This is a genomic window from Pseudomonas sp. B40(2017), from assembly GCF_002112855.1.
Taxonomy (GTDB): Bacteria; Pseudomonadota; Gammaproteobacteria; order Pseudomonadales; family Pseudomonadaceae; genus Aquipseudomonas; species Aquipseudomonas pharyngis.
Genome location: NZ_NEIT01000002.1, coordinates 453,398 through 567,776 on the forward strand (window position 1 = coordinate 453,398; position 114,379 = coordinate 567,776).

Consider the following 114,379-nt stretch of genomic DNA (forward strand, 5'->3'; position numbering starts at 1 on the left):
CAGCCCGGCACGCACTCGAACGTGGGAATCTGCTGACGCAGGGTGCGGATTTTCTGACTGTTGCAGCTCATTGCAGCGGTAACCGGAGCGAAATAGGCGGCAATTGTGCCGCAAAAGCCGTGATCCAGACACCACGGGCCGACCAATGTTGCCCGGCCTCGGGCCTGCGGCTTATGCTCCGTCAAATTTTCTCGACACCCGCTCAGGATGACGCCCATGAATGCCCGCGCCCACGCCTCCGCGAGCCAACCCCACGTTGCCTCTTATTACGCCGCCAGCAGCCTGCCGCAACCCGACCATCCGGTGCTGCAAGGTGAACTGATCGCGGACGTGTGCGTGGTCGGTGGCGGTTTCTCCGGGCTGAACACCGCGCTGGAACTGGTGGAGCGCGGCTTAAGCGTCGTGTTGCTGGAGGCGCACCGGATCGGCTGGGGCGCCAGCGGTCGCAACGGCGGGCAACTGATTCGCGGGGTCGGTCACGGCCTCGATCAATTCGCCAACGTGGTCGGCACCGACGGCGTACGTCAGATGAAACTCATGGGCCTGGAAGCGGTGGAAATCGTCCGCCAGCGCGTCGAAAAATTTCAGATCCCCTGCGACCTGACCTGGGGTTACTGCGACCTCGCCAACAAACCTTCCGACCTTGAAGGTTTTGCCGAAGACGCCGAAGAGCTGCGCAGCCTCGGTTACCGCTACGAAACCCGCCTGCTGCAAGCGAACGAAATGCACACCGTGGTCGGCTCCAAACGCTACGTCGGCGGCCTGATCGACATGGGCTCCGGGCATCTGCACCCACTGAACCTGGCACTCGGCGAAGCCGCAGCAGCGCAGCAACTGGGGGTGAAGCTGTTCGAACAATCGGCGGTCACCCGCATCGACTACGGCCCTGAAGTCCGGGTGCACACCGCACAAGGTTCGGTGCGGGCGAAAACCCTGGTGCTCGGCTGCAACGCCTATCTCGATGACCTCAATCCGCAACTCAGCGGCAAGGTGCTGCCGGCCGGCAGCTACATCATTGCCACCGAACCGCTGAGCGAAGAACAGGCCCACGCCCTGCTGCCACAGAACATGGCGGTCTGCGACCAGCGGGTGGCGCTGGATTACTATCGGCTCTCGGCGGACCGGCGCCTGCTGTTCGGCGGCGCCTGCCATTATTCGGGGCGTGACCCAAAAGACATCGGCGCGTACATGCGGCCCAAAATGCTGGAAGTGTTTCCGCAACTGGCCTCGGTGAAGATTGATTATCAATGGGGCGGGATGATCGGCATCGGCGCCAACCGTCTGCCGCAGATTGGCCGGCTCGCGGAGCAGCCGAACGTGTATTACGCCCAGGCCTATTCCGGCCATGGCGTGAATGCCACACATTTGGCGGGCAAGCTGCTGGCCGAAGCCATCAGCGGACAGCAAAGCGGCGGTTTCGACCTGTTCGCCAAAGTGCCACACATCACCTTCCCCGGTGGCAAGCATCTGCGCTCGCCGCTGCTGGCGTTGGGGATGTTGTGGCATCGCCTTAAAGAGTTGGTCTGATACTTTTGCAGCGCCATTGATGACGCCTTCGCGAGCAGGCTCGCTCCCACTTTGCAATGCATATCCCTGTGGGAGCGAGCCTGCTCGCGAATGGGCTTCATGAGTTCCGAAGATTCAGATCCGCCAGAACGGCTTCAATCCCTCCTCCAGCGCCTGCTCGCGGGTCAGCCCGATATCCTTGAGCTGTTCCGGCGTCAGGCGCAGCAACGCCTTGCGCGTGTGCAGACGATGCCAGAACAGGTCCCAGCGACTCAGGCCGGACGGTGCGTTGCACATGCTCTCGTTGCGCGCATTGTCCTGTTGCCCTGCCCTCAGTTCCTGACTGTGTAACGTCAGCCGCACATCGCTCAAGCCGTTCATTTTGATTGCTCCTGTTTACTTGGGTAGCCAGAGATTCCATGATGCGCGGGCGAGCAAAAGCATTACAGATTCAACAGATTTGTATTAATTCCATACAGATTGATCGTCTCAAGCTCTGAATTGTCGATTTTTGCCGCATCTGTACCGGTTTACCGAATCACCTGCACCGAGGCAGTGTCATGACCCTGTATGTAAACCTTGCCGAACTGCTCGGCACGCGCATCGAACAAGGCTTCTACCGCCCCGGCGACCGACTGCCGTCGGTGCGCGCCTTGAGCGTCGAACACGGGGTCAGCCTGAGCACGGTGCAGCAGGCCTATCGCATGCTGGAAGACAGCGGCCTGGCCACGCCGAAACCCAAGTCCGGGTACTTCGTGCCGGTCGGTCGCGAGTTGCCGGAACTGCCGGCGGTGGGGCGTCCGGCGCAGCGGCCGGTGGAGATTTCCCAGTGGGATCAGGTGCTGGAACTGATTCGCGCCGTGCCGCGCAAGGACGTGGTGCAGCTGGGTCGCGGCATGCCGGACATCTCGTCGCCGACGATGAAACCGCTGCTGCGCGGACTGGCCCGTATCAGCCGCCGTCAGGACATGCCCGGTCTGTATTACGACAACATCCACGGCACTCTCGAATTGCGTGAACAGATCGCCCGGCTGATGCTCGATTCCGGCTGCCAGTTGAGCGCCAGCGATCTGGTGGTCACCACCGGTTGCCACGAAGCGCTATCCACCAGCATCCACGCGATCTGCGAGCCCGGCGACATCGTCGCGGTGGATTCGCCGAGCTTCCACGGCGCCATGCAGACCCTAAAAGGCCTGGGCATGAAAGCCCTGGAAATCCCCACCGACCCGCTCACCGGCATCAGCCTCGAAGCGCTGGAACTGGCGCTGGAACAATGGCCGATCAAGGTCATCCAGCTCACGCCCAACTGCAACAACCCGCTCGGCTACATCATGCCGGAGTCGCGCAAACGTGCCCTGCTCAACCTGGCCCAGCGCTTCGACGTGGCGATCATCGAGGACGATGTGTATGGCGAACTGGCCTACACCTATCCACGTCCGCGCACGATCAAATCCTTCGACGAAGACGGCCGCGTGCTGCTGTGCAGTTCGTTCTCCAAGACCCTGGCGCCGGGCCTGCGCATTGGCTGGGTCGCGCCCGGCCGCTATCTCGAGCGGGTGCTGCACATGAAATACATCAGCACTGGCTCCACGGCACCGCAACCGCAGATCGCCATCGCCGAATTTCTCAAGGCCGGGCACTTCGAACCGCATTTGCGGCGGATGCGCACGCAATACCAGCGCAATCGCGACGTGATGATCGATTGGGTGACGCGCTACTTCCCGGCCGGCACCCGCGCCAGCCGCCCGCAGGGCAGCTTCATGCTCTGGGTCGAACTGCCGGAAGGTTTCGATACGCTGAAACTGAACCGTGCGCTGCACGATCAAGGCGTACAGATTGCCGTCGGCAGCATCTTTTCCGCCTCGGGCAAATATCGCAATTGCCTGCGCATGAACTACGCGGCCAAACCGACGCCGCTGATCGAAGAAGCAGTGCGCAAGGTCGGCGCGGCGGCGATCAAGCTGTTGGCCGAGGCCGATTAATCCACCATAAAGGCGCCCTGACCTTCAAACTGCACCGGATCGACAGGGCGGCTTGAGGCGTCATCGACCCGCGCATCCAGCTCCAGCTCCACTTCCAGCAGACTGCCCTGGATACCGGCGTCCGCCCGCCATGGAACAGCGTGAATGCCCGGTCGCAGGAAATCACCTTCGACCGGTTGGCCGCTGTCCAGGCGCCAGTGCACCGCCGCACCGTCGACACGAGCAGCCACGATACGCAGTTGCAACGTGCCCGCCGCCCAACGGAAACGTTGCGGATCGGCGGGGGGCGCGACAAATGCCCAGCGCATCAAGCGCACGTCGGGACAGTGCACCCGCAAGTGCACGCTGCGCAAACCAAAGCCCGGGCCCCGGCCATCAAGCGCCGTGCGTTGCAGCAGGTCGGCGCGCGTTGCGCTACCCAGGTTCACGCTCGCGGGCGACAGACTCGACTGACACGTCTCGGCGCCGAACGCCTGTTGAAATACCAGACACAGCAACACGATCCAAATCGGCAGAAATTTCATCAGATGCACTCGTTCAGGACAGCTCGGCCGGCGCGCAGGTGGCATCGACCCGCTCGATGAGCGCGCTGTCTTCAGGGGATTCGGGAAGCGGGAAACGCAACACGCACCGCGTGTTGTCAGGGAGCTGCACATGCAGGCGCTGACCCGCTTTTGCGTCGGGCAGAAAAATCGTTCCGGCGTCCTGGACCGTCGTCAGGTAGCGCCCCTGTTCATCGTGAACGCTCAGTCCCTTGGCCAGCCATTGCCGGTCGACGGTCATCGCATTCAGCAACAATCGCCGGACCGTGACGAGAGAGAAGTCCAGATGCTGCACCGACCCTCGTGCCGGCTGCACCTCTTTCACCCCGTCGAGCACTTCAACGTTGCGCGACAGGCTGAGCGGGTCGACTTCCAGCCGTGCCGTCGACCAGGCCGGCAGGCTCGCCGCGACTGCGTGGCCCGAGCCATCGGTCCAAACCGGCCCTTGAGGCGTGTTCAGTTTCACGCCCGATCGATCACCGGCCTTGAGTACGCCGAAAGTATCGCGCAGGGGATAGGGCGACAACGTTGCGCCACCGCGATGCAGTGCCACACCACCGCGCAGCCCCACGTCGTAATCGGTCGCCCCGGATCGCTGGCCGACGCCAACGTCCAGGCTGGTGTAGCGCGGCAGGGCATTGAAGCGCACGCCATAGCTCGCTGCCGCCTCATCGCGGTATTCAGCGTTGGCGCTGTAGGCCAGGTTTTCCCCCAGCACATCGCTGACGGCCACGCCCCGACGCAGACCGGATCGATCATCACGGCGCAAATAGCCCCGCAGTCTTCGCTGGCCACCCAGCGCCATTCCCAGTGTCAGGTAAGCGGAATTGCCCAGGCGATCGGGCGCCGTATCGCCGATAGCACGTTCCAGGTTCAACGACAGGCTGATGCGCTCAGGCAATGTACGCGACCAGGACAGACCAAGACGCGACTGCGACGGTTCACCCTGGGTCGAATATCGCGACCAGGTCGCTCCAAACGCGCCCCATTGATCCACCGAACCGGTGAGAGAAAACACCAGGTGATCGCGACCGGGAGACTCAGCCCGGTGAAGCGCCTGATTCCAACCGGTGTCTGACAGCGTGCGAAAATTCCGACTCTGGCGCACCGCAACCAGACTCGTCGACAGGTGCTCGGACAGCGGCGCACTGAGCGTCAGCTGCGTCTGGCTGCCTCCCGCGCCACTGGAGCGGTCATCGGACAGCACCTGCTTCACGCCCAGTGCGTAGCCGCCGGCCCATTGTCGTTGCAGGCCCCAGCCTGTCGACAGGTAGTCGGTTGCCGCGAGCACACCGGCGGTCAGTCGGGTGGCCTGCCCCCAATCCCAATCCTTGCTGAACGCCGTGAAAGAAGGCGTCTGTCGGTCGTCCGAGCCCAGCCGTCGCACCGTGCCCAGCGCGAAGTTGAACCCGCTCGGCCCGGCCCATTGCGCTTCGTGGAGACTGGGCGCCGGCACGCGCAAGCGCCGCGCCTGCCCATCCTGCTCGTGCACAGTCAGGTCCAGATCAATCTGATTGCTCAGCAGCGGCAGCGCTCGCAGCGTGAACGGTCCACTCGGCACCATGGTGGTGTAGATCATCACGCCGTTCTGCCGGACTTCGATGCGGGCCGGCGAATACGCGACACCTTCCACCTGCCCCCGCGCGCCGTCCTGCGCCGTTCGCAACTGGGTGAATGCCGCTTCCGGCAGGATCTGCACACCGTTGAATGGTTCACCGGCAAACAAGGTCGACGCGAGATTCAATTGACCGACCTGCAGGCTGGCTTCGGCGTCTTCCAGGGTTCGCGCACCGTAGGCATACAGGTGCTCGAACCGCGATTTGCCGGAGGTCGACGTGTAAGACTGCCGACTGCGCAATACCCAATCCCCGGCGTTCACGCCGACCTCTGAGCCCAGGCTTTGAAACCTGTCGTGTTGACCTTCATGCTGACTGCCGACCATCAACGCGTCGTAGTTGAAAACGCCGGCCACTCCGCCATGAGCGAAGTTGTTGGGCGCTCGTTCCGGCAGCATCAGACGGTCGGTCGGTACCAGCAGATCAATCCGTTCGCGTCCCGGATCCAGATGCGCGACCGCTTCGGGAAATCCCTCCACCAACGTCGTGCACTGCTCCGGTCGCAACTTGGCCATTGAGGGTGGAGGGTGTACTCCGGCAGCGTTCAGCCATTGGGGTTGCAGGCACAATTCTCCGCGCTCGTTGAATGACACCCGCACACGGCCTCTGGCCTGTCCGTTGACCTCAAGCGCCACGGAATGCTCGCCTTGGGCGAAGCGCGGCGCCTCCCGAAAGTACGCCGCTAGCGCAGGGTCGATGCCGCGTTCCCTCAACACTTGAGCGTCGAACTCCAGTGACTCGGCCGCCAGCACGGTGCCGTTGACCGCCAGCAGCAACACGCCCCAACGAACGCAGACCTTCATCAGCGGGTTACCGGCGCGTCGTAATGGTCGACCGCAAAGCCGTAGGTGGTGGCCGGAAAAATCCTCACTACCATCGTCTGAGCCGAGGCGTGCAAGGGGAAATCGGCGCGCAGTCGCTCGCCGGGCAAGATGTAGGTCTTCGGCAGGTTAACCGAGCGGGTGCCCGGCAGAGGCACAATGGTTTTCGCCAGCCGAACCACATAGGGGCTCGGATTGACGACCTGCACACCAGCGGCATCCATTGACCAGGTCAGCCGTTTCCAGGGCTCGCGCTCCACCGGCAATCCGGCGGGGCGCAGAATCACCGGCAGGTTCTGACGGACACCGAGACTGACCCGCGCTCCGGCGGCATCACTGGCCGGCTGGATCCCCTCGAAGATCACCCGCTTCAGGCGTTCAGTCTTCAACGGTTGCTGACTTTGCAGAATGAATCGCACTTGCTGAATGCCGCCCGGTTCGACACGAGCGATGGGCGGGGTAAAGACCAGCAGTACATCGTCGCTGTCCTCGATATTCTCGACGGTGGTGTGCAGCAATGCGGGGCGCGTATCGGTATTGCGCACATTCATTACCGCTTCACCCATACCCTCCTCCACCAACAGCACCGGCGTCTGCGGAACCATTCCGGCGGCGTGGGCCAGCGGCACTGAAAGCCATGCGAACAGGCACAGCGCTGCAGTCTTGAGAGCAGACTTGAAAGAAATGAGCATCGGGATAATCCGTGAAATCCTGGATGCGGCCCGGCAAATGCCGGACCGCGCTCGCGTGTGCCAGCCGGTCCCGGTGCCTGAGAGACACCGGGACGCTGTCATCAGAGGTAGAACATGTCGAACGTCACGGAGCCGTCCAGCGGGATTTCGTTGGCAATCGGCAGGGCGTTGCTTGGGCCGATGATCGGCAGCAGGTGCATCGGGAAACCGTGATGACGAGCGGCAACCGGACCGGTCGCAGCGCTGGCGCCCCACGAGTACAGTTGCGGCGCATTGCTGACCAGCGTGCTGGTCGGCACACGCCATGCCGGGGCCGCCAGCGTCCGGGTCAGCAGCGTCTGGGCATTGCCGTCGGTCTCCGGGATGCCATGGCGCAAGGCGAAACCACCAATAGGCGTACCGTTGATTTCGCCCAGCCCGAAAAACAGTGCCGGATCACTCTGACCGGCACCATCACTGATGCCGGGCAACTTGGTGCCGGCCCGGTTGTCACGCACCGACACTTCCACGGGGGCCGGTGCGTCGCAATTGATGTGCAGGGACACATCGCGACCGGCCAACAGGGTCTGTGTGGTCGTATTCAACGTCGCCGCCGAAATCTTGCGCAGATCCACCGTGCCGCCACCGGCAAAGGCCGGAATGCAGGAGGTCGGAATAATGGTGCCGATGACATTCAGGTCAACGCTTTCTGCCATTGCCATTGTTGGCAGCAGCGCCGCCGCCAGTACTGCAAGACGGTATGTCTTTTTCATAAGCCGTAATCTTCCATTTGATGAACAGTTCAGTCCCTACAAACCTGGTATGTAAGTAAGCGGGCTGATGATTGCGGCTTATGAGAGATAAATCTGTAGGAAACGGGAGCGCTTAAACAACGAAATCACGACTGGTTTAATAGGTAATTTGAGCTTGGTGGCGGGATCCTACGCTGCCGTGGTCGGATGCTTTGAACCGCCATGTCTACAGGGCTCGAGTTTCAGTGCGCCTGAAAGCGCAAATCGATCCCGAACCGGGTCAGATCGGCAACCCGGGTCTGCGCTGACCTGACCCGCCCTTCAAGTTCCACTTCGACGTCCATGCGCTGTCCCTCCAGCCCTACGCCCGCTCGCGCCGGAATCAGGCTTTGCCCGGCGGGCCAGACAGCCGCACCGGATGCCGCACCCGGTTCAAAACCGAGCCACTGCACAGCGTTGCCATCCACCCGGACAGCCACCACTTGAACCCTCAACACCCCGGCGCCAAAGCGATAGTCGACGGCTTCCGCCGCTGGCGCGACCAGGTCAAGTCGCAACGGTTGTGTCCGCTCACACTGAACGGTGATCTGTACCCGTCGGCGCCCGAAACTCAACTGGTCATTCTCTATGGGCTGTTGCAGCAACTGACCGCGCGTCATCGCTCCAAAATCGACGGAAGGCTGCCCCAGCCTGACTGCACAGCCCGCCTGCGCCTTTGCCTGATCGGCAATAAATGCGGTACTGAGCAATGCCAGACCGATCGTGCCGGTTTTCAAACGCCGCATGCTGACTGACTCCTTAAACCGCTTGGCAGGTGGCTTGCGCCGTTTCGTACAGCGACTGCGTGTCGGCTTGTTCGTCGATGCTGTAGATCAACCGGCAGCGACTGCCATCGGGCAACACCACATGCAAATTCGTGTCGGGCAGGACATCGGGCAAAAAGATCGTGCCGGCTTCCAGCACGTTGGTGATGTACTGTCCCTGCGCGTCGAAAACCGCTCCCCCCTTGCTCAGAAGCACGTTGTCGGCAGTGCGCGCCTGTAACAGCAGGCGCCGCGCAGTGACCATCTCGAATGCAAGGTGCGCTACCGCACCACGCCCGGCTTCGACTTCCTGGTAAGCGTTGTGCACATCGACATTGCGCCCCAGGCTGGCCGTGTCGAGTTCGACCCGTCCCTTGCTGTACGCCGGCAGACTCGCCGCCACGGCGTGCCCGGCATAATCGGTCCAGACCGGGCCGCGCGGGGTATTGAGCTTGACTCCCGCACTGTCGCCGGCCTTGAGCAAGGCGAAGGTTTCGCGTAGCGGATAAGGCGACAGGGTCACGCCTTCACCATGCAGCAACGCACCGCCGCGCAGGCCGATGTCATAGTTCTGGTTACCGGCCCCGCTGCGGGAATAGCCCATGTCCATCTGACTGTAGCGGGGCAACAGATTGACCCGCCCGTTGAACCCGGCGCGGCCTTCATCCGGTCGCTCGGCGCCGATGCTATAGGCCAGGGTATCGCTCAGTTGCTCATTGAACCGCAGGCCGCTGCGAGTGCCGCTCGCGTCGTCGTTGCGCACATAGCTGCGCAACGTCTGCCGGACACCTAACGGCAGACTGACACTCAGATAGGCTGCCGTACCGCGAGCATCGTTCGAATCCCCCGCGACATCGCGCTCAACCGTGAATGTCACACCGGCTCGCCGAATGCTCTGCGACCAGGCCAGGGCGACTCTTGAAGTGGCCGTCCCGTCAAACAGGGAGAACCGCGAATAGCTGGCGGAAAAGCCACCGAACAGCGGGCTGCTGGTGCTGAGATTTGCTGTCAGCTGATTGCGCATCCGCTGAAAAGGCTGATCATTGCGCGAGTCCCAGGTGGTATCCGAGAGAGTGCGAAACCCCTGAGTCTGCCGGGTCAGCGCAACACTCGCCGACAGCCTGTCATTCAGAGGACCGCCGGCCGTCCACTGCAACTGCGTGCCGGATGCAGCCTGATCCTGCGCCCGGGAAACCAACTGCCGGCCCCCCAGTACCAGTCGATTGCCGACGCTGCCCTGCATCGCCCAGCCCACCGACTCATAACCTGTGCCGAGCATGGCGCCGGCCGTGACCTGCCCACGCTGGCCCAGCCGCCAGTCCTTGCTGGCAGCGGCGAAGGACGGCGCATCACGTTCATCATCGGCATAGCGTCGCACTTGGCCGGCCGCCAGCCCATAACCAGCCGCTCGCCCCGTCATTGCGCCTCGCAGCTGCGTCGCCGGCACAATGAAGCGCCGCTGTTGCCCGTCCTCCTCATGCACCGTCACTTCCAGGTCCACGCTCTGACTGAGCAACGGCAAACCGACCAGGGTGAACGGGCCACCGGGGACCACCGTGGTGTAGATCAGCGCACCGTTTTGCGTGACTTCGATTCGTGCGGCGGAATAGGCAATACCTTCTACCCGCGCACCGGAGCTGTCATCGTCCAGCGCCATCAGGGCCAGTTCCGGCTGTACCTGAATGCCATTGAAGGCCTCACCGGAAAACAACGGGGAAGCCATGTTCAACTGACCCATCTGCAGGTTGGCCTGATAGCGCTCCGAGGTGTGCGAGGCATAGGCATACAGGTGCTCGAGGCGATCCTGACCGGCGAAATCGCTGTACACCTGACGACTGCGAAACGACCAGTCCGCAGCATTAAACCCAAGCTCGGTATTCAGATTGCGGAACTGCGAAGACTGTCCGGTAAAACGGCTGCCGAGCAGCAAGGCGTCATAGTTGAACAGGCCTGCCGCGCCCCCGTTGAGGAAACTGCGGCGGGCCGGGCGATCAGGCATCACCGCCTCGGTGGGCACCAGCAGTGCGACATGCCCCTGCGAGGGATCGGTTTGCACTATCGCGCCAGGAAAGTACCTGACGAACAGCACGCATCCCGTCCCACCCGCCGACTCGATTCGAGTGGCGGCTCTGATGCCGCCCCTTTCCAACAGTGACGGCGTGAAACACAACTCGCCTTCGGCATCGAATACGACCTGCATCCGCCCCTTGGGAACGCCGTTGACCGACAGGGCTACCGCCTGCTCGCCCTCGCGAAAGCGCGGCGCCTGGCTGAAGTACTCGGCCAGACGCGGGTCCAGCCCGCGTGATTTCAGTACATCCTGATTGAACTGCACGGACACACGCTCGGTGCTTCTGGCGATCGGAGCGGCACTCAGAATGATCATCAGCGCCGCGCCGGCCAGACAATATCGCTGCATCAATCCGTCACCAACGGAGCGTCGAAATGCGCAATGGCGAAGCCGTACGTAGTGACGGGAAACAGTCGCACCTGGAGCTGCGAACGGCTCGATTCAGCCGTCCCGCTCAGGGTCAGCTGCTCGCCAGGCAACACATAGGTGCGCCCCAGATCCATCTCTTTGTCACCAGGCAACAACATCACCGAATGGCCCAGCCGCACCACATACGGGCTGGGATTGCGCACCGTTATCTCGGAGCCTTGTCGTGACCAGACCAAATGTTTCCAGGGCTCACGGTCGATCGGCAATTTCGCCGGACGCAGGATCGCCGGGATGTTCTGGCGCACACTCAGGCTGACCTGCGCCTTGCCCGTCGCATCCTGCGGCGCGATGCCTTCGAACACCACCCGCTTGAGACGCTCGGTCTTCAGCGGTTCGGCGCTGCGCAAAATGAATCGCACACGCTGTGTGGCCCCGGGCTCGACCCGGGCGACCGGCGGTGTCAGAAGGAGCAAGGGTTCGGTGTCTTGCGGCACGTCCTCGACAGAGGTGTGCAACAGCGCCGGATGGGGCTCGCTGTTGAACACATTGATCCCCGCCTCGCCCAGTCCTTCATCGAGCACCAGGACCGGTGTTTCGGGAACCATCCCCGCCGCCCGGATCGACCCGGACCCCAATAAGAGCACCAGCAATGCAGCGGTGATGGCATTGCGCGCGAAGGCGTTCATGTCGTTGTCCACAGGCGAGCGCGCAGCCGGCAGCAACGCCGGGCCACGAGCCAGCCGATCAGGTTGATAGGAAATGACAGGCCACACAAAGGCCGAGCCTGTCGGGAGTCACTGCAAAACCCTGTTGCGCCTCAAACCCGGCACAATCACGCGCGCTCCTTCAGAGGTAAAGCAACTCGAACGTAGCCGACCCGTTCAGTGCGAACTCGGAGGTGATCGGCAAGCTCGACGACGGACCGATGACGGGAACCAGGGTCATGGGGAACGTATGGACAATGCCCGGCGTCGGACCTGCCGCCAGCGAAGCCCCCCACGAATACCGCAGGTTGCCGCCCTCAGTGTTTTTCCCGACCAGCGTTGCCGTATCGGGAGTGTCCCAGTTGGCCATGTCTCCTTGCTTGTACAGGATCATCGACGGCTGACCGTCGACGGTGGGTGTGCCGAACCGCAGGCCGTAGCCACCGATCTTCGCCCCGGCCACTTCACCGATGCCGTAGATGTACATGGACCAGTCGTAGCCGTCGATGACAATCCCGGGCCGCTGCGTATGGGACTGGTTGTCATGCACCTTGATCGCCATGGGCGCGGCTGCGGAGCAGCTGACGCTCAGCGTGATGTTGCGGTTCTGCAGTTCGGTCTGCCGATCCCGGTTCAGAGAACCGGCGGAAATGTCACCCAGATCGACGGTGTTGCCGCCGGCGAAGGTCGGTGTACAGGAGGTCGGAACGATGGTGCCCGTGATCGTCAGATCCGCGCTGTCGGCCATGACCCAGGCCGGTGACAGGGCGCTTGCGACAGCAATTGCACGAAAGGTCTTGCGCATGAAAATTCTCACTCCATAAGAATCGAAAGATGACAGCCAGCTGCGCTTCTTCTGCTGTAAAACAGGAAACTTCCTGCCTCAAAATCAGCGTTGTCATTATTCCAATTGTTTCCCGGCAGCGATGTAAGGCGACGGCGCGATTCGCACCGGAAAAATCGCTGCAAGGCGTAGCTGATGTGAGCCGGAAAAATCGTCAATTCGTTTAAGAACTCTCGCTTTCCCGACAGTCATAAGCTACAAGCCGCTCTGGTCCAGGGCTCGGATTGACTGACCGTCGAACGGATAACACGCTGCGCACGCCGTGCCATACTCCTGACCTCGCCCACACCCGGAACGATCCGACTTGAGCTCAAGACATTCCCTGCCATTTGCACTGATGTTCGTCCTGCTGCTCGCCGGGTGCGCCTCACTGGATGTTCCACGAGAACCCAGCCAGACCCTGCCAGCCAACGGATCGGCATTCGGCCGTTCGATCCAGGCCCAGGCGGCGCCCTACAAGGGCCAGTCCGGTTTTCGCCTGCTGTCCAACAGTACCGAAGCCTTTACCGCCCGCGCCGAGCTGATCCGCAACGCACAAAGCAGCCTCGATTTGCAGTACTACATCGTCCATGACGGCATCAGCACCCGAATGCTGGTGGAAGAATTGTTGAAGGCTGCCGACCGTGGCGTGCGGGTGCGGATCCTGCTGGACGACACCACCAGCGACGGTCTCGACCTCATCATCGCCACACTGGCGGCGCATCCACAGATCCAGATCCGTCTGTTCAATCCGCTGCACCTGGGGCGCAGCACCGGCGTGACCCGGGCGGCCGGGCGGCTGTTCAACCTGTCGCTGCAACATCGGCGCATGCACAACAAGTTGTGGCTGGCGGACAACAGTGTGGCCATCGTCGGCGGGCGCAATCTGGGCGATGAATACTTCGATGCCGAGCCCAACCTGAACTTCACCGACATCGACATGCTCAGTGTCGGGCCGGTCGCCGAACAGCTCGGGCACAGTTTCGACCAGTACTGGAACAGTGCCCTGAGCAAGCCGATCGACGAATTCCTCTCCAGCAAACCCACGGCCAAAGACCTGCAGAACACCCGCACGCGCCTGGAAGAATCCCTGGAAGAGACCCGCAAACAGAATCACGCGCTGTATCAGCAGTTGATGACTTACCGCACCGCTCCGCGCATGGACGTCTGGCGCCGGGAGCTGATCTGGGCCTGGAATCAGGCGTTGTGGGATGCGCCGAGCAAGGTGCTGGCCAAGGGCGAGCCCGATTCGCAGCTGCTGCTGACCACACAACTGGCGCCGGAGCTCACCGGTGTCAGCAAAGAACTGGTGATGATTTCTGCCTATTTCGTGCCGGGACAACCGGGGCTGGTCTACCTGACCGGCCGCGCCGATGCGGGCGTGTCGGTAAGCCTGCTGACCAACTCGCTGGAAGCCACCGACGTGCCGGCGGTGCACGGCGGTTATGCGCCGTATCGCAAGGCGTTGCTGGAACATGGCGTGAAGCTGTTTGAGCTGCGGCGCCAGCCTGGGGATAACGATGGCAGCGGCCCGCACCTGTTTTACAGCAAGTCCTATCGCGGCTCGGATTCGAGCCTGCACAGCAAGGCGATGATCTTCGACGGCAAAAAATCGTTCATCGGCTCGTTCAATTTCGACCCGCGCTCGGTGCTGTGGAACACCGAAGTCGGGGTGCTGGTGGACAGCCCCGAACTGGCGGCGCACGTGCGCGAACTGGCCTTGCAGGGCATGGCGCCGGCGCTCAGCTACGAAGCGAAACTGCAGGACGGAAAAGTGGTGTGGGTCACCGAGGACAATGGCCAGATGCACACGCTGACCAAGGAGCCCGGCAACTGGTGGCGGCGCTTCAATGCGTGGTTCAGCACCACCGTGGGACTGGAGCGGATGCTGTAGCAACCCGCTCCAGCCGCCTCATCAAGCGGGCTCCGGCACCTTGCCGAACACCCCTTGTCGCGACAGCAGAATCACTAGCCCGAACGCGCCGGCCGCCATCAGCCACGGCAACGCATGTCCGCTGATCCACTGGCTGCCCGCGCCCGCCATCAACGGCCCGATCAGACAACCGACACCCCACAGCTGCGCGACATGCGCATTGGCGCGCACCAGCGCATCGTCGCGGTAACGCTCGCCAATCAGAATCAGCGAAAGCGTGAACAGACCACCGGCACTGGCGCCGAACAGCACCCACAGCGGCCAGATCAGCAAGGTGTCGAGCAGCATCGGGATCGCCAGGCTCGACAGCATCAGCACCACGGCGCAGCCGGTGAACAGGGTCCGTCGCGACAGGTAGTCGGCCAGTGCACCGATGGGCAATTGCAGCAGCGCATCGCCCACCACCACAGTGCTGACCATCGCCAGCGCGATTTCAGCGGTGAAGCCCTGTTGCAGGCAATACACCGGCAACAGCGTCAGGATCATCGCTTCGAACGCGGCGAACAGTGACACCGCCCAGGCGATGGCCGGCAGTTCGCGAGCGAAGCCCCACAGATCGCCGAAGGTCACGCTGCTGGCCTCGCTGCTCGGCGCACCGCTGCGGCCCAGCAGCAGAAGCGGCGATACGATCAACAGGCCAACACCGACCCAGAAACCATAATCGCGATCAGTGCCCAGCGCGCCCAACAGCAACGGACCGGACAGTTGGCTCAACGCGTAACTACTGCCGTACAGCGCCACCAGTCGCCCACGCCACTGCTCGACCACCAGTTGATTGATCCAGCTCTCGCCAAGGATGAAGACGATGGTCAGAGCCACGCCGATCATCAGCCGCAGGACCAGCCAGATCGGGTAGCTCGGCAGCAGCGCCAGCAAGCCGATGGACAGCGCCCCTGCCCACAGGCACAGGCGCATCAGGTTCGCCGTGCCGAAGTGCGCGGCCAGATGACTGGAAACCTTCGCCCCCAGCAACACGCCAATGGCCGGCATCGCCGCCATCACGCCAATGGCGAACGAGCCGTAGCCCCAGCCCTCCAGGCGCAACGACACCAGCGGCATGCTGACCCCCAGGGCCAGACCAACACTCAAGACAGACGCCAACACGGCGAAATACGTCGCCCAACGCATGGTCCACGCTCCTGTGGATATTTTTTGTGTTCACACAAAACCAATGTGGGAGCGGGCTTGCTCGCAAATGCAGTCTGACAGTCGACATTGATGCTGACTGACACACCGCCTTCGCGAGCAAGCCCGCTCCCACAGGGATCCTTGTACCGTTCGGGAGCCCGCCTCGGCGGGCTCCCTCAGCGATTTACAGCTTGATCCAGGTCGCCTTCAGCTCGGTGTATTTGTCGAACGCGTGCAGCGACTTGTCGCGGCCGTTGCCCGACTGCTTGAAGCCGCCAAACGGTGCGGTCATGTCGCCGCCATCGTACTGATTGACCCACACGCTGCCGGCCCGCAGGGCCTTGGCGGTCAGGTGCGCCTTGGAAATGTCCTGGGTCCACACCGCTGCCGCCAGGCCGTAAGGCGTGTCGTTGGCGATGTTGATCGCTTCCTCGGCGGTATCGAAGGCAATGACCGACAGCACCGGGCCGAAGATCTCTTCCTGGGCAATCTTCATCGCGTTGCTCACACCGTCGAAGATCGTCGGCTCGACGTAGGTGCCACCGGTTTCCTGAAGAATGCGCTTGCCGCCGACCACCAGTTTGGCGCCATCGGTGTGGCCCGACTCGATGTAGGACAGCACGGTATTCATCTGCTGGGTGTCGACCAACGCGCCAACGTTGGTGGCCGGATCCAGCGGGTTGCCCGGTTTCCAGGTTTTCAGCGCCTCGATCACCATCGGCAGGAATTTGTCCTTGATCGAACGCTCGACCAGCAGACGGGAACCTGCGGTGCAGACTTCGCCCTGGTTGAAGGCGATGGCGCTGGCGGCAGATTCGGCGGCGGCTTGCAGGTCCGGTGCATCGGCAAACACGATGTTCGGGCTCTTGCCGCCGGCTTCCAGCCAGACGCGCTTCATGTTCGATTCGCCGGAATAGATCATCAGTTGCTTGGCGATCTTGGTCGAACCGGTGAACACCAACGTGTCGACGTCGTTATGCAGCGCGAGCGCCTTGCCGACGGTGTGGCCGTAGCCCGGCAGCACGTTCAGCACGCCTTTCGGGATGCCGGCCTCGACCGCCAGTTCGGCGATGCGGATGGCGGTCAGCGGGGATTTTTCCGACGGTTTGAGGATCACCGAGTTACCGGTCGACAGTGCCGGCCCGAGTTTCCAGCAGGCCATCATCAGCGGGAAGTTCCACGGCACGATGGCCCCGACCACGCCAACCGGCTCACGTGTTACCAGACCCAGTTGATCGTGCGGGGTAGCGGCGACTTCGTCGTAGATCTTGTCGATCGCTTCACCGCTCCAGCTCAGCGCTTGCGCGGCACCCGGCACGTCGATGTACAGCGAATCGCTGATCGGCTTGCCCATGTCGAGGGTTTCGAGCAGGGCCAGTTCTTCGGCATGCTGCTTGAGCAGGCCGGCGAAACGGATCATGGTGGCTTTGCGTTTGGTCGGCGCCAGGCGCGACCAGACGCCGGAATTGAAGGTGGCGCGGGCGTTTTCCACGGCGCGCTGGGCGTCAGCGGCGTCACAACTGGCAATCTTGCCCAGCAAACGGCCATCGACCGGGCTGATGCACTCGAAGGTCTCGCCGGAGACGGCATCGGTGTACTCGCCATTGAGGTAGGCGCGGCCTTCGATCTTCAGGTCGCGGGCGCGTTGTTCCCAGTCGGCACGAGTCAGGGTGGTCATTCGAGTGTCCTCCTCTTGTTCAATACGAGCGCCGCGATCGTCGCGGTCGTTCTCGGGAATACTGCCCGGCCAGCCTGCTTTCGGCCCGAGGCATCCGCCACCCTAAACCAGCGGCCGGGGTTGTTTCAATATATTTGACATAAGGCGGTTATAGCGCCTTGCGGCGTTCAATTTAATCAACATAGACTTTGCCCCTTTCAAGCCACCGCGCCGTCATCACGGGAGAAAACAACAATGAACATCCAGAACGTCGTCGACATCAGCCTGACCACAACCGAAGCCGAACGCTATCGCCCGGACCCGGCCAAAGTACTCAAGGGCGATCCCGAGCAGGCGGTGTTCAACCAGTACGACAGCCCATGTGGGCAAATGGGCGTTGGCGTTTGGGAAGGTGCGGTCGGGCAGTGGACGGTGAATTACACCGAACATGAATACTGCGAAATCCTGCAAGGTGTTTCAGTGCTGCGTGACGGTGAAGGCAATGCAAAGACCCTGCGTGTCGGCGACCGCTTCGTGATTCCGGCCGGTTTCCGTGGCACCTGGGAAGTGCTGGAAGCGTGCCGCAAGGTCTATGTGATCTTCGAACAGAAGGCCTGATCCGACACAAGTGGTGACTACACGAGTAAGACGCGTGCAGTGCTTCTGAGTGAAACTTCGCGGCAGCGCTCATACATCGGGCAATTTCCTACCGAGGCAGGATGTCTCGGCAGGACTGACCGGCGAGCGCTCCCAACCGAATGGAACGCAAGGAGGCACCATGCCTGATTTCTGCAATATCAACGCCGCGCAATTTGCTGTCGGCCAAGTCGCCACCCCAGAGACCCTGAGCGCTATCCGCACTGCGGCCGGCGTTCAGAAACATCGACTGGAACGGCCGGAGGACTTGTTCAATCTCCTGCCCAAACCTGACCGGATCAGGGTGCTGGTCAACGATCGCAATGAGATCGATGAACTGATCTGCGGCTGATTGCTAATCGCCAGGCAACAAAAAAGGCCCGTATCGTGAGATACGGGCCTTTTTCGTAAGTCGGGAAAAATCAATTACTTGATTTTGCCTTCCTTGTAGATCACGTGCTTGCGAACAACCGGATCATATTTCTTGATCTCGATTTTGTCCGGGGTAGTACGCTTGTTCTTGTCGGTAGTGTAGAAGTGACCAGTACCGGCGCTCGAGATCAAACGAATCAATTCACGCATGATTAGCTCCCTTAAACCTTGCCGTCGCGACGCAGCTCGGCCAGCACAACGCTGATGCCACGCTTGTCGATGATACGCATGCCTTTGGCGGAAACGCGCAGGCGTACGAAACGTTTCTCTTCTTCAACCCAGAAGCGGTGATGCTGCAGGTTCGGCAGGAAACGACGACGGGTTTTGTTGTTTGCGTGGGAAATGTTGTTCCCAGTCACCGGACCCTTACCGGTAACTTGACATACTCTAGACATGCCTCAGCCCTCTAAAACCACATGCCCAACCCGGCATGGGTTGGCCGCTTAATCTCTAGTCATTGTGGCGCCAGGCGCCGCGATTCTTTAGAGGTCTTACCGGCTACACCTACAAGCGAAGGAACCGGGCCCCTAGAAAAGAGCGCTGCTTTATACCAGAAAGACCACGGAGCAACAACTTTCCGTGCGCAAAGAATGGCTAAAAAGCCGCTTTTCCCGGCCGCAAGCGCCTTGGGCAAAGGCTGCCGGCAATTTTTACCATTCGTCGAAGAAAATCGGCCATGCCCGCAATCGAGACTTTTCCCGCCATCTCTTCCGACAAATCCTTAACCGCGCAGCCCCGAAAATGCAAAAAGGGGATAGTCATTTGCAATCGCGACCACTAGGGTAGGCCTTTTCCAGACTGCACTTGCAGATGGGCCTTCGATCTGTAAAGGAAGCCGACCATGCGCCTCGCTGCCCTCCCCCTGCTCTTCGCCCCGCTGTTACTGAGTCCACTGGCCCAGGCCGCCGCCCTGAGCGTCTGCACCGAGGCCAGCCCCGAGGGCTTCGACGTGGTGCAGTACAACTCGCTGACCACCACCAACGCCTCGGCCGATGTGCTGATGAACCGTCTGGTGGACTTCGACACCGCCAGCGGCAAGGTGGTCCCGAGCCTGGCCGATAGCTGGGAAGTCAGCACCGACGGCCTGACCTACGTGTTCAAGCTGCACCCGCAGGTGAAGTTTCACACGACTGATTACTTCAAGCCGACCCGCGAACTGACCGCCGAAGACGTCAAATTCAGCTTCGACCGCATGCTCGACCCGGCCAATCCGTGGCACAAGGTCGCCCAGAGCGGCTTTCCCCATGCTCAGTCGATGCAGTTGCCGAGCCTGATCAAGAAGATCGACGCACTGGATCCGCTGACCGTGCGCTTCACCCTCGATCACCCGGACTCGACGTTCCTCGCGACCCTGAGCATGGGTTTCGCCTCGATTTATTCTGCTGAATACGCCGACAAGCTGTTGAAGGCCGACGCCACCGACAAGCTCAACAGCCAGCCGGTCGGCACCGGGCCGTTCGTCTTCACCCGGTTCCAGAAAGACGCCTCGATCCGCTACAAGGCCAACCAGGACTACTTCCGCGGCAAACCTGCGGTGGACCCGCTGATCTTCGCCATCACCCCGGACGCTAACGTGCGGCTGCAAAAGCTGCGGCGCAACGAGTGCCAGATTGCCCTGTCGCCAAAACCACTGGACGTACAGGCTGCCAAGCAGGAGCCGACGCTGAAAGTCGAAAAGACTGACGCGTTCATGACTGCTTTCGTAGGCATCAACAGCCAGCATCCGCCGCTGGACAAAGCGGAAGTGCGCCAGGCGATCAACCTCGCCTTCGACAAGGCCAACTACCTGAAGGCCGTGTTCGAGGACACCGCCGAAGCCGCCAACGGCCCGTACCCGCCGAACACCTGGAGCTACGCGAAGAACCTGCCGGGTTACGCCCACGACGTGAACAAGGCCAAGGCCCTGCTGGCCAAGGCCGGATTGAAGGACGGTTTCCAAACCACCATCTGGACGCGCCCGTCCGGCAGCCTGCTCAACCCGAACCCGAGCCTCGGCGCGCAGCTCCTGCAATCGGATCTGGCAGAAATCGGCATTCAGGCGGAAATCCGCGTGATCGAGTGGGGCGAACTGATCCGTCGCGCCAAGGCTGGCGAACATGACTTGCTGTTCATGGGCTGGGCCGGCGACAACGGTGACCCGGACAACTTCCTCACGCCGCAGTTTTCCTGCGCGGCGGTCAAATCCGGCACCAACTTCGCCCGCTACTGCAATGCCGACCTGGACAAGCTGATCAGCGCCGGCAAGACCACCAGCGAACAAGGCGTGCGCACCAAGCTGTATGAGCAGGCGCAGGCGCAGATTCAGCAGCAGGCATTGTGGCTGCCGCTGGCGCATCCGACCGCCTATGCGCTGACGCGTAAGGACGTGCAGGGTTACTCGGTGAGCCCGTTTGGGCGGCAGGATTACTCCAAAGTCACCCTTAAATAACCCGCCACAACACAAAACCTGTGGGAGCTGGCTTGCCAGCGATAGCGGACTGACAGACAACATTGTGCTGAATGTGCCGCCGTCATCGCTGGCAAGCCAGCTCCCACAGGGTTTTGCATTCTCCCTTCGGAGCTACATCCAGCCACACTCCGCCATCGACAACGGTTCACCATCGCCAACGATGAAGTGATCGAGCACCCGCACATCAATCAACTCCAAAGCCTTCTGCAAGCGCTTGGTCAATAATCGATCAGCCTGACTGGGATCGGAGTTTCCCGACGGATGGTTGTGGCACAGGATCACCGCTGCCGCGTTGTTGGCCAGGGAACGCTTCACGACTTCCCGGGGATGCACGGCCGTGTTGTCGATCGAGCCGCGAAACAGCGTCTCGAAAGTCAGCACCTGATGTTTGGAGTCGAGAAACAGGCAACCGAACACCTCGTGCGGCTCGTGGCGCAGCATGGCCTTGAGGTAATCACGCACGACCTGCGGATTTTCCAGCGCCGTTTTCTGGCGCATGCGCTCGGCCAAGTGTCGCCGCCCCATTTCCAGCACGGCCTGCAACTGGGCGAACTTCGCCGGGCCCAGGCCCAGTTGTTCACTGAACGTTGCGAGATCGGCCTCAAGCAAAGCACGCAAGCTGCCGAACTGACTCAACAGATGCCTTGCTACATCCACCGCACTTTTGCCGGATACGCCGGTACGTAGAAAAATCGCCAGCAATTCGGCATCGGAAAGACTTCCCGAGCCCTGTTCCAACAGCTTCTCCCGCGGCCTTTCCGCCGCCGGCCAATCGCGAATACTCATACACCTTCCTTGTCTGTGGGCGCCGCTGTTCCGTAGCGGTCGCTGTGATATCGTAGCCCATCTTTTTTGCGGGCGAATTCACCCTGGGGAGGGGGTTTCGCCACGTATGTCACCAACGAAATGAAAGGCAGACCTATGCAGCGGCTGTATCGGAAACGCATCGTTCTGGGCGTCGGCGGCGGCATTGCTGCCTACAAGAGCGCCGACCTTGTGCGCCGCCTGATCGATCAGGGCGCCGAAGTGCGCGTGGTCATGACCCGTGGCGGCAGCGAATTCATCACCCCGTTGACCATGCAGGCGTTGTCCGGTCACCCGGTTCACCTGGACTTGCTCGACCCGGCCGCCGAAGCGGCGATGGGCCACATCGAACTGGCCAAATGGGCCGATCTGGTGCTGATCGCCCCGGCCACCGCCGACCTGCTCGCCCGTCTGGCCCAAGGCATTGCCAACGATTTGCTGACCACCCTGGTGCTGGCCACCGACGCGATCGTAGCGGTCGCCCCGGCCATGAACCAGGCCATGTGGCGCGACCCGGCGACCCAGGCCAACCTGCAACTTCTTGAAAGCCGTGGCCTGAAGACCTTCGGCCCGGCCTCGGGCAGCCAGGCCTGCGGCGACGTCGGCATGGGCCGCATGATGGAAGCCACCGACCTGGCCCAGCTCGCGGCGGACTGCTTCCAGCGTCAGGCATTGACCGGCAAGCACGTGGTGATCACCGCCGGCCCGACCCAGGAAAACATCGACCCGGTGCGCTACATCACCAACCACAGCTCCGGAAAAATGGGCTTCGCCCTGGCCGAAGCGGCAGTGGAGGCCGGCGCCCGCGTGACCCTGATCAGCGGCCCGGTGCACCTGCCGACGCCGGATCGCGTGACCCGTATCGACGTGGTCAGCGCCCGGGACATGCTCGCCGCCTGCGAAGCCGCGATTCCTTGCGACATCTTCATCGCCTCGGCGGCGGTGGCGGACTACCGCCCGGAAGTCGTCGCCCCGCAAAAATTGAAGAAAGACCCTACGAGCGGCGACGGCTTCGTCCTGCAAATGGTGCGCAACCCGGACATCCTGGCCACCATCGCGACCCGTCCCGACCGTCCGTTCAGTGTCGGCTTCGCCGCCGAGACCGAACACCTGCTCGACTACGCTGCACGCAAGCTGAAGGACAAGAATCTCGATCTGATCGTCGCCAACGACGTCGCCAACCCGAGCATCGGTTTCAACAGCGAAGAAAACGCCTGCAGCGTCATCGACCGTGCGCTGCACGCCACGCTTTTCGCCCAGACCAGCAAGAGCAAGATCGCTCGCCAACTGGTCACTTTTATCGCCGAACGTCTGAACCAGGTTTAATTTACATGCACGCTTTGCAAGCCAAGATCCTCGACCCACGCATCGGTACCGAATTCCCGCTGCCGCAATACGCCACACCGGGCTCCGCCGGCCTCGACCTGCGCGCCATGCTGCAAGAGGACATCGTGATCAAGCCGGGTGAAACGGTGCTGATCCCGACCGGCCTGTCGGTCTATATCGGCGACCCGAACCTCGCCGCGCTGATCCTGCCGCGCTCGGGCATGGGCCATAAGCACGGCATCGTGCTGGGCAACCTCGTCGGCCTGATCGACTCCGACTACCAGGGCCCGCTGATGGTCTCCTGCTGGAACCGTGGCCAGACCGAATTCACCATGCCGGTCGGCGAGCGCCTGGCGCAGCTGGTGCTGGTGCCGGTGGTTCAGGCGCACTTCGAAATGGTTGAAGAGTTCGTCGAAACCGAACGCGGCGCTGGCGGTTTCGGCCATTCCGGCACCAAGTGATTGGTTTTGTGGCGAGGGAGCCTGCTCTCTCGCCATAAAAATACGCAGATTCATCTGCAAGCTTTACCGCTGAAAATCAAGGCATTGACAGGCCAAAGCCACGCCGTACAAGGCGTCATGGCCCTTTCACACCACGAACTCTCTGTGAAAACCGCCGTCATACCCTTCAGTTTGAGCTTGCCGTCGAATAGTCGTCGGTGTGTCCAGCCACTTTCGAGATGGAGCATTTTCGCAGATGAGCACCCCCGCCCAAGTCGCCCCGAAGCTTCCCGACAGCATCTTCCGCGCCTATGACATTCGCGGCACCGTGCCGGAATTCCTCAATGCCGAAACAGCCTACTGGATCGGTCGTGCCATCGGTTCCCAGAGCCTGGCCCAGGGCGAACCGAACGTGTCCGTTGGCCGTGACGGCCGTCTGTCCGGCCCGGAACTGGTTGCCGAACTGATCCGCGGTATCGCCGAAAGCGGCTGCCATGTCAGCGACGTCGGCCTGGTGCCGACCCCGGCGCTGTACTACGCCGCCAACGTGCTGGCCGGCAAATCCGGCGTGATGCTCACCGGCAGTCACAACCCGTCCAACTACAACGGCTTCAAGATCGTGATCGCCGGCGACACCCTCGCCAATGAACAGATTCAGGTTTTGCATGAGCGTATCAAGACCGGCAACCTGAGCAGCGGCACGGGCAGCGTGACCCAGGTCGAAATCCTCGACCGCTACACCACCGAAATCGTCCAGGACATCAAACTGGCCCGGCGCCTGAAAGTCGTGGTCGACTGCGGCAACGGCGCGGCCGGCGTGATCGCCCCGCAGCTGATCGAAGCGCTGAACTGCGAAGTCATCCCGCTGTTCTGCGAAGTCGACGGCAACTTCCCGAACCATCACCCGGACCCGGGCAAGCCTGAGAACCTCGTCGACCTGATCGCCAAGGTCAAAGAAACCAACGCCGACATCGGCCTGGCCTTCGACGGTGACGGTGACCGCGTCGGCGTGGTGACCAACACCGGCACCATTGTGTTCCCGGATCGCCTGCTGATGCTGTTCGCCCGTGACGTGGTGGCGCGCAACCCGGACGCGGAAATCATTTTCGACGTCAAATGCACCCGTCGCCTGATCCCGCTGATCAAGGAATATGGCGGTCGGCCGCTAATGTGGAAGACCGGTCACTCGTTGATCAAAAAGAAAATGAAACAGTCCGGCGCGCTGTTGGCCGGCGAAATGAGCGGGCACATTTTCTTCAAGGAGCGCTGGTTCGGTTTCGACGACGGCATTTACAGCGCCGCACGGCTGCTGGAAATCCTCAGCAAGGAAAAATCTTCGGCCGAGGAGCTGTTCGCGACCTTCCCGAACGATATTTCCACGCCGGAAATCAATATCCATGTGACCGAAGAGAGCAAATTCAGCATCATTGATGCACTGCACGATGCGCAGTGGGGCCCAGGCGCCGACCTGACCACCATTGACGGCGTGCGGGTCGACTACGCCAAAGGCTGGGGCCTGGTGCGCGCATCCAACACCACACCGGTGCTGGTGCTGCGCTTCGAGGCCGATGACGAGGCTGAATTGCAGCGCATCAAGGCTGTGTTCCATGCCCAACTGAAACGCGTTGCACCTGATCTCCAACTACCGTTCTGATTGCTGATTCACCCGGAGCCCTGAATGACCCTCGAACGCGATGCCGCCGCCAACACTGCCAAGGTCCTGTCCGAAGCGCTGCCTTACATCCGCCGATACGTCGGCAAGACCCTGGTGATCAAATACGGCGGCAACGCGATGGAAAGCGAGGAGCTGAAAACCGGCTTCGCCCGCGACATCGTGCTGATGAAGGCCGTGGGCATCAACCCGGTGGTCGTGCACGGCGGTGGCCCGCAGATCGGTGATCTGCTCAAGCGCCTGTCGATCGAAAGCCACTTCGTCGACGGCATGCGCGTCACCGACGCTGCGACCATGGACGTAGTGGAGATGGTCCTGGGCGGTCAGGTCAACAAAAGCATCGTCAACCTGATCAACCGTCACGGCGGCAGCGCCATCGGCCTGACCGGTAAAGACGCCGGGCTGATTCGTGCGAAGAAACTCACCGTCACCCGCCAGACCCCGGAGATGACCCAGCCGGAAATCATCGACATCGGTCATGTAGGCGAAGTTGTCGGGATCAACACCGAACTGCTGAACCTGCTGGTCAAAGGCAACTTCATCCCGGTGATCGCGCCGATCGGCGTGGGTGAAAACGGCGAGTCGTACAACATCAACGCGGACCTGGTGGCCGGCAAGGTTGCCGAAGCACTGAAAGCCGAGAAGCTGATGCTGCTGACCAACATCGCCGGCCTGATGGACAAGTCGGGCACCGTACTGACCGGCCTGAGCACCCAGCAGGTCGACGACCTGATCGCCGACGGCACCATCTACGGCGGCATGCTGCCGAAGATCCGCTGTGCACTGGAAGCGGTTCAGGGCGGCGTGGGCAGCTCGCTGATCATCGACGGCCGTGTACCGAACGCGATCCTGCTGGAAATCTTCACCGATACCGGTGTGGGTACGCTGATCAGCAATCGCAAGCGTCCGTAAGCGCTCGCGCAAACAAAAAGACCCCGCTCAGCCTGGCTGAGCGGGGTCTTTTTTTGCCTGAAGCTGCGATCAGACGCCGAACTGGGCGCGATAGGCTTCAACGGCTGGCAGGTGCTGCTTGAGCTGCGGATCGTCAGCCAGGAATTCCAGCACCTGGTTCAGCGACACGATGCTGATGACCGGAATGCCGAAATCACGCTCGACTTCCTGAATCGCCGACAGCTCGCCGTTGCCGCGCTCCTGACGGTTCAGGGCGATCAGCACACCGGCGGCCTTGGCGCCGTCCTGGGAAGCGATGATCTGCATCACTTCACGGATCGCGGTGCCGGCGGTGATCACGTCGTCGATGATCAGCACTTCACCGGTCAGCGGTGCGCCGACCAGGCTGCCGCCCTCGCCGTGGGCCTTGGCTTCCTTGCGGTTGAAGCACCATGGCAAATCACGATTATGGTGTTCGGCCAGCGCCACGGCAGTGGTTGCCGCCAGCGGGATGCCTTTGTAGGCCGGACCGAACAGCACGTCGAACGGAATACCGCTCTCGGCGATGGCTGCGGCGTAGAAACGGCCCAGCTGCGCGAGCGCGGAACCCGAGTTGAACAGGCCGGCATTGAAGAAGTAAGGACTGGTGCGCCCGGACTTCAGGGTGAACTCACCGAAGCGCAAAACGCCGCGATCGATGGCAAAACGAATGAAATCGCGCTGATACGCTTGCATGAAAAAAACCCCAAATACCACGGATTTAGCTAATTAGCTTGACGCCGTGTATCATACACGCACGCGATTTTTGGGGCCATTTATGCGGATCATCAGTGTGAACGTCAATGGTATTCAGGCTGCAGTCGAGCGCGGTTTGCTCAGTTGGCTGCAGGCACAGAATGCCGACGTCATCTGCCTGCAGGACACCCGTGCCTCCGCCTTTGAACTGGACGACCCAGCCTTCCAACTGGATGGCTACTTCCTTTATGCCTGCGATGCTGAAGTCCCTGCCCAAGGTGGCGTGGCTTTGTATTCGCGGTTGCAACCGAAGGCTGTCATCAGCGGTCTCGGATTCGAGACGGCCGACCGCTACGGGCGCTACCTGCAAGCAGATTTCGACAAAGTCAGTATTGCCACCTTGCTGCTTCCTTCGGGGATGAACGGCGATGAGGACTTGAACCAGAAGTTCAAGCTCATGGACGATTTCGGCAAGTACCTGGACAAACAGCGGCGCAAACGTCGCGAGTACATTTATTGTGGCTCGCTGTACGTCGCGCAGCAGAAGCTCGACATCAAGAACTGGCGCGACAGCCAGCAATCCCCGGGTTTCCTGGCGCCGGAACGCGCCTGGATGGACGAGATTGTCGGCAACATGGGTTATGTCGACGCCTTGCGCGAAGTCAGCCGCGAAGGCGACCAGTACAGCTGGTGGCCGGACAACGAACAGGCCGAGATGCTGAATCTGGGCTGGCGCTTCGACTACCAGATCCTGACTCCAGGGCTGCGGCGCTTCGTGCGCAGCGCACGCCTGCCACGTCAGCCAAGGTTCTCGCAGCATGCGCCGCTGATCGTCGACTACGACTGGACGCTGACTATCTAAGCGCAGTTTCGTAGTTGAAAAAATGCCCGTATCACAAGATACGGGCATTTTTTTGCCTGCGTTCGAAGTGAAATCGAACTCAGATGACGGCGAAGAAAGGCAGCATCAGATACAGTTTGATCACGATGACATTAATAATGTCGATGAAGAACGCCCCCACCATCGGTACGACCAGAAACGCGATCTGCGAAGGCCCATAGCGTTGCGTAACCACTTGCATGTTAGCGATGGCAGTCGGCGTGGCACCGAGACCAAAACCGCAGTGCCCCGCCGCCAGTACGGCAGCATCGTAGTTACTGCCCATCATCCGGAACGTCACAAAGATCGCGAACAGCGCCATGACCAGCGCCTGTACAGCCAGAATGATGAAGATCGGCAACGCCAACGCCGCCAGATCCCACAATTTGAGCGACATCAGGGCGATCGCCAGAAACAGCGAGAGGCTGACATTCCCCAACACCGAGACTTCACGTTCAAACACCTGATACAACCCCAGCGCTGAAAGACCGTTGCGCAGCACCACGCCCACGAACAGCACGCAAACGAACGTCGGCAATTCGAATGCCGTGCCGTGAAGCAGGCCATTAAGAAGATTACCCGCCAGCAAGCTGACCGCGATCAGAGCCAGGGTTTCGATAAAGGAAAATGGCGTGATCGAGCGCTCTTTGTTCGGCTGCTCGAAGCCCCGTGGCAGGCTTTGCGGCGCCTGGGCGTTGCAGCCAGGCACTTCCACACGCTTGATGAGTAAACGAGCAACCGGACCGCCTATCAGACCACCCAGTACAAGACCGAACGTCGCAGAGGCGATCGCCAGTTCCGAGGCGGAGGCCAGGCCGTATTTCTCATTGAATACCGCGCCCCATGCAGCGCCGGTACCGTGACCGCCCGCCAGGGTAATCGACCCCGTCAGCAGCCCCATCAGCGGATCAAGGCCAAGCACTTTTGCGAGTCCGATACCCATGGCGTTTTGCAGAATCAGAAGGCCGATGACCGCTAACAAGAACATTCCGACTACGCGACCGCCCTTCTTGAGACTGGCGAAATCGGCACTCAGACCGATAGTGGCAAAAAACGCCAGCATGAGCGGTGTCTGCAATGAGGTATCGAAACGAACTTCTATATCGAGCGCTCGCAATACCAGAAGAACCAGCGCAACCAACAACCCACCCGCAACGGGTTCGGGAATATTGAAATTGCGCAGTACACCAACACGGGCAACAAGGCCACGCCCCAGCAGAAGTACGAGTGAAGCGGCCACGAGCGTGCCGTAGAAATCGAGCTGAATCATCTGGATTATTCTTGGCTATATATTCAGAGGCGAACTTTCCCTGGATACGCCTCATGAACCGGCGAACTTTTCAACACCGGAAACACTGGAATTCAAAAGCCTTCGATGGCTTGAACATATCGAAATATTTCTGAAGGAATATAACGTGCGGCAACCATAGCAAGCATAAAGTCATGCTGCCAATGTCCTTCGGCAACATAAAGGCAACGTACTTGTGACTAAAAATGTAAGGCTGATGAATATATTAAATATCCTCTACCACTCATCGCAGAAAGATTATTCCTACAAGCATTACAGGTTTATTGAGTTGCAAAAAAGCCCTGACAAGTCAGGGCTTTTAAATATGCGGATTGATTATTCCAACATGCACCTTTCGGCCGGATGCTATTTGATCAACCGCCAAGTGAACGGATAGCGATACGGGAAACCTTCGTTGGCTTTCACTCCACCGATAATTGTCAGCACCAGCGCCGCAATGGCCAGCAGGCCGAACAGCACGAATCCGATAATCAGCAGCATCAGCACGAAGCAGATCATCGAAGCGATCGCCACGGTGATCTGGAAATTCAGCGCTTCCTTGCCCTGGGCGTCGATGAACGGATCGGTCTCGCGCTTCATCTGCCACAGGACCAGCGGCCCGATCAGCGTGCCGAACGGAATCCAGATCCCCAGCAAGGCGGACAAGTGACAAAACATGGCCCATTGGCGAACCTCCTGGCTCGGCTTGGGCAGCAACTCTTGCTCACCACTCATTGCGTCCTCCTTGCGGGTTACGAACCTGCTCAGTCGGCCAGTGCAGCCTTTTGCAGTTCGAAGATCTCGTTCATGCCTTTCTTCGCCAGCTCCAGCATCGCGTTCAGCTCTTCAGGCTGGAACGGCGCGCCTTCGGCGGTGCCCTGCACCTCAATGAAGCCACCGGTGCTGGTCATCACCACATTGAGATCGGTCTCGGCGGCAGAGTCTTCAAGATAGTCCAGATCCAGCACCGGCTCGCCCTGGTACATGCCCACGGAAACAGCACCGATCATTTGCTTGAGCGGGTCGCCGCCTTTCAGGCCGCCGCGCTTCTTGATCACTTTCAGTGCATCGACCAGCGCAACCATGGCGCCGGTGATCGACGCAGTGCGGGTACCGCCGTCGGCCTGGATCACGTCGCAGTCGACGTACAGGGTGACGTCGCCCAGCTTGGACATGTCCAGCGCGGCGCGCAGGGAGCGGCCGATCAGGCGCTGGATTTCCAGGGTACGACCGCCCTGCTTGCCACGGCTCGCTTCACGCTGGTTACGCTCGCCGGTGGCGCGCGGCAGCATGCCGTACTCGGCGGTCAGCCAACCCTGGCCCTGGCCTTTGAGGAAACGCGGCACGCCGTTTTCGACGCTGACGGTGCAGATGACCTTGGTATCACCGAATTCGACCAGTACCGATCCCTCGGCGTGTTTGGTGTAGTTGCGGGTAATGCGGATCGAGCGGAGCTGATCGGCAGCGCGACCACTTGGACGTTTCATAGGAGATACCTGTACTGGGGACGGAAAACTGCGGAGCATTATAGAGCCGCGCACCGCGCCTGGGCACTCGTTAAAAAATCCGGCCGACGACCGAAGGCCCTGAAACGCGCTTCGCCGACGGCCTGCAGCCCTTTGTCACACCGTGTGTTTGGGCGCATCTGCCGCACTGCGCTACAATCCTGCGCCTTTGCTGCCAGTCGGCTTAAATTCATTGATATCGAGCTGCGGAGCTTCAATTCGCGCCGATCTGTATCGCGAGGTCACCCCATGGTGCACAGCATGACCGCCTTCGCCCGCGTCGAAAAAGCCGGCGTTCAGGGCACCCTGAGCTGGGAACTGCGCTCGGTCAACAGCCGCTACCTGGAACCCCACCTGCGCCTGCCGGAGTCGTTTCGCGACCTCGAAGGCGCCGTCCGCGAATCCCTGCGCCAGGGCCTGTCGCGCGGCAAACTGGAATGCACCCTGCGTTTCACCGAGGAAAGCACCGGCAAGCCGCTGCAGGTGGATCGCGAGCGCGCCGCGCAACTGGTCGCTGCTGCCGAAACCGTTGCAGGCCTGATCAAGAACCCGGCCGCGCTGAACCCGCTGGAAGTGCTGGCCTGGCCAGGCGTACTGGTCGCCGACGCCACCGACCCGCAGGCGCTGAACGCCGAGGCGCTGGCCCTGTTCAATCAAGGCCTGAAAGACCTCAAGGCCGGCCGCGAGCGCGAAGGCGCGGAGTTGGCCCGCCTGATCAACGATCGCCTGACCTCCATCGAGGAAGATGTGGTGACCCTGCGCGAACTGGTTCCGCAGATGCTCGCCACCCAGCGCCAGAAAGTCCTCGACCGTTTCGCCGACATGAAGGCCGAACTGGACCCGCAGCGCCTGGAACAGGAAATGGTCATCCTCGCGCAAAAGAGCGACGTGGCCGAAGAACTGGATCGCCTGAGCACCCACATCATCGAAGTTCGCCGGGTGCTGAAATCCGGCGGTGCCGCCGGCCGGCGCCTGGACTTCCTGATGCAGGAGCTCAACCGCGAAGCCAACACACTGGGCTCCAAGGCCTTCGACCCGCGCAGCACCCAAGCGGCGGTCAACCTCAAGGTGTTGATCGAGCAGATGCGCGAACAAGTGCAGAATATTGAGTAAGGCTACCCCCGACATGACCCACAGCACCGGCACCCTGTACATCATTTCCGCCCCTTCGGGCGCGGGCAAGAGCAGTCTGGTCAAGGCCCTGACCGACGCCAACCCGGAAATCCGCGTTTCGATTTCCCACACCACCCGCGCCATACGCCCGGGCGAAGTGGACGGCGTGAACTATCACTTCGTGACCCGCGAAGAGTTCGTGAAGATGGGCGAGCACGGCGATTTCCTCGAACGCGCCGAAGTCTTCGGCAACTTCTACGGCACCTCGCAAAGCCGTCTGCAGCAGACCCTGGACGAAGGCCACGACCTGATTCTGGAAATCGACTGGCAAGGCGCCGAGCAAGTGCGCAAGCTAATGCCGCAGGCCCGTTCGATCTTCATTCTGCCGCCATCGCTGCAGGCCCTGCACCAGCGCCTGACCAACCGTGGCCAGGACAGCGACGACATCATCGACGGCCGGATGCGTGAAGCGGTCAGCGAGATGAGCCACTACGTCGAGTACGACTACCTGATCATCAACGATGATTTCGCCCACGCGCTGGACGATCTGAAGGCGATTTTCCGCGCCAATCAGCTGCAACAGAAACGTCAGCAAGTGCGTTTCGGCAAATTGCTGGCTGAATTGCTCGGCTGAAACAGCACTTCCCAAAACCGCTGCAAGGGCTTTACATTGGCACTTGCAGCGCGTTGAAGAGTCTGGTCAAAAAATCAGCGCTTCCCTAATCGCTGGTGATTTTTTAAACTGTTGAGTCCGCTCGCCCAACCGGGCAGCGCGCATATTGCATTCGCTCCGAGGAATACCATGGCCCGCGTAACCGTTGAAGACTGCCTAGAACACGTGGAAAACCGCTTTGAGCTGGTCATGCTCTCTACCAAGCGTGCCCGTCAACTGGCCACCGGCGGCAAAGAGCCCCTGGTTCAGTGGGAAAACGACAAACCGACCGTAGTTGCGCTGCGTGAAATCGCTGAAGGCCTGATGAGCTACGAGTTCATCGCCGAGCAGGAAATCGTCCACGAAGACCCGGTCTTCGCTGCGTTCGAGGACGAGTCCAACGAGGCCGTCTAAGCCTATGCCTGGTCGACGTAGCACGGCGCGGGATCACAGCTTACGGCAGGAGACATCATGCCGAGCATAGACGCCCTCGCCGATCGCTTATCGACCTACCTCGGCAACGACCAGGTCAACCTGGTCCGCCGAGCGTATTTCTACGCCGAACAAGCCCACGACGGCCAACGCCGCCGCAGCGGCGAGGCGTACGTCACGCATCCTCTTGCGGTGGCGAATATTCTTGCCGACATGCACATGGACCATCAGAGCCTGATGGCCGCGATGCTGCATGACGTGATCGAAGACACCGGTATCGCCAAAGAGGCGCTGCAAGCGCAGTTCGGTGAAACCGTGGCCGAACTGGTCGACGGGGTCAGCAAACTGACCCAGATGAACTTCGAGACCAAGGCCGAAGCCCAGGCTGAAAACTTCCAGAAGATGGCCATGGCCATGGCGCGCGACATTCGCGTGATACTGGTCAAGCTCGCCGACCGTCTGCACAACATGCGTACGCTGGAAGTGCTGTCCGGCGAAAAACGCCGACGCATCGCCAAGGAAACCCTCGAGATCTACGCCCCCATCGCCAACCGGCTGGGCATGCACGCGATCCGCATCGAGTTCGAAGACCTCGGCTTCAAGGCGATGCACCCGATGCGTTCCGCGCGTATCTCCCAGGCGGTCAAGCGCGCCCGGGGTAACCGCAAGGAAATCGTCAACAAGATCGAAGAATCCCTTGGCCACTGCCTCGCCATCGACGGCATCCAGGGTGAAGTCAGCGGTCGCCAGAAACACCTTTACGGCATCTACAAGAAAATGCGCGGCAAGCGTCGGGCCTTCAACGAGATCATGGACGTCTATGCGTTCCGGATCATCGTCGACAAGGTCGACACCTGCTACCGCGTGCTGGGTGCCGTACATAATTTGTACAAACCGTTGCCGGGGCGCTTCAAGGATTACATCGCGATCCCCAAGGCCAACGGCTATCAGTCCCTGCACACCACGCTGTTCGGCATGCACGGCGTACCGATCGAGATCCAGATCCGCACCCGCGAAATGGAAGAGATGGCCAACAACGGCATCGCCGCCCATTGGCTGTACAAATCCAGCGGCGACGAGCAGCCGAAAGGCACTCATGCCCGCGCCCGTCAGTGGGTCAAAGGCGTGCTGGAAATGCAGCAACGTGCCGGCAACTCGCTGGAATTCATCGAGAGCGTGAAGATCGACCTGTTCCCGGACGAGGTCTACGTGTTCACGCCCAAAGGCCGGATCATGGAGCTGCCCAAAGGCTCCACGGCGGTCGACTTTGCCTACGCGGTGCACACCGACGTCGGCAACAGCTGCATCGCCTGCCGGATCAACCGTCGTCTCGCGCCGCTGTCCGAACCGCTGCAAAGCGGCTCCACGGTCGAGATCGTCAGCGCTCCCGGCGCACGGCCGAACCCGGCGTGGCTCAACTTCGTGGTCACCGGCAAGGCGCGAACCCATATCCGCCACGCGCTGAAACTGCAACGCCGCTCCGAATCCATCAGCCTCGGCGAACGCCTGCTGAACAAGGTGCTCAACGGTTTCGACAGCGCACTGGAACAGATCCCGGCCGAACGCGTGAAGGCGATGCTTACCGAGTACCGCCTCGAACTGATCGAAGACCTGCTCGAAGACATCGGACTGGGCAACCGTATGGCCTATGTCGTGGCGCGCCGCCTGCTCGGCGAAGGCGAACAACTGCCAAGTCCGGAAGGCCCGCTGGCGATTCGCGGCACCGAAGGCCTGGTCCTCAGCTACGCCAAATGCTGTACGCCGATCCCGGGCGACCCGATTGTCGGTCACCTGTCGGCGGGCAAAGGCATGGTCGTGCACCTGGACAACTGCCGCAACATCAGCGAAATCAGGCACAACCCGGAAAAATGCATCCAGCTCTCATGGGCCAAGGATGTCACCGGCGAATTCAACGTCGAACTGCGCGTCGAGCTGGAACATCAGCGCGGCCTGATCGCGCTGCTGGCCAGCAGCGTCAACGCAGCCGACGGCAATATCGAGAAAATCAGCATGGACGAACGCGATGGTCGCATCAGCGTTGTCCAGTTGGTGGTCAGCGTCCACGACCGTGTGCACCTGGCCCGCGTGATCAAGAAACTGCGCGCCCTGACCGGGGTGATCCGCATCACCCGCATGCGTGCATAACTCAAACATTACAAGGAGTCATACATGACCAAGACTGTTATCACCAGCGACAAGGCCCCTGCCGCCATCGGTACTTACTCCCAGGCGATCAAGGCCGGTAATACCGTTTACATGTCGGGTCAGATTCCCCTCGATCCAAAAACCATGGAACTGGTCGAAGGCTTCGAAGCCCAGACCGTCCAGGTATTCGAGAACCTGAAAGCCGTGGCCGAAGCCGCCGGCGGTTCGTTCAAGGACATCGTCAAGCTGAACATCTTCCTCACCGACCTGAGCCACTTCGCCAAGGTCAACGAGATCATGGGCAAGTACTTCGACCAGCCGTACCCGGCGCGCGCCGCCATCGGCGTGGCAGCCCTGCCAAAGGGTTCGCAGGTTGAAATGGATGCCATTCTGGTCATCGAGTAATGCGCACGGCGCGGCCTCACGCCGCGCCGACTGCTCTGCGGTAAAGAAAAGGTTTTGAAAGGATTCCACCATGCGCAAAGCGCTTGCTCTCTCGCTGCTCGCCATTTTCCTCGGCGGTTGCGCCAGCAACCCTGCCGACCGTGACATCAGCGGCACCTGGATCAATCAGGTCGCCATCGATGCCGCTGCCAAGGGCGGCCCCCTGCGCGAAGCGCTTCAGGCTTACGGCCCGAACCTGGAGTGGGACGTCAACACCAAGGCCGGCCAGGCCCGCTACACCAACGGTTTCGAAAACGTCGAAGGTCGCTTGCTCGGCGAACAGTCCGGTGCCTGGAAAGTCGACTTCTATGGCAGCTCCGCCAGCGAGCTGAAACGTGACGGTGGTCAACTGCAACAAGCCGCCAACGAAAACGAACCGGAACAGGTCTTCGACCGCGCGCAGATTCCGGTGCCGGAAGGCGCACCGATTGGCGCCAGCTTCGAACGCGCGCTGTATTCCGCCTATCTGGGCGGCAACTGGACGATCACCAGCGGCCAGGGCGAAGGCGCCACCGTGCAGTTCCAGGCTGACGGCCAAGTCTCCGGCCTGCCGGGTGCCGATCGTTATGCGCTGTGCCTCGCAGGCGATTGCGCGTCGATGAGCAGCGGCAACGACAGCATGTGGTTGCAGCAGAACGGTCAGGGCAACAACTGGATCTTTGTGCGCAAGGGCAAAGAGTTGGAAATCCTGCAGGCCGTGAACACGGCATTGGCGGATGAACAACCGCAGTTCACCCCGGGTGAGCGCAAGTGGTTGCTCGAAAAACAGTAACCAGCCTCTGAAGCTACAGAGATCCCATGTGGGAGCGAGCCTGCTCGCGATAGCAGTCTGACAGTCAGCATCAATGTTGAATGTTATGACCTCATCGCGAGCAGGCTCGCTCCCACATTTACTGTGTAATGCCTGAAAGTCAGCAGCGCCCCTCAAGAATCGCGCCATACCCCTCGCGATAACTCGGATACTTCGGCACCCAACCCAGCGCCTTCGCCCGGGCATTGCTGCAACGTTTGCTGCCGGTGCGACGCACGCTCTCGTCTTCCGACCACTCGGTGACACTCAAATACTCACGCAGCCACGCCACCACTTCGGCCAGCGGCGCCGGCGCATCGTCCACGCCGATATAGATGTCATCCAGCGTCACGCCCTTGCGATCCGCCTCCAGCAAGAACGACATCAACCCCGCCGCGTCATCGGCATGAATACGATTGCCATACAGCGGCGGATCGACCGCCACCCGATAACCACGCCGCACCTGAGTCAGCAGCCACTCACGGCCGGGGCCATAAATACCCGTCAGGCGCACGATGCTCGCTGGAATGCCGCTGTTGAGCGCAACCTGCTCGGCCTCCAGCATCACCCGGCCGGAATAACCAGCGGCGACGGTTTCGGATTTTTCATCGACCCATTCGCCGTTCTGCTGCCCGTAAACACTGCTGCTGGAAACAAACAGCAACCGCTCAGGCTCCTGACCGTAATCGTTCAGCCAACCCAGCACATGCTGCAAACCCTGCACATAAGCCGCGCGATAACCGGCTTCATCGTGATCAGTAGCCGCCGCGCTATACACCAGGTAATCGATAGCGCCCACCGGCCACGTCTCGGGGCAATCCTCATTGAACAAGTCACCGGCCACACCGATAACGCCGTCCGGCAAACGTGAAATATCACGGCGCAGGCCGTAGACCTGGAAGCCGGCAGCCAGCAATTGCGTGGCCAGACGACTGCCGACATCACCACAACCGGCGATCAAAACAGAAGGCGCGGACATCAAAAATCTCCCATCGGAAAGCGACAGACTAGCCTCGGCAAGGGACGAGCGGCTAGCAATCAAGGAAAAAAAGCAACTCTATTACTTTTGTTAACAAGAATTACTTGCAATAATGCACGCCACTTTTGTTCTCGGCCTCACGAGGCCTGGAAGAGCATTACCGTTTTTCTATCTCAGGTCCGGCCAGCATGACACGCATTCAAAACTCCGCTTCGCCAACCAACCGACCTCGCGCCTGGAGCGCCGTGGCTGCCCTGCTGGTCAGCCTGATGCTGGCGCCAGCCGCCGCCTTCGCTGACGCACAAACCCCGGCCGCGCCAGCCGCCACCGAGCAGAGCGCTCCGGCCGCCGCACCTGCCGCGACCGACCCGGTACAGGCCGTAGACGCCAGCGCCGCCGACGCGCCGGAAGTCCTCGAAGCCGACAACACCCTGGGCATGGCCCACGACCTGTCGCCATGGGGCATGTACCAGAACGCCGACGTCATCGTTAAAGCCGTGATGATCGGTCTGGCCATCGCCTCGATCATCACCTGGACCATCTGGATCGCCAAGGGCTTCGAGTTGATGGGCGCCAAACGCCGTCTGCGCGGTGAAATCGCTCACCTGAAAAAAGCCGCTTCCCTCAAGGAAGCCAGCGCCACCGCCGCGAAAGAAGGCACGCTGGCCAACCTGCTGGTGCACGACGCGCTCGAAGAAATGCGCCTGTCCGCCAATGCCCGCGAAAAAGAAGGCATCAAGGAACGCGTAAGCTTCCGCCTCGAGCGTCTGGTTGCCGCCTGTGGCCGCAACATGAGCAGCGGCACCGGCGTCCTCGCCACCATCGGTTCCACCGCACCGTTCGTCGGCCTGTTCGGTACCGTGTGGGGCATCATGAACAGCTTCATCGGCATCGCCAAAACCCAGACCACCAACCTTGCCGTCGTAGCACCGGGTATCGCTGAAGCGCTGCTGGCTACCGCACTGGGTCTGGTAGCCGCGATTCCTGCCGTGGTCATCTACAACGTCTTTGCCCGCTCCATCGCCGGTTACAAGGCTCAGGTGTCCGATGCGTCGGCTCAGGTGCTGCTGCTGGTCAGCCGCGACCTCGACCACCAGCCTGAGCGCAACAGCTCGCAACCGCACATGGTGAAAGTGGGGTAATCGGCCATGGGCCTGCATTTGAAAGAAGGCGCAGACGACGATCTGGCCGAGAACCACGAAATCAACGTCACGCCGTTCATCGACGTGATGCTGGTGCTGTTGATCATCTTCATGGTGGCCGCGCCGCTGGCCACCGTGGACATCAAGGTTGACCTGCCTGCCTCGACCGCCAAACCGGCGCCGCGGCCGGAGAAACCGGTGTTCCTCAGCGTGAAGGCTGACCAGCGCCTGTTCATTGGCGATGACGAAGTGAAAGCCGAAACCCTCGGCGCAGTCCTCGACGCCAAGACTCAGGGCAAGAAAGACACGACGATCTTCTTTCAGGCCGATAAAGGCGTGGATTACGGCGACCTGATGAGCGTGATGGATAACCTGCGCGCTGCCGGTTACCTGAAGGTCGGTCTGGTCGGACTCGAGAGCGCAGTCAAGAAATGATCACCACGCGCCATAAGCTGACGCGTTACAGCGGTAGCCTGGCCGTGGTGCTGGGTGTTCACGCGCTGGCCATCGCGCTGGCGCTGAACTGGAACGTCCGCCCGCCCATCGAATTGCCGCCGCAGGCAATGATGGTCGAGCTGGCACCGGTTCCAGCCCCGCCACCGCCTGCACCGCCGAAAGTCGTCACACCACCGCAGCCACCGGCTCCGGTTGAGGAACTGCCGATCCCGAAACTGGCCGAAGCGCCGAAAGCCGAGATCGCGGTGCCCAAACCCAAGCCCAAGCCGAAACCCAAACCGCCGAAGCCGATCGAGAAGAAACTGCCCGATCCGCCGAAGGAGAAACCGTCCGAAGAGAAGCCGGCCGATACCCAGCCGACTCAGGCCCCGACGGAGAAATCCGCCCAGCCTGCACCGGGCCCGTCGCCTGCACAATTGGCCGCAAAGGCCAGCTGGCAAGGCACCCTGCTCGCGCATCTGGCCAAGTACAAGAAGTACCCGGCCAGTGCTCAGGCACGGGGCAAGGAAGGCTTGAACCGGTTGCGTTTCGTGGTCGATGGCGAAGGCAACGTGCTGTCGTTCGAACTGGTGGGCCGCTCCGGCAACGCCGATCTGGACCGGGCCACCCTGGAAATGATCCGCCGCGCCCAGCCGCTGCCCAAGCCACCGGCGGACATGCTGACCAATGGCGCGATCGAAATTGTTGCGCCGTTTGTGTACTCGCTGGAGCGCCGCCGCTGATTCGCACTCGCGAAGCCCGGCCTGATCCAGCCAAAAAGGCACCGCAGGGTGCCTTTCGCTTATCCATCCACGGCAAACCGGCATTGCCCGGTGTCGCATTCATCACTCAGTCTGATAACGTGCGTCTATCGATTGCAGCCGGTATGCTTGGCCCGCATCTTCATGGACGCTTGCTATGACTCTCACAGAATTACGCTACATCGTTACCCTCGCCCAAGAGCAGCATTTCGGCCACGCGGCCGAGCGTTGCCACGTCAGCCAGCCGACCCTGTCGGTGGGCGTGAAAAAGCTTGAAGACGAACTCGGTGTGCTGATTTTCGAGCGCAGCAAAAGCGCCGTGCGCCTGACCCCGGTCGGTGAAGGCATCGTCGCCCAGGCGCAGAAAGTGCTGGAGCAGGCCCAGGGCATCCGCGAACTGGCCCAGGCCGGCAAGAACCAGCTGACCGCCCCGCTGAAAGTCGGCGCGATCTACACCGTCGGCCCCTACCTGTTCCCGCACCTGATTCCACAACTGCACCGGGTCGCCCCGCAGATGCCGTTGTACATCGAAGAAAATTTCACCCACGTGCTGCGCGACAAACTGCGCAACGGCGAGCTGGACGCGATCATCATCGCCCTGCCGTTCAACGAAGCCGACGTGCTGACCCTGCAACTCTACGACGAGCCGTTCTACGTCCTGATGCCGGCCCAGCACCCGTGGACCCAGAAAGAATCCATCGACGCCGCCCTGCTCAACGACAAGAGCCTGCTGCTGCTCGGCGAAGGTCACTGCTTCCGCGATCAAGTGCTGGAAGCCTGCCCGACCCTGACCAAGGGCAACGACGGCGCCAAGCACACCACGGTCGAATCCAGCTCGCTGGAAACCATTCGCCACATGGTCGCGTCCGGTCTGGGCATCTCGATCCTGCCGCTGTCGGCGGTTGACAGTCACCACTACGCCCCTGGCGTGATCGAAGTGCGCCCGCTGTCGGCACCAGTGCCGTTCCGCACTGTGGCCATCGCCTGGCGCGCGAGCTTCCCACGGCCGAAAGCCATCGAGATCCTCGCCGACTCCATTCGCCTGTGCTCGGTCGCCAAGCCTGCCGCGCCGGTCACGGCCGGTTAAGCCAGCGTCATGACGGAGCTGTCGCAGGTCTCGGTCACCGCACTCAAGGGTGTCGGTGAAGCCATGGCCGAGAAACTGGCCAAGGTCGGCCTGGAAAACCTCCAGGACGTACTGTTTCACCTGCCACTGCGTTATCAGGATCGCACCCGCGTGGTGCCGATCGGCGCGTTGCGGCCGGGGCAGGACGCCGTGGTCGAAGGCACCGTCAGCGGCGCCGACGTGGTCATGGGCCGGCGCCGCAGCCTCGTCGTGCGCTTGCAGGACGGCACCGGCGGCTTGAGCCTGCGCTTCTACCACTTCAGCAATGCGCAGAAAGAAGGTCTCAAGCGCGGCACGCGGATTCGCTGCTACGGCGAAGCCCGTCCCGGCGCCTCGGGGCTGGAGATCTACCACCCGGAATACCGCGCCATCAACGGCGACGAACCGCCGCCGGTGGATGAAACTCTGACCCCGGTCTACCCGCTGACCGAAGGCCTGACCCAGGCGCGTCTGCGTCAGTTGTGCATGCAGACGTTGACCCTGCTTAAGCCATCCACCCTGCCCGACTGGTTGCCGACCGAACTGGCCCGCGACTACCAATTGGCGCCGCTGGCCGACGCGATCCGCTACCTGCACAACCCGCCCGCCGATGCCGACGTCGACGAACTCGCCCTCGGTCATCACTGGGCCCAGCATCGCCTGGCTTTCGAAGAACTGCTGACTCACCAGCTATCGCAGCAACGCCTGCGCGAAAGCATGCGCTCCCTGCGCGCGCCGGCGATGCCGAAAGCCACCAAGCTACCGGCGAAATACCTGGCCAACCTCGGCTTCAATCCGACCGGCGCGCAACAGCGGGTCGGCAACGAAATCGCCTACGACCTCAGCCAGCACGAACCGATGCTGCGATTGATTCAGGGCGACGTCGGCGCGGGTAAAACCGTGGTCGCCGCCCTCGCCGCGCTGCAAGCGCTGGAGGCTGGCTACCAGGTTGCGCTGATGGCGCCGACCGAGATCCTCGCCGAGCAGCACTGCATCACCTTCAAGCGTTGGCTCGAACCGCTGGGCATCGACGTGGCGTGGCTGGCCGGCAAGCTCAAGGGCAAGAACCGCGTCGCCGCGCTGGAACAGATCGCCAGCGGCACGCCGATGGTGGTCGGCACCCACGCGCTGTTCCAGGACGAAGTGCAGTTCAAGAATCTGGCGCTGGTGATCATCGACGAACAACACCGCTTCGGCGTGCAGCAACGTCTGGCGCTGCGGCAGAAAGGCGTTGGCGGGCGCATGTGTCCGCATCAATTGATCATGACCGCCACGCCGATTCCGCGGACGCTGGCGATGAGCGCCTACGCCGACCTCGACACCTCGATCCTCGACGAATTGCCGCCCGGCCGAACCCCGGTCAACACCGTGCTGGTCACCGACACCCGCCGCGTCGAAGTCATCGAACGGGTGCGCAGCGCCTGCGCCGAAGGTCGTCAGGCCTATTGGGTGTGCACGCTGATCGAAGAGTCCGAAGAGCTGACCTGTCAGGCTGCTGAAACCACCTTCGAAGACCTGACCGCCGCCCTCGGCGAGTTGAAAGTCGGGCTGATCCACGGCCGCATGAAACCCGCCGAGAAAGCCGCCGTCATGGCCGAATTCAAGGCCGGCAACCTGCAACTGCTGGTCGCCACCACCGTGATCGAAGTCGGCGTGGACGTACCCAACGCCAGCCTGATGATCATCGAAAACCCCGAGCGCCTGGGCCTTGCGCAGTTGCACCAGCTGCGCGGTCGGGTCGGCCGGGGCAGCGCGGTCAGCCATTGCGTGCTGCTCTACCATCCGCCGCTGTCGCAGATCGGCCGCCAGCGCCTGGGCATCATGCGCGAGACCAACGACGGTTTCGTCATCGCCGAAAAAGACCTCGAACTGCGCGGCCCCGGCGAAATGCTCGGCACCCGCCAGACCGGCCTGCTGCAATTCAAGGTCGCCGACCTGATGCGCGACGCCGATCTGCTGCCCGCCGTGCGTGATGCCGCCCAGGCCTTGCTCGAACGCTGGCCTACCCACGTCAGCCCGTTGCTCGACCGCTGGCTGCGACACGGGCAGCAATACGGCCAAGTGTGAGCACCGTCGCAGTTTCTGACAGCTCGTTCCAACCAAGCTGGTTATACTCCTGCAATTGTTTCAAAAACGGATACAGACCATGACCGAAGCTGCTCTCGCCCCCGAATCACCGCACGCTCCGTCTGTTATTCGGCTGCTGCTCAACAAGCTGGGCGTCGCCTACGAAGAAGTGCTCGACCACCACGGCCTCAATGCCTCGCGCAAAGTGCAGGCCGTGTTGCTGGACGACGCGGTCGGTGCGCTGATGGTGCTGTTTCCACAGAGCCAGTTGCTGGATCTCAACCGCCTCGCCGAGCTGACGGGCCGTCGCCTGACCGCCGTGTCCACCGAGCGCCTGGAAAAGATGCTCGGCAAACACAGCCTGAGCCTGTTGCCGGGCCTGCCGGCGCTGACCAGCTCGCCGTGCCTCTACGAAGAAGGCCTGCTGCGCGAGCCGAAGTTGCTGATCAACTCCGGCGAGCCGGGTCTGCTGCTGGAAATCGCCAGCGAAGACTTCAAGACCATGCTGACCAAGGCCAGCGCCGCCAACTTCGGCGAAGCCCTGAGCAGCATCCGCCCGAACCTCGACCGCCCGGACGATGACCGCGAGGAAATCACCCAAGCCGTGCAAGCGTTCACCGCGCGGCGCATCCAGCAGCGTCTGGAAGCGACCATCGAGATTCCGCCGCTGGCCGAAACCGCGCAAAAAATCATCAAACTGCGCGTCGACCCCAACGCCACCATCGACGACATCACCGGCGTGGTCGAAACCGACCCGGCACTGGCCGCGCAAGTTGTGAGCTGGGCGGCGTCGCCGTACTACGCGTCGCCGGGCAAGATCCGTTCGGTGGAAGACGCGATCGTCCGCGTGCTGGGCTTCGATCTGGTGATCAACCTGGCGCTGGGCCTGGCCCTCGGCAAGACCCTGAGCCTGCCGAAAGACCACCCGCAGCACACCACGCCGTACTGGCAGCAGTCGATCTACACCGCCGCCGTCATCGAAGGCCTGACCCGCGCCATGCCGCGTGCCCAGCGCCCGGAATCCGGCCTGACCTACCTCGCCGGCCTGCTGCACAACTTCGGCTACCTGCTGCTGGCCCACGTGTTCCCGCCGCACTTCTCACTGATCTGCCGCCACCTGGAGGTCAACCCGCACCTGTGCCACAGCTATGTCGAGCAACACCTGCTGGGCATCAGCCGCGAACAGATCGGCTCCTGGCTGATGCGCTACTGGGACATGCCGGACGAACTGGCCACCGCCCTGCGCTTCCAGCACGACCCGAACTACGACGGCGCCTACGCCGAATACCCGAACCTCGTCTGCCTGGCCGTGCGCCTGCTGCGCAGTCGCGGGATCGGCTCCGGCCCGGATGAAGGCATTCCGGATGCGCTGCTGGAACGCGTTGGCCTGAGCCGCGACAAGGCCAATGATGTGGTCAGCAAAGTGCTTGAGGCGGAAGTGCTGCTGCGGGAACTGGCTTCGCAGTTCAGCCAGGCTTAAAGCATTCTTCGGAACGTCAACCAGGGCCTGTTTTGATTGCAGATAGGGCCCTGGCTCCACAGATTTCGGCCACTTTGCCAGCAACGACAGCAAACAAGCGCCCTGCTATGATTTGACGGCATTCAGAGGAATTTCCGATGACCCAAACAGATGCTGTCAGCGTTGCGAGCGAAGTGCGCAAGCTTGCCAAAGACAACAAGGTTACAGCCAGTCGTGACGGCATGAGTCGTATGGCCGTGGGGATTACCCGCTTGTCTGGCGATGTCGTCGAGCTGGATGGCATCGAACAGTTGCTCGTCAATCTCAAGCGAAAAGGCGTTCTGAGCAAATCTGAAATCCTGGCGCTCCAAGGGCGCTATCTTCAAGAAAGGCGCGCACAGAAACGTAGCGCATGACTTTTGATCCGTTCGGCGACTTCGACACGGCTGGATATCTTCAAAACTCGCTGCAACTGAAAGATCCCGTTGAAGTAAAAGAGTCAGAGCATCTTTCGTTCGAATTGAGTATCGAAGAGGCGCTTGCCTATCTGGCCAAGAAAAAGCCAATCGATTACCAGACTGTACTCAAGGTTCACGAGATCCTGTTCTCAGACTTCTATCACTGGGCAGGAAAAGACCGGAACGAGCTCGTCCCCCATCTGGCGGTCTTCAAGGGCTCTTTCGACGACCCTCGCAGCACAGTCTTCGAGCGCCCGGACTCCATCAAAATGTCTGTCGACTATGCACTCAAGCTCGCATCAGACAAAAAACGCTTCAGAGACCATCCCGGTGGAGTGATGGGCCAACTGGCTTTCGCACACCCCTTCCTGGACGGCAATGGACGCGCGATTCTATTGGTCTTCATGGAACTCTGTTATCGAGCCGGGTTCGCCATCGACTGGTCAAGAACAAACAAAGACGACTACTTGCGGGCACTCAGCGACGAGATCCGAGAACCTCGCGAAAGGCATCTCGATAACTACCTCAACCCGTTCGTAGTCGATATATCCAGTCGTGACGAATGGCCAGAGACCATCAGTGGCATCAGAGGCCTGGATGGCCTGGACAAGGAAGACATCGCTTACGAGAAGCTGGACAACCCGAAAGTCCAGCAGATCTACAAGACATACCGGGCCCAACCCCTGGACGCCGAGCCTCCCGAGCCCGAAAGCTGAAGAGGCAGGCCAGTCCCGACAAGCTGCCTGAAAGCCCTATGACTTCGGCTTGGCCTTCCTCGGCTTCAAATACTTCATCAACCCCTGAAACCACATCACCAGCGCCGGATTCCCTTTCAGCTGGATCGACTTGTCCTGAATCCCCTGCATGAACGCCAACTGCTTGTTCTTCGCCTGCATCGTGGCAAACCCGAACGCCGCATCCTTGAAGGCAATCGCAAACGCCGGCTCCGCTACCACCCCGGACTTGCTGGTAATGCGCTGGTCCTTCACCACGAAATGCCGCGCCACTTTCCCGTCCAGAGTCTGTAGCTGAAACACCAGATCCTTGTCACCCAACTGCTGCTGGAACGCAGGATTTGTCCGACTGGCCTTACCCATCAACAGACCCAGCATCCACAGAAGAAAACGAAATTTCATGCGCACAGCCTCAAAAGGGAAATGAACGGCTGGGGGAGTGTAAGGGATTCGGACGGATTCGCCACTATTCTGGATTGATAGAAGACGATGCAGGTCTTTTCTCGCATGATGACTGCCAAGTCACGATTTACGCCCCACAACCTGATCTTTCCCACGCTCCGCGTGGGAATGCCTCCCGTGACGCTCCGCGTCACACCATCCCCCCGTCCTACACCTGAAGAAACACATTCCTGTAGGAGCTGCAGAAGGCTGTGGTTTCTTGTTCCTCTACCTCGCAAATCCTTGGGAAATGTCCTTCAAACTGCGGTGCTGTCCGTGAACTAGGCGTGTTCGGAGTTCATCGATAACCTCTTTCCGTCACCGCAAAATCGGTGACCGGATGTGCAAGTCCGAAAACCGGAGCAAATCTTTCCAACTCAAAAGGATTTACACCGATGATCGACCCAACCTTCACTGACGAAGAAGTTTCCCCTTACGAATTCCCAGACTCAAAGAAACTCCACGAAGCCGCCGAACGCGCCCTCGACCACCACTTCAAACCCACCGCCCCACGCCCCAAACGCCTGGGCGGCCTGTTCGCCCTCTGCCCCAACGCCGACGCCGAAGCCCTCATGGCCAACGCCTCCGAAGACCTCCTGTCCATCAGCGCCTTCGCCGCCAACCTGGCCGACGACCTCGACGGCCCCCGCCGCTCAATGGCACTGGGCCTGAGCAGAATGGCGGACGGCGTACGGTTGATGGTGGAAGGCACGCTCGATCACATTGAGTTTCGGGAGTATCACGCCAAGCCGTAGCTGAATTGCGGGCGGAAAAAAGGGGACGTTGAGTCCCCTCTTCCATTCTTCGGCAACAGCAACTAGCGAAAGTCCTCTGCGCTTTTTGGGGCCTTCTCTAGTCCGAAATCCGCCAACCGATGTACGTAAGCATGACCACCGGCATTACAGGACTGCCGGAATACAACTTTGTCCTCCTTGAGCACTGTCAGAAAACTCACGAAGGCCTGACTAACGAGGTAGGTGTACGCACCGCTTTTGAACTTGATGATGTTCAGGTTCACGCTGCCTTCCGACGCATCTACAACAAAGAACTTTCCCTTGGGTGGCATAGCGTTCTTGGGGTAGACCATCTCGATGTTCCCCGGCACACCGTAGCGATACTGAACAGAACCGGTCGTGGGCTTGCTATTTTCCCGCGCACAAACAGAAACCGTCTTGCCGCCCTCCAGCGGACAGCTGAAGTAGATGTCTTCGTCATCCGAGCACAACGTTCCATCCTGCCCGCCCTTCAACAGCGCCGTCTCCTGCGAAACGCGCTCCGGCGTTTGAGCGACATCAGCACAGTTGGACAGGCAAACCAGCTTCGAAAGATCCGGATCATCGCTTTCAGTGAACAGGTAAATCGCTGAACCATCGCGGTTGCGGGCGTGATAAACGGGAACACTGACGGCCAGCCCTTTGGCCGACACCGGCACCTTGGTATCCCCGCCCGAGACGACCCAGCCTTCGGCCTCCCCGCATAACGCATCCAAAGCGACTTCACTGAACGAGTCTTTCGTAGGCACGGCGAACGGCTTGGCATCACCTCGGCAGTCGTAGCCATGCCAGTAGGGCCCGGTGTTCATATCAATGTCGATCGAGAAAACATAAGCGCCGTCGAGCACCACTTTGCCGCTGTCATAGGTGAAAACCAGCCAACGGCGCGACTTCGCCTGGGAGTAATTTTCTTCCTGAAGGATGTAGCGCTCGCCATCTCGATACAGCCAGAAGTCACTCATCGCCCCTGCCGGCTCCGCCGTCTCGGAAAGGCGCTGCCCGGAATGTGCGTCCACCAGAAAGTTGTCTTTCAGCGCCAGCGCACAGTCGCTGTCAGCATCCCTGCACGACGTGAGAGACGGGAACATCGGCGCCGCCACCGCAGAGAAAGAACACATCAATAACGCAATCAAACCTAATCTTTTCAACTTGCCACCTGTTTCAAAGCGAGTAATCCATCACTTCTTCAAGCTGCCAGCATGGCCCACGGGCAAACCGATACTCGAAGACATAATCGGTATCCGGTTTCTGCAGGATGGCGACGGCGTGATCACCCTGCTCTTCCTTGACGGTCAACGTCAGGCCCTGGGCCTCTCGCTTCGCCAGATCCGGAATGATCGGGAACTTGAGCTGATCGCCGCTGAGGCTGCTTTTTTGCATCTCGGGCTCGGGATCACCGGCCACAGTCGTGACCATTTTCAGCGGCTGCCGGACGAAGGATTTCTGCACCTCTGCGCGTTCAGAGAAAGTTGAGAGGAACGTTGAAAAGTTGGGTGAGGGGCAAGCGACACTGGCCTTGTCACCATCAGTTTTGAGTGGCTTCTGACGGTTGCCCTGATCCAGTTTCGAGTCCGAAATCATCCTTCCATCCAGATCCGCCAAGTACTTCTTGATGCTCGCCGCATCCTTGTAAGCACACTCGACTTCTACGCCATCTTCCCGATTGATACCGTCAAGGCAGTTCTGTAACTCAGGATCTGGCAGGTCACCCCGAAAGAACTGCAAAGCCAAGTGATCGCCGTCCTTGAAGAGTGGAAGTTCCAGCACCGAATAGGAATCTCCTTCGAAATGTTCGTCCAGAACTTTGTGTTTTGTCAGGACAAACATGGACTTCCCCGCTCGCTCAGGGAATTTGCGCTCGAAGAAGAACACCGAGGCAATTTGTTCATCCTCAACCTTCCACACATAATTCAGCGTAGGTTTCACCGCATTCATGGGCGCGTAGAAAATCTCGGCACCTGGCACATGCACGCCCCTGACCTGACCCTTGAGGTTGTTCTTCAAAAAGAACACCGTGATCTTTTGATCACCCAACGAAGCAACCACCGGAGGATGCAGTTCACCGATGGTTTGAGGGTCACTTGCCGATGCCGGCTGAGTCGACAAGCCGACGATAAGCCCGAGCACACCAAAACAACTTAAGAGCCTGTTCAATTCCGATCACTTCCCTGATGATCAATCTTCTAAATATTTACGCTGATGGTTTCACGATGACTCAGGTGCGCCGCATTTCAGCTCTTTGATTTGCTCGTTTTGAATCGGAATTACACAGGCGAGGCGCTTCTCTGCCTCCTCACGAAGCTCGAACAAGCTGAGCGTCAGCTGTAAACCATCCGCAGTGAATGCATGATCCTCAAACAAGGCACTGGCGTAACCATCCCAAAACGATTTGCCGTTAAAACTGCAAAACCGTTTTGAGGAGAGCACCCGCCAATTGCCCTCGGGCGCGAGGATCTGAACATTGAGGCAGGGGCTACCAAACGTAGTGACATAACGAGCCACCACATCGCCGTATCGTTGCGAAGCAGAACTGGAAACCTTGGCGACATCGACCACTTCACTCGGACCATCCGGAACGACCGCATCCAGGAAGGCTGCACGCTGCGAGTCTTTTGCCATAGCCATGTAAGCCTTTCCTTGTTCAGGCTCAGGCTTCCATCGAGATTCAAATCGCGCCATCAGTTTTTTGTAGCTGGAATTGAGTTTTGCGTCGGCACTCTTGCGGTCGGCTTCCACACACTCATCGTACTGCCAGCTCACGGTGATGACTTTGCAAGTGTCCTCAGCGAGCACGGCTGAAGCGGACAGCAGGCCTAAGGACAACGCGATACAGCGCACAAACATGTTCAATGTTTCATTCCCTGAATAACGGATCGCTCAACTGCACGTTGAGGTATTTTCTGCGCCTTACCGTCGGCGCTCATCGCGTCGCGGTACTGGCTGTAATAACGCTGCGCTTCGTCTTTGCGATCAAGGCGCCAGAGTGAGTCGGCGATGTTCAACATCAGCACTGTGCGTTTACCGACGGCCTCAACGCCGCGATAGAACTTCAATGCAAGTTCATCGTTACCGCCCTCGGCCAAGTAGAAGGCCAGGTCGTTGAGAGCTTGAACATTACGTGCCGGTGGGTGACAAGCCATATAGGCGTCTGGACTTATAGTGCGAAGATTGAATTCGAGCTCTTCCACGCGAGATTGCGGTATCTCAATACTTGAGACTCGATTCAACAAATCCTTTGGAGACGGTGTCGTCAAGGCAAGGTCAAGAACCTCCCCCTCACCGGAGGTCCATCGATTGCCCTCCCACTTGCCGTCGCAAAACCTGGCTACGTGCTCACTTAGTACGCAACCGGTCTCCATCGAAATGACACCGCAACCCGTCTCCTCCGTCGGAATCTCTTCACCCTCTTGACCAATGACAACGCCATACAGAGTCTGAAGAAGCAGCACTGTTTTTTTGTCAGGGCTTAGCCAACTGTCATGCGTTTCGGTACCAACGTCGGAAACATAGAGTGGGAAAGTCTTGCCATTCGCGGTAAACGAGGCGATCGCCAACTCCGCAGCAGGCCTGCTCCATTTCTTATCCTTCAGCGTCAACATGTGCCCGCCAACCCCGACGATCTGAATGCTCTCAGCCAAGGCATAGGCAGAAACGAACAGGCTCATGACTATCATCACCCATTTAAGGCTGCCCATAGACGATCCTTTTCACTGACGGACTTTCCGACTGCAACTGCCTCTTCGTCACGCCATAAGCCTTGATCAGCTCTTCCCAGGAACCCTTCGAACCAAATGAGCGCTGGGTATTATCAAAGCTGTATTGCTCCAATCGCCCCGCCATCGAGTAATACCCGCGCCATTCAGGACAGGCACCGCAACCGCCGTAGCCACCTATCGAAACAAGACTGCCCTCGGTACCTTTCACACAATCCATCGCCACAACCACGTTACTCAGCATCTTCGCTTTCTTACCGTCAGACGTAAGCTGTGAAACCTTGTCGATGTTGCGCCGCAACACTTTGCCGCCAATGTTGATCGTCTGATCGGAGCAAACCGGGATGAGGTGGGTTTCTGCGGCATCCACCGTCACGGATCGGCAGGACGACACCAATACCACTTCAACGCCGCCACATTGCATGACATCACGCTGGGTGTAGGCGTCCTTGGGAGCGGCGAATGCTGGAAACGAGAGCAGCAGCGAAAGGCTGCTCGCAAGAAGACGATTCATCCACTCACTCCTCATCGATCGACGGTGATTCCACGTCGGTCATGCCAAGCAGCCGGAACTCGTTGTTCACGAATTCGTAGTACCGATCCCGGTTACGGTTTTCCAGGCGATTTCCCTGGGCGTCTTCTTCGCCATCGAGCGTGACGCCGGAAATGATGATCAAGCGACTATCGGGCAAATACGTCGTGTCGAAAGTGCTGCCGTCGTAGGCATTCGGAAGACCGCCAACGACATCACCGGTCTGGGCGTCCAGCACTTCGCCGCAAATGGCGCCGCCGCCACAGCCGAACCTGTACAGGATGTAATGGCCGGCGAAGTTGACCTTGCCTTGCAGGATCTTCGCCCGGGTGCTGTCCATGACCGGGTTGCTTTGTTCCTGCTGCACCGGTTCATGGTTGGGGCCGCTGAAAACGGGGGTGACGGCGTAATCCTTGAAGTCGGGATCGGCGGCGAATGCCATGGAAGTGGCAGCTGATAGCAAGCTGCCGAGAACAATCGAAAATCCTTTCACGCTGTAACTCCATCTCTGACATTCATCGTCTGGGTATTCATTCGAAGGCGATGCTGCGAACCGCTGTCTTGATTTGATCAAATCCATCAGCGCTGATCGCCAACGGGGTGGCCGAGCCTGATTCCGCAGAGCCGATCAGAACGTCTTTACCCCGCAGCAGGCAAAATGCGACACGGGTAATGTGCCGTCGTGACTTGTCGTGGAAGCCGAAGATGAACCCTGAGGACGCCTCCCCAACCCATTGCTCAAAGGTGTAGGTGCTCCCGCGACCCGCCAACTCGTTGGGTACCCAACCATGATCAGTAAGGGTCGCCGGGCACCTTCGGTCGTTGTCATCACGCAGGACTTGCACCGCAAACGCATCGTCTTCCGGAGGTTTCCAGGCGGTGAGGCGGGAAAAGAATTCCGTACTGTCACACATCAAACCAAACCACGGCTGGCTCAGGTTGGAGGGTTTCTCGAAGTGCCACTCGGAGCCACTCGATGTTGGCGCTTGCCACAAGCGAGGCGCGCTGGACGATTTGGGCAACTGTTTGGCTGCCACAAAGACCGGATAGAAATCATCGAACGTCAACCATTGGTCTTGCAGCAGCGGCATTGAGAACCGACATGACCCCATGTCTACAACTGCCGCCGCCGGGCCGTGAAGGGCCTGTGACTGGCCCATTGAATTGCCGACTATCACAGCATCGGCGGCAACGACCTGGCACATTTGACCAAGCACGAGCAAACCAGTAATCAACCCATGGAAGTATCGAGCGGTCACTTCACATCCTTCGAATTCATCAATTCCAATTCACCATCCCGATACAACACTTCGCACCCGATCCACGCCAGATCCACCTGCGGCATCACCGCCGAAGGCTTGCGCAGTTCCCGCAACAACGTCGAACCATGCGACAACCGCCCGCCCATCCGCGCAATCACCGCCCGCGCTGCCTGATAGTGCGCGTGACGCCCGGGATCGAGGGTGTCTTCCAGCAAGATGTCTTCGCCAAGAATGCCCCGCACCTGCCCCGGGTAAATCATGAATCCGGTGGCCTGTTCGGCACCTTCGCGGCCGTCCTGCCAGAAGCTGCCGTCGCGCGTGCGGATGTCCGGGTGCGGCGCAAACCAGTGTTCGCGATCCGCCAGCGGCATGGCGTGATGCAGGCGGAAGAAGATGCGCATCAGGTTGTCGCGATACCACTCGCGCACTTGCAGGTAGTAACCACGCAGGCCCGGCAGGCCGGTCGAATGCGCGAGGCGAATCAGCCCTGACCATTGCGGGAAGGCCTGTAATGGCAACGCGCTCGATACGGGTCGAGGTGTGGCCGGATCGGTCTCCCATGGCAGTCGATGGGGGCTGTTTTCCAGGTTGTCGTAAGCGGTGGGCGGTCGGCCCAGCCAGTCCCCGCCGCTGCTGGCCAGCGCCGTGGCGATACAGAGATTGCCCTGCACCACGAACACATAGAACCGGGTGAACCAGTCGGCCAGTTGCTGACCGTCAGCACCTTGGACGACGAGGTCGGTCAGCTCCCGGTCGAAGCGCTGCAAGCCGTGCTCAAGGCCCAGCAAATGCCCGCGAGCGATTCGCTGCATGCGCAGAAACAATGGCAGCGACCGCAACATCCGCAGCGGTCGCCACGGCAGATGCGGAGTCGCGCCGCCGACTTCACCGGCATAGTTGCTGGCGCTGATGCCCCAGTCGGCCAACCGTGCGAGAAACAGGTCGTTGTTGATGTAGGACGCGCCGCCAAACACGGCCGTGAACGGCTCGTTGTCCTGCAACACTCGCGCATCCCAACGGGCCATGATCGCCGGAATGCTCGCGGCGGCCCGGCGCTGGGCGTACTCCACCAGCACGCTGGGTTGCGGCGGCAGAATCTCGGCGATGTTGGCGGCCGTCAGGTGCCGGCGCCAGCCGTAGTCGCTGATCGGCCGGTATTGCAGCAGCCACAGCTGTGTTCCGTCCCAGGCCCATTCGACATCGCCCGGTACATAGTGAAACACCCGCAAGACATCCTGGAGAAAGCGCCACAGCGCGTCTTCGGTCAAACCATGGGTGGATGTGAATGTGCCGCTGCGCCAGGCATCGCCGAGCCGCGAAAGCGTCGCCCGTTCCGGGCTGATCTGACCGTCGGCAAGGGACTCAAGATGACCTTCAACCCATTCAAGCTCCACCGACAGATGACGCACAAACGCGATGCCCGACACCTGCGGCGTGATGAAGCGCTGCACCACCACTTCCTCGACACCTTCGGCAGTCAGCGCGGCAATGCGCGCCGGCACGTTGGCGGCCGGCTCGCGCAGATAGGTCGTGCTCAAACCGGCATTCGCCGAGTCGGCCTGATCTTCGCCGTAACTGGAGGAGCGCACCGCCCAGATCGCCTGTGGTTGGAGGGCGAGGAAGGTCGGTAGTCGCGGATCGTTGCAATCGTTGAGGGTCAGCGCCGCTGGCACCGGTTGCCGGGCCAGTTCCGCCAGACGTAAACGCCCACCCTTGGTGTGCGCGACAAACCCGCGCTCGCCCGACTCCAGCCACTGCGCAAACTGCGCGGGCGCGTCGATCCACGGGTAATGCCCCCAACCGGGTTTGAGGCTGATGGTCAGGTCTGCACGCGCAAGAATCGCTGACCACGCGGCGGCTTGTTCGATGCCGAGCACCTTGTCCTGATCGCCCCAGACCAGTTCAACCGGGTCGGTGATCCACTCCAGCAAGGGCAGCGCGGTGTCGGCACGGATCAGATCCCAGTGCGGCACAAACGCACGGCAGCGCGCATAACCGGCGCCCATGCGCTGGTACTGCGCGGGCGTCCAGGTCTGGTTGGAGAACTTGTGCGCGAACAGCGTGGGTCTGTTCGACAACAGCCAGTGAATAGTCCTGCGGATTGGCAGCGGTGACATCAGCGCCGGCAATCGTCGCTGCCACAAAAAGGCGCCCACCGGCGCCAGCAACACACTGCGAGAAAAGTGCCCGGGCCGGCGTTGCAGCGCATGCAGCACCAGCAGCGCGTTGACCCCGACGGCCATGATCGCGCTGCCTTTTTGCGTCATCGCCAACAAGGTTTGGGCGTAAGCCGCCAGATCCTCGCAGGGCGGCTGCGGGTTGGCGCCGAAGCCCGGCAGCTCCAGCGGCACCACGTCGTAACGCTGAAAATGCGGCAGCGCGTCATCCCACCAATCGGCGGCGCTGCCGTTGCCGGCCAGCAGGTACATCAGAGGCTTGTTCATGGGCGATTCTCAGGCCAGATCGCGCAGCGCGGCGTCGAGGGTCGGATAGCGAAACGTGTAACCCGCCTCGCTCAAACGCTGCGGCACCACACGCTGACCGTCGAAGAACAACTGAGCCATCTCCCCGGCCAAGGCACGCACTGGCGCGGCTGGAATGTGGAACCACACCGGGCGCTTGAGGACCTTGCCGACGTTCTCGGCGAAGGCTGCCTGACTGATGGTTTCAGGCGCGACCATGTTGTAGGTGCCGCGCAAATTTTCATCGTGGAAGGATCGAGCGATCACCTGAATCACATCGTCGCGGTGCACCCAGCTCATGATCTGCTGACCATCGCCCATGCGACCGCCGAAACCCAGGCGAAACGGAATCAGCAACGGCAGCAGCGCACCGCCCGGCCCGAACACCACGCCGAGGCGCAGCACCACCTGGCGCACGCCAAACTGCGTGGCGGGTTGCGCCGAAGCCTCCCAACGCGCACAGAGTTCGGCCATGAAACCGTCGCCCTTGCTGGCTTGTTCATCGAGGCTTTCGCTGGCATCGCGCACGCCGTAAAAACCGATGGCCGAGGCCTGAATCCACAGCGCCGGTTTGTGCCTGGCGTTTTTCAGCCAGGTCATCAACGCTTCAGTGGTGTTGACCCGACTGGCGAGCAATTGCGCCTGCCGCTCGGGGCTCCAGCGTGGACCGGCGACCGGTGCGCCGGCGAGGTTGATCACTACGTCGAAGGATTCGTCACGGCCGAGTTCGCTCAACGACCGTACACAGCGGACGCGACCGTCGAACAGGTTCGCCGCTTTCAGCGGATCACGCGCCAACACGCTGACGGTGTGGCCGGCATCGAGTAATTGATTGACTACGGCCTCACCGATGAACCCGGTACCCCCGGTGATCAGCACGCGCTTGTAGGCGCCGCCGGCAAAGGGATTGGACTTGCTCACCGTTCTCTCCGGCGGGGATCTCCGACGATCATGGCGCAATAACCAGATCAGCGGCGGCAACAGGACCAGTAGCGCAAAACCGTCGAGCCACAGATGCGACCAGACCTGTTTTTGCGCGGAAAGCCACATGTCCTGCGGTGCCCATAACAGGACGCCCGCCATCAACCAGCCCCAAATTGCAGGAGCTTTAAGACGGTTGCCGAGGTGGACCAACGCGAGCATGTACAGCGAATAACTTTGCAGCGTCGCGCCGAACAGTGCGAGCCACCAGACCTGCAGCTCGTGACCGGCGGCAGGGACCGCATCGGCGCCCCAGAACGCGAGTTCGAGGTTGTGCAAATAGCCGTCGAGTAATCCGGAATGACCGGCCCAGGTCAGCGTGAGACCTGCGAGCACATGCACGATTGCCGCGGCGTACAGCCAAAGCACCATCACGGGGCGAAGAGAGAAAGAGGGGGCTGGCATTCCGTGTCCTGAGCGTATTCCTTGAGGGCGGGGAGTTTAAAGGAAAATGGGGGGTGTCAGATGCACAAGCGTTAAGCGTTTACCGTGACGGGCTCAGGTTCAGCGCTTGTGAAAGCGCGTCACACATGACTGCGGCCCGTTCATTCCCCAGTAAGTGCTGAGTAATACTTTGCGTTTCTTGTCGACACGGAGGTTGACGAAACCATCGCCACAATCCGGCTGCACTTCCTCGAAGTCAGCGGTTTTCGGCCGGTAGATGAAAATCCGGTGGATGGTGTAGGTGCCCATGCCGTCGTCGATCTGCCAGACCGAAAAATCTTTCATGCCATCGAAGTTGAAATCGTCGATAGCGACGTGCAGGGATTTTTCAGCGGAAAAGTCGATGGTTCGCGACTCGCGAGCATCGACTTGAACCGTCACTTTCGGCCCGCTCACTTCCAACATCACTTCAACGTTTTTAACAGGGTTGAACGATGTTGCCTCCGCCCCCGCCGACGCCGATTCCAACACCCCGAACAGCGCCAGACCCAAGCTCACTCGACTCACTGATCGCCCTGCTCCCACTTGCAACCACCGTCTAGAGAAACATCGACATTGGGGTCAAGCAGGAAACTGTATTCCTTGCCGTTGGACTTCTTGGTGTAAACCATCGAAACGCTCATCGCTGCCTGGGTGACCCACTCATAGGTTCCCGTGACCTTGCCGTCGACAATCTCGGACCAGGTACGGGTATTTTGCGCGGGTGCGTCCGGGGTAAGTATTTCTTCCTGATGATCCGTCAGTACGATGGAAATCGGCGTTTTCGACTTGGCGTATTTGACGAAACCACCCGACCAATTGCTTTCGTGATCGTAGAAGGTTCTGAGTTCGAACTTGATCGAGTGGGCGTCATCGAAGCAGTAGTTTTCGGAGGTGACCTCGCTGTGGGCAGTCTGGGGGAGGAAAACCATGAGTAACGGGAGTAGCTTTCTCATCTTGAATCCGTTCAGAAGAAATGACGCGCCTTGGCACTAGTCACAGCGATTGGAAAAAAGAAGCGGGGCAGATCTATTTATCGAGCTCCGCTAGGGCTGAAACCACCAAACTCGAAAAATTCGGTCTGCTCATTTTTTACAAAACACAAAATAAATCTGCCCCCTTTTCGATTAACGGGACAGATTCAGCTAAAAATTAACCGTCCCGTTCTCTCTATTGCCGCGCGAATTTTTTAATGCTTTTTGTCCTGCAAGCTAAAGTAGTTTTTAATGCTCGCCGCATCTTTATAAGCACAGACCACTTTATTTCCCGCAACCAGATCTGCCCCTTCCATACAATTATCTAAAGCTGGGTCTGGTAAGTCACCACTAAAATGAAGCAAGGATACACTTCCACCTTCTCTCCTTATCGGGAGTTCCATAACCGAATAAGCAAAACCGTCAAATGCCGAGTTAGACACTTTTCTCTTCGTCAATACAAACATAGATTTTCCGGCTCTCGCAGGGGACTTCCACTCGTAAAAAAATACAGAAGCGATCTGATCCCCCTCAACCTTCCAAACATAATTTAGAGATGGTTTACCGGAACTCAATGATGAGTAATATATCTCAGCATCGGCAACATGCTCTTCTTTAGCTAACGCCTTCAGACTATTTTTCAAAAAAAATACAGCGATCTTTTCTTCGTCCAAAGAAGCTACCACCGTAGGATGGAATTCACTTAATGTGGGTGCGGCATCCGCAAACACATTGGACGCTACGAAGCCAAAAGCTACAAACGGAATAAAATGCCGTTTAAATAGAGTCAAATATTTTTTCAACGTGATATATCCTTTTGAAATGAGCCCTACGCTTAGCATAACTATCGGTGCCGAGGTTAATAATAGCGGTTATTGCATTCACATTGGCCTCTGCATCGCCCTTATCTGCCTCGACAAACAAATTATTTTTCAGCCAGAAGTAAACTCCCGACCGCACGGAGTATTGGTATTGAGTGTGTAAAATATCTGGATTGCCAACAAAGTCGACTTCCTCCCCCCAAAAATTTTTATGGTAATCTTTAAAAGCTTTGTAGTTCGCTTTCCCCGTCAAATGTTTAAGGCCCCTCCCCCTATATTTCCAGCCCTCACCAGAGGCGATACTATCGTTCCCTAGTCTTTCGCCGTATGCTCGATTGGCAATTGCCACTTGATTAGAGTGTGAAACGTATTTTGTAGTACCAGGATACCCGTAAACCGTTGCTTCACTTGGATTATCCCTAAAATATCCGAAAGTACCCTTAAGACCCTCAACACCATATGTAAAGTCCTCCACCACCGCGCACTTCGAGCCAATTTCCTGCCTTACCTGAGCAAAAAAGTGACTCAACCTCAACGGGGTATCTAGTTTATACCTCTCACAGTTCTCATTTATCTGGGAAGCAACTTCTGCCAACAGATCATCCTGCTCTGTTGAATTTTTTATTCCATCAAATACCTTTTTCAACATCTCCACGGTAATTTTTATTTTCCCGCGCCCACCAATCTGATTACCTAGAAACGCAATTGGATGAAAGTGCCATACAACCCCATCGCCCAAACCTTTAGATTGTATAATCGGATCATCCCAAAATATTAAGCTATCTATCCGCTCTTTTTCGTGTTTCAGGACAGACGGATACTCCTCGAGCAACGTATCCAGCCGTGCCCACTTGGCAGAATCAGACTTAGATTTCCACTCTGTTGGGTGATATGCAATAAGCTTTGACCAGTGGTTCCTAAACTCTACATTTTTTAGCGCAATTGGAAAGTCTTCGGGGGTAACTTTTTGATCCTTATCACCAAAGTTATCCAAATCCTTATATAAGGCTTGAAAAAACTCCGGCATGTCTCCGGGATCCAGAAAACCATCGGAATTTGAATTCGACTCCTTAACAACACGAAAACCTAGCTTTTCCCAATCGTGTTGACTGAGGAGCTTCGCGTCTTCTTTTTTGAGCAAGCCGGTTTTGCTTTCTGCGTTATCAATGACAGTTATTTCGTACCATTCTTCAGTATCCTTATATAGAACGGCCTTTCCAAGTTCTACGAAGCTTTCATTAGAAATCGTCACCACTCCGGTTTGCGGTGGTTTGTTTCTTAAGTTCGTATTCGCTGGCAAATGCAGGTATTGCTTCCCCTGTTTAACATTTGCTTTATTTTTTAGAAAATCCTCAATCTTAGGATCAGCCGAAAAAATCTCCACGTGAACTTGATAACTTCTCGAAACCCCACCATCTGGACCTGCCAACGTTTCATTTAAACCAAGAAAACCAATTGTGTCGCCTGCCTTAATTGCCGTATCCATCGGCACAATCTTATCAAACTCAGTCGGAACCAAGCCTTGCAATTGAACATAAGGTTTTTCAACACAAGCCCAAAAAGTGGCGGGCACAGGAGTGGAGTGGCTTTTCAAACCGGTTGCAGCGCCGGAAGTACTCGGTACAAAGGAGCATTCCGCCATTTTGAAAAACTTAGAGCCAATCTTCAGGCTAAAAACTTTCCCGCTATCAAATTCTATTATGCTATTTGTACAAAGAACTAAGTCTGCGTTCTGTCCTAGACTATTTACCTGTCTAATTGCAGCCCCAGCTAAAGCACCGTGACTTTGCGTTGAGGGAGCCGCTCGCAAAGTAAGCCCCGTTCCGGAAACTACAGCTCTGACTTTGCCCTTCCAATAGTCTGGTTTCTTTCGCTCTGGTGCAGTTATTGCGCTCCAGCTCGGGCTTCCATCACCTCTTGGATAGGCGATGCCGTTTTGCTTATAAGCGAACCAAAAATCTTGCCCTGGAGTGCGCCCTCCAACAGTACCTTTAATCAGCTTACCCTTGGCGTGGACGTGATCAGAATGTTCTTCTAGTATTTCAATTTCAGTTCCAGCAGAAATTGAACCATATTCGGCGCAGCCGCTTGCACCAAGAATATCGCTTCGCGCTTTAAACCCACTTGCGATCATTTTTATTTTAGGAGCACTTGGTTGCTCTGGGTCATCCGCATACCTATCATATGGTAGCAGATGCATATACAGGCTATAAAATACGAGCTCATTCTTAGTGCTAGGCGTAACTTCCTTATTCAGAGGTGACTTATAGTCGTGCCTAACAAGACAAAATGAATTTGAGTATTTCAATGCTTCTGTAGAACTTGATGCCTCAAATGCAGTCGCTAGATAATCTTCATTCAAACGGTAGGCTACGACGACACCGTCTCCAATACAACGAATAGGTTCATCTCTCACACATTGCGGAGCAGTCTTATGCGTGATATGAATGCCGCCATGCCAAAACCCATGATTCCCAAGTAAAAAATTACCTGAGCTTTCACTCTCAAGAGCATTAAATATCTCTTCAGCATCCTTAAATTGCGATCCATCCGCTTTTCTGAACGGGTACTGAAAGTTCATTAATGGCGTAGACTCTACCGGTGCAGATGCGGGCGCGGGCGCCGCTGCGGATCCTTCTCCCGTCCGAGTCGACTCCTTAACCCTTAGGAATTTTGTGGGGACTGGCCAAAAATGGGCATTATCATAGGAGCCGAACTTCGCAGTACCTGGACCAGAACTTTGCGCTCCAAAAAACTTACCAAATTCCGAGCCCAATGTACTGTCGTAAGACTCTACAATACCCGTATGATTTAACGTCTTATTATCCCGATTAGAGATTGCGTTAATCCAGAGCACAACATCTCCACGCTTTACATTAGCAGGGCTAATTACATCATAGTACTGAAGGGCTGCCGTGCTATTTAGACCCGCCGTGTTCTGGTAAGGGACTTCGTAGCCAGCTCCAGTAAGCAACAAGTTAACCATATGAGAGCAGTCGACAACCTTTTTACCATTCTCAACAGTAAAACCGTCTCCAGACTCCTTATATCTATAATTAGCGCTTGTATAATTGACTGATAGATCAAGTGGCTCTGTCATTTCTGCTTCCTGCAATAATCAATAGCAAAAACTGGCTTTAATACCGGCTGGCTGTTTATTCAAACGTTCTAAATGTGCGACCGAGCCCTTACTGCCATTTTTGGCAGCCAGTTGGTAGCAGGCAAGCGCTCTGGACATGTCCTTTGTTACAAATTTTCCAGTCTCAAAGGCTCGGCCAAGTGCATTTGTTGCAAAAGCACTTCCCATACGAGCAGCTTCCATCAGCGCTTCCTCTGCCTGTGCTGGATGCTGACAAGGACCGTCAGAGGAAATATTGTTACCGTCGCAATAAAACAATGAAAGGCTCATCGCACCCTCCGGCAAAGTGGTCGCAGCTGCCTTGAATAGTTGCTCAACCTTCTCCGTTTGCAATTGAGGAGCCATTCCCGAAAGACTCAAGCTTGCAGCATTCAAACTAGCCTGTGGATCACCGGATGCTGCTGCACAGAGATAGTTTTCCAAGGAGGCTTCAAACAACTCGCCTGTGAGTCGGTACTGCTCCAGCCCCCCTAAGCCTCTGAAGGCTTCTGCGCGTTGAAAGCAAAAACTCTCTGCCTCACTCATGCGAGGGTTACTCGACTCTACAACATCTTTTTTACTGATCGACCAATCTTCAACACCCTCAAGCACCCAACACGCCTGGCGAGAAAAGTTAAAGATCTTGATGTTGCTGTTACCTGCACGCTTATCAACAACGTTGAAATGACTGTCGTCAACCGCTTCGACTTCGACTCCTTCTGCCTTGCCTGTGGCTATGGGTGCCATCAGTGGAAAGGCCAATGTCGAGCTATTGACTCCCTTCGTTTGCGGCTCAAAATTTCCATTCTCCCCAGTAGGTTTCAAAACCAGCGACTTCACCGTCATCGCGGTCAACCGCTGCTGAGTTTCAGCATTCGCAGAGAACGCCGGCAGGAACTGGGAAAAGTCCTCAGACGGACACTCATCTGCATAAGCGCTGCCATGAAACAGGCTCAGCAGCGAGGCGGTGAAAGCCGCTACCGCGAAGCCGTGCCTCTTCTTCAAAAAACCATTCATGTCGATCACTCAGAAAACACAAAAAAAGCCTTCGGCTTAACCTTCTCAGGCGGCGCATTCAACAACGCCTGATCCATCAAACTCCCCGCCTTATCCTTATCCGCCGCCCCCGGCAGCACCGGCGGCTTAATCCCGATCCCGGTGCCACTCCCCGCCGACCCGCCAGCATTAATCTTCACCACCGGCCCAACCACGGTCACACCACCGCCATCGAGCTTGATGAAACTGCCACCGCCGAGAATCGTCAGCTCAGTCCCCGCCTCAATGACAATCTTGTCCCCCGCCTTGATGTGAATCTCTTTCCCGACACTGGTCAGTTGCGCCGTCCCGAGCTTCACATGCTGGCTCTCACCAATGGTCAGGTGGTCGTCCATCCGCGCTTCGATCTTGCGGTCGGAAAACGTGGTGCGATGTTCTTCAGCCTTCAGCTCGGTGTAGGTGTTCTTCACCACCGTGTCGTGCCGTTCATTCCCCACGCGAATCTTCTGATCGTGCTCGACGTTTTCATCCCAGTCGCGCTGGGCGTGGATGAAGATTTGTTCGGCGCCTTTTTTGTCTTCGATGCGCAGTTCGTTGTAGCCACCGCCGCCCGGGGAGCTGAGGGTTTTGAAGACGCTGCGGGTTTTGTTTGCCGGCAAGGCGTACGGCACCGGGTTTTCCTTGTGGTACAGGCAGCCGGTGACCAGCGGTTGGTCGGGGTCGCCTTCGAGGAAGGTGACGAGGACTTCCATGCCGATGCGCGGGATGGAGATGGCGCCATAGCGGTCGCCGGCCCAGGAGCTGGAGACGCGCAGCCAGCAGCTGGTTTTGTCGTCGGCCAGGCCTTCGCGGTCCCAGTGGAATTGCACCTTGATGCGGCCGTATTGGTCGCAGTGAATTTCTTCGCCTTTGGGGCCGGTGACCATGGCGGTCTGGCTGCCAAGCACGCGGGGTTTCGGGTGCTCCAGCGCGGGGCGGTAGAACACGTCCCACGGGGTGGCGAGGAAGGTGTTGCGATAGCCCTGGTGGAAGTCGTCCTTGCTGTCGGTGGTGTCGCTGGTCACCGACTCTTCGAGGACTTGCGGCTGTTTGCCTTCGTGGAAGATTTCGGTGAGCAGCCACAGGTCGTTCCACTCGCTGCGCGGGTGGTCGGACATTTCCATGAAGTGGCCGCTGACCAGCCTGGTCTGGTCACCGCGACCTTCGGCCTGGCGGTAGTCGGCACGGTGGCGTTCGAGGGCGCGCTGGCTGAGGAACTTGCCGCGCGCGCGGTCGATGAAACGGCCAGGGTAGTCGTAGTCTTCGAGATCCGGTTCAGCGCTCTCGCCGTCCGGTTTGTACGCGGCTTCCATTTGCAGGCGCGGTTTTTCGAAGTCGTAGTCGCGGCGGGTGGTGCGGCTGGTGCGGGTTTCCAGGCGCAGCTTGAAGCCTTTGATCACCGGTTCTTCGGCGACCATGCCGCTGCCCTGTACATACGCGGTCGGTTGTCCGAGGTTCGGGAACACGGTCTGGTCATCGCCGAACACCAGCAGATGTTCCTTCTTGCTGTGCTGGAAGTGGTAGTGAATGCCTTCTTCTTCGCACAGGCGCTGGACGAAGTGCAGATCGGTTTCGTCGTACTGCACGCAGTAGTCGCGATCCGGGCACGGCTGGCTGAGCTGGAAGCTGTAGGCGTTGCCCTTGATGCCGTGCTCGTCGAGGATCAGCGCGATGATTTTCGGCGCCGACATCTGCTGGTAGATGCGCTGGTTGGTGCGGTGATGCAGGTATTGCAGCTGCGGCACCAGCGAAACCTTGTAGCGGGTCAGGCGCTTGCCGGCATCGCCCTGGGCCACGCGGTAGATCTGGCCGTGGATGCCCGAGCCCTGCGGATCGAGGGCGAGGAATGCCTGTTTGTGCAGGAGTTTTTCCAGGTCCAGATCCGGGTTTTCGCTGACCAGTTCGATGTCGAAACGAAACGGCTGGCTGATGCCTTCGGTGCCGGTGAACGACAAGACTTGCAGGTCGCCTACGTAATCTTCAACAGTCAGGCTGAAGTGCGTTTCGTTAGCTGGGTTGAACATAAAGTGCTCCCTGTTCGAATGTCATCCGTTACGCCCTCAGCCGCAAACGCTGCAGCCAGGACGAAGTGGCGCCCAAGGCGTCACGCAATTGGTCGGCAGAAATGTTGCGCTCTGCCGCGTCAAAGGCCAGCGCGGTGCGCAGCGCGGGCCAGCAGTGTGTCGGTAGATTTGCCGGGGCTTGCAGCTCGCGCTCCAGGTGTTCGTCACGGGCCTGGGTCGAGGGCAAGCGGCGGAACGGGTGTTTGCCGCCCGCCAGTTCATAGATCACGCAGGCCACGCCGTACACGTCCGCGCTGGCCGACAGCGGTTGGCCCTCAAGCAGTTCGGGGGCGGCGTAGCCCGGGGTCCAGGCGTTGAAGCGCTCGCGGCTCAGGTGCGGCAGGCCGGGCAGGATGCCCTCCTCGGCCTGCCCGAGACCGAAGTCAAAGAGGCGCACGCCGTCTTCGCTGAGCATGACGTTGCTCGGTTTCATGTCACCGTGCAGCACGCCGCGACGGTGGGCGTAGGCCAGCGCGTCGAGCAGCGGCAGCGCGATGTCGCGCAGTTCTTTCCACGGCAGGCCCAGTGGCCGCTCGCAGAGCAGTTTGTCCAGGGTCAGGCCACGCATGAGTTCCATGGTGATGAAGGCCCGCTGGCAATCGGTGTCCACTTCGAACGTGTGCGGTCGCAGCACGTTGTCGTGGCGCAGGCGTCGGGTCAGGGCGAACTCGCTGTAGAGCAAGGCACTGGCGTCCGGCGACTCGGCAAATTCTTCGCTGAGGATTTTCAGCGCAATGTAAGGATCGGGATCGCCGAACTGCTCGTGCAGGAGATCCCGGGCCCGGTAAACCGCACCCATGCCACCGGCCCCGAGCAGGCGCTCGAGGTGGTAGCGGCCTGCCAGAACATCCGGCAGTGCGCCGACGCTGGCCTTGGTTGGCGCCAGCGCGGGTTCGGCGTTGTGCTGCTTTGCAAAAGCGAAATAGGTCAGGTTGTTGGCCTGCTCTTCGCTCATCAGCAAGTCATCGACTGAGGATTCGATTTCAGTCATTGGCGGATCACCACGGCCGTCAGATTGTCCCGTGCGGCGCCCCGCAGGGCACCGTCGAACAGACGTTCCAGCGCCACATGTGGCGCCGCCAGGCTGAGGGCGTTGCCGAGGGCATCGCTGCTCAGGCCTTGATACAAACCATCGCTGCACAGCAGGAACACATCACCGGGATAGACCTCGAGTTCCAGCACATCCAGGGTCAACTGTTCCGCCGCGCCGACCGCCCGGGTCAAGGCCTGAGCCGCCGGGTGCGCCGCTGCCTGTTCGACACTCATCTGCTGCTCATCGATCAGTTGCTGTTGCAGCGAATGGTCCTTCGACAGCTGATACAACCGCTGCCCACGCCACATATAACAACGACTGTCGCCGGCCCAGATGCAGGCCGCGCGATTGCCTTCCACCAGCAGCGCCACGACGGTGCTGCCCATGATGCTGTCGTGACGCCCGGCGGTGACGGTCAACTCCTGCCCCAGGCGCCGGTTCAGCCAGTGCAGGCACTGGCGGATGGCTTTGAGGCGTTCGTCGAAGTCTTCGTGCTGCGGCAGTTCAGCCAGGCTGGCGACGATCAACTGGCTGGCGATGTCGCCACCCTGATGACCGCCCATGCCGTCCGCGACCACCCACAGCCCATGCTGCGGGGTGTCGAGGAAGGCATCTTCGTTGCGCGACCGCACCTTGCCCGGGTCGGTTCGCGCCGCGCTGCGCCAGGGACTGGCCACCAGCATCAGAGCTGCACCGGCATACGGAAGGTGCGCAGCACGCCCATGTCGAACGGGTTCGGCGTGCGCTGGCTGGTCAGCAGGTAGTTGGCGCGCAGGCCACCCACGTCGGCTTTGAGCACCAGCACGTCGCGACCGGTCAGGTACTCGGTCTGCATCAGGTCGAACAGACGGAACAGCGACCACGGGCCGGAGTTCTTCTCAATACCGATCGGGCGCCCGGCCATCTTGTCCATGACCAGGCTGGTGCGACCGTCTTCAGCATCGGTCGGCCACTTGAAGCTCATGGGCAGGATCGGACCGTGGCGGTACTCCATGGTCTTGTCGCCGAACTTGAACTCGGAACGGCTCACCGCCGGATCGAGGGTGTACGGCTCCAGCTTGAACTGCACGGTCGGTTCGGCCGGGTTGATCGAGAAGAAGCTCTGGCGAATGTTCAGGGCCGCCGCCATCTGATCGAGGAAGACCTTGGACACCGGCAGGCTGCGGCCGTCGACGCTGCGCATCCGGTAGTTGCCCGGATCACCGCTGACGAACGGACGCATGTAGCTGTCGAAGAAGCGGTCGATGGTGCCTTGAGCGCGGAAGAACTCGCGGAAATCGCTGATCGCCACATCGCTGGTGCTTGAGGCGCTGAACGGGTAACGCTTGTTGATGGTCTTGCCATACACGCTGTACAGCTCGTTCTGATAACGGCCGTTCAGGTACTGGTAGGCATCGTTAAGCACCAGGCGCCACGAGTCTTCGGCCAGCACGTTGAACCACACGCTCAGCGGACGCGGCAGACGACCGGACGCATTGCGCAGGTTGGTCAGCGCATCACGCTGGCCGCTCATGCGGGTCTTGGCCAGCTCGAACGCGGCCTGCTCCGGCGTGCTGGAACGGGCCAGGCCCGCCAGTTGCAGTTGCAGGTCGTTGAGCGCGGTGAAGGCCGGGGTCAGGTCAGCGGCCGGGCCGTTGTTGTCGTCGAGCAATTTGTGCAGCGGCTCGAAGCGGCGTTGCAGGGACTTCTTGGCGGTGTCCGGCAGGTTCTTCGCCACGTTCAGGGCCGAGGCCTTGTCCGCTGCCGCCGCGGCGAGTTTGCCCACCTTGCCCAGTTTGCCTTTCTGTCCGGCCAGCGCATCAGCCGCGTCACCCGCCTCGTCCACCGGATCGGCAGCGGCCGGGAAACGGGTGTTCTCGCGCACTTCGGTCAGCAGCGCCAGCACCGGCGAGTTGGCCGAGGTCAGGCCCGCCAGTTGCTCGGCGCCTTCACCGGCATCGCTGATCGGCGGCAGTGCTACTTGGCCAACGGCCTCGCTCCAGTAGTTGGCGTAGTCGCGGAAGTACAGTTGCTCCAGCTCGACCATCAGGCGACGCAGATCCATGTCGCTGATGCCCGCGCCTTCGCCCAGCACCCAGTTGTCACGCAGGATGTCGGTCACCAGCGACGCGCCTTGCACCGAAAAATACTGCTGATAACCGGTCTGGGTGTAGAAGCCCGGAATCACGTATTCAGTGCCGATGAACAGCGAGCCCTGCGGCCCGAGGTGCTGGCTGAAACGGTAATCCGGCAGGTTGCGCGCCTGCTCGCGGAGCATGCGGTAAACCACGGTCGCCAGCGACTCGCTGCGCAGGATCTGACGCGCCTGGGCCACCAGTTGCTCGTTGAGCGGATAGATAAACGGCTGCTGCAACAGACGCTCGAGGTGCGTGTTCAGACCGTTCTGCACCGCGGTGTTGCCGGTGTAACGCTGCGACCAGTCCGCCGCGATCCAGTCCTTGAGCCATGCCGCGTCACGACGATCCTTCATGTTCAGCATCAGGTACGCGCGCAGGCTGTTGATCAGCTTTTCGCGGTCCTTCATGTTGGCGCGGATCTGGCCTTCAAGCATCGTTGCAACGCGCGGCAGCAGTTGCTTTTCAAGCTCGTGCTCGTAGGCCTCCTTGACCACCGGATTGACGTCCTGGCCTTGATACAGACCCATCCGTTCGTGGTACGCCGCGTCGCCTTTTTTCGGGAACACCTGGGTGGCAGCGTAGCTGGTGTCGAGGGTTTTCAGTGCGCCCATGGCGTCATCGCGCGGCGACAGTGCCGTGCGTTGCTGCGTCCAGTTCTGCGCCAGATTGCGCAGGTTTTCCAGACGCTCGTAGTTGGCCGAGAAACCACCGGCCCAGAGCATGCCGAACAGCACCAGCGCACCCAGTGCGCCGACGTACAACGCACGCTGGCCCCAGTGGATGCGGCTGCGCTCGCGCTTGTCCAGACCGGCCAGATCGGCCTCGGGGAAAATCACCCGGCTGAGCAAGTGATGGATGAAACGCGAACGACCGCTGCGCAGCGTCGGCAGCACGCCGGCGCTCATGCCCAGACTCGCGCCGATGCCGGCGGTGGTCGAATCCATTTCCTGAGTCAGGTGCGGTGCGCTGGTCAGGTAGAAACCACGCAGTTGCGTCGCACGCTGGTAGCGGTTGCCGGTGAACGCCATGTCGACCAGCAGGCACAGACGCTCGCCGATCTGGCCCATCTGGTGCGGGAAGTCGAGGATGCGGCCACGGCGCTGGGTGTCGCGCTCGGAGTGCATGCGCATGATCACTTGGCTGTTGAGGCGACGCAGCAGCTCTTCGAACTCGTTGCGCAGCACCGTCACGTCGGTGCCGACCTGATCCTTGCGGAAACTGGTGCCCAGTACCTGATCGCTTTCTTCGCGAGTCAGTTGGTCGAAGAACTCGTCAAAGCCCAGCAGCTTGTCGGCCTTGCTCAGCACCAGATACACCGGCACATCGACGTGCAGCTTCTGATAGACGTCTTGCAGACGCGCACGTACCTGGCGGGCCAGGGTTTCGATGTCCTGTTCGCTGCCACCGGTCAGGGTTTCCACCGGAATGGTCACCAGCACGCCGTTCAGCGGACGACCGCGACGACGCTTGCGCAACAGTTCCAGCAAGGTGGTCCAGGCGCTGCCGTCGACTTCCGCATCCGGCTGGGTCAGGTAGCGGCCGGCGGTGTCGATCAGTACACCGTGATCGGCGAAGTACCAGTCGCAATGACGAGTGCCGTGGGTGTCGCGGGTCAGCTTGCGGTCAATCTTGTTGATCGGGAATTCCAGCCCGGAGAAGTCCAGCAAGCTGGTCTTGCCGCTGGCCTGCGGGCCGATCAGCAAGTACCAAGGCAAGTCATTGCGCCAGCGCTCGCTGCGGCCGCGGTACAGGCTCGAAGTCTTGAGGGTTTTCAGGGCGTCCTTGAAACGCTCCTTCAACTCTTTCTGCTCTTCGTCGATCAACTCTTCGCGGCGGATACGGTCCTGGCCGTCTTCGGTTTCTTCGACGGCTTTCTTGCGGATACCGGCGCGCCAGCTGACGAAGACCATGGTCAGGCCCCAGATCAGGAACAGCACGCTGATGGTCAGCAGACGCGAAGTCGCGCTTTCCCAGAACTTGTAGTCATCCACTGCCAACAACGGGCCGACGAACCACACCAGCAGCGCCACGAACAGCACCAGCAGCAAGGTCCAGACCCAGGTCTGGCGCAGGAAGGCGCCGACTTTCTTGAAAAACTTCTTCATCACACGTCCCTGTTTACGGCTGCGACTGCGGCTGGGCCGCGGCCGGATCAAGCGGCTGATATGGTTGCAGAACGGTGTCGCGCTGCTCGCCCAAGACCCAGGCGAAGCCCGAATACATCATCACCAGACAGACGAAGGTGAACAGCACCACCATCCACGCCGGCACGATGCGCACCAGATTGCGGCGCTGATCGTTGAGGCCTTCCCACTGCGGCGACAATTCGCGCGGCACGTCGCCACGCAACTGACGGATCTGCCGGTACAGGGCGTCACGGATGCCTTCGAGTTCCAGCATGCCGCGCGCCTGTACGCGGTACTTGCCCTCGAAACCGAGGGACAGGCACAGGTACATCAGCTCCAGCATCGGCAGGTGCTTGACCGGGTTTTTCGACAGCCGATCGAGCAGCTGGAAGAACTTCTCGCCACCGAAGGTTTCGTTGTGGAAGCTGCTGAGCAGGCTCATCTGCGACCACTCGCTTTCGTTGCCCCACGGCGTGGTCACGACGGCTTCGTCGACCACGGTGCAGAGCACGTAACGGGCGGCCATCACCTGGCTGCTTTCGGCGCCGTTGTGCAGGGCGCGCACTTCAAACAGCTTGAGCCCGGCGGTCAGGCGCTCGTTGAGCGCGTAGAGGTCTTCGCGGGTTTCGCTGTGCTTGAGGCGCACCACTTCCGACAGCAGTTCGGACGACGCCGCCACCAGCGAATTGAGGCTGATGTTGAAGGCCTCCGCCGGGCGCAGGCGCGCGGCGTAGATCATCCGTTCTTCCAGTTGCTCGAAGCGCGGTGGCGCGGCGAAGTCGGTCAGCGGACTCGCCGCCGGGCCATGGCCCTGACGGTCGAGCAGGACGGTTTTGTCGTCCTGGTTGTGTTCCATGTCCTTGATCATGTCGGTCAGTTCCTGATGGCCCAGAATTTCAGTTCAAGCTCGGCGAATTCGCCAGACACGTGGAACGCGAAGCCGCCGGAGCGCTCGAGTTGTGCCAGGTCTTCGGAACTGAGTTCGAGGATGAAATAGGTTTTGTTGGAGTGGAACGCGATCTGCCGCGGGGCCACCGGCAACGGTTTGACCTTGATCCCCGGCAGGTGCAGGTTGACCAGTTGGCGGATGCGCTCCACCGGGCCGACCTTGAGGTGCGCAGGCAAGCGGTTGCGCAGTTCTTCGGAGTCGCAGTTGGCACTGGCTGCCAGCACGAACGACGCCGAGCCCAGCAGTTTGTGGTCGTGCAGCGGCGACACGATGATCCCGTACTGACGCGCTTGCAGGATCAGTTCGATGGCGTGCTGTTCCAGCACCATCGACAGTACCTGACGGATCGACTCCATCAGTTTGCGGAAGCTCGCACCCTGGTCGGCGTGGGAGTAACGGCTGTCCAGACGCGGCCGTTTGCTGTCGCTGGAGAATGTCGCCAGATCGCCGAGCATGGTCAGCAGCGTGCGGTACAACTCTTCCGGGTGAACCTGCTCCAGACCCAGGTAGTGGCGCAGCAGCAGTTCGGTGCGGTTGATCAGTTGCAGCATCATGAAGTCGCCGATTTCCGCGCCACCGACCTTGCCGTTCGAACGGATGCGCTCGGCAATGGTGTCGCCCCGATGACCGAGCATGCTGATCACTTCTTTCAGGCACGACAGCAGGTAGCTGGAGGCGTGGGCCTGAATGTAGGTCGGCACGAAATCCGGGTCGAGGCTGATCACGCCGTCCGGCGTGGTGTCGAGCACGTCGCAGATCTTCAGCTTCACGTAGGCCTGGTCGCTCTGCTGTTCGCCGAGCAACAGTTTGAAGTCCGGGCGACCGCAACTGACCTGGCTGGCGGAATCATCACCGGCGTTGGAGTCGGCCACTTCGGCGTCATATGCGGTGTAACGCGCCAGCACGTCGGACTGCTCCGGGCGACGGGCCTCGATGTGGTTACCGGTGACCAGTGGCAGCGCCAGGTAGATCGGCGTGTTGCCGGTGTTCGGCGGCACGTCCAGCGCCAGCGGCTCGGTGTTGCCGCCGAGCTCGAACAGGCTGCCGTCCGGCAGGATCCCCGAGGCTTCACTGATCACCAGTTTGCCCATGTTGAGGAACTGCAGGTCGATCTCCAGATTCAGGAAACCCCAGGTGTAGCCGCCCAGCAACCGGGTGCGGGTCTTCATCTGGTGATCGTAGTAGCGGTCGTTGTGCTGGAAGTGCTGCGGACGCAGCAGCATGCCTTCCTGCCAGATGACTTTATGGGTATTCATGATCAGTCATCCGCCTTGGCGAGCACTTCGTTGGTCTTGCGGATACCGGCCTGATCCAGGGTCAGATCGGCTTCGGTGACTTCCAGCGGTGTGATCGGGAACGTGTGGCGCCATTTGGTTTCCGGCAGGTCGCGGTACGCGGCGAGGATACCGATGAAGCGGCTGCCCTCCTCCACGCTGAGCTTCAGTTCCACGGTTTCACCCGGGCGCAGTTCGAGTTCTTCGCTGGCCACCAGATCCGGGTTGAGGGATTCCTTGGCGCGCTCGTAGAGGCTGAAGAAATCGGCGTTCTCGAAGGTCACCGGGTGCTTGAGTTCGAACAGGCGCACCACGATTGGCGACGGACGACCGTTGAGGTCCGGGTTCAGCTGATCGCTGCCGGTCAGCTTCAGGTTGATCTTGGTCACTTTCGAATACGGCGACAGCGACGAACAACCGGCGAGCAGCACCAACAGGGTGAGCGCGGTCAGCGTCTTGAAAAAAGCGGTCGAGCGGCGAGACATGCGCATCATCCTTGGTGGTCGGTGTGGAGGGTGGAGATCAGGCGGATCTGTTCTTCGTAGGCCTGGGCGAAGTCGCGGGCCAGCAGGCGCTCGCTCCAGTCGTCGTCCTGACGCAGCGCATGGTGGTAACGGTTGAACGCTCTCCAGCGCCCGCCAGCGGTGGCGAGCAACGGCTTGTTGTCGCGCTCGAAACGCAGGGTCAACTGCTCCGGCGAGAAGTGTTCCAGAGTGCCGCGCACCGCCGCGCGGCTGGCGGTCAGCAGCGCCACCTGATGCGCCTGCAAGTCGCGGAACGCCCGGGAGATCGCCTGCTCGGCCGGCAGATGACCCGGCTTGTGCGGCTGCAACAGGATGTCCAGCGCTTCGCTCGGATCGACGGCGAATTTCAGCGGATTCTTGTTGGTGCCTTGTACGGTGGTCTGGGCCAGACGCAGTTCGTTTTTCAGCTCCGAACGGGTGCGCAGGCTCTGTTGCAGACCGCCGACGCTCTGGCGCAGCAGACGTGCAGCGTTCAGCGCAAGAGCTTCACGCTCGTCGTGGCTGAGGTTCTTCACGTTCACGCCAAGGGCCGCGCCGAATTTATCCCAGAAGGTTTCGCTCTGACGCTCGACCGCTTTCGGCGCCGGCGCAGGCTCAGGCGTGGGCTCGACGATCAGCTCCGGCACCATCAGGCTTTCCATGTCGATGCGCGCGTAGTCGGCGCGCTGACGGGAGTCTTCAGGGTCGGTCACCGGTGCGAGCATTTCCTCGAATTCCGAGTACACGCGCTCTTGCTGCTCCAGCGACTTCAGCGGGTCGAGGTCGAGGAACGCGTCATCCGGAATGATGCTGCCGGCGGCGCGTGGCAGACCGACTTCACCGTCGAACGTCGCCGGGTCGCGCACCAGTCGTGCGCGAATCTCGAAGTCGCCCAGCACGTAGGTGCTGCCGTGCTCGATGCGCACCGGTTCGCCCTTGTGCAGGCGCGCGCCGCTGTCGCCGTCCTGCACACCGTTGCTGCTGGTGTCGGTCAGGAAAAACGTGCCCTCGCGATAGCTGACAATCGCGTGGTGATTGGACAAGTGACGCTTGCGGTCAGGGATGATCCAGTCGCAGTCCTCGCCCCGCCCGATCACGCCACCGGCCTGTTTGAAGGTCCGCTGGCACAGCTCGGTGGGCACGAACTGCTTGGTGTTCAGCATTTCGAAAACCAATTCCATGTTTGATGCTCCTTGCGGTCACTTGCCGCGATTGACCGCCTGCGGATCACCCAACGGGCGGTAATCGTTATCGTTGAATTTGTAATTGCCGCTGCAGCCGCCGAGGCCGCATAGAACGACGAGGGTCAGCAGGACAGCGTGCCAGTGACGAACAGACATCAGAGGGTCTCCAGGTGTAGACAAAGCACAAAGCGCCGACCCTTGCGGGCGGCGCTGAAATAGGTGTTCGAGGTGAATCCGACGGACTTTCGCCTACCCATCGAAATCACCCAGATTGATGTTCAAGCGGCCGAGCCGGTACAGCAGCGTGCGGCGCGGCAAGCCCAGTTCGCGGGCGGCGAGCGTCTGATTGCCGTCGTTCTTGCGCAGGCAATCGAGCAGCAGATTGCGTTCGACCGCTTCGAGTCGTTCGCGCAGATTGAGGCCGCAGTGGTCTTCCGGCACCGGCGCCGATTCCAGGCGCAACGAGAAATGCTCGGCCAGCAACTCGCCGCCCTCGCACAACAGCACCGCCCGCTCGACCAAGCCTTTGAGTTCACGCACGTTGCCGGGGAAGGTGTAACCGGAAAGGTGTTCCAGCGCTGCGTCCGACCAGCGCACCGGGTCACGTTGCAGGAAAGTGCAGGCCTTGTCGGCAAAGTGCTTGGCCAGGTCGAGGATGTCGCCTTCGCGCTGACGCAGGGCCGGCAATTCGATCGGGAATTGCGCGAGGCGGTAGTACAGGTCCTCACGGAATTTGCCTTCGCTGACCAGCACCGACAAATCGCGGTGCGTCGCAGCGATGATGCGCACGTCGATCTTGTGGGTGTCGTTGGAACCCAGCGGACGGATCTCGCCTTCCTGCAACACGCGCAGCAACTTGGCTTGCAGCGACAGCGGCATGTCGCCGATTTCATCGAGCAACAGAGTGCCGCCGTTGGCCGCGTCGAACAGCCCGGCGCGGTCACGATCGGCACCGGTGAAAGCACCTTTGCGGTAGCCGAACAACTCGCTTTCCAACAAGTTTTCCGGGAACGCTGCGCAGTTCTGCACGATGAACGCCTGGGACCGGCGCGGGCCGCAATCGTGGATCGCCCGCGCGACCACTTCCTTGCCGGTGCCGGTCTCGCCACGCAACAGCACGGTGTACGGGCTGTGCAGAACTTTGCTGATCAGCGAGTAGGTCTGGCGCATTGCCGCGCTCTTGCCGATCAGGCCGTAGCCGCTGGCACTCGGCAGGCTGCGCACGACCGGCGCGGCCGCATCCACTGGCTGGCGCAGGCGTTGCAGCAAGTGCAACTGACCAAGCACGAACGAGCCGAGCTGACCGAGGGAATCGGCGAAGCCTTGCAGGTCGATGTGCCGACGACTGGCGCACAACAACAGGCCTTCGACGGCCTTTTGCTGATTGACCAGCGGCACGCACAGCAGCGACTGCCACGGCGCGGACGAGGCCGGCAGAAAGCTGGTTTCGTGCAGGCTGCCGCCCAGGTCGTCGAAGCTCACCACGCGGTTCTGGCACAGGGCGAACTGCAACAGTTGCTCGCCGTTGTAGTCCGCCGGCAGGCTCGCCGCACTGCGCGGTTGCAGCACGCCGTCGAGGCATTCGGCGTTCATCCCCAGCGACGTGTGCGTGGCATCCAGCAAGTACAGCTGCGTCAGTTCGCAACCGCTCAGCCCGGCCAGACCGCGCACGAAGTCACCCAGCAGCGCAGCACCGTCCGCCGCGCGCGACAGGCTGGCGAACTGCGCCAGCAAGGCTTCGGCATAGAGCAGTGGCTGCGGCACTTGAGTGAACATCACACTCACCTCAGGCGAACTCGCAGGTCACGCTGGCTTCACCGTCAAGCGTCGCATGCACGCGCTTGAGGCTTTCACCGGTGGCCATGGCGTCGAGCAAACGGTCGGCCACCAGCGGCAGCACGTGCTGGTCGAGCAAGTGGTCGATCAGGCGCGCACCGCTTTCGCTTTGCGTGCAACGCTCGGACAGGTGATCGACGAGGTTCTGGCACCAGGTGAAGTCCAGCTGGCGACGGTTCAGGCGCTCGCCCAGACGTCCGAGCTTGATCTCGATCAGCTCGCGCAGCACCGGGCCGCCGACCGGGTAGTACGGCACCACTTTCATCCGCGCCAGCAGCGCCGGCTTGAAGTGTTTGCTGAGCACCGGGCGAATGGTTTCTTCCAGCACTTCGGCAGTCGGACGCGCACCGTCTTCGCAGAGGTCGCTGATCTTGTCGCTGCCCAGGTTCGAGGTCATCAGGATCAACGTATTGCGGAAGTCGATCTCGCGACCTTCGCCGTCGTTGGCCACGCCTTTGTCGAAGATTTGGTAGAACAGATTGAGCACGTCCGGGTCGGCTTTCTCGACTTCATCGAGCAGCACCACCGAGTACGGCTTCTGGCGCACGGCTTCGGTGAGCATGCCGCCCTCGCCGTAACCGACGTAGCCTGGCGGTGCACCGATCAGGCGGGAAACGGTGTGCTTCTCCTGGAACTCGGACATGTTGATGGTGGTGATGAAACGATCGCCGCCGTACAGCAGGTCGGCGAGTGCCAGTGCGGTTTCGGTCTTGCCGACGCCGCTCGGGCCGACCAGCAGGAACACGCCGACCGGTGCGTCAGGCTTGTTCAGGCCGGCAGCGGTGGCGCGCATCGAGCGGTCCAGGGCGTGCACGGCTTGTTCCTGGCCACGGATGCGGGTGCGCAGGTCGGTGGCGAAGCTCGCGACCTTGGCGTTGTGTTCGCGGGCCAGTTGCGCCAGTGGCACGCCGGTCCAGGCGCTGATCACTTCGGCCACCAGACGCGGGCAGACTTCGAAGCTGACCAGACGCTCCTTGACCTGAGCGGCGGTCAGGGCGCTGTGGGTTTCGTTGAGTTGTGCTTCCAGCGCTTCGACGCTTTGGCCTTCTTCAACTTCAGCAGCAACGGTTTCGATCACCGTGCCTTCGGCGTCTTCTTCAACGGTGACCACCGGCTCGACCGCAGCGGCTTCACGGGCCTTGGCCAGTTGCTGACGCAGTTCCAGCAGACGCTCGGCCAGTTGTTTCTGCTCGGTCCACTGGGTTTCCAGTGCGACCCTTTCCGCTTCGGCTTCGTCCAGGCGCGCTTCCAGTGCCTCCAGCGCTTCGTGGTCGATCAACAGACCGGCTTCGGCATCGCGACGCAGGGCCTGACGCTGACGGCTACCTTCAGCCAGTTCGCCACGCAGGCGTTCCAGGCTTTCCGGGGCCGCAGCGAGGCTGATGCGAACACGGGCGCACGCGGTGTCGAGCACATCAACAGCTTTGTCCGGCAGTTGGCGGCCGGCCAGGTAACGGGCGGACAGTTCCGCTGCCGACACCACCGCGTCATCGCGCAAGTAAATGCCGTGGCTCTTCTCGTAGACCTGCGCCAGGCCACGCAGGATGGTCACCGCTTCGCTCACGGTCGGTTCGTGCAGCTGAACCGGCTGGAAACGACGGGCCAGTGCCGGGTCTTTCTCGAAGTATTTCTTGTACTCGGCCCATGTGGTCGCGGCGATGGTGCGCAGTTCGCCACGAGCCAGTGCCGGCTTCAGCAGGTTGGCCGCGTCGGAACCGCCGGCATTGCCGCCCGCGCCGATCAGGGTGTGGGCTTCGTCGATGAACAGGATGATCGGCTTCGGCGAGGCTTTGACCTCGTCGATCACGCCTTTCAGACGACGTTCGAATTCACCTTTGACGCTGGCGCCGGCCTGCAACAGGCCCATGTCCAGCGACAGCAGCTCGACGCCCTTGAGCACTTGCGGCACTTCACCGGCAGCGATGCGCGAGGCCAGGCCTTCGACGATGGCGGTTTTACCGACCCCGGCTTCACCGACCACGATCGGGTTGTTCTTGCGGCGACGGGCGAGGATGTCGACCATCTGGCGGATCGCGCCATCGCGGCACAGCACCGGGTCGAGTTTGCCGTCGCGGGCCTGTTGGGTCAGGTTGTGGGTGAAGCGCTCAAGCAACGACTCGCCTTGAGCGGCCGGTTTGCCGTTGGCCGCTGCCTGAGGTTGTTGCGACAGGGCAAATTCCTTCAGGCGATCGATGTTCAGTTTGGCCAGCAACGGCTGGTAGCGGCTGCCGGCGTAACGCATCGGGTTGCGCAGCAGCGCGAGGATCAGCGCCGCGTCTTCGACCGAGGTCTGGCCCAGTTCAAGGTTGGCCACCAACAGCGCGTCTTGCAGCCACTGCACCAGTTCCGGAGCGAACACCGGGTTGCGCGAAGCGCTGTGCTCGACCCGCGATTGCAGGGCGGCGCTCAGTTCGCCGGCATCAACGTCGGCATCCTGCAGCGCACGGGAGAGCAGACCGTTCGGGCGCTCCAGCAGGCCGAGCAGCAAGTCTTCGACCAGAATCTTGCTGCCGCCACGGGCCACGCAGCGCTCGGCCGAACGCTCCAGATCGCGACGGGTTTCGGCGTCCAGCGCCTGGATGAGTTGTTGCAGGTCTACGTTGATCATGGCTCACGTCCTTAATGAATTTTGCTGCCCAGGGTCACCACGCCGTCTGCTTTCTCGCAGCCCAGCCAACTGGTCCACCCCAGGCGACAGTCGTTCTTCTCGCCAATGCGCAGTTCGCGGATTTCTTCCGGGCGCAGCACCAGGCGAATGTCGTAATCGAGCGGGTCACGCAGGGTGAACCGCACCAGCGCGCAGAGCGGCTGGTAACCGAAACCGATGGGCAGGAATTCGTGGAAGCGTTCCCAGTCGAGTTCGGTGATGTGAATGCGGAATTTGCCGCTGCGATCGCGCACGCGTTCGCCCAGCACCAGGTCTTCACCCAGCACGCTGTTGGCGAAGCCGAGGCGGTTGCGCTGTTCTTCGAGGATTTCCACGCGGCGCTCGATGCACTGCTCGATCACCAGTTCTTCGTGCTTGAAGTAGTAACGCAGCACCGCTTCGATCAGCGCCGCCGAGTGCGCCCGCAAACTGAGCAGGCCGAGGTACGGCAGCAGGCGTTTCCAGTTCAGTTCCTTGGCCTTGCGGATCTCGTCGCCGCCGAGGCCGATCAGGGCGAACAGTTGCGAGGAGAACGGGTCGACCGCGCCGCTCTGGAAGCTCGCGCGGTAACGGTATTTGCGCCAGATCGGCAGCATCAGCCGTTGCAGGCGATGGTGGAACAGGTCGAGGAAGTTGCGCGTCGGGTTGCCGTCTTCGCTGTCGCCCAGGGCTTGCTCGCCGTAGAACGCCGGCAGCGGCGAACCGGAACCGACCAGGCCGATCAGGTTGAAGCGCAGGCGCGCGCGCATCTGCCCGTGCTCTTCGAAAAACTCCACGCGATCGACGTCGCTGCGCGGAAATCCGAGGCTCGGGTTGGCCTGGAATTCCAGCTGGTCGTACAAATCGTCTTCGCTCAGGTACGGGTGCGCATCGCGCAGCCGGTCGATCACCAGCAGCACGGCCTGAAACAGCGAGTACTCGCGTATTACCTTCGTCAGCCCGCTTAAAGCAGGGGCTGCAGGCCCATACGTGGTGTCCATTGGTACACCTCTCCCTGTGTGCTTTTTACCCGCAGCTCATGGAATGAATTGAGACTGGCGTAAAGCGCGAAAAACTCGTTGAGAACCGAGGCGAAGACGAACAGGTCGCCCTCACCGATATACCCTTCCGGGTCGATGGTCAGTTCGGTGCGCAAACCGCGCACCGGCAGACCACGGTGCAGCCGGTCCACGTGGTGATGCTTGATGTGCTTGAGGCCGCCGAGCAGGCGTTTGCTGACCTTCTCCGCGTGCTGATCGTAGTAGCGCGGCAGGTCGTAGGTTTCGAGAATCACCTTCAGTGCATTGACGTCGGCCAGCGACAGATAGTTAAGCGACATGTTGCTGATCAGCTTCCACAGGAAGTCACGGTTCAGCGGCGGCGCGAAACTGGAAGTGGCCGGGGTGATGTTGCGGAAACTCAGGAACTCCGGGGTCTCTTCGCAGGCCATGCAGATCTGCCCGAGCTTGAGTTTGCGCGGCAGGTTCTGGTTGGTGCAGACCAGCTCGATCGACAGGGTTTCATGGGCTTCGGTGTGGCGGATACCGAAGCTCAGGTAGGTGTCGAGGCCGTCGTGCAGCAGCGACGAACGCTGACGGATGCTGTAATGCGGACGGCTGTTGGGCACGTCGAAACTCGGATCGTGCTCGAAGGATTCGAACGGCACGTACTCCTGATAGCCGAGGCCGCCGGGTTTCCAGCCGGTCACGGTCTCCACCGAGAACACGCCGCAGTTTTCCAGATCGTATTCGGCCGGCAGCAGCAGGTATTCGTCCTGTTTGCCGTCGAGGCGGATCGGCAGTGCGTCGTGCTTGAACAGGTTGACGATCGGCGTGCAGAACAGCTTCACGTTATCCAGGGTCGGACGCATGCGCATGATGCCGCTCTTGCGGATATCGAAGCGCAATTCCAGGCCGCGCATCTGCTTGAGGGTGTCTTCCGGCAGCGCCTTGAGAATGTCGAGGCCGTGGACATCGACGAACAGGAATTTGTCCTGGAAGGCGAAGTATTCCTGCAGGTAGCGATAGCCCCGGAAGGTGTTCAGCGGATACGGGATCAACGCTTCTTCTTCGGCAAAGCCCACTGGCTTCACGCGGTCGCCCGGAATCTTGAACGCCATCGGCTTGCCGCTCACGCCATCGATCGGCTTGCCGGCGCCGTCAAGCGGGATCAGTTCGATGCCCTCGAGGTTGCGCAGCAGGCTCAGGTAGAGCATCTGGCTGATATAGCGCTCACCGGCAAAGTGCAGGCGCAGCTTGCTCAGCTCCAGCTCGCCGAGGTGGCCGTCGGCACTCATCTCAAGACGCAGGCTGAGCAGCGAACCGTCACCCTTCACCGAGTAGTTCAGTGCGGCCAGATCCAGTGCCATGACTTCGGTCGGGTAGCAGGTGCGGAAGCGGCAGCGCACGTCTTCGATCGGCACGCTCTCGATCGGCGTGTCACGCTCGACCTTCAGCGCCGGCCCCGAACGCTTGAGCGGATCGAACTGCAGAATGCTGAACGCCGGCAGCGGACGCATGTAGTTCGGCCACAGCAACTGCATCAGGGAATGGCTGAGCTCCGGCAACTCGTCATCGAGTTTCTGGCGCAGCCGCCCGGTCAGAAACGCAAAGCCTTCCAGCAACCGCTCCACATCCGGATCCCGCCCGGCCTGCCCCAGGAACGGCGCCAGCGCTGGACTACGCTCGGCGAAACGGCGGCCCAGTTGGCGCAGTGCGGTGAGTTCGCTTTGGTAGTAGTGGTTAAAGGACACGGGTTACCTGCCTGGTAGTGGAACTCATCAAAAAAATATCCTGTAGAGCGCGACTGCCAGCCCGGACACCACCTAGCCCACGATGAGCAAGGCAACGGCTCCTCGCACACGGTTCACAGACATTGCGAAAATCCATCGCCCTCATAATTATTGGTCCTTCGATTTTTCAGGTGTCATCGCCATGCTGGTGTGCAGATAAAGCTCTACACCATCAAACCCGACAATCCCGGCAGCACTTAGTGGATAGCCGTCTTTTGTGCCATAGCGAACCCAGCCTTCTGACCATATCTCGCCACTTTCGTGACGGACTTGCACGTAGTAGTCCGGGGCCTCGGCTTTGGCGATCTCGACAAATACGCCACCATCTTCAGCCCCCACCCAATGTGCGTTGGGGTGAGCGATCAACGTCGGCGGGTTAGATCGTTCCATTCGCAGCAATACTGCTAACAAAACCACAATCGCCAGAAGTCCAACGGAACTAAGGAAAGCAACAAGCAACTTAAGAGCTGGATGCGCTCTGTTGGTGCAATTGCACAAAACTCCCTCTTTCCCTAGCCCAGACATCAATTTTCCAGCACCTTGTAAGGCGTATTACTGATAAACAGATCAAGCCAATGTTTTCTCGGATTAGATAGCGCCAACGTGAATTCCTTGCTTCCCTTATCCAGCTCAATGAATACAACACCGACCGCCTCATCATCCTCATCGGCATTCATATCCAGTGAAACATCAGAAAAAAGAGGAGTTCGATAAGTACGAGCAGGGTTATTCAAATCCGTAAAGCGCAAGTACACCGAATCTCGTGGAGTCAAAAGCGAACTCGCCGGAATAGACTCTATAAGATATTGTCCGGACGGACTCTTTTTTGAGACATCAGGCGCACGACTCAAAATACCATTTACTACAAAAGCAACAGCGATTACCAAGCTAGCTAGCAGCGCTGCAAAATTTATAAAAAGCTTACGCCATGAGTTCATTTAGAAATGACCTCAATAGGAGCGACTGATACACTTTCGTACAAGATGTCCGAATAAACGCGAAAGTCTCCGCCTTTTTTATTTTGATCCCGATAGTCACGAAAATCGCTATTTTGAACAAGTATGTAATGCTTGCCTTCTAACTCTCTATAACGACGTACGGCTTCTTCTTTCTGCTGAGGCGATTGCTGCCCCGTGACCTGCTTGTACGTGGACTCAGCCATCACAGAATTCATTTCGGTAGCGAGCTTGGCGTTTGTTTTAAAACCGACAACGGGATCAGCAATCAATTTATCAAAGTTCCAATAGCCTAGAACCTGGCTAAAAAGAGCAATGCCATCATTAAAGTCGTAAGCATCTTCAATATAAAAACCAATTTTTGATGGCGTAAAAACAATGCTCTTACCTGTCACGACGACTGAGCCTTCGGCAATGACACGCAAATTGAAGTTAGCGAGCGCTGCTCGAAGCTCGTTTACGTCATCAGCCCCGGTCTGTTCGAACTCGACAACTTTATTATTGGAGTAACCAAACTTTTCAGCAGCACTTGCCACTCCATTAAAAGCCAGTGGATAACAGCCAGGAGCGCTATTGGAAAAAGCTTTGCGCAATCTCTGCTTTATTAGATCGGTCCCAAGCGGGCTATTCCAATTCGCCTTCAGTTGTTTGAATGCGGTATTTGCACGCTCAAACCCAAGGACCCAACTCATTTTTACTATGGACTCTTCGATGTACTCTGCCGGTGCAAAAGCTTCATGCCTTTTAACAGCATCATCCATCCCACCACTTTCGTTTGGCCACGGTTTGCCATTGAACCAATGGGCCATCAGATCCGCTGCAACAGGCCAGTTGAGTTTTCTCATCGTGTTCGGAATATCAGTAATCTTGAACTGACGTGCAGTAGCAGTCTGGCCGGACTTGTTACTCGCCGGAGTCATTGTCGTTGCTACTGTCGTTGCAGCCATCTTCACATCCCTCTGATATCACTTCACGCAAATTTCGCCAGTTTTAAAGTTCAACAACTAAGCGAGAACAACCCTACTCTGTGGCTCTATGATCAGCTCAACCGCTTCTGCAGTAGTGGAAAACACTTTTTGAGTTTTCCCGTCGGCACCTGTCACACCGTTTATGATTTTCCCCGAAGCTGTTTTAAGTGTGTATTCCACCCCAGCTAGCGGCTTGCCTGTCTCTTCGCAATTGATCACGAAGTGCTCGTTAAATGGCCATTTGAGTTCAACCGGCAACGGCGGCACAAACGGCGCCGGCGAATGTGAATTGCCGATAATTACCGTCCCGGAACCGGCAGTGACTTTGTTACCGTGAGAGCCCACGGAATCCACAGTGACAGCAGACTTGCCATTGATTTTCACCGTCGTGGCCAAACCGCCGACCATCGCACCACCACACGCGGAGGCATCGCCTTCGCGGGCGGCCGGGAGGCCGTCGAAGAACACGTCGCCGGAACCGGCGGCGATCGGGTTGGTGCCGTGGCCGGGGAGCGGGCAAGCGGTGGGGTCGGATACGCGTGCTGCAGGTTTGCCAGACATCGGGGTTCTCCTTAGTTGACCTTCACTTGACCGCTGCCATCCAGGCGCGCGGAGAAACTGACCTGACGCTTGAAACCCTCGACTTCCAGCAGGCCTTCGATGCTGAAGGCCAGGCGAAGCTGATCGTGGTCACGCGGCAGGGAAATGACACGCACGTTGCTCAGGCGCGGCTCGTAGGCTTCTATGAAGCTTTCGATGGCCAGGCGGGCTTGACTCAGGGAGTCGTGCAGGCTCAGGCGCATGTCATTGAGATCGGGCAACCCGTAGTCGGACAGCGTTTGCACGCTGCCGGCCCGGGTGCTGAGCATTTTGGCCAGATGGGCAGCCACCGACGCCATGGCCGAAGCCTCGAGGCTCCTGCCCTTGCGTAGTTCCGCGTCGCCGTTGAGGCGTTCGAAAAGGCTGCCGTATCCGTCCATGAGTCGCTCTTACTCTTTGTCCAGCTTGCCAACCAGCGACAGGGTGAAATCGGCACCCATGTACTTGAAGTGCGGACGCACGTTCAGGCTGACGCGGTACCAGCCCGGCTCGCCTTCAACGTCGCTGACGATCACTTGCGCAGCGCGCAGCGGACGACGGCCACGCACTTCGGCGCTCGGGTTTTCCTGGTCGGCCACGTACTGGCGGATCCACTTGTTCAGTTCCAGCTCGAGGTCGGTACGTTCTTTCCACGAACCGAGCTGCTCGCGCTGCAGCACTTTGAGGTAGTGAGCCAGGCGGTTGACGATCATCATGTACGGCAGTTGGGTGCCGAGCTTGTAGTTCAGCTCTGCAGCCTTGCCTTCTGCGCTGATGCCGAAGAACTTCGGCTTCTGCACCGAGCTCGCGGAGAAGAACGCCGCGTTGTCGGAGCCTTTACGCATGGTCAGGGAGATGAAGCCTTCCTCGGCCAGTTCGTATTCACGACGGTCGCTGACCAGTACTTCCGTAGGAATCTTGGTTTCGATTTCGCCCATGCTTTCGAAGTGGTGCAGAGGCAGGTCTTCAACGGCGCCGCCGCTCTGTGGACCGATGATGTTCGGGCACCAGCGGAACTTGGCGAAGCTGTCGGTCAGCTTGGTGCCGAACGCGTAAGCGGTGTTGCCCCACAGGTAGTGCTCGTGGCTGTTGGCAACGTTTTCCTTGTACACGAACGATTTGACCGGGTTTTCTTCCGGGTCGTACGGGTTACGCAGCAGGAAACGCGGTACGGTCAGGCCAACGTAGCGGGAGTCTTCCGAAGTACGGAAGCTCTGCCATTTGGCGAATTGCGGGCCTTCGAAGTGATCTTTCAGATCCTTCAGGTCCGGCAGGCCGGTGAAGCTTTCCAGGCCGAAGAATTTCGGGCCGGCGGCAGCGATGAACGGTGCGTGGGACATGCAGGCTACGCTGGACACGTACTGCATCAGCTTCACGTCCGGCGAGCTTGGGGACATGTAGTAGTTGGCAATGATCGCGCCAACCGGCTGACCACCGAACTGGCCGTATTCAGCGGTGTAGATGTGCTTGTACAGGCCCGACTGCATGACTTCCGGCGAGTCTTCGAAATCGTCCAGCAGGTCTTCTTTGGAGACGTTGAGGATTTCGATCTTGATGTTTTCGCGGAAGTTGGTGCGGTCGACCAGCAGTTGCAGGCCACGCCACGACGATTCCAGGGCCTGGAAGTCCGGGTGGTGCAGGATTTCGTCCATCTGACGGCTGAGCTTGGCATCGATCTCGGCGATCATGCGGTCAACCATGGCTTTCTTGACCGGCTCACCGTTGTTCTGCGGCTTGAGCAGCTCTTCGATGAACGCCGACACACCGCGTTTGGCGATGTCGTAGGCTTCGTCGTCCGGCGTCAGGCGGGTTTCGGCGATGATGCTGTCGAGGATGCTGTATTCGCCGTTTTCTGCGGCGTTCTGTTGTGCTGCGCTAGTGCTCATTGTGTTGGCTTCCTTGGCTGCTGGAGTCTCAAGCGTCCGGAGCTGCGGCGTTCAGGCCCAGCTCACCGAGTACGCGACCGCGGGATTCATCGTCGGCGAGCACGCCTTCGATGGCTTTACGGAACGCAGGTGCGTTACCCAGCGGGCCTTTGAGGGCCACCAGCGCGTCGCGCAGTTCCATCAGTTTTTTCAGCTCAGGCACTTGCTCGACCAGGCTGGCCGGGTTGAAGTCCTTCATGGAGTTGACGCGCAGTTGCACAGCCAGCTCGTCGGCCTCGCCATCTTCCTGCAGACGGTTCGGCACGCTCAGCGTCAGACCCAGCTCTTGCTTGGCCAGCACTTCGTCGAAGGTCATCTTGTCGATGCTGATCGGCTTGCGATCCTCGATCTTGCGATCGTCCTTGCGGTGGGTGTAGTCACCGATTGCCAGCAGCTTCAGCGGCAGTTCAATCTCTTCCTGAGCACCGCCGGTGGCGGGTTTGAAGGTGACGTTGATGCGTTCCTTGGGGGCTACCGAGCCTTCTTTGGCCATGGCTTTTCTCCTTGCGGTTGTGGCCCTGGGGCCTATTCGAGTACCACTTCGAGGTCGAGGTGGCACAGCCTGCGATAAATCTCTTCCTTGCGTTCACGTACGGCATGGTTCTGCGGTAACAACTCGCAGCAACTGTGCAGCAGGTGCAGCACTTCCAATGCAAGATCGGGCTCCCAGGCGTGCAGACCTGAGTCCTGTAATGTCTGATCGAGGGTTTCGAGCTGGTTCTTGGCCAGCTCGTATTTCTTGGCCAGGAAACACAGCCGCGCGAGGGCGAACTGCCAGAAGAAGCGTTCGCGGCCGCCGTGCGCCGATTGCAGCCCCTGTTTGAGGATCTGAACTGCGGGCTTGAGGCCTTCCTTGCGCAGGATCGGCTGGACTTCTTCGAGGGCCTTTTCCCAGGCCGGCTGGGTTTCGGCGTTCTCGGTCTCGACCTTGCGCGGTGCGCTGGCGCTTTGCAGGTGCGGCATGACGTTGCCGGCGATCCACGCCCGGGTGGACGGATCGGCGAACGGCGCGCCGTCATGGAAACGCAGCTCGATGATGCCGGGCAGGCGTTGAATCAAAAGCGCGAAGTGGATTTCCACTTCGCGCATGGCCAGCTCGGCGTTGAGGTTCTGGAGACATTCCCAGACCATCCTCTGGCCATCGAACCAGAACGGCGCCTTCGCCAGGCTCGCCTCCAGTTCCACCAGCAGGTCGGCGTATTTGCCCTGATCGAAACGGTCCTGATACTGCTTGAGCTTGTCCACCGGCAACCCGCGCAGCACGGTGATCTGCTCGGCGTTGCGCTCGGGCACCGCGTCGATCGTCATCCACAGCAAGGTGCGGTTGAGGCGCAGGGCGCGCAGGTCGGTGGCTTTCTGCTTGAGCCACCAGGCGCACAGCGGGCGGGCGCTTTCCTGCTGGGCGCGCAGGGCCTTGTGGGCTTCTTTCTCGTTGTCGATCGGCGCGCCGGGTGCCAGCAACTGGCTGGCGGCCTGCTTGACCTGCGCCACCGCCGCGCCCACCACGCCGGGTGCCGGCTGGTTGTCGGCGGCGCGCTGGATCATGGTTTTCAGACGACGGGAGAGCGGCAGCAGCAGCGGCGCATCATCGCCCAGATGCTCGGTGCAGGCGGCGTCGAGACCGGACAGATGCTCGGACAACTGCCGGAACATCGGCAGCTGTTCCTTGATCGCGATATTTTCGGTGATCACCTGCTCAAGACGCGGCACCAGCCAGCCGATGGCGGCGGCCCGGGTGCGGGGTTTGAGCGGGTGAATCTCGGCCCAGTGGTTTTCCGACAAATGGTGCAGAAAACCGAGGCCGGCCAGCAGGCCGGGGAAGGATTCACGCTGGTACAGCGACCAGGTCAGCCAGGCGCCGACACGCAAATCCTTGGATTGGGTACGCAGGAGGTTTTCGCTGTTTTCGCGAATTTTCAGCCAGTCGATCTGCCCGCTTTCGTGCATCGACGAGGCTTTGGCCAGCTCGCTTTCCAGGGCCTCGAATTCGCTCGAGAAACGAACGTCTTCGCCCGCAAAATTCTCTTTGGAAACAGAGACTTTAGCGAGTTCGAGGTAATGGGCGGAAAGTTTGCTTGAGTAGGACATCCATGGCCTTTATCAGGATTACGGTCGTGCGCCTATTGGAGTTGCAGCGGCGCGGGACAGTATCGAAGAGCAGTCGGAAGACTCATCCAATTGAGTGTTTGCTCTTTCAAGTGCGCGCATCGTAATCACTATGATGGCCACTAGCAAGCATCCGTTTAAACGACAAGACGAACTGTTCATTGGGCGCTGTAGGAGATCGCCCTATATGTGACAGGGGTTTCCCTGATGTCCCTTTATATTTCACTTTTAAGCCTATCCCTTCCGAAAGCATTGGACCAGAGCGGCCGGCGCGCGGCATCGAGAACATCTGCACGCTCGTTCCACAAGTAAGCGGCGAAAGCATGACAAACCCCGAAAAAATTTGAAGTAGGACGCTTCCGAAAATACACCGCCATTTATTAACAAATGACTGGCGACAACAGACAACATTAAAAGTGCCATCAATTTGATGGCATTTATATGTTTAATAGTCCTGGATCCTTGCCTGCATAAGACTATTACGCAGGATTCCAATCATTCGCCGTCACCTTCTCACAGCCATTTCCCACAATTTCTACGTTGTTTTACAACCCGGAAAGCTCCGACTTAAACAAGCGATCCTTCTTACATAAATCTGTTTAACGCCTTGTTAGCGTGCCGGCCAATGTTCGCGTGCGCTGACCAGGGAGGGTTTCGACATCACGCCGTCTTCCCCTCTCTGCTTAAGGACAAGCGTATGCCTGGAGCTGTCAGTTCTGCGCACTTTGCGCTGCAGATTCCTGCCGTTCGCAACGATTTCAAGGTGCTGGCCTTCGAAGGCACAGAGACCGTCAGTACCCTTTATGCCCTCCACGTCGAACTGGTCAGTGAAGACCCCGACTTCGATATGGAAGGCCTGCTCAGTCAGCCTGCCTTCCTGCAGTTCGGCCTCAACGGCGAAGGTATTCACGGGCGCATCGAAGATGTGTTGGCGGGTGAGTCGGAAAAACGCCTGACCCGCTATCGCCTGACACTGGTGCCGAACCTCCACTATTTGCAGTTCAGTCACGATCAACGGATTTACCAGGAGCAGACTGTCCCGCAGATCATCACGCAAACGCTCAAACGACATGGCATCCTCGCCGATGCGTTCACCTTTCATGTCCAGCCCCTCGCGGCACGGGAGTACTGCACCCAATACGGCGAAAGTGATTTCGAGTTCATTCAGCGCTTGTGTGCCGAGGAGGGCATCGCCTGGCATCACCAGCACTCCGCGCAAGGCCATTTGCTGGTGTTCACCGATGACGCGGTGTTCCTCCCGACTTTGCGCGCCACACCCTATCGCCGGGATAGCGGGATGGTCCCGGAATATACGGTGGTCAGCAGGTTTTCCTTGCGCGCCGCCACTCGGACAAGCCGGATCACGCGACGCGACTATGACCTGAGGCGACCGACGCTTTTACTCGAAAGCCGCTTCAGCGCCGGATTCACGCCGACGCTTGAGGACTACCGATACCCGCTGCTGCTGCTGGAGAACGAAAAGCGTGGCAAGCAGCTGGCCCGTCAGGCCCTGGAACGCCATCGCGCCGACTATGAAATGGCCGAGGGTCAAAGCAACCAACCGACCCTGCGCTGTGGCCATCTGCTTGAACTGACCGAACACCCTCGCCAGAAATACAAAGGTCTGTGGCTGCTGCTCGGTGTAACCCACACCGGACGGCAGCCGCAAGTTCTGGAGGAGTCGGCCAGCAGCGAAACTCAATCGGCGGACTGTTTTACCCAAGGCTATCGCAACACCTTCCGCGCGATTCCTGCCGAAGTAGTGTTCCGCCCGCCACTGCCCGCACGCCGGTCACCGCTGGTCAGCCAGACCGCTCGAGTAACCGGCCCCAAAGGGGAAGAGATCTACTGCGATGAGTTCGGCCGCGTAAAAGTCGAATTCCACTGGGACCGCGCTGAATTCAACAGTGAGCGCAGCAGTTGCTGGGTGCGGGTGGCGTCGAGCTGGGCCGGTAACGGTTTCGGTGCCGTCATCCTCCCCCGCATCGGGATGGAAGTGGTGGTGACCTTCGAGGAAGGTGATCCCGACAAGCCGCTGATTACCGGCTGCGTGATCAACAAGATAACCCCCGCGCCGTACAAGCTTCCCGAGCACAAGACCCGAACCGTGCTGCGCAGTCGCAGCTCGCCTGACACGGGTGGCTACAACGAACTGACGCTTGAAGATCGCGCCGGTCAGGAACTGGTTTACCTGCGCGCCCAGCGCGACATGGAGCGGCAGGTTCTCCATGACAGCCGGCTGGCGGTCGGGCGTGATCGTTGGGAAAGCATCCAGGGCAGCAGCCAGACGACGGCCGGGAAAATCATTACCGTCGAGGCGGGCCAGCAGGTGCAGATCAAGGCCGGCGCCAGCGTGGTGCTGGATGCCGGCGCCAGCATCACGCTGAAGGCGGGCGGTCACCACATCGTGATCGACAGCGGCGGGATCTTCAGCAGTACCGAGATGGTGGCGAGTGGAAAGACGTCCGCCAGCGGAGCCGTTGATCATCCAGAAGCCGCGATGGCGGGTGCCTTGGCCGCAGGACCAGCAACTGCTTCCACTCAAGCAGCGGAGGAAGGAGAACTCGAAGAAGAGGAGGAAGAGGTCGAACTGGAGGATGAAACGCCTGCCGGAATTACTTTGCGGATTGGCGTGTTTTTCGATGGGACGGGGAACAACAAGGCCAACAGCGAAACGGTCGCGGCTTGCTATGCGCCAGATGCCAATCTGGCTGAGGCAGCCGAAGAGATTCAGAAGCACTGCGCCACTTATGGCTATGACGGAAATGGCAACTCGCCGGATAACAGTTATGGAAACGATGTGAGCAACATTGTGCGGTTGCATGAACTGTATACGGACCATGCCTTCGAGGTATTAGCGGAGAACACGAAACAGGCCTCCCTGCGCGTATACATCGAAGGCATTGGTACAACAGCTGACGGAGACGATTCACTTTACGCACAGGCAACCGGCCGAGGCGAAACGGGTGTTCTGGCTCGTGTGGAGCAGAGCCCTGAAAAAATCATGGAGCAAATTCGGTCACTGATTGATAGCAACCCCAACACGCTAATAGAAAGAATCGAATTCGATATTTTCGGTTTCAGTCGAGGCGCCGCCGCTGCACGGCACTTCGCAAACGAGGTGCTCAAAGGCAAGCGCAGCATTCTCGCAAAGGCGTTGCCAGCGGGCTCTCCGTTCTTGGTCAGTAGCTTTGACTGGGATTCACAATCCAGTATCAGCATCAATTTCATTGGTCTGTTTGATACCGTCGCGGCAATCGCTAATCCATGGTTGCTCGACTTCACCGGTGCCAACAGCAGAAATCCCGGGCTGAACTTAAAGTTGCCGGAGGGTTGTGCCAGAAAAGTGGTGCATTTGGTGGCGCGTGATGAATATCGCGAAAATTTTGCCCTTAACAGCCTGGGTGAGATCGATCTGGTTTTGCCCGGCGTCCACTCGGATCTGGGAGGTGGTTATCTGCCCAGAGCCAGGGAGAAACTTCTGTTGAGCAGTCCGATTACCAGCACCATCAGCCAAAGCAAGGAAGCGACCCGCAGCGCAGCCTATGTCGCTGCCGAAAAGGAGGCGTTTGCCTGGTATACGAAAGGCGTCATCGAAGATGACGCTCCAGGCAATCAACTGCGGGTTGCACTCTGGGAAGCCCCTGTCATTCAACGATTGGAAAGGGGCAGATACACATCGGATCCCCAGAAGCGGGTTTATGCTGCGGCCATGATTGAACGCCCGGTACACGGTGAGTTGTCGCTGGTTTATTTACGCATCATGCGTGAGCTGGGGGTCAGACATGGTGTGCCATTTGAAGCGATTGACAAAAATGATTCAAAACTTTCGCTGCCTGAGGAACTGATCCCGATCCACACCAAACTTGAGGCTTATGCGCTTGGAAATTCATCCGTTGAGGGACTGACCATCAAAGAACGGGCTTTGTTACGCAGTCGCTATATCCATCTTTCTGCTCACTGGAACGCAGCCAAGGACTTTAACAACAGCGACATGAGCATTGTTTTCATAAACCGACCGACAAAAGACAAACAACGAGTGGTGCACCCCCATGAATAAATTCACTCGGTCCATCAAAAAAAACACGGGGTTGGTCTTTGGATTGCTGTTGGTACTTTGCAGTCAAAGCCACGCACAACCAATCACCAAACGGCCTTGGTACCTTGGCTTCGGAGCACCAGCCTACATGGAGGTCTGGATTGAAACAGCAGACGTGGTGGATATACGTGAACGTGTGTTCAAACGTGCCGGCGCCGGGATTGCCTCGGTAAACACCCCCGCCGACAACAAGGGCAAGCCTGCGGGCTGGCCAGAAAGCCCAGGTAGCGGCTCGGGGCGTCACGTCACCGGAGCCGATCTCCCCCGCCTGATCTATGTGCGTTGGCAATCCTTGGCAGAGCCTCAAACCTATGAGGCCTACATTGTGATTCCCGAATCAGCTCGGGAAATCATGCACAAGCCGGAAAAGGCGTACTGCAGACTGGATGGCAAATGGATCACGGATTACCGCGACCGCGTAACTATTGGCTTGGCGCCTGGCGGCATTGCCAAGGTGTGGCTGAGGGGTCCGTGCTTGAAGCCAGTCGAAATTACCCGAGTCGAAGGAACTATCAATCCCAAAGGTCCCTATGACGGTAAATCCGGAGGTCAACATCGCCCTCTCAAAGACGCATCCAAAACCTACATCGAAAAATACGGCATTCCCTTCGGGAGCTGGTAAGGCATCACATCCCCTTCAGTCACCTGCCAATCTGCAATCACTGAACAAAGGGATCCATAAGTAACGTTAGGGAGGGTTAAACCATCATGAGCGGCAGACACAATAAACGATCAATATCAGGGTTTGGATGCGCTTTGGTTGTCATGCTAACGCTCACAACCAGCACCTCTGCTCGTGCTGAGGGCTGCATCGGATTTGGATGCCTATTGAACGGTGGCCCCTTGGAGTTCTCGATGCTGACCGGGATCGGGTTGCTATTCACAACGGTTGGACCGTTCATTTCAACTTCAGACGCCAGTTCGGACGGCCCCTCGAAACATTACACCCAAGCCTTGATAGACGATGCAGCTGCGCATCTGGCGACGGAGGGCGAATACGAAAGTCCCATTCTCGAGTCCGAGTGGCGTAAATACCTGAAATCTTATGGACACCAGCCAAGCAAGAACGAGTTCGCCAGAATGGTGCTGGCCACCTACGGGTAACCGGCTAGACGAATCCCATAACGATCCACCAAGACCAGTTCGGCTCGCCATCAGCCAAAAAAATGGGCATCCGACCGCAATCGGTATGCCCATTTTTTATTACGGTGTTCCCCCGCTGTTCAGGGAGTGCGCCGCGATTATGGATTAACGCTGTCTTTCAACGATTTGCCTGGCTTGAACGCTACAGTGTTGCTGGCCTTGATCTTCACCGGTTCACCGGTCTGCGGGTTTTTGCCGGTGCGGGCACCGCGGTGGCGTTGCAGGAAGGTGCCGAAGCCCACCAGCGTGACGCTGTCCTTGCGGTGCAGGGCGCCGGTGATTTCTTCGAGAACGGCGTTGAGAACGCGGTTGGCCTGCTCTTTGGTCAGATCCGCTTTTTCAGCGATTGCAGCGGCGAGTTCTGGTTTACGCATTAGTGAAGCCCCTTTGACGGTTTTTTGTTGTTATGTCCGTGCTGTTCTCGTTGGAACAGCGCCCAAGGCGCCGCAGGCTCTACTCTGCGGCAGACGGGAGTGAGGATGGCACGCGGTTAAGGGCGGCGCCAGTCTCCCCGCGACGTTTGTGGGGGCAAAAGCGGGGTGATTCCGACAGAACGACCGGTATTTACGCCAGCAAGGCCGGAAGCTGTTTGTTCAGCGCAAGTTTTTCCATCACCGCCGTGCCGGTCAGGGCATAACCGAGCAGTTGCCCTTCGGCGTCGTGACACAGCACCTTGACGTCGGCGCCCTGCCCTTCGACCGTCCAGACGCCTTCGCGGCCCCGTGGCGGCGGGGAAACCACCAGTGGGCAAACCGGGGTTTTCACGGTGATCGGCATCGGTCCGTAGTTCACTACGGTCGGGTTGCCGGCCAGGGTCTGTGCCAGCGCTCGCGCACAACTCATGAGGGGCATGACGTACAGAAGATTCAGCCCGTCGACCTCGGCGCAGTCGCCCAAAGCGTAAATGTTGGCGTGCGAGGTTTGCAGATGACGGTCGACCACCACGCCGCGATTGGTCTGGATGCCGGCGGCCGCCGCCAGATCGATCCGCGGGCGCAGGCCGATGGCCGAGACCACCACATCGCACGGGACAACCTGACCGTCGGACAGGTGCGCTTCCAGCCCATCAGCGACTTTTTGCAGGCGGGTCAGCACCGGGCCGAGGTGGAAACGTGCACCGAGGCTTTCCAGCCCGGCCTGCACCGCAGCCGCCGCAGCGGGATGCAGCAGGGTCGGCATCACCTGCTCGCACGGTGCAACCAGTTGCACCTCGTAGCCACCCAGAATCAGGTCGTTGGCGAACTCGCAGCCGATCAGCCCGGCACCGAGCAACAGCACCCGACGCTTGCCGGCGGCCGCCGCGCGAAAGCGCGCGTAGTCTTCGAGATCGTTGATCGGGAACACCAGATCCCCGCCGTCGCCTTCGATCGGCACGCGCACGATTTCCGCGCCCCAGGCGAGGATCAAGTCGCGATAGCTCACCGCTTCCTCACCGATCCACAGGCGCTTGTGGCCCGGATCAATGCCGCTGATGCGGGTATGGGTGCGGATCTCGGCCTTCAACTGCTCGGCCATCGCGCCCGGCTCGGCCATGCTCAAGCCGTCGGCGTCCTTGTGCTTGCCGAAGCCGGTTGAAAGCATCGGCTTGGAGTAGGAGCGACCGTCATCGGCGGTAATCAGCAGCAACGGGGTTTCGCCATCGAGTTTGCGAAACTCGCGGGCCAGGTTGTAACCCGCAAGCCCAGTGCCAATGATGACGACAGGTGCGCTCATGCCCTACTCCTCAGTGTTTTCTCAGTTGATTTCGATCATTTCGAAGTCCATCTTGCCGACGCCGCAGTCCGGGCACAGCCAGTCTTCCGGCACGTCCTGCCACAGGGTGCCCGGCGCAATGCCGTCATCCGGCCAGCCGTCGGCTTCGTTGTAGATCAGGCCGCAGACCACACATTGCCACTTTTTCATTCAGGTACTTCCTCAGGGTTCAGGCTTTAGCCGGCGCGGACGGTCGATGGTGCAGCGTTGCCGTCCGGCTCAGGGCGTTTTGTACTGATCGGGCCGGGCAGATGCAAGCCTGTTCGGCGCAGCGGCGACCCGGATCAATCAAACTCGCGGCTCGCCATGGTAAGCTCGCCGCCTCATTTGCTGCCAATAATGACTCATTGTGCAACACACAAACGCTCCGCTGTGGCGCCCGCAAAGCGAACTGACACCCCTCCCCGACACATCCACGCTCGACTGGCTGTTCGATGAAGGCTCCCTGACCCGCCGGCTGACGCGCCTGTCCGATGACGGCTTCAGCGTCACGCCGCTGTTCGAAGGCTGGCAGACCCTGCGCGACGACGAATGCGCCGCGCTGGACCTGGCCGAAGGCAGCGAGGGCTGGGTGCGCGAGGTGTATCTGCGCGGGCATGGCGAGGCCTGGGTGTTCGCCCGCAGCGTGGCGTCGCGCAGTGCCTTGCAGGGCGACGGCTTGCACATGGATGAACTGGGCAGCCGCTCGCTGGGCGAACTGCTGTTTTGCGATCACGCCTTCCAGCGTCGCGCCATCGAAGTCTGCCATTACCCGGAACACTGGTTGCCGGAAGGCTCCCGGGCTGCCGGCCTGTGGGGACGGCGCTCGCGTTTCGACCGTGGTGCCTTGAGCGTCCTGGTGGCGGAGATTTTCCTGCCTGCGCTGTGGGAAGCCGTCCGCGCCCGTCCGGAGAACTGCTGATGTACCAAAGCCTGCTCAAATCCCTGAATCGCTTGAACCCGCGCGCCTGGGACTTCATCCAGCTGACCCGGATGGACAAGCCGATCGGCATTTACCTGCTGCTGTGGCCGACGCTCTGGGCCCTGTGGATTGCCGGTAAAGGCTCGCCATCGCTGGCCAATATCGTGATTTTCGTCCTCGGCGTGATCCTGACCCGCGCTGGGGGTTGCGTGATCAATGACTGGGCCGACCGCAAGGTTGACGGCCACGTCAAACGCACTGCGCAGCGACCCATTGCTGCCGGCAGGATCAGCTCGAAAGAAGCGCTGGTGTTCTTCGCGCTGCTGATGGGAGTGAGTTTCCTGCTGGTGCTGTGCACCAACGCCGCGACCATCTGGCTGTCGCTGGGCGGTCTGGCGCTGGCGTTCACTTATCCGTTCATGAAGCGCTACACCTACTACCCGCAAGTGGTGCTGGGCGCGGCGTTTTCCTGGGGCATGCCGATGGCGTTCACCGCCGAAACCGGTGAGTTGCCGGCAACCGCCTGGCTGCTGTGGATCGCCAATCTGCTGTGGACGGTGGGCTACGACACTTATTACGCCATGACCGACCGCGACGATGACCTGAAGATCGGCGTGAAATCCACGGCGATCCTGTTCGGCGATGCAGACCGGGTGATCATCCTGAGCTTGCAGGCGCTGTCGCTGGGCTGTCTGGTGCTGGCGGGGTCGAAATTCGAGCTGGGGATCTGGTTCCACCTCGGCCTGCTGGTAGCCGCCGGGTGCTACGCCTGGGAATTCTGGTACACCCGCGACCGGGACCGGATGCGCTGCTTCAAGGCGTTCCTGCACAACCACTGGGCCGGGCTGGCGATTTTCGTCGGGATCGTGCTGGATTACGCGTTGCGCTGAAACACGCCTGCTCCCGGCGATGGGAGCAGGCTGATTGCGGGTGCGCTTACTTCTTCGGCCCGGAATTAGTGATGACGTGCCACATATCTTTCATCTTGTCGCCCGTCATGTCTCCAGGCTTCGCATCTTTCACGAAGGTGTACAGCGGCTTGCCGTCGTAGGCGTACTGCATCATGCCGTCATCACGTTTGATGACCGTCCATTTACCTTCAGCCTTGGCATCTGCCGGCGCCATCAACGGCGGCCAGTTCTTGGCGCAATCGTCGTTGCACATCGACTTGCCGCCACTGTCCTTGTCGAACGTGTAAAGCGTCATGCCCTTGTGGTCGACCATCATTCCGTCTTTCATCATGGCCGGCTCGGCCGCCATCGCCAGTCCAGGCAGAGTCAGGGCGGCAGCCATCAGCAAAGCCTTAAAGGAAGCAGTCATTTGAGTCATGGAAACCTTCTCTTGTGGTTGTCAGGATTCGGACTTAGAGCTTAGTTCAGGATTCGCACAATCGCCGCCGGACTAAAATACTGTCACACGACTGCAATAATTCCGTTATCTAATGCGGCGCAAGACAGTTAAATGACAAGAGGATTAAGGCATGGTTGGCAGGAGCATTCTGATCGTCGACGACGAAGCGCCCATTCGCGAAATGATCGCCGTTGCGTTGGAAATGGCCGGCTATGACTGCCTCGAGGCAGAGAATTCGCAGCAGGCCCACGCCATCATCGTCGACCGCAAGCCGGACCTGATCCTGCTCGACTGGATGCTGCCCGGCACCTCCGGCATCGAGCTGGCCCGCCGCCTCAAGCGTGACGAGCTGACCGGGGACATCCCGATCATCATGCTCACTGCCAAGGGCGAAGAGGACAACAAGATCCAGGGCCTGGAAGTCGGCGCCGACGACTACATCACCAAACCGTTTTCCCCCCGCGAACTGGTGGCACGCCTCAAGGCCGTGCTGCGTCGCGCCGGCCCGACCGATGGCGAAGCGCCGATCGAAGTCGGCGGCCTGCTGCTCGACCCGATCAGCCACCGCGTGACCATCGACGGCAAACCTGCCGAGATGGGCCCGACCGAATACCGTCTGCTGCAATTCTTCATGACCCACCAGGAGCGCGCCTACACCCGTGGCCAGTTGCTGGATCAGGTCTGGGGCGGCAACGTCTATGTTGAAGAGCGCACCGTCGACGTGCACATCCGGCGCCTGCGCAAGGCCCTCGGCGATGCCTACGAAAATCTGGTACAAACCGTGCGCGGCACCGGCTACCGGTTCTCCACCAAAGCCTGAGCCGAGCGTCAGCCCCGTAGACAAGGACCGCATTTTCCGTGAACCAAAACTGGCATGGCACCCTGATTCGCCACATGCTGTTGCTGGTCACCGGCTGCCTGGTGATCGGCCTGATCACCGGCTACTACGGCTGGAGTCTGGCGGCGGGCCTGGGCCTGTACCTGGCCTGGACGCTCAAGCAACTGCTGCGCCTGCACGAATGGCTGCGCCTGCACCAACCCGATGAAGCACCGCCCGACGGCTACGGCCTGTGGGGCGAGGTGTTCGACAGCATCTACCACCTGCAACGCCGCGACCAACGAGTGCGCGGACGCCTGCAAGCGGTGATCGACCGCGTTCAGGAGTCCACCGCCGCGCTGAAAGACGCGGTGATCATGCTCGACAGCGACGGCAACCTGGAATGGTGGAACCGCGCCGCCGAAACCCTGCTCGGCTTGAAAACCCCGCAGGACAGCGGCCAACCGGTGACCAATCTGGTTCGCCATCCGCGCTTCAAGGAATACTTCGAGCAGGAAAGCTACGCCGAACCGCTGGAAATCCCCTCACCGACCAATGATCGCGTACGCATCCAGCTGTACCTCACGCGCTACGGCAACAACGAACACTTGATGCTGGTGCGCGACGTCACGCGCATCCATCAGCTGGAACAGATGCGCAAGGACTTCATCGCCAACGTCTCCCACGAGCTGCGCACCCCGCTGACGGTGATCTGCGGCTACCTGGAAACCCTGCTCGACAACGTCGAGGAAGTGAACCCGCGCTGGAGCCGCGCCCTGCAGCAGATGCAACAACAGGGCGGCCGCATGCAGACCCTGCTCAACGACTTGCTGCTGCTGGCCAAGCTGGAAGCCACCGATTACCCGTCGGACAACCAGCCGGTGCACATCGACACCCTGCTGCAGTCGATCAAGAGCGATGCGCAGCAGTTGTCAGGCTCAAAGAATCAGCGCATCACCCTGGAAGCCGATACCAGCATCCTGCTCAAGGGCAGCGAGGCGGAACTGCGCAGTGCGTTTTCCAATCTGGTGTTCAACGCCGTCAAATACACCCCGGCCGAGGGCAATATCCGCATCCGCTGGTGGGGCGACGATCAGGGCGCGCATCTGAGCGTGCAGGATTCCGGGATCGGCATCGACAGCAAACACCTGCCGCGCCTGACCGAACGCTTCTACCGTGTCGACTCCAGCCGCAACTCCAACACCGGCGGCACGGGCCTGGGCCTGGCCATCGTCAAACACGTACTGCTGCGCCATCGCGCCCGGATGGAGATCAGCAGCGTGCCCGGTCATGGCAGTACCTTCACCTGCCATTTCGCCCCGGCCCAGGTCGCTCAGGCACGGGTCATCAGCGCCGCTGAGTAATGCCGGACTAGGCAATCGCCAGGTCAGCCGCTACATTGGCTGACTTGCGCCTGCCTTTCAGGTGCGGATTTTTCTTTCTTTCGAATCACACGGAACCCGCAAAACTCCATCATGGACCCTTCCCCTGGCTTGTCCCTCGCAACAATATTCGCCGATTTCGGCATGATTCTTTTCGCTCTGATCCTGGTTCTGCTCAACGGCTTCTTCGTTGCGGCGGAATTCGCCATGGTCAAACTGCGCTCGACCCGGGTCGAAGCCATCGCTGAGCAGCACGGCTGGCGCGGGCACATCCTGCGCACGGTGCACAGTCAGCTCGATGCTTACCTCTCGGCGTGCCAGCTCGGTATCACCCTCGCCTCCCTGGGCCTGGGCTGGGTCGGCGAGCCGGCGTTCGCGCACATTCTCGAGCCGCTGCTGAGCGCGGTCGGCGTGCAGTCGGCGGAAGTCGTCAAAGGCATCTCGTTCTTCACCGCGTTCTTCATCATTTCGTACCTGCACATCGTGGTCGGCGAGCTCGCACCCAAATCCTGGGCGATCCGCAAACCCGAGCTGCTGTCGCTGTGGACGGCGGTGCCGCTGTACCTGTTCTACTGGGCCATGTACCCGGCGATCTACCTGCTCAACGCCAGCGCCAACACCATCCTGCGCATTGCGGGTCAAGGTGAGCCCGGCCCGCATCACGAGCACCATTACAGCCGCGAAGAACTGAAACTGATCCTGCACTCCAGCCGTGGCCAGGACCCGAGCGACCAAGGCATGCGTGTGCTGGCCTCGGCGGTGGAAATGGGCGAACTGGAAGTGGTCGACTGGGCCAACTCCCGGGAAGACCTGATTACCCTCGAGTTCAACGCCCCGCTGAAAGAAATCCTGGCGATGTTCCGTCGCCACAAGTTCAGCCGTTATCCGGTATACGACAGCGAGCGCAAGGAATTCGTCGGCCTGCTGCACATCAAGGATCTGCTGCTGGAGCTGGCGGCGCTGGATCACATTCCCGAGTCGTTCAACCTCGCCGAACTGACCCGCCCACTGGAGCGCGTGTCGCGGCACATGCCGCTGTCGCAGCTGCTGGAACAGTTCCGCAAGGGCGGCTCGCACTTCGCTGTGGTCGAAGAGGCCGACGGCAACATCATCGGCTACCTGACCATGGAAGACGTGCTGGAAGTGCTGGTCGGCGACATCCAGGACGAACACCGCAAGGCCGAGCGCGGCATCCTCGCCTACCAGCCGGGCAAGTTGCTGGTGCGGGGCGATACGCCGCTGTTCAAGGTCGAGCGCCTGCTGGGGATCGACCTGGATCACATCGAAGCCGAAACCCTCGCCGGGCTGATCTACGAAACCCTGAAACGGGTGCCGGAAGAGGAAGAAGTGCTGGAAGTCGAAGGCCTGCGGATCATCATCAAGAAGATGAAAGGTCCGAAGATCATTCTGGCCAAGGTGCTGATGCTGGATTGATTGTCGGATCCGGCACCGCATCGATCCCTTCGCGAGCAGGCTCGCTCCCACGGTTGCAATGAATGTCAATGTGGGAGCGAGCCTGCTCGCGAAAGGGTCAGCAGACGCACCTCGTTACTGCTTGCCCAGCGCAAAGTTGGGCAACGCCCCCAGCGGCTGGTTGAACTGATACGGAATCGACACCAGCCCCATTCCGGTATTGCGCTGCACCACGAAGTGCAAGTGCGGGCCGCTGCTGTTGCCGGTGTTGCCGGACAGCGCCAGCGGACTGCCCACCGCCACTCGCTGCCCCTCGCGCACACTCACCGACCCTTGTTTGAGATGCAGGTACACGCCCATCGTGCCGTCGTCGTGCAGGATCCGAACGAAGTTGCCGGACGGATCGGTGCCGCGTCCGTTCTGGGAATTCTCGGTCTTCACCACCACCCCGGCGCGCGCCGCGATGATCGGCGTGCCGACCGGCATGGCGATGTCCATCGCATATTTGTTCTTCGGCCCGAAGTGGCTGTAATCGCCATTGGCGCCCTGGCTGAGGCGGAACGGCCCGCCACGCCATGGAAACGGATAGCGATAGCCCTGAGCCGCGCCAGCCGGGTCGCCGAGGGAATACTGGAACATCGGCGTGTACACCAGCGGTTTGCCACCGGATACCGGCGTCAGCAACGCCAGCCGCGTATTGCTGCGCGCCGACAGAACCCGGCGAATCGTTTGCGCCGGTGCGCCGCGCACGTTGCTCATCCCGGTAAACGCCAGGGCAACCTCGACCGGCGCATACAGGTCGTTGCGCACGAACACCACGTCCGCGCCCTTCTGTTTCTTGATGTCGAGATAGACCTGGCGCTCGAGGCGCTCGACCATCCGATCCTGAAACACGAACACCTGGGAGCCTTTGCTCGGACGGTCGCTGTACGAAACCACTCCGTTGGCATCGGTGGACTTGTAGATCGTCATGGCCACCGTCGAGGTGGAGGCCATGAACAGACCACAGAAAAACAGCAGGCGCAGGGGCATGGGCAAAAGTTCTGTCGAGTAAGGCCTGGGAATGAGCCTAGCAGCTGAAGCAGACCAGGCTAGTCGACAGATGTTTCAAATTGGGCAGTGCGAGAGATGGGTGGTGCTTTTGATGACCCCATCGCCAGCAGGCTGGCTCCCACAGGTTCGGTGTGAACCCCGTGGGAGCCAGCCTGCTGGCGATGGCGGACGGTCAGGCGACGAAGATCACGCGCCCGGAACGAAGTGCTTCTGCGCCGTGCCGCGGGCGATCAGGCGGGAGATGTAGTCGAGCTTCTGCGCGTCCTGGTCGACGAAGCGGAAGGTCAGTTGCAGCCAGTCGCTGTCGGGTTTCGGCTCGTGGGCGACGACGGCGTGCAGATAGCCGTTGAGACGGGCGATTTCGGCGTTGTCGCCCTGCTCCAGATCGAGCACGGCGCTGTCGAGGATCTGCGGCAGGGTGTCGGTGCGTTTCACCACCAGCAGCGCTTCCTTGATGCTCAGGGCCTTGATCACGCATTGCTGAGTGCCGCTAGGGAGGCGCAGTTGGCCCTGACCGCGACCGCCGGCCGGAGCGCTTGAGGCTGCTGGCGCTTTCACCGGCGGGCTGTTGAGCAGACCACGCTGTGGCGCGGCGGCAGGTGCCGGGGCGGCAGCGGCAGGCTTGGCAAACGGGTTGGCCGCAGCAGCAGCCGGAGCGGAACCGACCACGGCAGCCTTGCCGCCGGTCAACGCGCTCAGGGAGTCGTTGCCGAACGCCGAGTTCATCTTGGTTGGAGCGCTGTTCATCAGAGAGTCGAGCTTGCCGACCTTGTTCAGGGCCTGCTTGACCTTGGTCAGCAGTTGCTCGTTGGTGAACGGCTTGCTGACATAACCGGTAACACCGGCCTGGATCGCCTGCACGACGTTTTCCTTGTCGCCCCGGCTGGTGACCATGATGAACGGCATGGTCTTGAGGTTGTCCTGCTCACGGCACCAGGTCAGCAGTTCGAGACCGGACATTTCCGGCATTTCCCAGTCGCACAGCACCAGGTCGAAGGCTTCCTTGGCCAGCATGGCCTGGGCCTTCTTGCCGTTGATGGCGTCCTCGGTGCGGATCCCCGGGAAGTAATTACGCAGGCACTTTTTCACCAGGTCACGAATGAACGATGCATCGTCCACGACCAACACACTGATCTTGCTCATCCAACACCCCTATTAAAATCCCGGCAAGCATAACGCTGGCTGATGGCACATTGCCAAAACTCTTCAGTCACGCCGGGACTTTTCGTTCGCGGGTGCTGCTTTTTATTTCGGTTCTGCCTATGAAAAGCAGAAACAAAAACGCCCGGCCAAAGGGCCGGGCGCTTTTCTCAGGCAATCTTACTTATCGTCAGCATCGCCCGGAACATTAGCGGTTTCGCCACTTGTCCCTTCAACTTCTTCCTTCATGCGCTTGAGGCCCATGTGCCGCACGTCGGTACCGCGCACCAGGTAAATCACCAGCTCGGAGATGTTGCGCGCGTGGTCGCCGATCCGCTCAAGCGAACGCAGGACCCAGATAATGCTCAAGACCCGCGAGATAGAGCGCGGGTCTTCCATCATGTAGGTCGCCAGCTCGCGCAGGGCGGTCTTGTATTCGCGGTCGATGATCTTGTCGTATTGCGCCACCGACAGCGCCAGGTCGGCGTCGAAGCGGGCGAAAGCGTCCAGCGCATCACGCACCATGTTGCGCACCTGGTCGCCGATGTGGCGAACCTCGACGTAACCGCGCGGCGCTTCGCCTTCTTCGCACAACTGGATCGCACGGCGGGCGATCTTGGTCGCTTCGTCGCCGATGCGCTCCAGGTCGATCACCGACTTGGAGATGCTGATGATCAGACGCAGGTCGGAGGCCGCCGGCTGACGACGGGCCAGAATGCGCAGGCATTCTTCGTCGATGTTGCGTTCCATCTGGTTGATCTGGTCGTCAATCTCGCGCACTTGCTGGGCCAGGCCCGAGTCGGCCTCGATCAGCGCGGTGACTGCATCGTTGACCTGCTTCTCGACCAGCCCGCCCATGGCCAGCAGGTGGCTGCGCACTTCTTCCAGTTCGGCGTTGAACTGCGCGGAAATGTGATGGGTAAGGCCTTCTTTACTAATCATGTTGGCGTCCTTGGAGCGTCCGGTAAGGTGCGGCGGGCCGCAGCGTCAATTCTGTGAATAACCCGCAACTGTCAGCCGTAACGACCGGTGATGTAGTCTTCGGTCTGCTTCTTGGCCGGATTGGTGAACAGGGTATCGGTGTCGCCGAATTCCACCAGTTTGCCCATGTACATGAACGCCGTGTAGTCGGACACCCGCGCCGCCTGCTGCATGTTGTGGGTCACGATGACGATGGTGAACTTGGATTTGAGCTCGTAGATCAGCTCTTCGACTTTCAGGGTCGAGATCGGGTCGAGAGCCGAGCACGGTTCGTCGAGCAGCAGCACTTCCGGCTCCACGGCGATGGTACGGGCGATCACCAGACGCTGTTGCTGTCCACCGGACAGACCGAGGGCCGAGTCATGCAGACGGTCTTTCACTTCGTCCCACAGGGCCGCGCCTTTCAACGCCCACTCGACGGCTTCGTCGAGGATGCGCTTCTTGTTGATGCCCTGGATGCGCAGGCCGTAGACCACGTTTTCGTAGATGGTCTTCGGGAACGGGTTAGGCTTCTGGAACACCATACCGACCCGGCGACGCAGCTCGGCCACGTCTTCGCCCTTGCGGTAGATGTTGTTGCCGTACAGGTTGATCGCGCCTTCGACACGGCAGCCGTCCACCAGGTCGTTCATGCGGTTGAAGGTCCGCAGCAGCGTGGACTTGCCGCAGCCGGACGGGCCGATAAAGGCGGTCACGCGCTGTTTCGGGATGTTCATGCTGACGTCGTACAGCGCTTGTTTCTCGCCGTAGAACAGGCTCAGGCCCGGCACTTCGATGGCCACGGTTTCCTGCTCGAGGTTCAGGCTCTGCTTGTCGCGGCCCAGGGCAGACATGTTGATGCCGTGGGTATGTGTTTCGTGCTGCATGGGAGATCCCCTGTGCTAACAAATTCGGTTCGGTTGGCTGCCGGGATACAGGCCGGCAGCCCTTCAATTCTTGTGACGGCGATCAGCTGTCCAGCGCCTTGTACTTCTCGCGCAGGTGGTTACGGATGTACACCGCCGACAGGTTCAGGGTGGCGATCACCAGCACCAGCAGCAGCGCCGTGGCGTACACCAGCGGCCGCGCGGCCTCGACGTTCGGGCTCTGGAAGCCAACGTCATAGATGTGGAAGCCCAGGTGCATGATCTTCTGATCAAGGTGCAGGTACGGGTAGTTGCCGTCCACCGGCAGCGACGGCGCCAGTTTCACCACACCCACCAGCATCAGCGGCGCCACTTCACCGGCGGCGCGAGCCACGGCGAGGATCATGCCGGTCATCATCGCCGGACTGGCCATCGGCAGAACGATCTTCCACAGGGTTTCAGCCTTGGTCGCGCCGAGGGCCAGCGAGCCTTCACGCACGGTGCGCGGGATACGCGCCAGACCTTCCTCGGTGGCCACGATCACCACCGGCACCGCCAGCAGCGCCAGGGTCAGCGAAGCCCAGAGCAGACCCGGCGTACCGAAGGTCGGTGCCGGCAGCGCTTCAGGGAAGAACAGACGGTCGAGCGAACCACCGAGCACATAGACGAAGAAGCCCAGACCGAACACGCCGTAAACAATCGCCGGAACACCCGCCAGGTTGTTCACCGCGATCCGGATCACCCGGGTCAGGGTGTTCTGCTTGGCGTATTCACGCAGGTACACCGCCGCCAGCACGCCGAACGGGGTCACGATCATCGCCATGATCAGGGTCATCATCACGGTGCCGAAGATCGCCGGGAAAATCCCGCCTTCGGTGTTCGCTTCACGCGGGTCGTCGGACAGGAATTCCCAGACCTTGCTGAAGTAGAAACCGATCTTGGTGAACGTCCCCATCGCGTTCGGCTGGTAGGCGTGAACCACTTTGCCCAGGCCGATTTCGATTTCCTTGCCGTTGGCATCACGAGCGGTCAAAGCGTCACGGTTGAACTGCGCGTGCAGGTCGGCCAGACGGGCTTCGATGTCCTGATAGCGGGCGTTCAGCTCGGCGCGCTCGGATTCCATGTCCGCTTGCGCGGTGGCGTCGAGCTTGCCTTCCAGCTCCAGCTTGCGACCGTGCAGACGGATGCGCTCGAGGCCGGCGTTGATTGCGCCGATGTCGGTTTTTTCCAGCGACTTGAGCTGCGCGGCGAGGCCGTTCACGCGGTTGATCCGCGCCTGCAGCTCAGGCCAGGCCGCTTCGCCTTCGGCGATCACCTTGCCGTCCTGTTTGACGTTGACCAGGTAGCCGTAGAAGTTGCCCCACTCACGACGCTCCAGCGCCATCAGCTCCGGCGGATTCTTCTGGTCGGTCAGCCACTCGCCGACGATCCAGGTGAAGTCGTTGCCGTTCAGGTCACGGTTGCCGACCTTGATCAGCTCACGGGTCATGAATTCCGGACCTTCGTCCGGCACCGGCAGGCCGGCGCTCTTCAGACGGGCGCGCGGCACTTCTTCTTTCTGCACCACTTCGCCCACGACCAGATGCTGGCCCTGGCCCGGTACGTCATAGCTGGCGTGGATCAGATCCGCCGGCCAGAAGTGACCCAGACCGCGCACGGCGATTACCGCGAGCAGGCCAATGGTCATGATGACCGCGATGGACACCGCGCCGCCGCTGATCCAGACGCCGGGGGCGCCGCTCTTGAACCATCCTTTCAGGGAGTTCTGTTTCACAGACTTCTACCTTTGCTTAAAGCGACGAGTATTTCTTGCGCAGACGCTGACGAATCAGTTCCGCGAGGGTGTTCATGACGAAGGTGAACAACAGCAGCACCAGCGCCGAGAGGAACAGCACGCGGTAGTGGCTGCCGCCGACTTCCGACTCCGGCATTTCCACCGCGACGTTGGCGGCCAGGGTGCGCAGGCCTTCGAACAGGTTCATTTCCATGACCGGGGTGTTGCCGGTGGCCATCAGCACGATCATGGTTTCACCGACTGCACGACCCATGCCGATCATCAGCGCCGAGAAGATGCCCGGGCTGGCGGTCAGGATCACCACGCGCGTCATGGTCTGCCACGGCGTGGCACCGAGGGCCAGCGAGCCCAGGGTCAGGCCGCGCGGCACGCTGAACACGGCGTCTTCGGCGATCGAGTAGATGTTCGGGATCACCGCAAAACCCATGGCCAGACCGACCACCAGTGCGTTGCGCTGGTCGTAGGTGATGCCCAGGTCGTGGGAGATCCACATGCGCATGTCACCACCGAAGAACCAGTTCTCCATGAACGGGCTCATGTACAGCGACAGCCAGCCCACGAACAGGATCACCGGGATCAGCAGCGCACTTTCCCAGCCATCCGGGACTTTCAGGCGGATCGATTCAGGCAGGCGGCTGAAGGTGAAACCGGCGATCAGGATGCCGATCGGCAGCAGCATCAGCAGGCTGAAGATGCCCGGCAGATGCCCTTCTACATAAGGCGCGAGGAACAGACCGGCGAAGAAGCCGAGGATCACCGTCGGCATCGCTTCCATCAGCTCGATCACCGGCTTGACCTTGCGGCGCATGCCCGGGGCCATGAAGTACGCGGTGTAGATCGCAGCGGCGACGGCCAGCGGTGCGGCCAGCAGCATCGCGTAGAACGCGGCTTTCAGGGTGCCGAAGGTCAGTGGCGACAGGCTCAGTTTCGGTTCGAAATCGGTGTTGGCAGCTGTCGATTGCCAGACGTATTTAGGCTCGTCGTAGTTCTCGTACCAGACCTTGCTCCACAGTGCGCTCCACGAGACTTCCGGGTGCGGGTTGTCGAGCAGCAGCGGTTGCAGCTTGCCGCCGGCTTCGACGATCACGCGGTTGGCCCGTGGCGACAGACCGAACAGGCCCTGGCCTTCGACCACCTGATCGACCAGCAAGGTGCGATGCGCGGTGCTGTGGAACACGCCGAGCTTGCCGCTGGCATCCAGGGCCAGGAAGCCCTTGCGACGTTCTTCGGCGGAAATTTCAACGATCGGCGTGGTGCCCATCTGGAAGGTGCGGATCTGCTTCAGGCGCAGCTCGCCATCGGTGTCGCGGGCCATGAACCACTGGGCCAGGCCACCCTTGGAGTCACCGACGATCAGCGAGATACCACCGACCAGTTGCGTAGTCGCAGTGACTTCAGCGTCAGCGTTTTCCAGCAGCTTGTAGCGACCGTTGAGGCTCTTGTCGCTCAGGCTGAACACGTCGGCCTGGGCACGACCGTTGACCACGTACAGCCACTGCTGGCGCGGGTCGACGAAAATGTTTTTTACGGGCTCGGTCATCTGCGGCAGATCGATACGCTTCTGCTCGTTGGTGACTTCGCCGGTCATCATGTTTTCTTCGCTGGTCAGCGACAGCACATTCAGTTGCGAACCGGTGGAGCCGACCAGCATCAGGGTCGAATCGGTGGCATTGAGGCTGACGTGCTCCAGCGCACCGCCACTTTCGTTGAGCGCGATCGGTGTCTCGCCGTACGGGTACTCAATGGCCGGGGTGATGGTCTTCTTGCCATCCGGGTAGCTGACTTTATAAGTGTGACGGAACACCAGCGCCTGGCCGTTGGACAGGCCCACGGCCACCAGCGGATGGCCCGGCTGGTCTTCGCCGATGGAGGTCACACTGGCGCCTGCCGGCAGGGGCAGATCGACGCGCTTCAGTTCAGCGCCACTGTCGATGTCGAAGAACAGCGCCTGGCCCTTATCGGAAACGCGCATGGCCACCTGATTCTGCTCTTCGAGCGAAATCATCAGCGGCTTGCCGGCGTCCTGCATCCAGGCCGGGGTGAGTGCATCTTTCGCGGTCAGGTCGGCACCCTTGAACAGCGGCGCGACCACGTAGGCGAGGAAGAAGAAGATCAGGGTGATGGCTGCCAGTACCGCCAGCCCGCCGACGAGGACGTACCAGCGAGTGAAGCGATCCTTGAGCGCGCGAATGCGGCGCTTGCGTTGCAACTCAGGCGTATTGAAGTCAATGCGCTTGGGAGGGTTCGTAGTCATTTTGGAATTGGCCAGATCATTCATGCGCACACCCTAGCGATCCTGTATGACAGAAAGATGACAATGCAGTGACGCACCAAATCCGCCGCCAGCAGGGCACTGGCAGTGGATAGAAGAATTCGGGGAGTGTGGGGGCCGGGCCGCTTGCGGGCCGGGCCCCACACGTGAGTCAGGCGGGGTTCACCCCTGACTCAGTTTGTTACTTTTTTGCGACTTCAGCGCCGCCTTCATGCAGACCCAGGTCAGCCAGTGCTTTTGCAGCAACCTTGGCCGGCAGTGGGATGTAACCGTCTTTCACGACCACTTCCTGACCCTGTTTCGACAGAACCAGTTTCACGAACTCGGCTTCCAGCGGGGCCAGAGGCTTGTTCGGGGCTTTGTTGACGTATACGTACAGGAAACGCGACAGCGGATACTTGCCGTTCAGGGCGTTTTCTTCGGTGTCTTCGATGAAGTCCGAGCTGCCTTTCTTGGCCAGGGCCACGGTTTTCACGCTGGCGGTCTTGTAGCCGATGCCCGAGTAACCGATGCCGTTCAGCGAGGAGCTGATCGACTGCACGACTGAAGCCGAGCCTGGTTGTTCGTTGACGTTAGGCTTGTAATCGCCTTTGCACAGGGCTTCTTCCTTGAAGTAGCCGTAGGTGCCGGATACCGAGTTACGGCCAAACAGCTGAACCGGCTTGTTCGCCAGGTCGCCGGTCACGCCCAGGTCGCCCCAGGTCTTCACGTCGGCTTTGGCGCCGCACAGGCGGGTGGACGAGAAGATCGCGTCAACCTGTTCCATGGTCAGGTGCTGGATCGGGTTGTCCTTGTGCACGAAGACAGCCAGGGCGTCCACGGCAACCGGGATAGCGGTTGGCTTGTAGCCGTATTTCTGTTCGAAGGCTGCCAGTTCGGTGTCCTTCATCTTGCGGCTCATCGGGCCCAGGTTGGAGGTGCCTTCAGTCAGCGCAGGTGGCGCGGTGGCGGAGCCAGCGGCCTGAATCTGGATGTTTACGTTCGGGTATTCTTTTTTGTAGTTCTCGGCCCAGAGGGTCATGAGGTTGGCCAGGGTATCGGAGCCGACGCTGGACAGGTTGCCCGACACACCAGTGGTCTTGGTGTAGCTCGGGATAGCAGGGTCAACAGCGGCAACCGCGTTGGCGGTCGCAACGCCAGCAGCGACAAAAGTCATTGCCGCCATCAAACGCTTCAGTTTCATGCCTTACTCCTAGCAGATAGGGTGTGTTAAGTCGGGGCCAAGTATCAGCAGGCCGTGTGAACACTCTATGGCTGAAATATGACAATTGGATGAAAGGCCAGCATCCCTGTCGGAAGGCTGGCCTTTCAGTTGTAACCGCAAGTGTGAAGTTGGCTTAGCGACCTTTGCTCCACAACCACGCGCCGACCAGGATCCCCATCCCGCACAGCACCGCCACATAGTAGGCCGGCCCCATCGCGCTTTCTTTCAGCAGCAGGCTGACGACCATCGGGGTCAGGCCGCCGAAGATCGCGTAAGCGACGTTATAAGAGAAGGACAGACCGCTGAAGCGCACCACCGGCGGGAAAGCCTTCACCATCACATAAGGCACCGCGCCGATGGTGCCGACCAGAAAACCGGTCAACGCGTACAGCGGGAACAGCCAGTTCGGGTGATCGGCGAGGCTGTGGTAGAAGGTCCAGGAGCTGGCCAGCAGAGCCGCGCAGCCGAACACAAACACGCGTCCGGCACCAAAGCGATCAGCCAGCGCGCCGGAAATGATGCAGCCAAAGCTCAGGAACACGATCGCCAGGCTGTTGGATTGCAGCGCGGTGGTCGGCGAGAAGTGATAGACCGTCTGCAGCACGGTCGGGGTCATCAGGATCACCACGACGATGCCGGCGGACAGCAACCAGGTCAGCAGCATCGACACTGCAATGGCCCCGCGATGGTCGCGCAGTACGGCGCGCAGCGGTACTTCTTCGGCCAGGGCCTTGCGCAGTTGCAGTTCGGCGAACACCGGGGTTTCGTGCAGCCAGCGACGCAGGTAAACCGAGAACAGGCCGAACACGCCCCCCAGCAGGAACGGGATCCGCCAGGCGTAATCGGAAACTTCCGTTGGCGTATAGAGGCTGTTGATCGCGGTGGCAACCAGCGATCCCAGCAGGATGCCCGCCGTCAGGCCGCTGGTCAGGGTGCCGCACGCATAGCCAATGTGCTTGCCGGGTACGTGTTCGGAAACGAAGACCCACGCCCCCGGCACCTCACCGCCAATCGCCGCGCCCTGGATGACGCGCATCAACAGCAGCAGGATCGGCGCCCACAGGCCGATCTGCGCGTAGGTCGGCAGCAGGCCCATGATCAGGGTCGGCACCGCCATCATGAAAATGCTCAGGGTGAACATCTTCTTGCGCCCCAGCAGGTCGCCGAAGTGCGCCATCACGATCCCGCCCAGCGGCCGCGCGAGGTAGCCGGCGGCGAAGATGCCGAAGGTCTGCATCAGGCGCAGCCACTCGGGCATGTCGGCCGGGAAGAACAATTTGCCGACCACGGTGGCGAAGAACACAAAAATGATGAAATCGTAGAACTCCAGCGCGCCCCCCAGGGCCGAAAGCGACAGAGTCTTGTAGTCATTGCGGGTCAACGGTCGTGCGGGTTGGTCGGGCTGCGCGAGGCTCGAGGGCGCTGTGGTCATGGCAAGGTCTTCTCTTATAGTCGGATCTGCCGCCACAACAACGCTGGCTGTGGCTCGGACAGGTTCGGCACCATAGCAAATTGTTCGAAAAAGCACATAGAGGCGCGTATTTGCCGGTCGAAATCAGAACCGGACGGTCGTCGCGGAGTCTACCGACCGATATACTCGCAACCTTGCTCCGGTTTGTAAGGGGTTGCTGTGCGAAAACGTCGTTGGCCCGACCCTTGCTCGGGATTAGCCGGTTTCGCAGAGTTTCTCCTTAGGCGCCTGATGGAAAACGTGACGAACGTAGTATGTTCGGTGCTGAATCGTTTTTCCCGAAGACGGCTACCACCAGCAATACCCAACGAAGAGTCACGGGTCAGAGGCCCCCCCGGCATGATAGAGCTCGAACAAGAAGATCCGATCCCGCAAGGCGACCTGGCCCTGCAAATCACCGCGCTACCCCGCGAAACCAACGGCTTCGGCGATATTTTCGGCGGTTGGCTGGTCGCACAGATGGACCTGGCCGGCACGGCCATGGCCAGCCGTGTTGCCGGTGGCCGTGTCGCGACCGTCGCCATCGACCGCATGGCGTTTCTGGTGCCGGTGGCTGTCGGCGCGCAATTGTCCTTTTATACCCAGACCCTGGAGATCGGCCGCAGCTCGATCCAGATGATGGTCGAGGTGTGGAGCGACGACCCGCTGTCCAGCGAGTGGCGTAAAGTGACCGAAGCGGTGTTCGTGTTCGTTGCCATCGATGGCAGCGGTCGCACCCGCTCGGTTCCGCCACGCGCACGTTAAACCTCGCGACCGTTTCACGGTCGATAGTCGTCCAAGTTGCTGATCGAGAGTTGTCCCATGAACACGCCCAACGTTGAAGCCGTGAAACTGGATGAACTGAACTGCTGGCGCATCCGCCACGGTCAGGCCGAAGTGCTGGTGGCCCAGCAAGGCGCGCACATCCTCAGTTATCAGGTGGACGGCCAGCCGCCGATCATCTGGCTGAACGACAAGGCCGTGTTCAAGACCGGCCAGAGCATCCGCGCCGGTGTGCCGGTGTGCTGGCCGTGGTTCGGCAAGTTCGAACGCAACCCGCAGAGCGTGCAGGCCATGTACACAGGTGCGCAACCGGCCGCCGCGCACGGTCTGGTGCGGGCAATGGATTGGGAGCTGGGCGGCATCGAATCAGAGGCTGACGGCGTCAAGGTCGAATTCAGGCTGCCCCACCCCGAAGGCGGACTGCCGGGCTGGCCGCATCAGGTCGACCTGACCCTGACCCTGCATTTGTCCGAGCAATTGCAGTTCAGCCTGACCAGCCACAACCGTGGCAACGACACCGTCAGCCTCAGTCAGGCGTTGCACACGTATTTTTCCGTCAGCGATGTGCGCAACGTGCACGTCGCCGGCGTCGATGGCTTGAACTACATCGAGACCTTGGACGACTGGAAGACCTACACCCAGCAAGGCGACCTGCACTTTGCCGGCGAAACCGACCGCATCTACCTCGACGCTCCGCCGCAATTGAGCATCGTCGACCCGGCCTGGGAGCGGCGCATTGTGCTGACGGCTACCGGCTCGCGCACGGCGGTAATCTGGAACCCGTGGATCGACCGCGCGGCAGCACTGGCCGACATGGACAACGACGGCTGGCAACGCATGCTGTGCATCGAGACGGCGAACGTGATGGACGACGTGGTGACTTTGGCGCCAGGTGCTAGCCATACAATGGGCGTCAGCGTCGGCAGCAAGCCGCTGTAACCAGTACCCCAAAACAAAATGTGGGAGCGAGCCTGCTCGCGAATGCGTTATGTCAGCCACCCTTTAAGTGTCTGATACACCGCTTTCGCGAGCAGGCTCGCTCCCACAGCTGTTTTGGGGTGACTATTACAGATCCGATTCCTGCACCACCCGCACCTTGTCCGCTTCCAGCGCATACGCCGCATCGGCCAGGTCGTTGCTGACCTTTTCGATCTTCAGCGTGCCGGTCACCCATAACGGCGTGTAGATATCGTCCAGCTTCAAACCCTTCGGATAGCGCACCAGCACCAGTTGATTCGGTGGCGGTGGCGGCACATGGATGCAGGCGCCCGGGTACGGCACCAGGAAGAACAGCGTGCTGCGACCCTTGGCGTCGGATTCCAGCGGCACCGGATAACCGCCGATGCGGATGTGTTTGTCATTCATCGACGCTACGGTCTTGGTCGAATACATCACCGCCGGCAAACCTTTGGCCTGCTTCATCCCGCCTTTCTGGGTGAAGGTGCCGGTGGCTTCCGGGGAGTTGTGGTCGATTTCAGGCATGGCCTCGAGGGCTTTCTGGTCCGACTTGGGCATCAGTTCCAGCCAGTCGGTTTCCGGCAGTTCGCCGGCGTGGGCCAGACCGCTGCCCAGCAAAAGGAGAGTCAACAGAAGACGGCGCATGAAGGTGCTCGGTAAAGGATGCTCGAAAAGGGAGGGGACGCTGAATCGCCGAGCATTTTAGCCCTCCCCGCCGGATTGGCGGAGAGGACTTTGTCGCTTTGAATCAGTTCTTTTTGATCAGGCCGTAGATCACCAGCAATACGATGGCGCCAACCAGCGCACCGATGAAACCTGCGCCCTGACCGGCCTGATAAATGCCCAGAGCCTGGCCGCCATAAGTGGCTGCCAGCGAACCGCCGATACCGAGCAGGATGGTCATGATCCAGCCCATGCTGTCATCGCCCGGTTTCAGGAACCGCGCCAGCAGGCCGACGATGAGGCCGATAAAGATGGTTCCGATAATTCCCATGGCATTTCCCTCTGAATGGTAGATATGCGATGAAGCCTAGCCAGACTTTCGCATCCTGCCATCAGAGAACGGCGGCCCCTTAATGGTTCCGCCGCTGCCAGATGAAACTGTCGTTACTCGGCGATCAGCGCTTCGACCTTGAGGATCTGCTGCTCGAGGGTCGCCTTGTCCTTGCAGCGCAGGTTGGCGTGACCGACCTTGCGCCCGGCCTTGAAGGCCTTGCCGTAGTGATGCAGGTGGCAATCGTCGATGGCGATGACCTTCTCGACCGGCGGCACCACACCGATGAAGTTGAGCATCGCGCTCTCGCCGACCTTGGCGGTCGAGCCCAGCGGCAGACCGGCAACGGCCCGCAGGTGGTTTTCGAACTGGCTGCACTCGGCGCCTTCGGTGGTCCAGTGCCCGGAGTTGTGCACGCGCGGGGCGATTTCGTTGGCCTTGAGGCCACCGTCGACTTCAAAGAACTCGAACGCCATCACACCGACATAATCCAGCTGCTTGAGCACGCGGCTGGAATAGTCTTCGGCCAGAGCCTGCAGCGGGTGATCGGAGCTGGCGACCGACAGCTTGAGAATGCCGCTGTCGTGGGTGTTGTGCACCAGTGGATAGAATTTCGTCTCGCCATCGCGGGCGCGCACGGCGATCAGCGACACTTCACCGGTAAATGGCACGAAGCCTTCCAGCAGGCAAGGCACGCTGCCCAGTTCGGCGAACGTACCGACCACGTCTTCCGGCTTGCGCAGGACTTTCTGGCCCTTGCCGTCGTAACCCAGGGTGCGGGTTTTCAGCACGGCCGGCAGGCCGATCGACGCAACGGCGGCGTCCAGGTCGGCTTGCGACTGGATGTCGGCGAACGCCGGGGTCGGAATCCCCAGGTCCTTGAACATGCTCTTTTCGAACCAGCGGTCGCGGGCGATGCGCAGGGCTTCGGCGCTCGGGTAGACCGGCACGAATTGCGAAAGGAACGCCACGGTTTCCGCCGGAACGCTTTCGAACTCGAAGGTCACCAGATCGACTTCATCGGCCAATTGACGCAGATGATCCTGATCGCCGTAATCGGCCCGCAGGTGTTCGCCCAGCGCAGCGGCGCAAGCGTCCGGCGCAGGGTCGAGGAAAGCGAAGTTCATGCCCAGCGGAGTACCCGCCAAGGCCAACATGCGACCCAACTGGCCGCCACCGATTACACCGATCTTCATCTCAACAACCTCAGGCAATACGTGGGTCTGGATTGTCCAGGACGCTGTCTGTCTGCTCGGCACGGAAGGTTTTCAGTACCGCGTGGAATTGTGGATGCTTGGCGCCCAGGATGCTCGCCGACAACAGCG

General features: G+C 60.1%; 107 protein-coding genes and 1 pseudogene (2 of these 108 cut by a window edge). 36 read left to right on the forward strand and 72 right to left on the reverse strand.

Translation table 11 applies throughout. The annotated features are described in order from the left end of the window. Positions 1-71 carry the 5' end (the start) of a YkgJ family cysteine cluster protein gene (locus tag CAF76_RS05740; protein WP_007954485.1) on the reverse strand. It extends 283 nt beyond the left edge of the window, so 71 of the gene's 354 nt are visible here — the first part of the coding sequence; the start codon lies at positions 69-71; its stop codon lies off the left edge, out of view. A gap of 145 nt (positions 72-216) precedes the next feature. On the opposite strand from CAF76_RS05740, the gene CAF76_RS05745 reads away from it, so the two are divergent. Continuing rightward, the gene (locus CAF76_RS05745) at positions 217-1,527 is read left to right on the forward strand and encodes an FAD-binding oxidoreductase (RefSeq protein WP_085647048.1); all 1,311 of its coding nucleotides are present in this window, start codon (positions 217-219) and stop codon (positions 1,525-1,527) included. 114 nt (positions 1,528-1,641) lie between these two features. Here CAF76_RS05745 and CAF76_RS05750 read toward each other — a convergent pair whose 3' ends face one another. Beyond that, positions 1,642-1,887: a DUF1127 domain-containing protein gene (locus CAF76_RS05750; RefSeq protein WP_085647049.1), complete on the reverse strand. Its 246-nt coding sequence runs from the start codon at positions 1,885-1,887 to the stop codon at positions 1,642-1,644. A 179-nt stretch (positions 1,888-2,066) separates the two neighbouring features. Between CAF76_RS05750 and CAF76_RS05755 the strand changes: the two genes are divergently transcribed. After that, positions 2,067-3,488: a PLP-dependent aminotransferase family protein gene (locus CAF76_RS05755; RefSeq protein ID WP_085647050.1), complete on the forward strand. Its 1,422-nt coding sequence runs from the start codon at positions 2,067-2,069 to the stop codon at positions 3,486-3,488. On the opposite strand, the gene CAF76_RS05760 is transcribed toward CAF76_RS05755, so the two are convergent. The 8 genes from CAF76_RS05760 to CAF76_RS05795 form a co-directional block, all read right to left on the reverse strand. Then, a complete protein-coding gene (locus CAF76_RS05760) occupies positions 3,485-4,012 on the reverse strand; it encodes a hypothetical protein (protein ID WP_085647051.1) in 528 nt (175 codons plus the stop codon). The two genes, CAF76_RS05755 and CAF76_RS05760, sit on opposite strands and share 4 nt — an antisense overlap. A gap of 13 nt (positions 4,013-4,025) precedes the next feature. Further along, a complete protein-coding gene (locus CAF76_RS05765) occupies positions 4,026-6,449 on the reverse strand; it encodes a fimbria/pilus outer membrane usher protein (RefSeq protein ID WP_085647052.1) in 2,424 nt (807 codons plus the stop codon). Continuing rightward, positions 6,449-7,159, reverse strand: a complete 711-nt coding sequence (locus CAF76_RS05770) for a fimbria/pilus chaperone family protein (protein ID WP_085647053.1) — start codon at positions 7,157-7,159, stop codon at positions 6,449-6,451. The genes CAF76_RS05765 and CAF76_RS05770 overlap by 1 nt, the downstream gene beginning before the upstream one ends. 101 nt (positions 7,160-7,260) lie before the next feature. Next, positions 7,261-7,911, reverse strand: a complete 651-nt coding sequence (locus CAF76_RS05775) for a DUF1120 domain-containing protein (protein ID WP_085647054.1) — start codon at positions 7,909-7,911, stop codon at positions 7,261-7,263. Positions 7,912-8,132: 221 nt separating this feature from the next. Continuing rightward, positions 8,133-8,675, reverse strand: coding sequence for a hypothetical protein (locus CAF76_RS05780; RefSeq protein WP_085647055.1), 543 nt, complete (start codon positions 8,673-8,675; stop codon positions 8,133-8,135). A gap of 13 nt (positions 8,676-8,688) precedes the next feature. Further along, positions 8,689-11,112, reverse strand: a complete 2,424-nt coding sequence (locus tag CAF76_RS05785; RefSeq protein WP_085647056.1) for a fimbria/pilus outer membrane usher protein — start codon at positions 11,110-11,112, stop codon at positions 8,689-8,691. After that, a complete protein-coding gene (locus CAF76_RS05790) occupies positions 11,112-11,819 on the reverse strand; it encodes a fimbria/pilus chaperone family protein (RefSeq protein WP_085647212.1) in 708 nt (235 codons plus the stop codon). The genes CAF76_RS05785 and CAF76_RS05790 overlap by 1 nt, the downstream gene beginning before the upstream one ends. A gap of 160 nt (positions 11,820-11,979) precedes the next feature. Next, positions 11,980-12,642, reverse strand: coding sequence for a DUF1120 domain-containing protein (locus CAF76_RS05795; protein WP_085647057.1), 663 nt, complete (start codon positions 12,640-12,642; stop codon positions 11,980-11,982). A 376-nt stretch (positions 12,643-13,018) separates the two neighbouring features. On the opposite strand from CAF76_RS05795, the gene CAF76_RS05800 reads away from it, so the two are divergent. Further along, complete coding sequence (locus CAF76_RS05800) at positions 13,019-14,554, forward strand: phospholipase D family protein (RefSeq protein ID WP_092163873.1); 1,536 nt, start codon at positions 13,019-13,021, stop codon at positions 14,552-14,554. Positions 14,555-14,575: 21 nt separating this feature from the next. Here CAF76_RS05800 and CAF76_RS05805 read toward each other — a convergent pair whose 3' ends face one another. Next, complete coding sequence (locus CAF76_RS05805) at positions 14,576-15,721, reverse strand: MFS transporter (protein WP_085647058.1); 1,146 nt, start codon at positions 15,719-15,721, stop codon at positions 14,576-14,578. Between the two features lie 184 nt (positions 15,722-15,905). Then, the gene (locus tag CAF76_RS05810; protein ID WP_085647059.1) at positions 15,906-17,399 is read right to left on the reverse strand and encodes an aldehyde dehydrogenase; all 1,494 of its coding nucleotides are present in this window, start codon (positions 17,397-17,399) and stop codon (positions 15,906-15,908) included. Positions 17,400-17,633: 234 nt separating this feature from the next. Here CAF76_RS05810 and CAF76_RS05815 point away from each other — a divergent pair, with 234 nt between their 5' ends. After that, a complete protein-coding gene (locus tag CAF76_RS05815) occupies positions 17,634-17,996 on the forward strand; it encodes a cupin domain-containing protein (protein ID WP_007954453.1) in 363 nt (120 codons plus the stop codon). Positions 17,997-18,156: 160 nt separating this feature from the next. Further along, positions 18,157-18,366, forward strand: a complete 210-nt coding sequence (locus CAF76_RS05820) for a peptidase inhibitor (protein WP_064600404.1) — start codon at positions 18,157-18,159, stop codon at positions 18,364-18,366. Positions 18,367-18,440: 74 nt separating this feature from the next. Here CAF76_RS05820 and rpmG read toward each other — a convergent pair whose 3' ends face one another. Further along, on the reverse strand, positions 18,441-18,596 hold the full coding sequence (gene rpmG / locus CAF76_RS05825; protein WP_003177274.1) for a 50S ribosomal protein L33: 156 nt from the start codon (positions 18,594-18,596) through the stop codon (positions 18,441-18,443). An 11-nt stretch (positions 18,597-18,607) separates the two neighbouring features. Beyond that, positions 18,608-18,841, reverse strand: a complete 234-nt coding sequence (rpmB, locus tag CAF76_RS05830; RefSeq protein ID WP_003177273.1) for a 50S ribosomal protein L28 — start codon at positions 18,839-18,841, stop codon at positions 18,608-18,610. Positions 18,842-19,287: 446 nt separating this feature from the next. Here rpmB and CAF76_RS05835 point away from each other — a divergent pair, with 446 nt between their 5' ends. Continuing rightward, positions 19,288-20,874: an ABC transporter substrate-binding protein gene (locus tag CAF76_RS05835; RefSeq protein ID WP_085647060.1), complete on the forward strand. Its 1,587-nt coding sequence runs from the start codon at positions 19,288-19,290 to the stop codon at positions 20,872-20,874. 132 nt (positions 20,875-21,006) lie between these two features. Here the strand turns inward: CAF76_RS05835 and radC are convergent, their stop codons facing one another. Next, the gene (radC, locus tag CAF76_RS05840) at positions 21,007-21,681 is read right to left on the reverse strand and encodes a DNA repair protein RadC (protein ID WP_064600411.1); all 675 of its coding nucleotides are present in this window, start codon (positions 21,679-21,681) and stop codon (positions 21,007-21,009) included. 135 nt (positions 21,682-21,816) lie between these two features. Between radC and coaBC the strand changes: the two genes are divergently transcribed. From coaBC to argB, 4 genes and pseudogenes are all read left to right on the forward strand, one after another. After that, the gene (coaBC, locus tag CAF76_RS05845; RefSeq protein WP_039765205.1) at positions 21,817-23,025 is read left to right on the forward strand and encodes a bifunctional phosphopantothenoylcysteine decarboxylase/phosphopantothenate--cysteine ligase CoaBC; all 1,209 of its coding nucleotides are present in this window, start codon (positions 21,817-21,819) and stop codon (positions 23,023-23,025) included. Between the two features lie 5 nt (positions 23,026-23,030). Beyond that, positions 23,031-23,486 (forward strand): dUTP diphosphatase, encoded by a 456-nt coding sequence (gene dut, locus CAF76_RS05850; protein ID WP_007954445.1) that lies wholly within the window; start codon positions 23,031-23,033, stop codon positions 23,484-23,486. A 256-nt stretch (positions 23,487-23,742) separates the two neighbouring features. Beyond that, positions 23,743-25,119, forward strand: a pseudogene (locus CAF76_RS05860) (phosphomannomutase/phosphoglucomutase); the annotation flags it as partial. Positions 25,120-25,143: 24 nt separating this feature from the next. After that, positions 25,144-26,049, forward strand: coding sequence for an acetylglutamate kinase (gene argB, locus CAF76_RS05865; RefSeq protein WP_007954443.1), 906 nt, complete (start codon positions 25,144-25,146; stop codon positions 26,047-26,049). A 69-nt stretch (positions 26,050-26,118) separates the two neighbouring features. Here argB and pyrE read toward each other — a convergent pair whose 3' ends face one another. Further along, the gene (gene pyrE / locus CAF76_RS05870; RefSeq protein ID WP_007954442.1) at positions 26,119-26,763 is read right to left on the reverse strand and encodes an orotate phosphoribosyltransferase; all 645 of its coding nucleotides are present in this window, start codon (positions 26,761-26,763) and stop codon (positions 26,119-26,121) included. 82 nt (positions 26,764-26,845) lie between these two features. Between pyrE and CAF76_RS05875 the strand changes: the two genes are divergently transcribed. Continuing rightward, positions 26,846-27,625: an exodeoxyribonuclease III gene (locus CAF76_RS05875; protein ID WP_007920349.1), complete on the forward strand. Its 780-nt coding sequence runs from the start codon at positions 26,846-26,848 to the stop codon at positions 27,623-27,625. 79 nt (positions 27,626-27,704) lie between these two features. Here the strand turns inward: CAF76_RS05875 and gltS are convergent, their stop codons facing one another. From gltS to rph, 3 genes are all read right to left on the reverse strand, one after another. Further along, positions 27,705-28,913 carry a sodium/glutamate symporter gene (gene gltS, locus CAF76_RS05880; protein ID WP_064600414.1) on the reverse strand — a complete coding sequence of 403 codons (1,209 nt, stop codon included), beginning with the start codon at positions 28,911-28,913 and terminating at the stop codon, positions 27,705-27,707. A gap of 384 nt (positions 28,914-29,297) precedes the next feature. Continuing rightward, complete coding sequence (locus tag CAF76_RS05885) at positions 29,298-29,666, reverse strand: DUF4870 domain-containing protein (protein WP_064600417.1); 369 nt, start codon at positions 29,664-29,666, stop codon at positions 29,298-29,300. A gap of 29 nt (positions 29,667-29,695) precedes the next feature. Continuing rightward, a complete protein-coding gene (rph, locus tag CAF76_RS05890; protein WP_003229494.1) occupies positions 29,696-30,418 on the reverse strand; it encodes a ribonuclease PH in 723 nt (240 codons plus the stop codon). 267 nt (positions 30,419-30,685) lie between these two features. On the opposite strand from rph, the gene CAF76_RS05895 reads away from it, so the two are divergent. The 6 genes from CAF76_RS05895 (at position 30,686) to CAF76_RS05920 (ending at position 35,994) form a co-directional block, all read left to right on the forward strand. Continuing rightward, positions 30,686-31,549, forward strand: a complete 864-nt coding sequence (locus CAF76_RS05895) for a YicC/YloC family endoribonuclease (RefSeq protein ID WP_085647062.1) — start codon at positions 30,686-30,688, stop codon at positions 31,547-31,549. 13 nt (positions 31,550-31,562) lie between these two features. Next, entirely contained in the window at positions 31,563-32,183 is a 621-nt protein-coding gene (gene gmk, locus CAF76_RS05900) for a guanylate kinase (RefSeq protein ID WP_085647063.1), read from the forward strand. 168 nt (positions 32,184-32,351) lie between these two features. Next, on the forward strand, positions 32,352-32,615 hold the full coding sequence (rpoZ, locus tag CAF76_RS05905) for a DNA-directed RNA polymerase subunit omega (RefSeq protein WP_003229503.1): 264 nt from the start codon (positions 32,352-32,354) through the stop codon (positions 32,613-32,615). Positions 32,616-32,672: 57 nt separating this feature from the next. After that, positions 32,673-34,778, forward strand: a complete 2,106-nt coding sequence (gene spoT, locus CAF76_RS05910) for a bifunctional GTP diphosphokinase/guanosine-3',5'-bis pyrophosphate 3'-pyrophosphohydrolase (RefSeq protein WP_085647064.1) — start codon at positions 32,673-32,675, stop codon at positions 34,776-34,778. A 24-nt stretch (positions 34,779-34,802) separates the two neighbouring features. Continuing rightward, on the forward strand, positions 34,803-35,183 hold the full coding sequence (locus CAF76_RS05915; RefSeq protein WP_003229509.1) for a RidA family protein: 381 nt from the start codon (positions 34,803-34,805) through the stop codon (positions 35,181-35,183). 70 nt (positions 35,184-35,253) lie between these two features. After that, positions 35,254-35,994 carry a hypothetical protein gene (locus tag CAF76_RS05920; protein WP_007954437.1) on the forward strand — a complete coding sequence of 247 codons (741 nt, stop codon included), beginning with the start codon at positions 35,254-35,256 and terminating at the stop codon, positions 35,992-35,994. 139 nt (positions 35,995-36,133) lie between these two features. On the opposite strand, the gene CAF76_RS05925 is transcribed toward CAF76_RS05920, so the two are convergent. Further along, complete coding sequence (locus CAF76_RS05925; RefSeq protein ID WP_085647065.1) at positions 36,134-36,991, reverse strand: SDR family oxidoreductase; 858 nt, start codon at positions 36,989-36,991, stop codon at positions 36,134-36,136. A gap of 188 nt (positions 36,992-37,179) precedes the next feature. On the opposite strand from CAF76_RS05925, the gene exbB reads away from it, so the two are divergent. The 8 genes from exbB (at position 37,180) to CAF76_RS05965 (ending at position 45,134) form a co-directional block, all read left to right on the forward strand. Further along, positions 37,180-38,133 carry a tonB-system energizer ExbB gene (gene exbB / locus CAF76_RS05930; RefSeq protein ID WP_085647066.1) on the forward strand — a complete coding sequence of 318 codons (954 nt, stop codon included), beginning with the start codon at positions 37,180-37,182 and terminating at the stop codon, positions 38,131-38,133. A 6-nt stretch (positions 38,134-38,139) separates the two neighbouring features. Continuing rightward, positions 38,140-38,568 (forward strand): TonB system transport protein ExbD, encoded by a 429-nt coding sequence (gene exbD / locus CAF76_RS05935; protein WP_039765185.1) that lies wholly within the window; start codon positions 38,140-38,142, stop codon positions 38,566-38,568. Continuing rightward, complete coding sequence (locus CAF76_RS05940) at positions 38,565-39,311, forward strand: energy transducer TonB (protein WP_064600428.1); 747 nt, start codon at positions 38,565-38,567, stop codon at positions 39,309-39,311. The genes exbD and CAF76_RS05940 overlap by 4 nt, the downstream gene beginning before the upstream one ends. A 175-nt stretch (positions 39,312-39,486) precedes the next feature. Next, the gene (locus CAF76_RS05945) at positions 39,487-40,416 is read left to right on the forward strand and encodes a hydrogen peroxide-inducible genes activator (protein WP_007954418.1); all 930 of its coding nucleotides are present in this window, start codon (positions 39,487-39,489) and stop codon (positions 40,414-40,416) included. 9 nt (positions 40,417-40,425) lie between these two features. Next, positions 40,426-42,501, forward strand: a complete 2,076-nt coding sequence (recG, locus tag CAF76_RS05950) for an ATP-dependent DNA helicase RecG (protein ID WP_085647067.1) — start codon at positions 40,426-40,428, stop codon at positions 42,499-42,501. Between the two features lie 79 nt (positions 42,502-42,580). After that, positions 42,581-43,981 (forward strand): aminoacyl-tRNA deacylase and HDOD domain-containing protein, encoded by a 1,401-nt coding sequence (locus CAF76_RS05955; protein ID WP_085647068.1) that lies wholly within the window; start codon positions 42,581-42,583, stop codon positions 43,979-43,981. 137 nt (positions 43,982-44,118) lie between these two features. Then, a complete protein-coding gene (locus CAF76_RS05960; protein WP_039765180.1) occupies positions 44,119-44,376 on the forward strand; it encodes a hypothetical protein in 258 nt (85 codons plus the stop codon). Beyond that, complete coding sequence (locus tag CAF76_RS05965; RefSeq protein ID WP_085647069.1) at positions 44,373-45,134, forward strand: Fic family protein; 762 nt, start codon at positions 44,373-44,375, stop codon at positions 45,132-45,134. The genes CAF76_RS05960 and CAF76_RS05965 overlap by 4 nt, the downstream gene beginning before the upstream one ends. Before the next feature lie 36 nt (positions 45,135-45,170). On the opposite strand, the gene CAF76_RS05970 is transcribed toward CAF76_RS05965, so the two are convergent. Then, entirely contained in the window at positions 45,171-45,554 is a 384-nt protein-coding gene (locus tag CAF76_RS05970; protein ID WP_039765176.1) for an SCP2 sterol-binding domain-containing protein, read from the reverse strand. A gap of 434 nt (positions 45,555-45,988) precedes the next feature. Between CAF76_RS05970 and CAF76_RS05975 the strand changes: the two genes are divergently transcribed. Continuing rightward, on the forward strand, positions 45,989-46,348 hold the full coding sequence (locus tag CAF76_RS05975) for a DUF6124 family protein (RefSeq protein WP_085647070.1): 360 nt from the start codon (positions 45,989-45,991) through the stop codon (positions 46,346-46,348). Positions 46,349-46,410: 62 nt separating this feature from the next. Here the strand turns inward: CAF76_RS05975 and CAF76_RS05980 are convergent, their stop codons facing one another. The 35 genes from CAF76_RS05980 to tssA form a co-directional block, all read right to left on the reverse strand. After that, positions 46,411-47,499 carry a hypothetical protein gene (locus CAF76_RS05980; RefSeq protein WP_256579594.1) on the reverse strand — a complete coding sequence of 363 codons (1,089 nt, stop codon included), beginning with the start codon at positions 47,497-47,499 and terminating at the stop codon, positions 46,411-46,413. A 28-nt stretch (positions 47,500-47,527) separates the two neighbouring features. Next, positions 47,528-48,520 carry a hypothetical protein gene (locus tag CAF76_RS05985; RefSeq protein ID WP_256579595.1) on the reverse strand — a complete coding sequence of 331 codons (993 nt, stop codon included), beginning with the start codon at positions 48,518-48,520 and terminating at the stop codon, positions 47,528-47,530. Positions 48,521-48,571: 51 nt separating this feature from the next. Continuing rightward, entirely contained in the window at positions 48,572-49,210 is a 639-nt protein-coding gene (locus CAF76_RS05990) for a lysozyme inhibitor LprI family protein (protein ID WP_085647071.1), read from the reverse strand. A 2-nt stretch (positions 49,211-49,212) separates the two neighbouring features. Further along, positions 49,213-50,061 carry a type IV pilus biogenesis/stability protein PilW gene (locus tag CAF76_RS05995; protein WP_085647072.1) on the reverse strand — a complete coding sequence of 283 codons (849 nt, stop codon included), beginning with the start codon at positions 50,059-50,061 and terminating at the stop codon, positions 49,213-49,215. Then, positions 50,048-50,593, reverse strand: a complete 546-nt coding sequence (locus CAF76_RS06000; RefSeq protein ID WP_085647073.1) for a hypothetical protein — start codon at positions 50,591-50,593, stop codon at positions 50,048-50,050. Before CAF76_RS06000 ends, CAF76_RS05995 begins: the two co-directional genes overlap by 14 nt. A gap of 4 nt (positions 50,594-50,597) precedes the next feature. Beyond that, positions 50,598-51,053 carry a hypothetical protein gene (locus tag CAF76_RS06005; protein ID WP_085647215.1) on the reverse strand — a complete coding sequence of 152 codons (456 nt, stop codon included), beginning with the start codon at positions 51,051-51,053 and terminating at the stop codon, positions 50,598-50,600. An 88-nt stretch (positions 51,054-51,141) separates the two neighbouring features. After that, positions 51,142-51,870, reverse strand: a complete 729-nt coding sequence (locus CAF76_RS06010; RefSeq protein ID WP_256579596.1) for a hypothetical protein — start codon at positions 51,868-51,870, stop codon at positions 51,142-51,144. Beyond that, entirely contained in the window at positions 51,867-54,317 is a 2,451-nt protein-coding gene (locus CAF76_RS06015; protein WP_085647074.1) for an alpha/beta fold hydrolase, read from the reverse strand. Before CAF76_RS06015 ends, CAF76_RS06010 begins: the two co-directional genes overlap by 4 nt. Positions 54,318-54,326: 9 nt before the next feature. Next, the gene (locus tag CAF76_RS06020) at positions 54,327-55,721 is read right to left on the reverse strand and encodes a TIGR01777 family oxidoreductase (protein ID WP_085647075.1); all 1,395 of its coding nucleotides are present in this window, start codon (positions 55,719-55,721) and stop codon (positions 54,327-54,329) included. Positions 55,722-55,820: 99 nt separating this feature from the next. Further along, on the reverse strand, positions 55,821-56,258 hold the full coding sequence (locus CAF76_RS06025) for a hypothetical protein (RefSeq protein ID WP_371857872.1): 438 nt from the start codon (positions 56,256-56,258) through the stop codon (positions 55,821-55,823). Positions 56,259-56,263: 5 nt separating this feature from the next. Next, positions 56,264-56,695 carry a hypothetical protein gene (locus CAF76_RS06030; protein WP_178076160.1) on the reverse strand — a complete coding sequence of 144 codons (432 nt, stop codon included), beginning with the start codon at positions 56,693-56,695 and terminating at the stop codon, positions 56,264-56,266. Positions 56,696-56,928: 233 nt separating this feature from the next. Then, on the reverse strand, positions 56,929-57,516 hold the full coding sequence (locus CAF76_RS28375; protein ID WP_143491787.1) for a hypothetical protein: 588 nt from the start codon (positions 57,514-57,516) through the stop codon (positions 56,929-56,931). Beyond that, the gene (locus CAF76_RS06035) at positions 57,491-60,634 is read right to left on the reverse strand and encodes a hypothetical protein (protein ID WP_256579597.1); all 3,144 of its coding nucleotides are present in this window, start codon (positions 60,632-60,634) and stop codon (positions 57,491-57,493) included. The genes CAF76_RS28375 and CAF76_RS06035 overlap by 26 nt, the downstream gene beginning before the upstream one ends. Positions 60,635-60,652: 18 nt before the next feature. Continuing rightward, positions 60,653-61,669, reverse strand: coding sequence for a tetratricopeptide repeat protein (locus CAF76_RS06040; protein ID WP_085647078.1), 1,017 nt, complete (start codon positions 61,667-61,669; stop codon positions 60,653-60,655). Positions 61,670-61,674: 5 nt separating this feature from the next. Further along, positions 61,675-63,711 carry a type VI secretion system tip protein VgrG gene (locus CAF76_RS06045; RefSeq protein ID WP_085647079.1) on the reverse strand — a complete coding sequence of 679 codons (2,037 nt, stop codon included), beginning with the start codon at positions 63,709-63,711 and terminating at the stop codon, positions 61,675-61,677. A gap of 28 nt (positions 63,712-63,739) precedes the next feature. Next, positions 63,740-64,741 carry a serine/threonine-protein kinase gene (locus CAF76_RS06050; protein WP_085647080.1) on the reverse strand — a complete coding sequence of 334 codons (1,002 nt, stop codon included), beginning with the start codon at positions 64,739-64,741 and terminating at the stop codon, positions 63,740-63,742. Continuing rightward, complete coding sequence (locus CAF76_RS06055) at positions 64,738-65,466, reverse strand: PP2C family serine/threonine-protein phosphatase (protein ID WP_039765158.1); 729 nt, start codon at positions 65,464-65,466, stop codon at positions 64,738-64,740. Before CAF76_RS06055 ends, CAF76_RS06050 begins: the two co-directional genes overlap by 4 nt. Continuing rightward, positions 65,466-69,005 carry a type VI secretion system membrane subunit TssM gene (gene tssM / locus CAF76_RS06060; RefSeq protein WP_085647081.1) on the reverse strand — a complete coding sequence of 1,180 codons (3,540 nt, stop codon included), beginning with the start codon at positions 69,003-69,005 and terminating at the stop codon, positions 65,466-65,468. The genes CAF76_RS06055 and tssM overlap by 1 nt, the downstream gene beginning before the upstream one ends. A 13-nt stretch (positions 69,006-69,018) precedes the next feature. Beyond that, positions 69,019-69,894, reverse strand: a complete 876-nt coding sequence (icmH, locus tag CAF76_RS06065; RefSeq protein ID WP_011336585.1) for a type IVB secretion system protein IcmH/DotU — start codon at positions 69,892-69,894, stop codon at positions 69,019-69,021. 5 nt (positions 69,895-69,899) lie between these two features. After that, positions 69,900-71,231, reverse strand: a complete 1,332-nt coding sequence (gene tssK, locus CAF76_RS06070; RefSeq protein WP_039765155.1) for a type VI secretion system baseplate subunit TssK — start codon at positions 71,229-71,231, stop codon at positions 69,900-69,902. A 2-nt stretch (positions 71,232-71,233) separates the two neighbouring features. Then, positions 71,234-71,734, reverse strand: coding sequence for a type VI secretion system lipoprotein TssJ (gene tssJ, locus CAF76_RS06075; RefSeq protein WP_011336587.1), 501 nt, complete (start codon positions 71,732-71,734; stop codon positions 71,234-71,236). Between the two features lie 5 nt (positions 71,735-71,739). Continuing rightward, entirely contained in the window at positions 71,740-72,933 is a 1,194-nt protein-coding gene (gene tagH, locus CAF76_RS06080) for a type VI secretion system-associated FHA domain protein TagH (protein ID WP_085647082.1), read from the reverse strand. An 18-nt stretch (positions 72,934-72,951) separates the two neighbouring features. Then, positions 72,952-73,092 (reverse strand): hypothetical protein, encoded by a 141-nt coding sequence (locus CAF76_RS06085; RefSeq protein WP_003229566.1) that lies wholly within the window; start codon positions 73,090-73,092, stop codon positions 72,952-72,954. 93 nt (positions 73,093-73,185) lie between these two features. Further along, positions 73,186-74,712 carry a sigma-54-dependent Fis family transcriptional regulator gene (locus CAF76_RS06090; protein ID WP_085647083.1) on the reverse strand — a complete coding sequence of 509 codons (1,527 nt, stop codon included), beginning with the start codon at positions 74,710-74,712 and terminating at the stop codon, positions 73,186-73,188. 10 nt (positions 74,713-74,722) lie between these two features. Next, complete coding sequence (gene tssH, locus CAF76_RS06095; protein ID WP_085647084.1) at positions 74,723-77,380, reverse strand: type VI secretion system ATPase TssH; 2,658 nt, start codon at positions 77,378-77,380, stop codon at positions 74,723-74,725. A gap of 11 nt (positions 77,381-77,391) precedes the next feature. Then, positions 77,392-78,399, reverse strand: coding sequence for a type VI secretion system baseplate subunit TssG (gene tssG / locus CAF76_RS06100; protein ID WP_085647085.1), 1,008 nt, complete (start codon positions 78,397-78,399; stop codon positions 77,392-77,394). Then, positions 78,363-80,150 (reverse strand): type VI secretion system baseplate subunit TssF, encoded by a 1,788-nt coding sequence (gene tssF / locus CAF76_RS06105; RefSeq protein ID WP_039765144.1) that lies wholly within the window; start codon positions 80,148-80,150, stop codon positions 78,363-78,365. Before tssF ends, tssG begins: the two co-directional genes overlap by 37 nt. Before the next feature lie 147 nt (positions 80,151-80,297). Next, positions 80,298-80,579, reverse strand: coding sequence for a hypothetical protein (locus CAF76_RS06110; RefSeq protein WP_236187594.1), 282 nt, complete (start codon positions 80,577-80,579; stop codon positions 80,298-80,300). 134 nt (positions 80,580-80,713) lie between these two features. Continuing rightward, on the reverse strand, positions 80,714-81,127 hold the full coding sequence (locus CAF76_RS28380) for a hypothetical protein (RefSeq protein ID WP_143491788.1): 414 nt from the start codon (positions 81,125-81,127) through the stop codon (positions 80,714-80,716). Further along, positions 81,124-82,092, reverse strand: coding sequence for a DUF6402 family protein (locus CAF76_RS06115; protein ID WP_085647086.1), 969 nt, complete (start codon positions 82,090-82,092; stop codon positions 81,124-81,126). The genes CAF76_RS28380 and CAF76_RS06115 overlap by 4 nt, the downstream gene beginning before the upstream one ends. Before the next feature lie 57 nt (positions 82,093-82,149). Next, entirely contained in the window at positions 82,150-82,674 is a 525-nt protein-coding gene (locus tag CAF76_RS06120) for a PAAR domain-containing protein (RefSeq protein ID WP_074689934.1), read from the reverse strand. An 11-nt stretch (positions 82,675-82,685) separates the two neighbouring features. Further along, the gene (tssE, locus tag CAF76_RS06125; protein WP_039765135.1) at positions 82,686-83,093 is read right to left on the reverse strand and encodes a type VI secretion system baseplate subunit TssE; all 408 of its coding nucleotides are present in this window, start codon (positions 83,091-83,093) and stop codon (positions 82,686-82,688) included. Between the two features lie 9 nt (positions 83,094-83,102). Then, positions 83,103-84,578, reverse strand: coding sequence for a type VI secretion system contractile sheath large subunit (gene tssC, locus CAF76_RS06130; RefSeq protein WP_011336600.1), 1,476 nt, complete (start codon positions 84,576-84,578; stop codon positions 83,103-83,105). Between the two features lie 28 nt (positions 84,579-84,606). After that, positions 84,607-85,110 (reverse strand): type VI secretion system contractile sheath small subunit, encoded by a 504-nt coding sequence (gene tssB / locus CAF76_RS06135; RefSeq protein WP_003229587.1) that lies wholly within the window; start codon positions 85,108-85,110, stop codon positions 84,607-84,609. Between the two features lie 32 nt (positions 85,111-85,142). Further along, the gene (tssA, locus tag CAF76_RS06140) at positions 85,143-86,705 is read right to left on the reverse strand and encodes a type VI secretion system protein TssA (protein ID WP_039765132.1); all 1,563 of its coding nucleotides are present in this window, start codon (positions 86,703-86,705) and stop codon (positions 85,143-85,145) included. 715 nt (positions 86,706-87,420) lie between these two features. Between tssA and tssI the strand changes: the two genes are divergently transcribed. The 3 genes from tssI to CAF76_RS28815 all read left to right on the forward strand — a co-directional run bounded on the left by tssI (position 87,421) and on the right by CAF76_RS28815 (position 91,926). Beyond that, positions 87,421-90,783, forward strand: coding sequence for a type VI secretion system tip protein TssI/VgrG (tssI, locus tag CAF76_RS06145; RefSeq protein WP_085647087.1), 3,363 nt, complete (start codon positions 87,421-87,423; stop codon positions 90,781-90,783). Continuing rightward, the gene (locus tag CAF76_RS06150; protein WP_085647088.1) at positions 90,776-91,444 is read left to right on the forward strand and encodes a DUF2931 family protein; all 669 of its coding nucleotides are present in this window, start codon (positions 90,776-90,778) and stop codon (positions 91,442-91,444) included. The genes tssI and CAF76_RS06150 overlap by 8 nt, the downstream gene beginning before the upstream one ends. A gap of 233 nt (positions 91,445-91,677) precedes the next feature. Continuing rightward, on the forward strand, positions 91,678-91,926 hold the full coding sequence (locus CAF76_RS28815) for a hypothetical protein (RefSeq protein ID WP_236187597.1): 249 nt from the start codon (positions 91,678-91,680) through the stop codon (positions 91,924-91,926). Positions 91,927-92,063: 137 nt separating this feature from the next. On the opposite strand, the gene CAF76_RS06160 is transcribed toward CAF76_RS28815, so the two are convergent. The 3 genes from CAF76_RS06160 to CAF76_RS06170 form a co-directional block, all read right to left on the reverse strand. Next, complete coding sequence (locus CAF76_RS06160; RefSeq protein WP_003213368.1) at positions 92,064-92,339, reverse strand: HU family DNA-binding protein; 276 nt, start codon at positions 92,337-92,339, stop codon at positions 92,064-92,066. Between the two features lie 190 nt (positions 92,340-92,529). After that, positions 92,530-93,678: an NAD(P)/FAD-dependent oxidoreductase gene (locus tag CAF76_RS06165; RefSeq protein ID WP_085647089.1), complete on the reverse strand. Its 1,149-nt coding sequence runs from the start codon at positions 93,676-93,678 to the stop codon at positions 92,530-92,532. Positions 93,679-93,699: 21 nt separating this feature from the next. Then, the gene (locus tag CAF76_RS06170) at positions 93,700-93,867 is read right to left on the reverse strand and encodes a rubredoxin (protein WP_007954349.1); all 168 of its coding nucleotides are present in this window, start codon (positions 93,865-93,867) and stop codon (positions 93,700-93,702) included. A 199-nt stretch (positions 93,868-94,066) separates the two neighbouring features. Here CAF76_RS06170 and CAF76_RS06175 point away from each other — a divergent pair, with 199 nt between their 5' ends. Together CAF76_RS06175 and ubiA are read left to right on the forward strand one after the other, a co-directional pair. Next, positions 94,067-94,618, forward strand: a complete 552-nt coding sequence (locus tag CAF76_RS06175; RefSeq protein ID WP_085647090.1) for a chorismate lyase — start codon at positions 94,067-94,069, stop codon at positions 94,616-94,618. Then, the gene (ubiA, locus tag CAF76_RS06180; protein ID WP_085647091.1) at positions 94,618-95,508 is read left to right on the forward strand and encodes a 4-hydroxybenzoate octaprenyltransferase; all 891 of its coding nucleotides are present in this window, start codon (positions 94,618-94,620) and stop codon (positions 95,506-95,508) included. Before CAF76_RS06175 ends, ubiA begins: the two co-directional genes overlap by 1 nt. A 46-nt stretch (positions 95,509-95,554) precedes the next feature. Here the strand turns inward: ubiA and CAF76_RS06185 are convergent, their stop codons facing one another. After that, positions 95,555-95,947 carry a hypothetical protein gene (locus tag CAF76_RS06185; protein WP_085647092.1) on the reverse strand — a complete coding sequence of 131 codons (393 nt, stop codon included), beginning with the start codon at positions 95,945-95,947 and terminating at the stop codon, positions 95,555-95,557. A 151-nt stretch (positions 95,948-96,098) separates the two neighbouring features. Between CAF76_RS06185 and phoB the strand changes: the two genes are divergently transcribed. From phoB to CAF76_RS06200, 3 genes are all read left to right on the forward strand, one after another. Continuing rightward, positions 96,099-96,788 carry a phosphate regulon transcriptional regulator PhoB gene (phoB, locus tag CAF76_RS06190; RefSeq protein ID WP_007896474.1) on the forward strand — a complete coding sequence of 230 codons (690 nt, stop codon included), beginning with the start codon at positions 96,099-96,101 and terminating at the stop codon, positions 96,786-96,788. A gap of 74 nt (positions 96,789-96,862) precedes the next feature. Beyond that, positions 96,863-98,149, forward strand: coding sequence for a phosphate regulon sensor histidine kinase PhoR (gene phoR, locus CAF76_RS06195; RefSeq protein ID WP_218887987.1), 1,287 nt, complete (start codon positions 96,863-96,865; stop codon positions 98,147-98,149). Between the two features lie 111 nt (positions 98,150-98,260). Then, positions 98,261-99,601, forward strand: a complete 1,341-nt coding sequence (locus CAF76_RS06200) for a hemolysin family protein (protein WP_007954342.1) — start codon at positions 98,261-98,263, stop codon at positions 99,599-99,601. A 114-nt stretch (positions 99,602-99,715) separates the two neighbouring features. On the opposite strand, the gene CAF76_RS06205 is transcribed toward CAF76_RS06200, so the two are convergent. From CAF76_RS06205 to CAF76_RS06240, 8 genes are all read right to left on the reverse strand, one after another. Continuing rightward, positions 99,716-100,612, reverse strand: coding sequence for a M23 family metallopeptidase (locus CAF76_RS06205; RefSeq protein WP_085647093.1), 897 nt, complete (start codon positions 100,610-100,612; stop codon positions 99,716-99,718). 207 nt (positions 100,613-100,819) lie between these two features. Continuing rightward, the gene (locus CAF76_RS06210) at positions 100,820-101,776 is read right to left on the reverse strand and encodes a response regulator (RefSeq protein WP_085647094.1); all 957 of its coding nucleotides are present in this window, start codon (positions 101,774-101,776) and stop codon (positions 100,820-100,822) included. 177 nt (positions 101,777-101,953) lie between these two features. Beyond that, positions 101,954-102,715: a phosphate signaling complex protein PhoU gene (phoU, locus tag CAF76_RS06215; protein ID WP_007954334.1), complete on the reverse strand. Its 762-nt coding sequence runs from the start codon at positions 102,713-102,715 to the stop codon at positions 101,954-101,956. A 71-nt stretch (positions 102,716-102,786) separates the two neighbouring features. Next, the gene (gene pstB / locus CAF76_RS06220; RefSeq protein WP_065258233.1) at positions 102,787-103,620 is read right to left on the reverse strand and encodes a phosphate ABC transporter ATP-binding protein PstB; all 834 of its coding nucleotides are present in this window, start codon (positions 103,618-103,620) and stop codon (positions 102,787-102,789) included. Positions 103,621-103,702: 82 nt separating this feature from the next. Beyond that, the gene (gene pstA / locus CAF76_RS06225) at positions 103,703-105,373 is read right to left on the reverse strand and encodes a phosphate ABC transporter permease PstA (protein WP_064600499.1); all 1,671 of its coding nucleotides are present in this window, start codon (positions 105,371-105,373) and stop codon (positions 103,703-103,705) included. Positions 105,374-105,389: 16 nt separating this feature from the next. Further along, on the reverse strand, positions 105,390-107,423 hold the full coding sequence (locus CAF76_RS06230) for an ABC transporter permease subunit (protein WP_178076166.1): 2,034 nt from the start codon (positions 107,421-107,423) through the stop codon (positions 105,390-105,392). 424 nt (positions 107,424-107,847) lie between these two features. After that, complete coding sequence (locus CAF76_RS06235; protein ID WP_085647096.1) at positions 107,848-108,849, reverse strand: phosphate ABC transporter substrate-binding protein PstS; 1,002 nt, start codon at positions 108,847-108,849, stop codon at positions 107,848-107,850. Between the two features lie 154 nt (positions 108,850-109,003). After that, complete coding sequence (locus tag CAF76_RS06240) at positions 109,004-110,302, reverse strand: MFS transporter (RefSeq protein WP_064600503.1); 1,299 nt, start codon at positions 110,300-110,302, stop codon at positions 109,004-109,006. A gap of 378 nt (positions 110,303-110,680) precedes the next feature. On the opposite strand from CAF76_RS06240, the gene CAF76_RS06245 reads away from it, so the two are divergent. Then, positions 110,681-111,085, forward strand: a complete 405-nt coding sequence (locus tag CAF76_RS06245; RefSeq protein ID WP_003229628.1) for an acyl-CoA thioesterase — start codon at positions 110,681-110,683, stop codon at positions 111,083-111,085. Positions 111,086-111,142: 57 nt separating this feature from the next. Beyond that, a complete protein-coding gene (locus CAF76_RS06250) occupies positions 111,143-112,042 on the forward strand; it encodes a D-hexose-6-phosphate mutarotase (RefSeq protein WP_085647097.1) in 900 nt (299 codons plus the stop codon). 126 nt (positions 112,043-112,168) lie between these two features. On the opposite strand, the gene CAF76_RS06255 is transcribed toward CAF76_RS06250, so the two are convergent. The 4 genes from CAF76_RS06255 to purE form a co-directional block, all read right to left on the reverse strand. Then, positions 112,169-112,705 (reverse strand): DUF3299 domain-containing protein, encoded by a 537-nt coding sequence (locus tag CAF76_RS06255; RefSeq protein WP_064379774.1) that lies wholly within the window; start codon positions 112,703-112,705, stop codon positions 112,169-112,171. A 103-nt stretch (positions 112,706-112,808) separates the two neighbouring features. Next, a complete protein-coding gene (locus CAF76_RS06260) occupies positions 112,809-113,054 on the reverse strand; it encodes a GlsB/YeaQ/YmgE family stress response membrane protein (protein ID WP_003229635.1) in 246 nt (81 codons plus the stop codon). A 113-nt stretch (positions 113,055-113,167) separates the two neighbouring features. Continuing rightward, positions 113,168-114,250: a 5-(carboxyamino)imidazole ribonucleotide synthase gene (locus CAF76_RS06265; protein WP_011336621.1), complete on the reverse strand. Its 1,083-nt coding sequence runs from the start codon at positions 114,248-114,250 to the stop codon at positions 113,168-113,170. A 10-nt stretch (positions 114,251-114,260) separates the two neighbouring features. Then, positions 114,261-114,379, reverse strand: partial view of a 5-(carboxyamino)imidazole ribonucleotide mutase gene (purE, locus tag CAF76_RS06270; protein WP_007954291.1) — the 3' portion only. 373 nt of this gene lie beyond the right edge of the window; only the last 119 of its 492 coding nucleotides appear in the window; its start codon lies off the right edge, out of view; its stop codon occupies positions 114,261-114,263.

Excerpts from the sequence above, each read along its gene's own strand:
- CAF76_RS05820 (WP_064600404.1), top strand. The coding sequence starts at position 18,157 with ATGCCTGATTTCTGCAATATCAACGCCGCGCAATTTGCTGTCGGCCAA.
- rpoZ (WP_003229503.1), top strand. The coding sequence starts at position 32,352 with ATGGCCCGCGTAACCGTTGAAGACTGCCTAGAACACGTGGAAAACCGC.
- coaBC (WP_039765205.1), top strand. The coding sequence starts at position 21,817 with ATGCAGCGGCTGTATCGGAAACGCATCGTTCTGGGCGTCGGCGGCGGC.
- CAF76_RS05785 (WP_085647056.1), bottom strand. The coding sequence starts at position 11,112 with ATGCAGCGATATTGTCTGGCCGGCGCGGCGCTGATGATCATTCTGAGT.
- CAF76_RS06235 (WP_085647096.1), bottom strand. The coding sequence starts at position 108,849 with ATGAAACTGAAGCGTTTGATGGCGGCAATGACTTTTGTCGCTGCTGGC.
- CAF76_RS06120 (WP_074689934.1), bottom strand. The coding sequence starts at position 82,674 with ATGTCTGGCAAACCTGCAGCACGCGTATCCGACCCCACCGCTTGCCCG.
- CAF76_RS05775 (WP_085647054.1), bottom strand. The coding sequence starts at position 7,911 with ATGAAAAAGACATACCGTCTTGCAGTACTGGCGGCGGCGCTGCTGCCA.
- CAF76_RS06000 (WP_085647073.1), bottom strand. The coding sequence starts at position 50,593 with ATGAATCGTCTTCTTGCGAGCAGCCTTTCGCTGCTGCTCTCGTTTCCA.
- CAF76_RS05745 (WP_085647048.1), top strand. The coding sequence starts at position 217 with ATGAATGCCCGCGCCCACGCCTCCGCGAGCCAACCCCACGTTGCCTCT.
- CAF76_RS05835 (WP_085647060.1), top strand. The coding sequence starts at position 19,288 with ATGCGCCTCGCTGCCCTCCCCCTGCTCTTCGCCCCGCTGTTACTGAGT.
- tssI (WP_085647087.1), top strand. The coding sequence starts at position 87,421 with ATGCCTGGAGCTGTCAGTTCTGCGCACTTTGCGCTGCAGATTCCTGCC.
- CAF76_RS05765 (WP_085647052.1), bottom strand. The coding sequence starts at position 6,449 with ATGAAGGTCTGCGTTCGTTGGGGCGTGTTGCTGCTGGCGGTCAACGGC.
- CAF76_RS06040 (WP_085647078.1), bottom strand. The coding sequence starts at position 61,669 with ATGAATGGTTTTTTGAAGAAGAGGCACGGCTTCGCGGTAGCGGCTTTC.
- spoT (WP_085647064.1), top strand. The coding sequence starts at position 32,673 with ATGCCGAGCATAGACGCCCTCGCCGATCGCTTATCGACCTACCTCGGC.
- CAF76_RS06050 (WP_085647080.1), bottom strand. The coding sequence starts at position 64,741 with ATGACTGAAATCGAATCCTCAGTCGATGACTTGCTGATGAGCGAAGAG.
- CAF76_RS06115 (WP_085647086.1), bottom strand. The coding sequence starts at position 82,092 with ATGGCTGCAACGACAGTAGCAACGACAATGACTCCGGCGAGTAACAAG.
- tssE (WP_039765135.1), bottom strand. The coding sequence starts at position 83,093 with ATGGACGGATACGGCAGCCTTTTCGAACGCCTCAACGGCGACGCGGAA.
- phoU (WP_007954334.1), bottom strand. The coding sequence starts at position 102,715 with ATGATTAGTAAAGAAGGCCTTACCCATCACATTTCCGCGCAGTTCAAC.
- CAF76_RS06200 (WP_007954342.1), top strand. The coding sequence starts at position 98,261 with ATGGACCCTTCCCCTGGCTTGTCCCTCGCAACAATATTCGCCGATTTC.
- CAF76_RS28380 (WP_143491788.1), bottom strand. The coding sequence starts at position 81,127 with ATGAACTCATGGCGTAAGCTTTTTATAAATTTTGCAGCGCTGCTAGCT.
- CAF76_RS05990 (WP_085647071.1), bottom strand. The coding sequence starts at position 49,210 with ATGTTTGTGCGCTGTATCGCGTTGTCCTTAGGCCTGCTGTCCGCTTCA.
- CAF76_RS05875 (WP_007920349.1), top strand. The coding sequence starts at position 26,846 with ATGCGGATCATCAGTGTGAACGTCAATGGTATTCAGGCTGCAGTCGAG.
- tssB (WP_003229587.1), bottom strand. The coding sequence starts at position 85,110 with ATGGCCAAAGAAGGCTCGGTAGCCCCCAAGGAACGCATCAACGTCACC.
- CAF76_RS06055 (WP_039765158.1), bottom strand. The coding sequence starts at position 65,466 with ATGCTGGTGGCCAGTCCCTGGCGCAGCGCGGCGCGAACCGACCCGGGC.
- CAF76_RS06240 (WP_064600503.1), bottom strand. The coding sequence starts at position 110,302 with ATGACCACAGCGCCCTCGAGCCTCGCGCAGCCCGACCAACCCGCACGA.
- CAF76_RS06150 (WP_085647088.1), top strand. The coding sequence starts at position 90,776 with ATGAATAAATTCACTCGGTCCATCAAAAAAAACACGGGGTTGGTCTTT.
- CAF76_RS06165 (WP_085647089.1), bottom strand. The coding sequence starts at position 93,678 with ATGAGCGCACCTGTCGTCATCATTGGCACTGGGCTTGCGGGTTACAAC.
- tssG (WP_085647085.1), bottom strand. The coding sequence starts at position 78,399 with ATGGACACCACGTATGGGCCTGCAGCCCCTGCTTTAAGCGGGCTGACG.
- CAF76_RS06020 (WP_085647075.1), bottom strand. The coding sequence starts at position 55,721 with ATGCCAGCCCCCTCTTTCTCTCTTCGCCCCGTGATGGTGCTTTGGCTG.
- CAF76_RS05780 (WP_085647055.1), bottom strand. The coding sequence starts at position 8,675 with ATGCGGCGTTTGAAAACCGGCACGATCGGTCTGGCATTGCTCAGTACC.
- CAF76_RS06090 (WP_085647083.1), bottom strand. The coding sequence starts at position 74,712 with ATGTTCACTCAAGTGCCGCAGCCACTGCTCTATGCCGAAGCCTTGCTG.
- exbD (WP_039765185.1), top strand. The coding sequence starts at position 38,140 with ATGGGCCTGCATTTGAAAGAAGGCGCAGACGACGATCTGGCCGAGAAC.
- dut (WP_007954445.1), top strand. The coding sequence starts at position 23,031 with ATGCACGCTTTGCAAGCCAAGATCCTCGACCCACGCATCGGTACCGAA.
- CAF76_RS06005 (WP_085647215.1), bottom strand. The coding sequence starts at position 51,053 with ATGGCATTCGCCGCCGATCCCGACTTCAAGGATTACGCCGTCACCCCC.
- CAF76_RS05945 (WP_007954418.1), top strand. The coding sequence starts at position 39,487 with ATGACTCTCACAGAATTACGCTACATCGTTACCCTCGCCCAAGAGCAG.
- radC (WP_064600411.1), bottom strand. The coding sequence starts at position 21,681 with ATGAGTATTCGCGATTGGCCGGCGGCGGAAAGGCCGCGGGAGAAGCTG.
- CAF76_RS05970 (WP_039765176.1), bottom strand. The coding sequence starts at position 45,554 with ATGAAATTTCGTTTTCTTCTGTGGATGCTGGGTCTGTTGATGGGTAAG.
- CAF76_RS06250 (WP_085647097.1), top strand. The coding sequence starts at position 111,143 with ATGAACACGCCCAACGTTGAAGCCGTGAAACTGGATGAACTGAACTGC.
- CAF76_RS28815 (WP_236187597.1), top strand. The coding sequence starts at position 91,678 with ATGCTGACCGGGATCGGGTTGCTATTCACAACGGTTGGACCGTTCATT.
- CAF76_RS05965 (WP_085647069.1), top strand. The coding sequence starts at position 44,373 with ATGACTTTTGATCCGTTCGGCGACTTCGACACGGCTGGATATCTTCAA.
- CAF76_RS06245 (WP_003229628.1), top strand. The coding sequence starts at position 110,681 with ATGATAGAGCTCGAACAAGAAGATCCGATCCCGCAAGGCGACCTGGCC.
- CAF76_RS06210 (WP_085647094.1), bottom strand. The coding sequence starts at position 101,776 with ATGAGCAAGATCAGTGTGTTGGTCGTGGACGATGCATCGTTCATTCGT.
- CAF76_RS06160 (WP_003213368.1), bottom strand. The coding sequence starts at position 92,339 with ATGCGTAAACCAGAACTCGCCGCTGCAATCGCTGAAAAAGCGGATCTG.
- ubiA (WP_085647091.1), top strand. The coding sequence starts at position 94,618 with ATGTACCAAAGCCTGCTCAAATCCCTGAATCGCTTGAACCCGCGCGCC.
- CAF76_RS05975 (WP_085647070.1), top strand. The coding sequence starts at position 45,989 with ATGATCGACCCAACCTTCACTGACGAAGAAGTTTCCCCTTACGAATTC.
- gltS (WP_064600414.1), bottom strand. The coding sequence starts at position 28,913 with ATGATTCAGCTCGATTTCTACGGCACGCTCGTGGCCGCTTCACTCGTA.
- rpmG (WP_003177274.1), bottom strand. The coding sequence starts at position 18,596 with ATGCGTGAATTGATTCGTTTGATCTCGAGCGCCGGTACTGGTCACTTC.
- CAF76_RS05995 (WP_085647072.1), bottom strand. The coding sequence starts at position 50,061 with ATGGGCAGCCTTAAATGGGTGATGATAGTCATGAGCCTGTTCGTTTCT.
- tssM (WP_085647081.1), bottom strand. The coding sequence starts at position 69,005 with ATGAAGAAGTTTTTCAAGAAAGTCGGCGCCTTCCTGCGCCAGACCTGG.
- CAF76_RS05760 (WP_085647051.1), bottom strand. The coding sequence starts at position 4,012 with ATGAAATTTCTGCCGATTTGGATCGTGTTGCTGTGTCTGGTATTTCAA.
- rph (WP_003229494.1), bottom strand. The coding sequence starts at position 30,418 with ATGAAACGTCCAAGTGGTCGCGCTGCCGATCAGCTCCGCTCGATCCGC.
- gmk (WP_085647063.1), top strand. The coding sequence starts at position 31,563 with ATGACCCACAGCACCGGCACCCTGTACATCATTTCCGCCCCTTCGGGC.
- CAF76_RS05750 (WP_085647049.1), bottom strand. The coding sequence starts at position 1,887 with ATGAACGGCTTGAGCGATGTGCGGCTGACGTTACACAGTCAGGAACTG.
- CAF76_RS05960 (WP_039765180.1), top strand. The coding sequence starts at position 44,119 with ATGACCCAAACAGATGCTGTCAGCGTTGCGAGCGAAGTGCGCAAGCTT.
- CAF76_RS05755 (WP_085647050.1), top strand. The coding sequence starts at position 2,067 with ATGACCCTGTATGTAAACCTTGCCGAACTGCTCGGCACGCGCATCGAA.
- CAF76_RS05770 (WP_085647053.1), bottom strand. The coding sequence starts at position 7,159 with ATGCTCATTTCTTTCAAGTCTGCTCTCAAGACTGCAGCGCTGTGCCTG.
- pstB (WP_065258233.1), bottom strand. The coding sequence starts at position 103,620 with ATGCAGCACGAAACACATACCCACGGCATCAACATGTCTGCCCTGGGC.
- CAF76_RS05790 (WP_085647212.1), bottom strand. The coding sequence starts at position 11,819 with ATGAACGCCTTCGCGCGCAATGCCATCACCGCTGCATTGCTGGTGCTC.
- recG (WP_085647067.1), top strand. The coding sequence starts at position 40,426 with ATGACGGAGCTGTCGCAGGTCTCGGTCACCGCACTCAAGGGTGTCGGT.
- phoR (WP_218887987.1), top strand. The coding sequence starts at position 96,863 with ATGCTGTTGCTGGTCACCGGCTGCCTGGTGATCGGCCTGATCACCGGC.
- CAF76_RS06265 (WP_011336621.1), bottom strand. The coding sequence starts at position 114,250 with ATGAAGATCGGTGTAATCGGTGGCGGCCAGTTGGGTCGCATGTTGGCC.
- CAF76_RS06085 (WP_003229566.1), bottom strand. The coding sequence starts at position 73,092 with ATGTCTGTTCGTCACTGGCACGCTGTCCTGCTGACCCTCGTCGTTCTA.
- CAF76_RS05915 (WP_003229509.1), top strand. The coding sequence starts at position 34,803 with ATGACCAAGACTGTTATCACCAGCGACAAGGCCCCTGCCGCCATCGGT.
- CAF76_RS05940 (WP_064600428.1), top strand. The coding sequence starts at position 38,565 with ATGATCACCACGCGCCATAAGCTGACGCGTTACAGCGGTAGCCTGGCC.
- CAF76_RS06045 (WP_085647079.1), bottom strand. The coding sequence starts at position 63,711 with ATGTTCAACCCAGCTAACGAAACGCACTTCAGCCTGACTGTTGAAGAT.
- CAF76_RS05810 (WP_085647059.1), bottom strand. The coding sequence starts at position 17,399 with ATGACCACCCTGACTCGTGCCGACTGGGAACAACGCGCCCGCGACCTG.
- CAF76_RS05925 (WP_085647065.1), bottom strand. The coding sequence starts at position 36,991 with ATGTCCGCGCCTTCTGTTTTGATCGCCGGTTGTGGTGATGTCGGCAGT.
- CAF76_RS06110 (WP_236187594.1), bottom strand. The coding sequence starts at position 80,579 with ATGGAACGATCTAACCCGCCGACGTTGATCGCTCACCCCAACGCACAT.
- phoB (WP_007896474.1), top strand. The coding sequence starts at position 96,099 with ATGGTTGGCAGGAGCATTCTGATCGTCGACGACGAAGCGCCCATTCGC.
- CAF76_RS05885 (WP_064600417.1), bottom strand. The coding sequence starts at position 29,666 with ATGAGTGGTGAGCAAGAGTTGCTGCCCAAGCCGAGCCAGGAGGTTCGC.
- CAF76_RS05895 (WP_085647062.1), top strand. The coding sequence starts at position 30,686 with ATGGTGCACAGCATGACCGCCTTCGCCCGCGTCGAAAAAGCCGGCGTT.
- CAF76_RS06035 (WP_256579597.1), bottom strand. The coding sequence starts at position 60,634 with ATGACAGAGCCACTTGATCTATCAGTCAATTATACAAGCGCTAATTAT.
- CAF76_RS05920 (WP_007954437.1), top strand. The coding sequence starts at position 35,254 with ATGCGCAAAGCGCTTGCTCTCTCGCTGCTCGCCATTTTCCTCGGCGGT.
- CAF76_RS06015 (WP_085647074.1), bottom strand. The coding sequence starts at position 54,317 with ATGAACAAGCCTCTGATGTACCTGCTGGCCGGCAACGGCAGCGCCGCC.
- tagH (WP_085647082.1), bottom strand. The coding sequence starts at position 72,933 with ATGGAATTGGTTTTCGAAATGCTGAACACCAAGCAGTTCGTGCCCACC.
- CAF76_RS06230 (WP_178076166.1), bottom strand. The coding sequence starts at position 107,423 with ATGCAGGACGCCGGCAAGCCGCTGATGATTTCGCTCGAAGAGCAGAAT.
- CAF76_RS05800 (WP_092163873.1), top strand. The coding sequence starts at position 13,019 with ATGTTCGTCCTGCTGCTCGCCGGGTGCGCCTCACTGGATGTTCCACGA.
- argB (WP_007954443.1), top strand. The coding sequence starts at position 25,144 with ATGACCCTCGAACGCGATGCCGCCGCCAACACTGCCAAGGTCCTGTCC.
- tssH (WP_085647084.1), bottom strand. The coding sequence starts at position 77,380 with ATGATCAACGTAGACCTGCAACAACTCATCCAGGCGCTGGACGCCGAA.
- CAF76_RS06170 (WP_007954349.1), bottom strand. The coding sequence starts at position 93,867 with ATGAAAAAGTGGCAATGTGTGGTCTGCGGCCTGATCTACAACGAAGCC.
- tssA (WP_039765132.1), bottom strand. The coding sequence starts at position 86,705 with ATGTCCTACTCAAGCAAACTTTCCGCCCATTACCTCGAACTCGCTAAA.
- CAF76_RS06255 (WP_064379774.1), bottom strand. The coding sequence starts at position 112,705 with ATGCGCCGTCTTCTGTTGACTCTCCTTTTGCTGGGCAGCGGTCTGGCC.
- CAF76_RS05815 (WP_007954453.1), top strand. The coding sequence starts at position 17,634 with ATGAACATCCAGAACGTCGTCGACATCAGCCTGACCACAACCGAAGCC.
- CAF76_RS05795 (WP_085647057.1), bottom strand. The coding sequence starts at position 12,642 with ATGCGCAAGACCTTTCGTGCAATTGCTGTCGCAAGCGCCCTGTCACCG.
- CAF76_RS05805 (WP_085647058.1), bottom strand. The coding sequence starts at position 15,721 with ATGCGTTGGGCGACGTATTTCGCCGTGTTGGCGTCTGTCTTGAGTGTT.
- CAF76_RS06185 (WP_085647092.1), bottom strand. The coding sequence starts at position 95,947 with ATGACTCAAATGACTGCTTCCTTTAAGGCTTTGCTGATGGCTGCCGCC.
- CAF76_RS06205 (WP_085647093.1), bottom strand. The coding sequence starts at position 100,612 with ATGCCCCTGCGCCTGCTGTTTTTCTGTGGTCTGTTCATGGCCTCCACC.
- tssK (WP_039765155.1), bottom strand. The coding sequence starts at position 71,231 with ATGAATACCCATAAAGTCATCTGGCAGGAAGGCATGCTGCTGCGTCCG.
- CAF76_RS06030 (WP_178076160.1), bottom strand. The coding sequence starts at position 56,695 with ATGAGAAAGCTACTCCCGTTACTCATGGTTTTCCTCCCCCAGACTGCC.
- rpmB (WP_003177273.1), bottom strand. The coding sequence starts at position 18,841 with ATGTCTAGAGTATGTCAAGTTACCGGTAAGGGTCCGGTGACTGGGAAC.
- tssJ (WP_011336587.1), bottom strand. The coding sequence starts at position 71,734 with ATGTCTCGCCGCTCGACCGCTTTTTTCAAGACGCTGACCGCGCTCACC.
- CAF76_RS05955 (WP_085647068.1), top strand. The coding sequence starts at position 42,581 with ATGACCGAAGCTGCTCTCGCCCCCGAATCACCGCACGCTCCGTCTGTT.
- tssC (WP_011336600.1), bottom strand. The coding sequence starts at position 84,578 with ATGAGCACTAGCGCAGCACAACAGAACGCCGCAGAAAACGGCGAATAC.
- CAF76_RS06260 (WP_003229635.1), bottom strand. The coding sequence starts at position 113,054 with ATGGGAATTATCGGAACCATCTTTATCGGCCTCATCGTCGGCCTGCTG.
- pyrE (WP_007954442.1), bottom strand. The coding sequence starts at position 26,763 with ATGCAAGCGTATCAGCGCGATTTCATTCGTTTTGCCATCGATCGCGGC.
- icmH (WP_011336585.1), bottom strand. The coding sequence starts at position 69,894 with ATGATCAAGGACATGGAACACAACCAGGACGACAAAACCGTCCTGCTC.
- exbB (WP_085647066.1), top strand. The coding sequence starts at position 37,180 with ATGACACGCATTCAAAACTCCGCTTCGCCAACCAACCGACCTCGCGCC.